This window comes from Methylocapsa aurea (genome assembly GCF_000746085.1).
Lineage (GTDB): Bacteria > Pseudomonadota > Alphaproteobacteria > Rhizobiales > Beijerinckiaceae > Methylocapsa > Methylocapsa aurea.
On sequence record NZ_JQKO01000010.1, the window covers coordinates 1 to 115,343 of the forward strand.

Annotated in this window: 100 protein-coding genes and 4 tRNA genes (1 of these 104 running past the window's edge); 46 read left to right on the forward strand and 58 right to left on the reverse strand. The window is 62.1% G+C overall.

What is annotated here, in order from left to right; all coding sequences use genetic code 11:
- Positions 1–253 (reverse strand): transposase (locus tag DL86_RS07680; protein WP_036259986.1); only part of this gene is annotated, 253 nt, incomplete at its 3' end.
- 641 nt (positions 254–894) lie between these two features.
- Between DL86_RS07680 and DL86_RS07685 the strand changes: the two genes are divergently transcribed.
- Positions 895–1,722, forward strand: a complete 828-nt coding sequence (locus tag DL86_RS07685) for a hypothetical protein (protein WP_051952952.1) — start codon at positions 895–897, stop codon at positions 1,720–1,722.
- Positions 1,723–1,869: 147 nt separating this feature from the next.
- On the opposite strand, the gene DL86_RS07690 is transcribed toward DL86_RS07685, so the two are convergent.
- From DL86_RS07690 to sdhC, 8 genes are all read right to left on the reverse strand, one after another.
- Positions 1,870–3,129 carry a lytic murein transglycosylase gene (locus tag DL86_RS07690; RefSeq protein ID WP_245276297.1) on the reverse strand — a complete coding sequence of 420 codons (1,260 nt, stop codon included), beginning with the start codon at positions 3,127–3,129 and terminating at the stop codon, positions 1,870–1,872.
- Positions 3,093–6,233: an efflux RND transporter permease subunit gene (locus DL86_RS07695; protein WP_036259988.1), complete on the reverse strand. Its 3,141-nt coding sequence runs from the start codon at positions 6,231–6,233 to the stop codon at positions 3,093–3,095. The genes DL86_RS07690 and DL86_RS07695 overlap by 37 nt, the downstream gene beginning before the upstream one ends.
- A 193-nt stretch (positions 6,234–6,426) precedes the next feature.
- Positions 6,427–7,713, reverse strand: a complete 1,287-nt coding sequence (locus DL86_RS07700) for an efflux RND transporter periplasmic adaptor subunit (RefSeq protein ID WP_425348906.1) — start codon at positions 7,711–7,713, stop codon at positions 6,427–6,429.
- 161 nt (positions 7,714–7,874) lie between these two features.
- Positions 7,875–8,441 carry a lytic transglycosylase domain-containing protein gene (locus tag DL86_RS07705; protein ID WP_245276299.1) on the reverse strand — a complete coding sequence of 189 codons (567 nt, stop codon included), beginning with the start codon at positions 8,439–8,441 and terminating at the stop codon, positions 7,875–7,877.
- A 123-nt stretch (positions 8,442–8,564) separates the two neighbouring features.
- Positions 8,565–9,344: a succinate dehydrogenase iron-sulfur subunit gene (locus tag DL86_RS07710; RefSeq protein WP_036259989.1), complete on the reverse strand. Its 780-nt coding sequence runs from the start codon at positions 9,342–9,344 to the stop codon at positions 8,565–8,567.
- 67 nt (positions 9,345–9,411) lie between these two features.
- On the reverse strand, positions 9,412–11,250 hold the full coding sequence (gene sdhA / locus DL86_RS07715; protein WP_036260220.1) for a succinate dehydrogenase flavoprotein subunit: 1,839 nt from the start codon (positions 11,248–11,250) through the stop codon (positions 9,412–9,414).
- Positions 11,251–11,330: 80 nt separating this feature from the next.
- Entirely contained in the window at positions 11,331–11,723 is a 393-nt protein-coding gene (sdhD, locus tag DL86_RS07720; protein ID WP_036259991.1) for a succinate dehydrogenase, hydrophobic membrane anchor protein, read from the reverse strand.
- 176 nt (positions 11,724–11,899) lie between these two features.
- Entirely contained in the window at positions 11,900–12,313 is a 414-nt protein-coding gene (gene sdhC / locus DL86_RS07725) for a succinate dehydrogenase, cytochrome b556 subunit (protein ID WP_051952954.1), read from the reverse strand.
- Between the two features lie 319 nt (positions 12,314–12,632).
- Between sdhC and DL86_RS07730 the strand changes: the two genes are divergently transcribed.
- Positions 12,633–13,595, forward strand: coding sequence for a CE1 family esterase (locus DL86_RS07730; RefSeq protein ID WP_051952956.1), 963 nt, complete (start codon positions 12,633–12,635; stop codon positions 13,593–13,595).
- 53 nt (positions 13,596–13,648) lie between these two features.
- Here DL86_RS07730 and DL86_RS07735 read toward each other — a convergent pair whose 3' ends face one another.
- Both DL86_RS07735 and DL86_RS07740 read right to left on the reverse strand, forming a co-directional pair.
- Positions 13,649–13,987, reverse strand: coding sequence for a DUF167 family protein (locus tag DL86_RS07735; RefSeq protein ID WP_036259993.1), 339 nt, complete (start codon positions 13,985–13,987; stop codon positions 13,649–13,651).
- A complete protein-coding gene (locus tag DL86_RS07740) occupies positions 13,988–14,284 on the reverse strand; it encodes a YggT family protein (protein ID WP_036259995.1) in 297 nt (98 codons plus the stop codon). It lies immediately after the preceding gene.
- A gap of 186 nt (positions 14,285–14,470) precedes the next feature.
- Between DL86_RS07740 and DL86_RS07745 the strand changes: the two genes are divergently transcribed.
- Positions 14,471–14,546: transfer RNA gene (locus DL86_RS07745), tRNA-Ala, on the forward strand.
- A 68-nt stretch (positions 14,547–14,614) separates the two neighbouring features.
- On the opposite strand, the gene DL86_RS07750 is transcribed toward DL86_RS07745, so the two are convergent.
- The 4 genes from DL86_RS07750 to DL86_RS07765 form a co-directional block, all read right to left on the reverse strand.
- Complete coding sequence (locus tag DL86_RS07750; protein WP_036259997.1) at positions 14,615–15,034, reverse strand: metallopeptidase family protein; 420 nt, start codon at positions 15,032–15,034, stop codon at positions 14,615–14,617.
- A 70-nt stretch (positions 15,035–15,104) separates the two neighbouring features.
- The gene (locus DL86_RS07755) at positions 15,105–15,722 is read right to left on the reverse strand and encodes a Smr/MutS family protein (RefSeq protein WP_036259998.1); all 618 of its coding nucleotides are present in this window, start codon (positions 15,720–15,722) and stop codon (positions 15,105–15,107) included.
- Positions 15,719–16,888: a murein transglycosylase A gene (gene mltA / locus DL86_RS07760; protein ID WP_342585859.1), complete on the reverse strand. Its 1,170-nt coding sequence runs from the start codon at positions 16,886–16,888 to the stop codon at positions 15,719–15,721. The genes DL86_RS07755 and mltA overlap by 4 nt, the downstream gene beginning before the upstream one ends.
- Positions 16,889–16,906: 18 nt before the next feature.
- Positions 16,907–17,626: a Tim44/TimA family putative adaptor protein gene (locus tag DL86_RS07765; RefSeq protein WP_036259999.1), complete on the reverse strand. Its 720-nt coding sequence runs from the start codon at positions 17,624–17,626 to the stop codon at positions 16,907–16,909.
- Between the two features lie 146 nt (positions 17,627–17,772).
- Between DL86_RS07765 and DL86_RS07770 the strand changes: the two genes are divergently transcribed.
- Positions 17,773–18,255, forward strand: a complete 483-nt coding sequence (locus DL86_RS07770) for an FxsA family protein (protein ID WP_084572780.1) — start codon at positions 17,773–17,775, stop codon at positions 18,253–18,255.
- Positions 18,256–18,397: 142 nt separating this feature from the next.
- On the opposite strand, the gene DL86_RS07775 is transcribed toward DL86_RS07770, so the two are convergent.
- The 5 genes from DL86_RS07775 to DL86_RS07800 form a co-directional block, all read right to left on the reverse strand.
- Complete coding sequence (locus tag DL86_RS07775; protein ID WP_051952958.1) at positions 18,398–19,153, reverse strand: TetR/AcrR family transcriptional regulator; 756 nt, start codon at positions 19,151–19,153, stop codon at positions 18,398–18,400.
- A gap of 190 nt (positions 19,154–19,343) precedes the next feature.
- Positions 19,344–19,850: a hypothetical protein gene (locus tag DL86_RS07780; protein ID WP_036260001.1), complete on the reverse strand. Its 507-nt coding sequence runs from the start codon at positions 19,848–19,850 to the stop codon at positions 19,344–19,346.
- Positions 19,847–20,671 (reverse strand): pyrroline-5-carboxylate reductase, encoded by an 825-nt coding sequence (gene proC, locus DL86_RS07785; protein ID WP_036260002.1) that lies wholly within the window; start codon positions 20,669–20,671, stop codon positions 19,847–19,849. The genes DL86_RS07780 and proC overlap by 4 nt, the downstream gene beginning before the upstream one ends.
- 2 nt (positions 20,672–20,673) lie before the next feature.
- Positions 20,674–21,174 carry a type III secretion system chaperone family protein gene (locus DL86_RS07790; RefSeq protein ID WP_036260004.1) on the reverse strand — a complete coding sequence of 167 codons (501 nt, stop codon included), beginning with the start codon at positions 21,172–21,174 and terminating at the stop codon, positions 20,674–20,676.
- A 945-nt stretch (positions 21,175–22,119) separates the two neighbouring features.
- Positions 22,120–22,386 carry an accessory factor UbiK family protein gene (locus tag DL86_RS07800; protein ID WP_036260006.1) on the reverse strand — a complete coding sequence of 89 codons (267 nt, stop codon included), beginning with the start codon at positions 22,384–22,386 and terminating at the stop codon, positions 22,120–22,122.
- A gap of 145 nt (positions 22,387–22,531) precedes the next feature.
- On the opposite strand from DL86_RS07800, the gene lgt reads away from it, so the two are divergent.
- The 3 genes from lgt to pgeF are packed head-to-tail and all read left to right on the forward strand — an operon-like array spanning position 22,532 to position 25,217.
- The gene (lgt, locus tag DL86_RS07805) at positions 22,532–23,350 is read left to right on the forward strand and encodes a prolipoprotein diacylglyceryl transferase (protein WP_036260008.1); all 819 of its coding nucleotides are present in this window, start codon (positions 22,532–22,534) and stop codon (positions 23,348–23,350) included.
- The gene (locus DL86_RS07810; RefSeq protein WP_036260010.1) at positions 23,347–24,444 is read left to right on the forward strand and encodes a class I SAM-dependent methyltransferase; all 1,098 of its coding nucleotides are present in this window, start codon (positions 23,347–23,349) and stop codon (positions 24,442–24,444) included. Before lgt ends, DL86_RS07810 begins: the two co-directional genes overlap by 4 nt.
- A complete protein-coding gene (gene pgeF, locus DL86_RS07815; protein WP_051952961.1) occupies positions 24,441–25,217 on the forward strand; it encodes a peptidoglycan editing factor PgeF in 777 nt (258 codons plus the stop codon). Before DL86_RS07810 ends, pgeF begins: the two co-directional genes overlap by 4 nt.
- Here the strand turns inward: pgeF and truA are convergent.
- The 4 genes from truA to DL86_RS07835 all read right to left on the reverse strand — a co-directional run bounded on the left by truA (position 25,181) and on the right by DL86_RS07835 (position 28,632).
- The gene (gene truA, locus DL86_RS07820; RefSeq protein WP_036260012.1) at positions 25,181–25,957 is read right to left on the reverse strand and encodes a tRNA pseudouridine(38-40) synthase TruA; all 777 of its coding nucleotides are present in this window, start codon (positions 25,955–25,957) and stop codon (positions 25,181–25,183) included. The two genes, pgeF and truA, sit on opposite strands and share 37 nt — an antisense overlap.
- A gap of 152 nt (positions 25,958–26,109) precedes the next feature.
- On the reverse strand, positions 26,110–27,060 hold the full coding sequence (fmt, locus tag DL86_RS07825) for a methionyl-tRNA formyltransferase (RefSeq protein WP_051952963.1): 951 nt from the start codon (positions 27,058–27,060) through the stop codon (positions 26,110–26,112).
- Positions 27,061–27,135: 75 nt separating this feature from the next.
- Entirely contained in the window at positions 27,136–27,711 is a 576-nt protein-coding gene (def, locus tag DL86_RS07830; RefSeq protein WP_036260013.1) for a peptide deformylase, read from the reverse strand.
- Between the two features lie 60 nt (positions 27,712–27,771).
- Positions 27,772–28,632 carry a C40 family peptidase gene (locus tag DL86_RS07835; protein ID WP_036260015.1) on the reverse strand — a complete coding sequence of 287 codons (861 nt, stop codon included), beginning with the start codon at positions 28,630–28,632 and terminating at the stop codon, positions 27,772–27,774.
- A gap of 209 nt (positions 28,633–28,841) precedes the next feature.
- On the opposite strand from DL86_RS07835, the gene DL86_RS07840 reads away from it, so the two are divergent.
- The 4 genes from DL86_RS07840 (at position 28,842) to phoU (ending at position 31,482) form a co-directional block, all read left to right on the forward strand.
- Complete coding sequence (locus tag DL86_RS07840; RefSeq protein ID WP_036260016.1) at positions 28,842–29,381, forward strand: formaldehyde-activating enzyme; 540 nt, start codon at positions 28,842–28,844, stop codon at positions 29,379–29,381.
- 128 nt (positions 29,382–29,509) lie between these two features.
- Complete coding sequence (locus tag DL86_RS07845; protein ID WP_036260017.1) at positions 29,510–30,328, forward strand: HesA/MoeB/ThiF family protein; 819 nt, start codon at positions 29,510–29,512, stop codon at positions 30,326–30,328.
- A gap of 86 nt (positions 30,329–30,414) precedes the next feature.
- Positions 30,415–30,488, forward strand: a tRNA-Gln gene (locus DL86_RS07850).
- 280 nt (positions 30,489–30,768) lie between these two features.
- Positions 30,769–31,482 (forward strand): phosphate signaling complex protein PhoU, encoded by a 714-nt coding sequence (phoU, locus tag DL86_RS07855; RefSeq protein ID WP_036260235.1) that lies wholly within the window; start codon positions 30,769–30,771, stop codon positions 31,480–31,482.
- Between the two features lie 197 nt (positions 31,483–31,679).
- Here the strand turns inward: phoU and DL86_RS07860 are convergent, their stop codons facing one another.
- From DL86_RS07860 to DL86_RS07915, 11 genes are all read right to left on the reverse strand, one after another.
- Entirely contained in the window at positions 31,680–32,015 is a 336-nt protein-coding gene (locus DL86_RS07860; RefSeq protein WP_051952965.1) for an HPr family phosphocarrier protein, read from the reverse strand.
- Positions 32,012–32,413, reverse strand: a complete 402-nt coding sequence (locus DL86_RS07865) for a PTS sugar transporter subunit IIA (RefSeq protein WP_036260018.1) — start codon at positions 32,411–32,413, stop codon at positions 32,012–32,014. Before DL86_RS07865 ends, DL86_RS07860 begins: the two co-directional genes overlap by 4 nt.
- A gap of 266 nt (positions 32,414–32,679) precedes the next feature.
- Positions 32,680–33,192: an HPr kinase/phosphorylase gene (locus tag DL86_RS07870; protein ID WP_084572781.1), complete on the reverse strand. Its 513-nt coding sequence runs from the start codon at positions 33,190–33,192 to the stop codon at positions 32,680–32,682.
- Positions 33,189–35,024 carry a sensor histidine kinase gene (locus tag DL86_RS07875; RefSeq protein ID WP_036260019.1) on the reverse strand — a complete coding sequence of 612 codons (1,836 nt, stop codon included), beginning with the start codon at positions 35,022–35,024 and terminating at the stop codon, positions 33,189–33,191. The genes DL86_RS07870 and DL86_RS07875 overlap by 4 nt, the downstream gene beginning before the upstream one ends.
- A 32-nt stretch (positions 35,025–35,056) precedes the next feature.
- Positions 35,057–35,752, reverse strand: coding sequence for a response regulator transcription factor (locus tag DL86_RS07880; protein WP_036260020.1), 696 nt, complete (start codon positions 35,750–35,752; stop codon positions 35,057–35,059).
- Between the two features lie 406 nt (positions 35,753–36,158).
- Positions 36,159–36,473: a hypothetical protein gene (locus tag DL86_RS07885; RefSeq protein ID WP_036260021.1), complete on the reverse strand. Its 315-nt coding sequence runs from the start codon at positions 36,471–36,473 to the stop codon at positions 36,159–36,161.
- Between the two features lie 237 nt (positions 36,474–36,710).
- Positions 36,711–37,520: a DUF2189 domain-containing protein gene (locus DL86_RS07890; RefSeq protein ID WP_036260022.1), complete on the reverse strand. Its 810-nt coding sequence runs from the start codon at positions 37,518–37,520 to the stop codon at positions 36,711–36,713.
- A 409-nt stretch (positions 37,521–37,929) separates the two neighbouring features.
- Complete coding sequence (locus DL86_RS07900; RefSeq protein WP_036260026.1) at positions 37,930–39,579, reverse strand: cisplatin damage response ATP-dependent DNA ligase; 1,650 nt, start codon at positions 39,577–39,579, stop codon at positions 37,930–37,932.
- Positions 39,576–40,607: a ligase-associated DNA damage response exonuclease gene (locus DL86_RS07905; protein WP_036260240.1), complete on the reverse strand. Its 1,032-nt coding sequence runs from the start codon at positions 40,605–40,607 to the stop codon at positions 39,576–39,578. The genes DL86_RS07900 and DL86_RS07905 overlap by 4 nt, the downstream gene beginning before the upstream one ends.
- A 164-nt stretch (positions 40,608–40,771) precedes the next feature.
- Complete coding sequence (locus tag DL86_RS07910) at positions 40,772–41,089, reverse strand: hypothetical protein (RefSeq protein WP_036260241.1); 318 nt, start codon at positions 41,087–41,089, stop codon at positions 40,772–40,774.
- Positions 41,090–41,305: 216 nt separating this feature from the next.
- Entirely contained in the window at positions 41,306–41,692 is a 387-nt protein-coding gene (locus DL86_RS07915; protein WP_051952967.1) for a hypothetical protein, read from the reverse strand.
- Between the two features lie 165 nt (positions 41,693–41,857).
- Here DL86_RS07915 and DL86_RS07920 point away from each other — a divergent pair, with 165 nt between their 5' ends.
- The 3 genes from DL86_RS07920 to pdeM are packed head-to-tail and all read left to right on the forward strand — an operon-like array spanning position 41,858 to position 46,093.
- Entirely contained in the window at positions 41,858–42,814 is a 957-nt protein-coding gene (locus DL86_RS07920; protein WP_084572782.1) for a class I SAM-dependent DNA methyltransferase, read from the forward strand.
- Complete coding sequence (locus DL86_RS07925) at positions 42,777–45,380, forward strand: ligase-associated DNA damage response DEXH box helicase (RefSeq protein ID WP_084572783.1); 2,604 nt, start codon at positions 42,777–42,779, stop codon at positions 45,378–45,380. The genes DL86_RS07920 and DL86_RS07925 overlap by 38 nt, the downstream gene beginning before the upstream one ends.
- A gap of 2 nt (positions 45,381–45,382) precedes the next feature.
- The gene (gene pdeM / locus DL86_RS07930) at positions 45,383–46,093 is read left to right on the forward strand and encodes a ligase-associated DNA damage response endonuclease PdeM (protein ID WP_036260028.1); all 711 of its coding nucleotides are present in this window, start codon (positions 45,383–45,385) and stop codon (positions 46,091–46,093) included.
- Between the two features lie 168 nt (positions 46,094–46,261).
- Here the strand turns inward: pdeM and DL86_RS07935 are convergent, their stop codons facing one another.
- Together DL86_RS07935 and DL86_RS19755 are read right to left on the reverse strand one after the other, a co-directional pair.
- Positions 46,262–49,750, reverse strand: a complete 3,489-nt coding sequence (locus DL86_RS07935; RefSeq protein ID WP_162180406.1) for a tetratricopeptide repeat protein — start codon at positions 49,748–49,750, stop codon at positions 46,262–46,264.
- Positions 49,751–49,803: 53 nt separating this feature from the next.
- On the reverse strand, positions 49,804–50,064 hold the full coding sequence (locus DL86_RS19755) for a hypothetical protein (RefSeq protein WP_156964535.1): 261 nt from the start codon (positions 50,062–50,064) through the stop codon (positions 49,804–49,806).
- A 290-nt stretch (positions 50,065–50,354) separates the two neighbouring features.
- Here DL86_RS19755 and DL86_RS07945 point away from each other — a divergent pair, with 290 nt between their 5' ends.
- From DL86_RS07945 to DL86_RS07960, 4 genes are all read left to right on the forward strand, one after another.
- Positions 50,355–50,933 carry a MerR family transcriptional regulator gene (locus tag DL86_RS07945; RefSeq protein ID WP_051952970.1) on the forward strand — a complete coding sequence of 193 codons (579 nt, stop codon included), beginning with the start codon at positions 50,355–50,357 and terminating at the stop codon, positions 50,931–50,933.
- A 683-nt stretch (positions 50,934–51,616) separates the two neighbouring features.
- On the forward strand, positions 51,617–53,410 hold the full coding sequence (locus DL86_RS07950) for an acyl-CoA dehydrogenase C-terminal domain-containing protein (RefSeq protein WP_036260248.1): 1,794 nt from the start codon (positions 51,617–51,619) through the stop codon (positions 53,408–53,410).
- A 145-nt stretch (positions 53,411–53,555) separates the two neighbouring features.
- Complete coding sequence (locus DL86_RS07955) at positions 53,556–54,764, forward strand: acetyl-CoA C-acetyltransferase (protein ID WP_036260250.1); 1,209 nt, start codon at positions 53,556–53,558, stop codon at positions 54,762–54,764.
- A 59-nt stretch (positions 54,765–54,823) separates the two neighbouring features.
- Entirely contained in the window at positions 54,824–57,034 is a 2,211-nt protein-coding gene (locus tag DL86_RS07960) for a 3-hydroxyacyl-CoA dehydrogenase NAD-binding domain-containing protein (RefSeq protein ID WP_036260031.1), read from the forward strand.
- Positions 57,035–57,147: 113 nt separating this feature from the next.
- On the opposite strand, the gene DL86_RS07965 is transcribed toward DL86_RS07960, so the two are convergent.
- Positions 57,148–58,029, reverse strand: a complete 882-nt coding sequence (locus tag DL86_RS07965) for an outer membrane protein (protein ID WP_036260032.1) — start codon at positions 58,027–58,029, stop codon at positions 57,148–57,150.
- A gap of 497 nt (positions 58,030–58,526) precedes the next feature.
- The gene (locus DL86_RS07970; RefSeq protein WP_036260034.1) at positions 58,527–59,534 is read right to left on the reverse strand and encodes a complex I NDUFA9 subunit family protein; all 1,008 of its coding nucleotides are present in this window, start codon (positions 59,532–59,534) and stop codon (positions 58,527–58,529) included.
- Positions 59,535–59,848: 314 nt separating this feature from the next.
- Between DL86_RS07970 and DL86_RS07975 the strand changes: the two genes are divergently transcribed.
- From DL86_RS07975 to rpoN, 6 genes are all read left to right on the forward strand, one after another.
- Positions 59,849–59,933 (forward strand) — tRNA-Leu (locus DL86_RS07975).
- A 353-nt stretch (positions 59,934–60,286) separates the two neighbouring features.
- Positions 60,287–60,901 (forward strand): ribonuclease D, encoded by a 615-nt coding sequence (locus tag DL86_RS07980; RefSeq protein ID WP_036260253.1) that lies wholly within the window; start codon positions 60,287–60,289, stop codon positions 60,899–60,901.
- A gap of 125 nt (positions 60,902–61,026) precedes the next feature.
- A complete protein-coding gene (gene lptC, locus DL86_RS07985) occupies positions 61,027–61,827 on the forward strand; it encodes an LPS export ABC transporter periplasmic protein LptC (protein WP_051952971.1) in 801 nt (266 codons plus the stop codon).
- Positions 61,824–62,420, forward strand: coding sequence for an LptA/OstA family protein (locus tag DL86_RS07990; RefSeq protein ID WP_051952972.1), 597 nt, complete (start codon positions 61,824–61,826; stop codon positions 62,418–62,420). The genes lptC and DL86_RS07990 overlap by 4 nt, the downstream gene beginning before the upstream one ends.
- A 298-nt stretch (positions 62,421–62,718) precedes the next feature.
- Entirely contained in the window at positions 62,719–63,603 is an 885-nt protein-coding gene (lptB, locus tag DL86_RS07995; RefSeq protein WP_084572795.1) for an LPS export ABC transporter ATP-binding protein, read from the forward strand.
- 235 nt (positions 63,604–63,838) lie between these two features.
- Positions 63,839–65,395: an RNA polymerase factor sigma-54 gene (gene rpoN, locus DL86_RS08000; protein WP_036260037.1), complete on the forward strand. Its 1,557-nt coding sequence runs from the start codon at positions 63,839–63,841 to the stop codon at positions 65,393–65,395.
- Positions 65,396–65,535: 140 nt separating this feature from the next.
- On the opposite strand, the gene rpmB is transcribed toward rpoN, so the two are convergent.
- Positions 65,536–65,826, reverse strand: coding sequence for a 50S ribosomal protein L28 (gene rpmB, locus DL86_RS08005; protein ID WP_036260262.1), 291 nt, complete (start codon positions 65,824–65,826; stop codon positions 65,536–65,538).
- Between the two features lie 592 nt (positions 65,827–66,418).
- Between rpmB and DL86_RS08010 the strand changes: the two genes are divergently transcribed.
- The 3 genes from DL86_RS08010 to xth all read left to right on the forward strand — a co-directional run bounded on the left by DL86_RS08010 (position 66,419) and on the right by xth (position 71,098).
- A complete protein-coding gene (locus tag DL86_RS08010) occupies positions 66,419–69,064 on the forward strand; it encodes an FtsK/SpoIIIE family DNA translocase (protein ID WP_036260039.1) in 2,646 nt (881 codons plus the stop codon).
- Between the two features lie 186 nt (positions 69,065–69,250).
- Complete coding sequence (locus DL86_RS08015; protein ID WP_036260265.1) at positions 69,251–69,943, forward strand: outer-membrane lipoprotein carrier protein LolA; 693 nt, start codon at positions 69,251–69,253, stop codon at positions 69,941–69,943.
- Positions 69,944–70,282: 339 nt separating this feature from the next.
- Entirely contained in the window at positions 70,283–71,098 is an 816-nt protein-coding gene (gene xth / locus DL86_RS08020) for an exodeoxyribonuclease III (protein ID WP_036260040.1), read from the forward strand.
- 39 nt (positions 71,099–71,137) lie between these two features.
- Here xth and DL86_RS08025 read toward each other — a convergent pair whose 3' ends face one another.
- Both DL86_RS08025 and DL86_RS08030 read right to left on the reverse strand, forming a co-directional pair.
- Positions 71,138–71,623, reverse strand: coding sequence for a Crp/Fnr family transcriptional regulator (locus DL86_RS08025; RefSeq protein ID WP_036260267.1), 486 nt, complete (start codon positions 71,621–71,623; stop codon positions 71,138–71,140).
- Between the two features lie 141 nt (positions 71,624–71,764).
- Positions 71,765–72,451 carry a response regulator transcription factor gene (locus DL86_RS08030; RefSeq protein ID WP_036260042.1) on the reverse strand — a complete coding sequence of 229 codons (687 nt, stop codon included), beginning with the start codon at positions 72,449–72,451 and terminating at the stop codon, positions 71,765–71,767.
- A 288-nt stretch (positions 72,452–72,739) separates the two neighbouring features.
- Between DL86_RS08030 and DL86_RS08035 the strand changes: the two genes are divergently transcribed.
- Entirely contained in the window at positions 72,740–73,336 is a 597-nt protein-coding gene (locus DL86_RS08035; RefSeq protein WP_245276303.1) for a L,D-transpeptidase family protein, read from the forward strand.
- 721 nt (positions 73,337–74,057) lie between these two features.
- Here DL86_RS08035 and DL86_RS08040 read toward each other — a convergent pair.
- Positions 74,058–74,789 (reverse strand): YggS family pyridoxal phosphate-dependent enzyme, encoded by a 732-nt coding sequence (locus tag DL86_RS08040; protein WP_051952974.1) that lies wholly within the window; start codon positions 74,787–74,789, stop codon positions 74,058–74,060.
- 203 nt (positions 74,790–74,992) lie between these two features.
- Here DL86_RS08040 and leuS point away from each other — a divergent pair, with 203 nt between their 5' ends.
- The 8 genes from leuS (at position 74,993) to DL86_RS08080 (ending at position 84,574) form a co-directional block, all read left to right on the forward strand.
- A complete protein-coding gene (gene leuS / locus DL86_RS08045) occupies positions 74,993–77,623 on the forward strand; it encodes a leucine--tRNA ligase (RefSeq protein WP_036260044.1) in 2,631 nt (876 codons plus the stop codon).
- The gene (locus tag DL86_RS08050) at positions 77,610–78,155 is read left to right on the forward strand and encodes an LPS assembly lipoprotein LptE (RefSeq protein ID WP_036260046.1); all 546 of its coding nucleotides are present in this window, start codon (positions 77,610–77,612) and stop codon (positions 78,153–78,155) included. Before leuS ends, DL86_RS08050 begins: the two co-directional genes overlap by 14 nt.
- Positions 78,156–78,160: 5 nt before the next feature.
- Positions 78,161–79,216 carry a DNA polymerase III subunit delta gene (gene holA / locus DL86_RS08055; protein WP_036260047.1) on the forward strand — a complete coding sequence of 352 codons (1,056 nt, stop codon included), beginning with the start codon at positions 78,161–78,163 and terminating at the stop codon, positions 79,214–79,216.
- A 296-nt stretch (positions 79,217–79,512) separates the two neighbouring features.
- Positions 79,513–80,076: a F0F1 ATP synthase subunit delta gene (locus DL86_RS08060; protein ID WP_036260049.1), complete on the forward strand. Its 564-nt coding sequence runs from the start codon at positions 79,513–79,515 to the stop codon at positions 80,074–80,076.
- Positions 80,076–81,605 (forward strand): F0F1 ATP synthase subunit alpha, encoded by a 1,530-nt coding sequence (gene atpA / locus DL86_RS08065; RefSeq protein WP_036260052.1) that lies wholly within the window; start codon positions 80,076–80,078, stop codon positions 81,603–81,605. Before DL86_RS08060 ends, atpA begins: the two co-directional genes overlap by 1 nt.
- Before the next feature lie 40 nt (positions 81,606–81,645).
- On the forward strand, positions 81,646–82,521 hold the full coding sequence (locus tag DL86_RS08070) for a F0F1 ATP synthase subunit gamma (protein ID WP_036260053.1): 876 nt from the start codon (positions 81,646–81,648) through the stop codon (positions 82,519–82,521).
- 27 nt (positions 82,522–82,548) lie between these two features.
- Complete coding sequence (gene atpD, locus DL86_RS08075) at positions 82,549–84,000, forward strand: F0F1 ATP synthase subunit beta (protein WP_036260055.1); 1,452 nt, start codon at positions 82,549–82,551, stop codon at positions 83,998–84,000.
- Between the two features lie 172 nt (positions 84,001–84,172).
- Positions 84,173–84,574, forward strand: coding sequence for a F0F1 ATP synthase subunit epsilon (locus DL86_RS08080; RefSeq protein ID WP_036260057.1), 402 nt, complete (start codon positions 84,173–84,175; stop codon positions 84,572–84,574).
- Positions 84,575–84,667: 93 nt separating this feature from the next.
- Here the strand turns inward: DL86_RS08080 and DL86_RS08085 are convergent, their stop codons facing one another.
- On the reverse strand, positions 84,668–86,419 hold the full coding sequence (locus tag DL86_RS08085; protein ID WP_051952978.1) for an adenylate/guanylate cyclase domain-containing protein: 1,752 nt from the start codon (positions 86,417–86,419) through the stop codon (positions 84,668–84,670).
- A gap of 240 nt (positions 86,420–86,659) precedes the next feature.
- On the opposite strand from DL86_RS08085, the gene DL86_RS08090 reads away from it, so the two are divergent.
- From DL86_RS08090 to DL86_RS08105, 3 genes are all read left to right on the forward strand, one after another.
- Entirely contained in the window at positions 86,660–88,474 is a 1,815-nt protein-coding gene (locus tag DL86_RS08090; RefSeq protein ID WP_036260059.1) for an ABC-F family ATP-binding cassette domain-containing protein, read from the forward strand.
- An 80-nt stretch (positions 88,475–88,554) separates the two neighbouring features.
- Entirely contained in the window at positions 88,555–89,280 is a 726-nt protein-coding gene (locus DL86_RS08095; protein ID WP_051952980.1) for a carbonic anhydrase, read from the forward strand.
- 492 nt (positions 89,281–89,772) lie between these two features.
- Complete coding sequence (locus DL86_RS08105) at positions 89,773–90,204, forward strand: CBS domain-containing protein (protein ID WP_036260064.1); 432 nt, start codon at positions 89,773–89,775, stop codon at positions 90,202–90,204.
- Position 90,205: 1 nt separating this feature from the next.
- Here DL86_RS08105 and DL86_RS08110 read toward each other — a convergent pair whose 3' ends face one another.
- The 3 genes from DL86_RS08110 to folE all read right to left on the reverse strand — a co-directional run bounded on the left by DL86_RS08110 (position 90,206) and on the right by folE (position 93,194).
- Positions 90,206–91,357 (reverse strand): patatin-like phospholipase family protein, encoded by a 1,152-nt coding sequence (locus DL86_RS08110; protein ID WP_245276304.1) that lies wholly within the window; start codon positions 91,355–91,357, stop codon positions 90,206–90,208.
- 687 nt (positions 91,358–92,044) lie between these two features.
- On the reverse strand, positions 92,045–92,458 hold the full coding sequence (hisI, locus tag DL86_RS08115; RefSeq protein ID WP_425348908.1) for a phosphoribosyl-AMP cyclohydrolase: 414 nt from the start codon (positions 92,456–92,458) through the stop codon (positions 92,045–92,047).
- A gap of 97 nt (positions 92,459–92,555) precedes the next feature.
- Entirely contained in the window at positions 92,556–93,194 is a 639-nt protein-coding gene (gene folE / locus DL86_RS08120; RefSeq protein ID WP_036260066.1) for a GTP cyclohydrolase I FolE, read from the reverse strand.
- 182 nt (positions 93,195–93,376) lie between these two features.
- Here folE and DL86_RS08125 point away from each other — a divergent pair, with 182 nt between their 5' ends.
- A complete protein-coding gene (locus DL86_RS08125; protein WP_036260067.1) occupies positions 93,377–93,823 on the forward strand; it encodes an iron-sulfur cluster assembly scaffold protein in 447 nt (148 codons plus the stop codon).
- Positions 93,824–93,854: 31 nt separating this feature from the next.
- On the opposite strand, the gene DL86_RS08130 is transcribed toward DL86_RS08125, so the two are convergent.
- Positions 93,855–94,664 (reverse strand): MipA/OmpV family protein, encoded by an 810-nt coding sequence (locus DL86_RS08130; RefSeq protein ID WP_162180407.1) that lies wholly within the window; start codon positions 94,662–94,664, stop codon positions 93,855–93,857.
- Between the two features lie 142 nt (positions 94,665–94,806).
- On the opposite strand from DL86_RS08130, the gene yidD reads away from it, so the two are divergent.
- Positions 94,807–95,139 (forward strand): membrane protein insertion efficiency factor YidD, encoded by a 333-nt coding sequence (gene yidD, locus DL86_RS08135; protein WP_051953025.1) that lies wholly within the window; start codon positions 94,807–94,809, stop codon positions 95,137–95,139.
- 40 nt (positions 95,140–95,179) lie between these two features.
- Here yidD and rlmB read toward each other — a convergent pair whose 3' ends face one another.
- The gene (gene rlmB / locus DL86_RS08140) at positions 95,180–96,037 is read right to left on the reverse strand and encodes a 23S rRNA (guanosine(2251)-2'-O)-methyltransferase RlmB (protein ID WP_051953026.1); all 858 of its coding nucleotides are present in this window, start codon (positions 96,035–96,037) and stop codon (positions 95,180–95,182) included.
- 158 nt (positions 96,038–96,195) lie between these two features.
- On the opposite strand from rlmB, the gene DL86_RS08145 reads away from it, so the two are divergent.
- The 4 genes from DL86_RS08145 to DL86_RS08160 all read left to right on the forward strand — a co-directional run bounded on the left by DL86_RS08145 (position 96,196) and on the right by DL86_RS08160 (position 99,840).
- Positions 96,196–96,280: transfer RNA gene (locus DL86_RS08145), tRNA-Tyr, on the forward strand.
- 544 nt (positions 96,281–96,824) lie between these two features.
- Positions 96,825–97,430, forward strand: coding sequence for a ribosome hibernation-promoting factor, HPF/YfiA family (gene hpf, locus DL86_RS08150; protein ID WP_036260072.1), 606 nt, complete (start codon positions 96,825–96,827; stop codon positions 97,428–97,430).
- Positions 97,431–97,537: 107 nt separating this feature from the next.
- Positions 97,538–98,002, forward strand: a complete 465-nt coding sequence (locus DL86_RS08155) for a PTS sugar transporter subunit IIA (protein WP_036260074.1) — start codon at positions 97,538–97,540, stop codon at positions 98,000–98,002.
- A 221-nt stretch (positions 98,003–98,223) separates the two neighbouring features.
- The gene (locus DL86_RS08160; RefSeq protein WP_036260075.1) at positions 98,224–99,840 is read left to right on the forward strand and encodes a fumarate hydratase; all 1,617 of its coding nucleotides are present in this window, start codon (positions 98,224–98,226) and stop codon (positions 99,838–99,840) included.
- Between the two features lie 15 nt (positions 99,841–99,855).
- Here DL86_RS08160 and greB read toward each other — a convergent pair whose 3' ends face one another.
- From greB to DL86_RS08195, 7 genes are all read right to left on the reverse strand, one after another.
- Positions 99,856–100,398 carry a transcription elongation factor GreB gene (gene greB / locus DL86_RS08165; protein ID WP_036260078.1) on the reverse strand — a complete coding sequence of 181 codons (543 nt, stop codon included), beginning with the start codon at positions 100,396–100,398 and terminating at the stop codon, positions 99,856–99,858.
- 198 nt (positions 100,399–100,596) lie between these two features.
- Positions 100,597–102,006 carry a L,D-transpeptidase family protein gene (locus DL86_RS08170; RefSeq protein ID WP_051952982.1) on the reverse strand — a complete coding sequence of 470 codons (1,410 nt, stop codon included), beginning with the start codon at positions 102,004–102,006 and terminating at the stop codon, positions 100,597–100,599.
- Positions 102,007–102,276: 270 nt separating this feature from the next.
- Positions 102,277–103,230 carry an acetyl-CoA carboxylase carboxyltransferase subunit alpha gene (locus DL86_RS08175; protein ID WP_036260294.1) on the reverse strand — a complete coding sequence of 318 codons (954 nt, stop codon included), beginning with the start codon at positions 103,228–103,230 and terminating at the stop codon, positions 102,277–102,279.
- A gap of 140 nt (positions 103,231–103,370) precedes the next feature.
- On the reverse strand, positions 103,371–106,670 hold the full coding sequence (locus DL86_RS08180) for an efflux RND transporter permease subunit (protein ID WP_036260081.1): 3,300 nt from the start codon (positions 106,668–106,670) through the stop codon (positions 103,371–103,373).
- Positions 106,667–109,786 (reverse strand): MdtB/MuxB family multidrug efflux RND transporter permease subunit, encoded by a 3,120-nt coding sequence (locus tag DL86_RS08185; protein WP_036260296.1) that lies wholly within the window; start codon positions 109,784–109,786, stop codon positions 106,667–106,669. The genes DL86_RS08180 and DL86_RS08185 overlap by 4 nt, the downstream gene beginning before the upstream one ends.
- A 16-nt stretch (positions 109,787–109,802) precedes the next feature.
- Positions 109,803–111,173, reverse strand: coding sequence for an MdtA/MuxA family multidrug efflux RND transporter periplasmic adaptor subunit (locus DL86_RS08190; RefSeq protein ID WP_051952984.1), 1,371 nt, complete (start codon positions 111,171–111,173; stop codon positions 109,803–109,805).
- 278 nt (positions 111,174–111,451) lie between these two features.
- A complete protein-coding gene (locus DL86_RS08195; protein ID WP_245276305.1) occupies positions 111,452–112,915 on the reverse strand; it encodes an efflux transporter outer membrane subunit in 1,464 nt (487 codons plus the stop codon).
- Positions 112,916–113,257: 342 nt separating this feature from the next.
- On the opposite strand from DL86_RS08195, the gene DL86_RS08200 reads away from it, so the two are divergent.
- Positions 113,258–114,166 carry a protein-methionine-sulfoxide reductase heme-binding subunit MsrQ gene (locus tag DL86_RS08200; RefSeq protein WP_051953030.1) on the forward strand — a complete coding sequence of 303 codons (909 nt, stop codon included), beginning with the start codon at positions 113,258–113,260 and terminating at the stop codon, positions 114,164–114,166.
- Between the two features lie 37 nt (positions 114,167–114,203).
- Here the strand turns inward: DL86_RS08200 and DL86_RS08205 are convergent, their stop codons facing one another.
- The gene (locus tag DL86_RS08205) at positions 114,204–114,449 is read right to left on the reverse strand and encodes a hypothetical protein (RefSeq protein WP_036260085.1); all 246 of its coding nucleotides are present in this window, start codon (positions 114,447–114,449) and stop codon (positions 114,204–114,206) included.
- A gap of 488 nt (positions 114,450–114,937) precedes the next feature.
- Positions 114,938–115,343, reverse strand: partial view of a ribose-phosphate pyrophosphokinase gene (locus DL86_RS08215; protein ID WP_036260088.1) — the 3' end only. It continues 536 nt past the right edge of the window; 406 of the gene's 942 nt are visible here — the last part of the coding sequence; the start codon falls outside the window, past its right edge; the stop codon is at positions 114,938–114,940.

The window sequence follows — 115,343 nt, forward strand, 5'->3', positions numbered from 1 at the left end:
GTTCAAGGCGGCGGCTGGACTGGATCCGATTGAGATAGCCGTAGAGGTAGATCTTCAGCAGTGTCGACGGATGATAGGCGGGCCGACCTGTCGCCGCCGGGTGAACGCCCCCAAAGCCAAGCGCCCCGAGATCAAGTTCTTCAATGAAGACTTCGACCACCCGGACAGGGTTGTCCTCGGTCACGTAATCGTCGAGCGTCTCCGGCAATAACAACGACTGCCGTCGGTCTTCACCCTCGACGAAACGCCCCATGACCGGCCCTCTTATATCGAGCCGATTCTAGCAAATTTGGGGCCCTTTTTACACAGTCTGGACCCGAAGCGGGCTTTCGCTGGCGTCGGTCTGAAGGGCCGACGAGGGTAACTGTACCGGTTAGGGTCGACCGGCGACGCGCTTCCAAGACACAGTCTGCGGCGCGGTACATGTGGCCGCGATCGCAATGGCTGCGGATGAGCACTTGCACTCGGCAGCAGCGCAGTCACAAAAAGACCCGGCTATGCGTTCCTTTGACACGGTCGTGGCAATCGCTTCCTTCCTGCGCGCCCAATGCTGTAGTCGAGCCTCGCAGCGACGGCTGTTCTCAAGCCCCCTCGCGGCGACGGCACGTGATGCCGGCGATGCATGCGCGCGTGGACGCGTTGATGATTTCATTGCGCGCGAATTGGTGCGAAATGCGCGAAATTCCACGCGGGCACGCAGAAGAGCGCTGTGGCTAGCGCGTAAAGCGTTGCCACATTTACGATGGTTTTTGAATTTATGGTTTCCCGACGAAAAAGGTCGCCCGGCTCGGACGGTAAATTCAGGAAAGTGATATTTGCCCGGTTTACAATGCCGCGCGCGATCGGCCCAGGGCCACAGATCTAGGAGAACCCACCAGCGTGCCGACGATAGAGATGATCGCGCAAAATCGGATGAACCCGAAAAGCACATGGCTTCTCAAGCACGCGAGAAACGAAAACTCTCAGTTCGGAGAAGACGGAATACTCGCGAAAGCCTTCGCCACCATAGGTAAGCGCAACTCCTGGTGCGTCGAAGCCGGCGCGTGGGACGGCAAATATCTAAGCAACACGCATGCCCTTTTGAACAAGGGCTGGAGCGGCGTCTTCATCGAAGGGAACCCCGAAAAGTTCCCTGCTCTTCAGAACACTTATGAAGGCAATCGAAACGCCCATCTCCTTTCCGCATTGGTCGGAGCCGGAGTTGATGACGGTCTTAACCATCTCCTCGCCAAGACGCCAATACCCCGTGAATTCGATCTGTTGAGTCTCGATATCGATGGTCTAGACTATTACGTCTGGCAAGCTCTGACCCGTTACCGGCCCCGCATTGTCGTCGTCGAGTTCAACCCGACCGTCCCAAACGACGTTGTCTTCGTTCAGGATCGTGATGCATCCCTTAACCAAGGATGCTCGCTGCTTGCGCTGATCAGGCTCGGCAAGGAGAAGGGATATGAGCTGATCGCCGCGACCGACGTGAATGGGATCTTCGTGATAAAGGAGGATTTCCATTGGTTTGGGATTCGAGACAACAGTATTGACGCCATGCATTTTGCCAAGCATTCCGCCCGCGTCTTTCAGGGCTACGACGGCACGATTTTCACTGCCGGCATGCCATGTCTTCATTGGAGTCAACGGAAGATCGGGTTTGAGGATTTTCAGGTTTTGCCGCGGGACCAGCGGCGTTTTGGAGACGCCCCTCCACTCAAGGCAGATTCTCGCTAGGCCGGCGCTAGCAGGAAAGCTTCCGTCGTCAGGATGGCTTTCAAATGCGGAGGAGTCACAGACAGAGCGAATTGCTCTGAGGTCTGCTTCTCGCCCTTTGCAGATAAGCAAACTGACCCACTACCGATCGGCGAGGCGGCTCGAACGTCACTGACCCGTGCGCTCGACACCCTCCTTCAGCCGCCGCAGAACCTCCAGCGAGCCATAGCCATCGGTCGGATGCGCCGCGACGCTGACCTGAAAATCATGGATGGCGTCGCGCGAGGCCTGCCCGAAACGGCCATCGATGGCTCCGCGATAGAAGCCGAGTTTCTCGAGCAATCGTTGAATCTCGGCCTTTTGCGTCCGGCTCAAGAAGGTCTCATTGGCGGGCCAATGGGCGCGCAGGTCGGCCTTCCCATCGATGCGATCGGCGAGAAGCGCCAAGGATAGGGCGTAGGAATCCGAATTGTTATAGAGCTTCAGCACCCAGTAATTTTCCGACAAAAGAAAAGCCGGACCCGCCGCGCCCGACGGCAGAAACAAAGTCGCCTCGCCCGCCGCCGGCAATGGCCCGCCGTCCGCGCTTGAAACGCCGAGGGACGCGAAGGCCGGAAAGCTTCGATGCAGGGAGGCGAAGTCGAACCCCGCCGGGAGGACAACCTCCATTCCCCAGGGCAGGCCGGGCCGCCAGCCGGATTGGCGCAGAAAATTGGCGATCGAGGCCAAACAATCTTGCGGTTTGTCCCAAATGTCGGGAAACGCCGATCCGTCGGCGCTGACCGCATATTTGAGATAGGCCGAGGGGAGAAACTGCGGTCCGCCCATGGCGCCCGCCCAGGACCCGCGCATTTTTTCGCGTGGGACCTCGCCTTTGTCGAGAATGATCAGCGCGCTGATCAATTCGTCGCGGAAGATCTCCCGGTCCGGGCGGCGGTAGGCGAGAGTCGCCAGCGAGCGGATGATGTCCTTAGCCCCGCTCGCGCGCCCAAAATCGGTTTCTATTCCCCAAGCCGCGACGAGGATTTCGTCCGCAACGCCGAAGCGCCGGCTGATTCCGCCGAGTTCCCCGCCCCATGCCTTCTGGGCCGTGCGGCCGCGTTGAATGCGCTCCTTTGATGCGGCCTCCGCGAGATAGGCTTTGAGCGGTTTGTCGAATTCGGCCTGCCGGCTTTGCGCGCTGGGCGCGGTTGGATCGGGTTCGAGCCCCTTCACCGCCGTCTCGAATGTTTCGCGCCGGACGCCCTTTGCTTGCGCGAGCGGCCAGAGATCTTGCAGGAATCGCTGAAAGCCGGCATCGGCCTGAGCAAAGCCGGCGGTGGGTTGCATGAGCCCGGACAGAGCCACTAGGCACAAGATGAGGAGGGCGAACCGCAGCGGCGCCATCTCGTTCAAACCGCGTCCGGTGAAATGGGCTTCTTCCGCCAAAATCTCATTTTTCCTTCGCTCATGGATTGGAAGACGACGTAAAGCATTGGGATCAGGAATATCCCGATGGCGCTCGCCGCGATCATTCCGGAAAACACCGGAGTCCCCACCGCGCGCCGGCTGATCTGCGCCGCGCCATGCGCCGTGACCAGCGGAACAAGGCCGAAAATAAAAGCGATCGAGGTCATCATCACGGCGCGAAATCGCATCCGCGCGCCAAGCACCGCGGCGTCCAAAATCTCCATCCCTTGCTCGCGCTGGTCTTTTGCGAATTCGACGATGAGAATGCCGTTTTTGGCCGAAAGCGCGACGAGCACGACAAGGCCGATCTGGGCGTAAAGATCAAGCGCGAGCCCGGCTCCGAGGACGCCGATGAAGGCACCGAGAACGGCGACCGCGACCGATAGAAGGACGGGAACGGGAATGATCCAGCTTTCATAGAGCGCGACGAGAAAGAGATAGGCGAAAAGAATCGCCAGCGCGAGAATGACGCCGGTCTGGCCGGAGGCTTCGTGCTCCTGATAGGCGGTGCCGGTCCATTCATATGTATAGCCCGGCGGCAAGGTTCTCGCCGAGACCGCGTCCATGGCTTGCAATGCGCTTCCGGAGGAGGTCCCTGGCGCCGGCGAGCCATTGATCGTGACCGAGCGATAATTGTTGTAGCGCGTCAAGACCTGCGGACCGAGAACCGTCCGCATCGAGGCCAGCGATTGCATCGGGACCATCGCATTGGATTTGTTGCGCACATAGATTTGCCAGATCGATGAAAGATCGCGTCGGCCGGCGGCTTCGCCCTGAATATTGACCTGCCAGGTGCGCCCAAAAAGGTTGAAATTGTTGATATAGGTTCCGCCGAGGGTTGCCTGGAGCGAGGCGAAAATATCCGAGATGGTGACGCCGAGCGCTTGCGCCTTGTCGCGGTCGATATCGAGAAAAATCGACGGATTGCTGGCGGTGAAGGTCGAAAACACCCGGGTCAGAGCAGGGTCCTGATTGGCGGCGGCGATCAGCCCCTGCATGACGCTTGTCATGGCGGATGGGTCCTGTCCTTCAAGCGCCTCGAGCTGATATTCGAAGCCCCCGCTTGTCGACAGGCCGATGATCGGCGGAAGGTTGAAGGCGATGACGGAGGCTGTCTTGATTTGGGCCGCTGCGGCGGTGACTTTGGCGATCAATGCCTGCGCCGAATCCGATGCCGCAGGCCGATCGGCGAAGGGCTTCAGCCGGGCCACCATGAAGCCGGCATTTGGTTCGCTGACTCCATCGAGCCGCGAATAGCCGATGATTGCGAAGGTGGACGCCACCTGGGGCAGGTCGAGCAGAAGCCTTTCGATCTGCCGCATGGTTTCGCTGGTGCGCTGAACCGAAGCGCCGTCCGGCAATTGAATCGACAGGAAAAAGGCGCCTTGATCTTCCTCCGGGAGGAAGCCAGTCGGCGTTTGCCGGGCCAGGCTGACGATCCCCGCGCCAAAGGCAAGGACGAGGACAAGGGATAGAAACGCGACACGCGCGAGACGACGCACGGCATTGGCGTAGAAATCGCGCGTGGCGTCGATCGACCGCAGGATCCAACGCATGATCCTGTTCTTTTGACCGCCCGGCCGCAGCACGAGGGCGCAAAGGGCAGGCGATAAAGTCAGCGCGTTCAAAGCCGAGATCAGCATCGCGACGCTGATCGTGACCGCGAATTGCCGAAAAAGCTGCCCCGAGACGCCTGGAATGAAAGCAATCGGCACGAACACCGAGAGCAGCACGAGCGTGATCGCGATGATCGGCGCCGTGATCTGCCGCATCGCTTTTTTGACAGCGTCCGCCGGACTGAGGTCCGGCTCCTCCTCCATCACGCGTTCGACGTTTTCAACGACGACGATCGCGTCGTCGACGACGATGCCGATCGCAAGGACGAGGGCCAGCAGCGAGACCGTATTGGCGGAGTAGCCGACCGCCAAAAGAACCGCGAAGGTTCCGATCAGGCTGACCGGAACGGCGATCGAAGGGATGACGGTGGCGCGCAGGTTGCCGAGAAACAGGAAAACGACGAGGACGACGAGGACGAAGGCTTCGGTCAGGGTGCGGATCACCTCGCGAATCGTATCGGTCACGAATGTGGTCGAATCATAGACCACAATGTATTTCAGCCCCTCGGGGAAGCGCGCCGACACCTTGGCCATGGTTTTTTGGACGAGGCTCGCCGTCTGGACCGCGTTGGCGCCAGGGGAAAGATAAATCCCGATCGCCACCGCCGCCTTGCCGGAAAGGCGGCTTTCATTGTCCATGTTCTGCGCGCCCATCTCGACGCGGGCGACGTCGCGAATGCGCACGACCGAGCCGTCGGAATTGGCGCGCAGGACGATGGCGCCGAATTGATCTGGCGTCGCCAAGCGGCCCTGCGTTTGCAGATTGATCTGAAATTGCTGATCGTCGTCGATCGGCCGCGCGCCAATCCGACCGATCGGAGCCTGAATGTTTTGCGCCTGGATGGCGCTGATAATGTCGGAGGGCGCGAGGCCGAGGCTGACCAGCCTCTCCATATCGAACCAGATCCGCATCGAATATTTGAGATTGCCGAACAGCGAAGCCTGGCCGACGCCCGGCGTGCGCGACAATTCGTCGAGTACGTTAATTGTCGCATAATTGGTGATGAACAGCGGATCCTGCTCGCCGCTCTCGCTGTAGAGCATCATGAATTGCAGAATGGCGGAGGAGCGCTTTTGCACGGTGAGGCCTTGACGCGTCACCTCCAAGGGCAATTGCGCAAGCGCCGTTTGGACCCGATTATTGACATTGACGGTGTCGATGTCGGGCGAACTGCCGAGTTCGAAGCTCACGGTCAGATTGTAGCTGCCGTCATTGCCGCTCGCCGACTTCATGTAGATCATTTTGTCGACGCCGACCATTTGCGCTTCAAGCGGTTGGGCGACCGAGCTTTCAACGACCTCGGCGGAGGCCCCAGGGTAGGCAGCGGTCACCTGGACCTGAGGCGGCACGATCTCGGGAAATTGCGACACCGGGATGCGAAGCAGAGCGAGAGCGCCCGCGATCGAGATGACGATCGCCAAAACAATCGCAAGCCTGGGACGATCGACGAAAACCGAGGAAAACATCCAGGCGCCTCAAAGCTGCCGGTTAGAGCATATTCCGAACAGATTGGTTCGATCTGTTCGACGAGAATAGGCTCAGACTTTTTAACACTGGAGCGATTTCCGGAATGACTCAATTCGATCGGAAAGCGCTCTAAATCTTTGTATTATCGCATTTTCTTAACGCGAACGGGCATCCACTTCGCTCGAAAACGCCCTATCTACTCGAACCGGGTCCCGCGCCCGCGCGCATCGGCGGCGGCGTCGCCGGCCCCGCCGACACTGGTTGTCCTGGCCGGACGCGTTGCAGTCCTTCGACGACGACCATGTCGCCTTCCTTCAGCCCGCTTTCGACTGCGGCCGTGGTTGGCGTAGACTGGCCGAGCGTCACGTCTTGGCGCTGGGCTTTATTGTCCCGATCAACGACATAGACATAGTCGCTGCGCTGGTCCGAGAGGATCGCCGCACGAGGAACAGCCAGGATCTCGATTGGTTTCACGCCTTCGAGAGAGACGCTCACGAATTCGGCATCGGCCAGTTCGCGCAAAGCGCCTCCGCTCGTGGCCCGCGCCGCCAGCGGCGGATTGGGGATCACCGCGCGCAGCAAAATCGTATCCGTCGAGGCCTGGACGGTATTATCGACGAAGTCGAGTTTGCCGGCTTGATCGTAGAGGCGGCCATCGGGCAGCTTGATCCGGACGACGACCGCATTGAAGCCGCCTTTTCCGGCATAGCGCTCACGCAAGCCGAGTTCGGCGCGAACCGAGACCGGAAAAACCACATACATTGGATCTTGTCCGACGACGGTCACGAGCACGCCGCTGCTTGGACCAACGACATTGCCTGGCGTGACGGCCGTGCGCCCGATCTTGCCGTCGATCGGCGAATTGATGATCGTATAATCCAGGTTGATTTGCGACTGCTTCACATTGGCCTTGGCGCCGAGCAATTGCGCCGCAAAGCTGCGCTGCGTCGCCAGCGTCGCGTCAACCGTGGCTTGCGCCCCGGCTTGCGTGGTCAGCAGTTTTTGCGCGCGTTCGAGCGAGATGTTCGCATTTTCCAATTGCGCCTCGATCTGGGCGGCGACAGCCTTTTTGGCTTCGAGATCGGCTTCGAATGGACCGCGTTCGAGCTTGTAGAGCACTTGCCCTTGCTTGACCTCGGCGCCGTCCTTGAAATCGACCTTCTCGAGAAAAGCGGTCACCCGCGCGACGATGTCGACCCGGTTGATCGCCTGGATGCGGCCGATGAATTCATTGGTTTCGGTGATCGGCCGCCGTTCGATCCTGACGACGCCGACCGCGGGCGGCGCGCCGGGCGCGACTTGAGCAAAGACGATTGAGGTCGATAGGAGCAGGAGAGACGCGATGGCGGCGGAAGGCGCAAATCGGGCCAGGCGCCGAAAACGCGCCTTTGCGCCGGCGAGGCCGTCGAGCCAAAGCCATGCCGCGAGCAGGAACGGCGCGGCGCGGATGGAGCGGCGTGATGGAGGTTGGTTCAGCACGAAGGTCTCGACCGCTGGAATCCCCTATGCATGCGTCGGCGGAGACTGCAAGCCGGGCGCGCGTAGAGCAACTCAAGGGGAAACTGCTTGTCTCGCGTCTCGTTCCGCTGGGGCCTTGGCTCCTTGCTTGATCTTTCTCCAGCTGGCCATGCAGCGCGGTTTTATCGTCCCGCCTCTGGTGGCTGTGGTTCGCTCTCACCGGCGAGGAAGGATACGAGGCTGGCGACCGGATTGGGCGCGGTCTCGGGGGCCGGAGCCGCCTCGGGAATCGGGTTGGGCGAGGACTCAATGGGAGGCGAGGAGGCCGTCCGCAGCGTGGCGAGCGCTTTCTTGGTTTTCGCTGTGTAATAATAGCCGCTGCTGAAGAGCGTCACCGCCCGGTTCTCGTCGCCATCTGCGAGCGCATAGGCATTGGCGAGATAGGGCACCGCATAAGTGAGGTTGATCTTGGGATCGAGCAGCCCCTTCGCGGGTCCCTTGTAGCCCATCTCACGGGCGGTCGCGTGCTTGATTTGCATCAGGCCGAAGCAGGCGCGATGGACGAGGCCGGAATGATAGCGGCTTTCCCGCATCACGATGCGATGGACGAGCGGTTCGGGCACGCCGTGCATTCGGGCCTGACGCGCGATCAGTTCGTCATAGGCCTTTGGCCGCTCGAACGACCCCGCGTGACTGACTGACCCGACGAGCGACGCCGCGAGGGCGCCCAACAGACTGCGCAACATCATTCATGCCTCCGCCACTAACCAGTTGGCGGCGGAATGTGGCGGGAAAGCGGCATCGTGGCCGAGACGCCGCGCTTGGCCGCGAGGTGTTGCCGAGCGACCATAGTTTTGCGGATCGGGCGGTGGTTAGAGCTGGCGCTCGATCAACAGGTTCTTGATCTCGGCGATGGCCTTGGCCGGGTTCAACCCCTTGGGGCAGGCCTTGGCGCAGTTCATAATCGTGTGGCAGCGATAGAGGCGAAACGGATCCTCGACATTGTCGAGCCGTTCGCCGCCGGCTTCGTCGCGCGAGTCGATGAGCCAGCGATAGGCCTGCAACAGGACGGCGGGGCCAAGATAGCGGTCGCCATTCCACCAATAGCTCGGGCAAGACGTCGAACAGCAGGCGCATAAAATGCACTCATAGAGGCCGTCGAGTTTGGCGCGATCCCGCGGCGACTGCCGCCATTCCTTCTCGGGCGCCGGCGTCGTCGTTTGCAGCCAGGGTTCGATCGAGGCGTGCTGAGCGTAAAAGCCGGTGAGATCGGGAACGAGATCCTTCACCACCGACAAATGCGGCAGCGGATAGATTTTCACGGCGCCCTTGATTTCGTCCATGCCCTTGGTGCAGGCGAGCGTATTGGTCCCGTCGATATTCATCGCGCAGGAGCCGCAGATGCCTTCGCGGCAGGAGCGCCGGAAGGTCAGGGTCGGATCGACCTTGGATTTGATCCAGATGAGGGCATCAAGGACCATCGGCGCGCAATCGTCGCGATCCACATAGTAAATGTCGATGCGCGGGTTCTGCGTTTCGTCGGGGTTCCAGCGATAGATGCGGAACTCTTTGAGTTTTTTGGCGCCCGCCGGCTTCGGCCAGGTCTTGCCGGCGATGGGACGCGAGTTGGTGGGAAGCGTGAGTTGGACCATCGTCAGTTCGTCCCAAATGTCTTTGTCGCCGTAAGGCTTGGTTCGCGGCGCGGCGCTGGCGCTGCGCTCAATACACGCGCTTCTTCGGTTCGATCGAATGCATCTCGTTGGTCATTGTCTGGCTGTGCACCGGGCGATAATCGATCGCGACGGTCCGCGCGTTGGCGTCGATCGAGGCCAGCGTGTGCTTCATCCATTTGACGTCGTCGCGTTCGGGGTAATCCTCGCGCGCATGGGCGCCGCGCGATTCCGTGCGATTGGCGGCGCCGATCATGGTGACGACCGCCTGAACGATGAGATTGTCGAATTCCAAGGTTTCCACCAGGTCGGAATTCCAGATCAGCGACCGGTCGGTGACTGAAATGCGATCCTTGGCCGACCAGACCTCTTGGATGAGTTTCGAGCCTTCATCCAAAGTGGCGCCGGTGCGGTACACGGCGCAATTGTTCTGCATGACAGTCTGCATTCGCAGCCGCAGTTCGGCCGTGGAAATATCTCCCTTGGCATGGCGGAAACCGTCGAGGCGCGACAGGGCGAGATCGGCGGAACTGGCCGGAAGTTCAGCCTGTTTCGCGCCCGCCGTCACGAGTTCTGCGGCGCGAAGGCCAGCAGCCCGGCCAAAGACGACGAGATCAATCAGCGAATTCGAGCCGAGCCGGTTGGCGCCATGGACCGAGACGCAGGCGGCCTCGCCAATCGCCATGAGGCCGGGCACAACCTGATCCGGATTGCGTCCCTTCTTGATGACGACTTCGCCATGAAAATTGGTCGGGATGCCGCCCATGTTGTAATGCGCGGTCGGAATGACCGGGATCGGCGCCTTGGTGACGTCGACGCCGGCGAATATCTTGGCGCTTTCGGAAATGCCTGGCAGGCGCTCGTGCAGAACTTTCGGGTCGAGATGCTCGAGATGGAGATGGATATGATCCTTCCCCTTTCCGACGCCGCGCCCTTCGCGGATTTCCACCGTCATTGAGCGCGAGACAATGTCGCGCGGGGCGAGGTCCTTCACCGAGGGCGCATAGCGCTCCATGAAGCGCTCGCCTTCGGAATTGGTCAGGTAGCCGCCTTCGCCGCGCGAGCCTTCGGTGATGAGGCAGCCCGCGCCATAGATGCCGGTCGGATGGAATTGGACGAATTCCATGTCTTGCAAGGGCAGGCCGGCGCGCAGCACCATCGCATTGCCGTCGCCGGTGCAGGTATGCGCGGAGGTCGCGGAAAAATATGCGCGTCCATAGCCTCCGGTCGCCAGAATCACAAGTTGCGCGCGGAAGCGGTGGATGGTGCCGTCGTCGAGCTTCAGGCAGACGACGCCGCGGCACCGCCCGTCCTCCATGATGATGTCGATCGCGAAATATTCGATGAAGAATTCGGTCTCATGCCGCAACGCCTGACCATAGAGCGTATGCAGCATGGCGTGGCCGGTGCGGTCCGCCGCGGCGCAGGTGCGCAGAGCTGGCGGACCATTGCCGAATTCAGTGGTCATGCCGCCAAAGGGACGCTGATAGATGCGGCCGTCCTCGGTCCGGGAGAAGGGCACGCCCCAATGCTCGAGTTCGTAGACGGCGGCGGGCGCGTTGCGGCAGAGATATTCGATCGAGTCCTGATCGCCGAGCCAGTCCGACCCCTTGACGGTGTCGTACATGTGCCATTTCCAATTGTCGGGCCCCATGTTGGCGAGCGAAGCGGCGACCCCGCCCTGCGCCGCGACCGTATGCGATCGCGTCGGAAAAACCTTGCTGATGCAAGCCGTGCGCAGCCCAGCCTTGGAGCAGCCGACCGTCGCGCGGAGGCCGGCCCCGCCGGCGCCGACGACGATGACGTCGTAACTGTGATCGGTGATCGGATAGGCGGCGCCGTTGATGGCCGGCGCGGCGCTTCCATTCGATTTAGTGTTGGAGGCCATGCTCTCGCCTTTCGAAAATTTACCTGCATCGGCGGCCATGCGCCGGGGCCCATTCTTCGCGGTGGTCTGGACCAACGATTCTAGGCGAGGCTCAACTTTAGGACCGCGAAAACGCAAGCCAGACCTACGCAAATCGAGAAGAAAATATTGGCGATGAGCGACAAATCCTTCAGATGCGCCGAATGAACATAATCTTCGATGATCGACTGCATCCCGAGCTTCATATGATAGACGCCGGACAGGATGAAAAGCAGCATCAGAAGCGCCGGAACGGGTCGTCCGAGCTCTGCTCGCACCGCAGCGTAATCCTTGCCGACAAGCGAGAGGATGATCCAGACGAAAGCAATCGACAAAGGCAGAAGCGCGAAGGAGGTGACGCGCATCCGCCAATCGTCCGCCGCGCCGGAGGGCGCTGCGCCACGGAAACGCGCTTGTCCCGCCGCAGCTCGCTTCGATGTGGAATCATTCCGCATGATAGCCTGTCCCCTCATTTCCCGCGTGCGCTGAATTCTCCGCAGGCATGGCCGTCCGGGCGCATTTTGCTGTCTTAGAAAGACTTGCGGCGTCAGAAAGACTTGCCGCTTCTGAAGATCTTGTGACTTCCGCCTGCCCCGCTAGGGCATAGAATAAGAGATTCAACGGCGTGACCTCAATGCGCGGAAAAAGCCAGGATCCAGACCGCCGCCGTCAGGGCGATGCCGCCGGCCAGCGTGGCTTGCGCCAGCCACTCGCGTTGCGGATGCTCGAACCCTCGTCCCGCGTCCCAGATCATGTGACGGACGCCGCCAAGGAGATGATGGAACAGGGACCAGGTGAACCCTAACAAAATAAGCTTGCCGGCGATCGAATTAAAGAAAGCGGCCGCGGCCGCGAAGCAGGCGGCGTCGCTCGATGCGGCGATCAGGAACCAGGCTAGCAACAGCGTGCCAGCGTAAAGCGCCGCGCCGGTGATGCGATGCGCGATCGACATCATCATGGTCAGCGTCGGGCGATATATTTGTAAATGCGGGGACAGGGGCCGTCGGCTTTCCCGGTCGCCGGCGCTCAACTTAACCTCGGCCATGGACTTGCAACTGACCTCCGTGAAACCCGCTGCCACCCCTTAACCCAAACCAAGCTGTGGGGCAACGCATCTGAGCCATGAAATTAGCCCCTCGCCCAAATCAAAGCGTTGGGCCGGATCCTGTTTCGGTTGCCAAATTGCGCGGCTCGGTAGAAAGACATTAAGGCCTGAGCCGGCGCCGGCGGAAGAGGCCGTGGACCCTTTTCGTGGAAGCGGGCGGCGGGGTCGGGGCCGCAAACGATGCAACGGAAGACGCCGGGCGGGCTCGTTGGTTCGTGAAGGCGCGGAGGCCCACTTTCGGTCCGAAGGCGTTCTATCGATGGCGGTGTTGGAAATGGGAAAATGCATGATCGGCAAGGGCGCCCGTTTCATCGCGTTTCTTTCGCTTGCCGGGTGGCTCGCTTCGGCCCCAATGGGTTTTCTGGCGGCGTTCGCCGTCTGGCCTGCGCCTGCATCCGCCGCCACGGGGCGGATCTGGATCGAGTCGGGCGGTGTCTCGCGCTCGGCGATCCTCGTCCAGCATCGGCGTCTCAAGCAAGCGCGCCGCCCGGTCGTCATTGTCTTGCGCAGCGGCAAGGAGCGGCGCCCGCACCGGCGGCTCTTCGGGCTTGAAGAAATGGCGCGGAGTTCCGGCCCGATCCTGCTCTATCCGGACCCGGCCGCAGGCCATTGGAGCGATGCGCCAGGTCATGAAGCCAGTCGCGATCAGGCTTTCATTCGCGATTTGATCGGCAAGCTCGTCTCTGACGGAATCGCGGACCGGCGTAGAATCTTTATCGTTGGCATCTCCAGTGGCGGGCTGACGGCTTTGCGGCTCGCGTGCACCGAATCGACTATGTTCGCCGGCGCCGCCGCGATCACCGCCAGCCTGCCCGCGGATCTTGCGGTCAATTGCAGGCCGTCGCGGCCGCTCCCTTTGATGATGATCGCCGGCACGCACGATCCGCTGGTTCCCTTCCTTGGCGGAAAGGCAAATTTACCCGATAGCAAGCTTGAGCTTCTGCCAGTCCAGGCGACGCTTGGCGTCTTCGGAAAGGCGGCTGGTTGCGGCGAGGGTCATACAACCACGGTCTTTCCCGATAGGGATCCCAACGATGGAACCCGCGTCTTTTTTGACAAGCTGAACGGATGCGCGGCCCCGGTCGAACTGGTTCGAATTGAGGGCGGCGGTCATGCGATCCCCGGGCATGGGAATGGAGCCGAGGCCGCGATCGGCCCTCGCAACAGCGATGTCGACAGCGCCAAGCTCATTTGGGATTTTTTCCGCCGCCTCGGCGGCTGATCCTCGCCGCGCGGCGGTCGCTGGAGCTCGACGTCTTTAGGCGGCGTCGAGCTTTAGTCGGCATGACCCGACATTCGGGCTAGCGCCGCCTGCAAGGCTTCGGCGTCGCCGGTCACGCTCAAGGTCTTCAGTCGGCTGCCGCCGCCGGATTCGAGGCGCACCGATGCGGCCGGAGTGCGAAGCGTCTTGGCGACCAGCCGGAGCAGGGCTTCGTTGGCCTCGCCATTCTCGGGCAGGGCGCGGACGCGGACTTTCAAGATCGTGCGGCCGTCTGAAAGACGGTCGATGCCGCCGATTTCGTCGCGTGAGCTTTTTGGCGTCAGGCGCACGCGGATGATGAGTTCATCGGCGCCGCGCCGGCTCCAGGGAAACGCCGCGGCCGTTTCCGCCATCTAGAATGCGTAGGGATAGGCGTTGAGCGCGTTTCTAATCAATTCCTGGAGAAACCAAATCAGGAAAATGAGAACGACAGGCGAGATATCGATGCCGCCGAGGTCGGGAAGGACGTTGCGGATCGGGCGCAAGACGGGTTCGGTGAGCGCGTTGAGCAATTTCCAGATGGAGCGAACAATATCATTATAGGTGTTGACGACGTTGAAGGCGATCAACCAGGACAGGATCGCCGAGGCGATGATCACATAAATATATAGGCTCAGAATCTGATAGATAACATCTAGAAGGGCGCGCATCAGGGACTCCAAGGCTTTAGCCTATTCGTCGTTCGTTTACCGGGCGGGCGCGGCGCTGGCAAGTGCCGGGCGCGAACGGCGCTTTTGCTCCAGGGCTTCGCGTGCGCGTTATCGGCGCGTTGGCGCAAGCCGATCTGCGCAACCGGCTTGCGCCGGCAACCACACTCGCGTAAACAGCGGCGCGAAGGGGCTGTAGCTCAGTTGGGAGAGCGCTGCAATCGCACTGCAGAGGTCAGGGGTTCGAATCCCCTCAGCTCCACCAGAATGCTCCTGAATTCCGAGGGTCCGGGTCGGCGGGAGTCTTAGCGCCTCGTGGCAAGGCGAGGCGGTTCAGTCGGTCGCCTTTTCGATCGCCTGCATGTCGTCGTCGGACAGGCCGAAATGATGTCCGATCTCATGCACGAGGACATGGGTGACGACGGCGCCGAGCGACTCCTCCCGATCCGCCCAGAAATCGAGGATCGGCCGACGATAAAGCCAGACCATGTTCGGGAATTGTCCTGTCGCCAATGTCGCTTCGCTTTGCGCGCGGCCACGGCCGCGAAACAGGCCAAGCAGGTCGAATTCGCTTTCGCATTGCATCTCGTCCAGCGTCTCCTCGTCGGGAAAATCCTCGACGCGAATGACGAGGCCCTCGCATAGGCGGCGGAACTCTTCCGGCAGGCCGGCAAAGGCCGCCTCGGCCATGAGGTCGAAATCGGCGATCGAAGGCGCTGCGACATTGGTCCAGTCGAATTGCGTGCGGCTCATGCGGAGAACCTTCGTGCGCCAGCGGGCCTCGCGCCATGTTCTTTGTGAGAAAGCTTGTTCAAGGACTGACCTATCCGCCAAGGCCGCGCGCGCGGTCGCGCCGTCTGATCCGGACGTAGAGGGCGCCAGCCCCGCCATGCGGGCGCGTGGCCTCCTCGAACCCGACGACGATCGAATGATACTCCGGGCCACGGAGCCATTGCGGCACGCTGCGCCGCAGGACGCCGGCTGTCCCGTCCTCCGAAGGGCCGCGCTCGCCCTTGCCGGTCACGACGAGGACAAGCCGCGCGCCTTCGCGCTGCGCGCCCAATAAGAACTGATGCAAGGCTGAGAAAGCCTCCTGCCGGCGCATCCCGTGCAAATCGATCGCGGCGTCGGGCGCCGCCCGTCCGCGCGAAAGCTTTTGCCGCAAGCGCCGTTCGAGCGGCGCGAGCGGGGGAATTGGGGGGCGCACCGCTGGCTTCTGCCGCGCATCCGGCTTTTGGCCGGGAATAATGCTTTTGGGCTCGGCGCCTTCAGGCGACCCTGAGACGCCATTTGGCATTGGCGCTGGCATTTGCGGAGGATCGGGCAAATGGCGTCCGGCGCGCGGCGCGACGCTTCTGGTCACCGCAAGCCAAAGCTCGATTTCCTCCGCGCTGAGCCGGCGCAGTCGGCCATTGCCGAAAGAGGCGCTGTTTTCCTTCACCGGTTCGAACCCTCTTCGACGGGAAGAAAAATGACGAAATCGCCCGCGTGGCGAATATCGCCCGCCCTCGCGCCGGCGTCATCCCCCGAGCCGAAAAAAATGTCGGCGCGGGCGGGGCCGGTAATCGCCGAGCCGGTATCCTGCGCGATCATCAGACGCCGGAACGGCGCGGCAAAGGGTTCTCGCCAAGGGATGTTGGCGGCGATCCAGACCGGCAGGCCATAGGGCCAAATTGTGCGGTCGATAGCGATCGAGCGCAAAGGGGTAAGGCTGAGCCCGGCGCCGCCGATCGGGCCGGCGGAGGGGTCGAGTTCGCTGTCGAGGGCGAAGAAGACATAGGATTTATTGCGCGCCATCAGCGCCGCGCCGGCCTCGAAGGGCTGCTGGCCATGGTCGCGAACCCATTGTTTGAGCGCGGCGAGCGACATGTCGGCTTCGGCGATTTCGCCGCTCTCGATCAGGATGCGCCCGATCGAGGCATAGGGCTGGCCATTGCGGCCGGCATAGACCAGGCGCAGGATCTCGCCATCCGGCAGGCGGACGCGCGCCGAGCCTTGCACCTGGATGAGAAAGACCTCGATAGGGTCGCGCAGCCAGACGAGCGGCGCCGTATGCCCGGCGATCGCCCCGGCCTCGATCGCGGCGCGGTCGGGATAGGGCGCGAGGCTTTGGTCGCCGGCTCCCGCGCGGGCGCCGCTGGCGGGCGAGATCAGATCGTCCGGGCGGGACAGGAGAGGCGCCGTAAAATCGGCGTTCGGCGTGAGCGATCCCGCCACGATCGGCTCGTAATAGCCGGTCAGGAAGGCGCCGCTTTGGGTGTTGTCTCGACCTTTCTTGTGGCCGTTCGAACCTTGCGTCAGAACGCGGCAGGGCCGGAAATGGGCCTCGAAAAAGCGCCGCGCCCGCGCCCGATCCCCTACATCCTCGGTCAGGGCGCGGCGGCAGATGGCTTTCAGGGCGGGGGAGGGCGCGATTCCTTCGCGTAAAGGCGGCCGATCCTCGACGATCGCGGCGCTGGATCGAGCGAAAACCTGAAAGGCCTCGAAATGATCGTCCTCGCCGAATCCTTCGAGATCGGCGAAAGCCAAATCCTGGAGCGCGTAATTTTGCGGAGGAGGCGCCCTATCCGCGGTGGAGCCTCGGGGCGAGGAGGCGTCGGGCATCATTGCAGGCGCTTTGCAACATCAATTTCCGGGCCCTGTCGCGATCAGCTTCCAGTTAGGATCACGCGAGCCGAGGTCTCGCGCGAATGTCCAGACATCATTGATTTCGACGACTTTTTCCGGGCTTCCTTCGATCACCGTCCCGCTTTGATCGCGGGTTGCGGTAATAATCTTGGCGGCGAAGCGCAAAGTGATCTGGGCGGAACCACCAAGCAGCTCCGCATCGTCGATCGTCGCCTTGTCGATCGAAACGAACGTCGTCTCGACTTTCGCGCCGCGCTTTTCCCGCTCGACGAGGGCCGCGTTGAAGCTGTCATAAACATCCTTGGCCAAAAGATGCTCCAGCACATCGCGATTGCCCGCCGCGAAAGCGGTGATGATCATCTCATAGGCGGATTTGGCCCCGTTGATAAAGGGGTGAATGGCGAAGGAGGAATCAGCCGCGGCGATCGAATCAAGGCCGGCCCAGGCTTTCGAGCCGGGCTCCGCAAAGTCTTTCCAGCGTTGCGTCCAATCGGCTGCGACCCCGCCGGCGTATGCTGGCGCCGCTCCCGGCAAAGTGATGACGTTGCTGGGATCGCCGGCGCCGTTGCGCGGCGCGTCCGGCGTCCGGTTCAGGAATGGATTGCTCGGCGGCTTTTCCGAGCCGCTGCGCGTTCCGAGGATGGAGCGCAACTTCCACACGACAAAAGCGGCGAGGAGCGCGAAAATGATCGTCGTCACGTCGAATGAATCTTGCATCTCTTTAGCTTGACGCCTCGGTTTCGGCCAGGGATGTTGGCCCTGCAGGAATCTTTATCATATATTTGCATCTGGGAAGAGAAACTGCCGAAGTCCAGTTTCGACGATTGGCCGTTTGGCTCCGACTTCGATCGAAGGGCTCGCCCATGCCTCTACCGGTCAAGTTCATGCTTTTCTTCGGGCTCTGGCTCGTCGCTGAGTTTGTCGCCTTCGCTCTGATCGCGGACAGGCTTGGCTTCAGCGGCGCCGTTATGCTGTGCCTCATGACCAGCCTCGCGGGCGCCGCGATGTTGCGGCGTCTGGGGCTCAACGCCGCCGTGCGCTTGCGCCGTGCGCTTTCAAAACGCGCGCGCGAGCAAGGAGTTCTCTCGCGTGAGGCGATGCTCGACGGCACCCTCGCCGGGCTAGGATCGATCCTGTTGATCCTTCCGGGCTTTGTTTCGGACTTTGCCGGACTTGCCCTGGCCGCGCCGTCGATCCGGATATGGGTGATGGAACGCCTCCAACTTGGCAAGTTGGGCCGCCCGCCCGTCGGCCAGCGCGCCGCGCCGAAGGTCATTGAACTCGCCCCTCAGGAATGGGCGAGGGTCGACGATGGCGGCCCTCGCGCGGGCCGAACCGCGCCTTAGGCCATGATCCTAAGAAGTTGCGGCCTTTTCGGACAAAATCATGCGTCAGAACAAGGAGATATGCTTTAGCGCAGGATAGCTGGCGTCGCTCAAGGCACGTTTTCGGGGCGCAGAAAACCGGCCAAGTTGCCCTTTGTCGGGATCAAGCGGTCCGCTCGTCATGGGTTTCGCTGGCGGCGTCGCGGCGCCTCTCCGAACTGGGGAGGCGCTGCTCGAACAGGGCCCGCGCCAACGAAAACAAGGGCGCGGCGAGCCGGTTCAAATCCTCGGCCCGGGCGACGAAACGCCCGCCATCCGTCAATTCGCGATCGAGCGCCGCCATGGTCGAGGCGAGGCCGGGATCGTCATCGCGGAACCAGACCCTCAGAACGCGCGCCCAGGCCAGCGCCAGGCCTTGCAGCTTGACCGCGCCGACGGCTCCCTCCGAGTCTATTCCCGCAGCCTCAAGCATGAAGCGCATCGAATTGATCGCCACCTGATTGATCGCCGCAGCGGCGAGCGGATCGCGCCGCGTCCAGTCTGAAACGCCTTCGAGGCCAAGCTTGTAGGGCGTCAAGGCGTCGAGGCGGCGCATCAGGACGTCGAACAGGCGCTCCTTGGCCGGCTCGCCGATGAGATCGTCGCCGGTGGACTCGAGAACGATTTTGTCGATCTTTCGGGAGAAGGCGGCGAGGACAGCGCCCTTCGAGGGAAAGAGATCGCGGAAGGCAGAGAGCGAAACATTCGCCCTCGTCGCCACGTCCGAGATCGAAATATCCTCCCAATTGCGTTCGCCGGCCAGCTCCAGCAGCGCCTCGATGATCGCGCTTTTCGCATCCAGAGGCGCGGGCGTGATCTCTACGACGCCGGATTCGCCGCCAATCTCGGCCTTGTCGTCGCCGTCATCTTTGTCGACCATGTTCGCCTCCAGGATCAAAATTCCTATTTCCGCCCTGCTTATCTAGCGCCCGCGCCGCAGGGTTCCAAGGCGCCGTCCGTAAGAGCGCGCCGACTTCGACCCGCGCGCGGCGGAAAAGTCTTGCAACGCCGCTTTGCGACGTCAGGAAAGTGCTGAGTTGGCTTTAACTTTTTGTTTGATCTCATTTTTCTTAACGCGTTCCGGCCTCGGCCTCGCTCGAAAGCGCTCTTTCGGCGATCAATCCCTTATGCGCATCGGCGCAGGACTCGTTGACCGGAATGAAACGGCCGTTTCTCAAGGTTAAGCTACATCCCAAACTATTTGTCGATCGCAGGCTATAAACCACCTCTGGAAGCACGAAAACGTTTCCAAATGGCGCGGCGAACGAGACGAAGCCGAATTGTTTCGGATCGCCCGCGATTGAAGCGCATTTCTGCCAGGCGCGAATTTCTTCGCCATTGTTAAGGGCGACCATGCATTTCGACTGGTTCAGATCGACCAAGGCTTGGACTTCGGACGCCCGGACATAATTGACGACGCCTTCGGCATGGGTCGCGATCGCGATATAGGGGTCGCCACCCGCCGCGCCGGCCGCTCCCTCAAGACCCTGTTGGATCAGCGCCGCCGCTAGCCAGACTCGCAGAGGGCGGCGGCGGGCGGGCGCTTTGCAGTTCTGGCCCTGCGAGCGACGCGTCATCCTGACAGGGCCTCGGCCCGCTGCTGCGCCGCTTTGACGGCGCGCTCGATCAGCGGCGCCAGTCCGTCTTGCGCCATCAGGACCTCGAGGGCGGCGGCGGTCGTTCCGCCACGCGATGTCACGCTTTCGCGCAGCTCAGCCGGCGTGCTGGCGTCGTTTCTGAACAATAATTCGCCGGCGCCCTCCACCGTCGCGCGGGCCAACCTGGCGGCGGCGTCGGCGGGAAGCCCAAGAGCCGCCCCCGCTTGCGCCAAACATTCGGCGAGATAGAAGACATAAGCGGGCCCGGAGCCAGACACGGCGGTGACGGCGTCAATGAGGCCTTCGTCGGCAAGCCATTCGATCCGGCCCGTCGCGCCAAGCAGCGCCTCGGCAAGGGCGCGCTGCTCCAGCGTCACCGTCTCGTTTGCGGCGACTCCAGCGATGCCGCGGCCCACTGCGGCAGGCAGATTGGGCATCGCCCGGACGATCGCATGGGCTTGCGGAAACCGGGCCGAGATATTGGCGATTGTCTTGCCTGCGAGGACCGAAATCACGAGCGTGCGCGGACCGGCGAGCGGCGCCAGGACACCGGCCTCGTCGAGAACCTGCGGCTTGATTGCAAGGACCAGAACCTCGGGCGGGTTGGCCGCCGCATTGAGCGTGAATCCTCGCGCCGCCGCAAGTTCGAGGATTGTTCGGGAGGGTTGCGGATCGATGACGCCGATGCGGCGCGGGTCAAGTCCCTGATCGAGCCAGGCTAGCAACATGGCCCCGCCCATTTTGCCCGCCCCCGCCAGAACGAGGGAGGCGGGGAAACGATCGATGCCCGACGCCGCCATGTTTAGGCTTCGCCCTTGGTTTCGAGCATGACGGTGTCGATCGCCTCGCGCCCGGTCTTGCCGGCCCAGACGACGAATTGAAAGGCCTGATAATAGCGCTCGCAAGCGCGCACCGCGCTGGTGAGGACGGTTTGGCACTGCTGCCCGTTCAGCTCGGCGCCCCCGGCGAGGAGCAGCGCATGGCGGAACATGATGACCCCGTCGCTCGGCCAGATGTCGAAATGCCCGATCCATAATTGCTCATTGATGAGCGAGACGAGGGTGACAAGTTCGATGCGGCGCGCGCTTGGGGCCTTGAGATCGAAGGCGCAGGCTACGTGCAGAGCCTCCAAGTCGGAAAGCCAGGTGAATGCGATGCTGTAATCGGTCCAGCTGCCGGCGACGGAGATCGAGATTTCATCCTCTTCGTCGCGATCGAACGGCCATTGATTATGCGCGGCCAGCCTTTCGATGATGTCGACGGGATGTTCGGTGCGCAGGGCTTCGAATTGCAAGAGCGACATTCCATGGCCTTCAGGACAAAGCAGCCTTAAAGCGCTTCCGCTTCAAGGGCGCGACAAGCAAGACGCTGCGGCGCGAACACAAGGGCGCGAACACAAATGAAGAAGGACCGCTGGCCGCCGCGAATTGGCGCGCGACTCAAAAATCCGTTCCACAATGCGAGGGAATCACAACGTGGCCTCCTTATGCAACAGGCCGGATCGAAATTGTCCCCCGCAAAGCAAGTTTCGCAACAGGGCGAGGTGGGTTCGGCCCTGCGCCTTGCGCCAGGACTGCTTGTGGACAAAAAATTGCCGGGCGCGATTTAATTTGTGGGGATTATCAGCCGACAACGGCGATCATTTCGCGTCCGCGCCTCAAACTCCGGCGTGCACAGCAGGCGCCAGTTTGGCCGTGGGAAGTTTGGACAAACCATCAGGCAAACGCGAAATGCTTCGCATCACGGCGTTGGCTCGCAGCCAGGACGCTGACGGGCGCGCGAACCGATGCTCCGTATTGCCCAACCGAAGGCGGATCAAAAAACCTCGCACCGGAAAGGGGCATTATAGCCAGCGGCGAGGAGGCGGGTTGCTATCTGGAGGCGTGGCCGAATCGTTCGGTCCGGCCTGACCGCCGCCGCCTCTGAACGCCTTGTAGGCGAGAAAAGCCAAGACGCCCATCAGGATTTTCGACAGTCCCCCACCGCTATTCCCGCCCCCGCCGCTATTTCCGCCGGGTTGAGGCTGACCCCGCGGACCGTTCTGCATGCCTCGAAGGATATCGCGTAGGGCCATTTTCGTCTCCTCAAGCCGCGCGCCCACATCGGGCGGGCTGCGTCGAAACGCCTCCAGGACGGCGGCGTTCCCGATCGGACGCGAAATCCTTTCCCAATCCGGCAATGAACCGCCGGCCTAACCGAGAAAGCCAAACCTGCGTTTTGGATCGCCAAAGCGAAGCCTTGGCAGGCCTCACTCCCGCGCGGTCTTGGCCTTCTTGGCGAGCTCGGCCTCGAGCGCGGCCACTTTTTGCCCCAGTTTCTCGTTTTCGTCGCGGGCCTTCGCGGCCATCTGCTTGACCGCCTCGAACTCCTCGCGGGTCACGACATCCATCGTCGCGAGCAGGCGCTCCAGCTGACTTTTCATCGCGGTTTCGGCCTCGCGACGGACGCCTTGCGCCATTTCCGTGGCGTCGGTCATCAGCCGCGTGAAATCCTCGAAAACCCGGTTCTGCGCCATTATCCAAACTCCAAAATTGACGGCCCATATAGCATGCTGCTTTTCAAGCCGACATGGGGCCGTTGCGGTATTATCGCAAGATCGGCCGGTCCGCCTTGACGCGGCTTTGCCGTCATCGCATCACCTGCGGACGCCGGGAGCGCCCATGCCGAGTCTTATTGCCTATCCAAGCATCGATCCAGTGCTGATCGCGCTTGGCCCTTTCCCGATCCGCTGGTACGCGTTGGCTTATATCGCGGGGCTTGTTCTCGGCTGGGCCTATGCGCGCGCGCTGGTCAGGCGCGCCTCCCTTTGGGGCAAAGCGCCGCGGCCGGACCTCGCCTGCATCGACGATCTTCTGGTCTATGCCGCCCTCGGCGTCATCATCGGCGGCCGGCTCGGTTATGTGCTTTTCTATAATCCGGCCTATTATTTTGCAAACCCGATGGAAATCGCGGCGGTGTGGAAAGGCGGGATGGCGTTTCACGGAGGCCTCGCCGGAACCGCGCTCGCCATCGTCCTGCTCGCGCGGCGGCGCGGCGTTTCGGCGCTCTCCCTCACCGATGTCTGCTGCGCGGCGGTTCCGATCGGGATTGGCCTCGGGCGCATCGCCAATTTCATCAAGCCGGAGCTGTGGGGCCGGCCGAGCGAGGCGCCTTGGGCGATGATTTTTCCCGGGGCCGGACCGCTGCCGCGCCACCCAAGCCAGCTCTATGAGGCGAGCCTCGAAGGTCTGGCGCTGTTTGTTTTGCTCTTTATCGCGATTCGGATGGGCGCGTTGCGCCGACCGGGTCTCGTTACTGGACTTTTCGCCGCCGGCTATGGCCTAGCGCGAATCGCCTGCGAATTTTTCCGCGAGCCCGACCCGCAGCTCGGTTTCCTGTTCGGCGGAGCGACCATGGGAATGCTGCTGTCCCTGCCTTTGATCGGCGTCGGCGTCTATTTCGTTCAGCGCGCCTACCGCAAGGCGGCGGCCCTGGCATGAATGCGCTCGCGACCATCATCCGCGATATGATCGTGGAGGACGGGCCGATCAGCCTTGAGCGCTATATGGCGCTCGCGCTGGGCCATCCGGCGCATGGCTATTACCGAACCAAAACGCCGCTCGGGGCGTCAGGCGATTTCATCACCGCGCCTGAGATCAGCCAGATGTTCGGCGAATTGATCGGCCTCTGGTGCGTCGAGGTCTGGCGCCTGATGGGCGAGCCGAAGTCCCTCCATCTCGTCGAATTGGGCCCCGGCCGCGGAACCTTGATGGCCGATCTCTTGCGCGCCGCGCGGGTCGAGCCGAGGTTTCGCTCCGCCATCGACCTGCATCTTGTCGAGACGAGCGCGCCTCTGCGGCGCAGCCAGCGCCAGGCGATCGAGGGCTGCGGCATCCCCGCAAGCTGGCATGAGAGCATCGAGGAAGCGCCTTCTGGCGCAGTGATCGTCATCGCCAATGAGTTTTTCGACGCCTTGCCGGTGCGCCATTATGTCCATCAGGACGGCGGCTGGCGCGAGAGACAGGTCGGTCTCGATGCGCAGGGGCGGCTGAGTTTCGGCCTTGCTCCCGAACCCGAGCCGGGACTTTCCGCGCCTGGAGCGCATGGCGAGATTCTCGAGGTGGGGCTTGCGGCCTCCCACCTGATGCTGACGCTGGCGACGCGGATCGCGGAGCAGGGCGGCGCGCTTCTCGCCATCGATTACGGCTATTGCGAACCCTCGCGCGGCGAAACCTTGCAGGCGGTGCGCCGGCATGGATTCGCCGATCCCTTGCATGATCCGGGCGAGGCCGACCTCACCGCGCATGTCGATTTTTGCAGCCTCGAGCGGGCCGCGCGCGCTGCGGGGGCGCAGGTTCATGGACCCGCGCCGCAAGGTCAATGGCTGGCCCGGCTCGGCATTTTCGAGCGCGCCGCAATGTTGCGGAGCCACGCCGACCAGAGCCAATGCGCGGCTATAGACGCGGCGCTGGAGCGCCTCGCCGGGACGCCCGGCGCCGATAGCGCGACCGATATGGCGCGGCTCTTCAAGGTTCTCGCGGTGACGCCGCCGGACTTTCCGGCGCCTCCCGGATTTGAAATGGAGTCGCCATGACGCAAGACGCAGCCGCTCCGATCAGCGCCAGCCTGCTCGAGGCAACGGGCGTGCGGCATGGATTTTTTACGCGGGCGGGCGGCGTCTCCGCCGGGCTCTACGCTTCGCTGAACGGCGGCGTCGGATCGAAAGACGATCCAAGATCCGTCGCCGAAAATCGGCGCCGGATGGCGGCGCATCTCCAGGTCGATGCCGAATGCCTCCTCGTGCCCTACCAGGTCCATTCGCCGGACGCCTTGATCGTGAGCGCGCCCTTTGCCGAGCGTCCGCGCTGCGACGCGCTGGTGACCTCGACCCCCGGCGTCGGCCTTGGCGTGACCGGCGCCGATTGCGGCATGATTCTTTTTTCCGATCCCAAGGCCGGGGTGATCGGAGCGGCCCATGCCGGCTGGAAAGGGGCCTTGACCGGCGTGATCGAAGCGACGCTGGAGGCAATGGAGCAACTCGGCGCCGAACGCGCTTCGATCGTCGTCGCGCTCGGCCCGGCGATCGGCCCGGAAAGCTACGAGGTCGGTCCCGAATTCATCGAACGATTTTGCGCACAGGCGCGGGACTACGAGCGCTTTTTCGCCGCCTCGTCCAGGGCCGGGCATTTCATGTTCGATCTGCCCGGCTTTATCGGCGGGCGGTTGCAGGCGGCCGGAATCGAGCGTTTCCAAAATCTCGCGCTTGACACTTACGCGGACCCGGAGCGGTTCTATTCCTACCGCCGTTCGGTGCATCGGCAGGAGGCGGATTATGGCCGCTTGGTGTCGGCGATCGCGCTGGTTTGATCCTCGTAATCCACCCCCGCCAGATAAAGCCCCTCTGGCGGCGCGAGCGGTCCGCAGCGGCGCCGGTCGCAAGCCTCGAGCGCCGCCAGCACGTCCATGGGGCGCCATTTGCCGGAGCCGACATTTTCCAGCGAGCCGACCATCGAGCGCACCTGCGTGTGCAAGAACGAGCGGGCGGCGGCGTGGATGTGAATCTCTTCGCCGGTCCGAACAATATCGAGCCGCTCCAACGTGCGCACGGGGCTTTCGGCCTGACACTCGGAGGCGCGGAAGGTCGAGAAATCATGGCGGCCGAGGAGGAGTTGCGCGGCTTTGTGCATGGCCTGCGCATCGAGCTTGCGCTTGACCAGCCAGGCCTGGCCCGCCTCGAAGGTCAAGGGCGCGCGTCGATTGACGATTCGGTAAAGATAGCGCCGCCGAACCGCCGAGAAGCGCGCGTCGAACGCGGCGGGAACCGGTTCGGCCGAAAGAATCGCGACGGGGTTGGGCCGCAAATGTGCATTCAGGGCCTCGCGCAAAAGATCCCCGCGCCAATCCTTGGGCAGATCGGCATGAGCGACTTGGCCGCTGGCATGGACGCCGGCGTCGGTCCGCCCGGCGCCACGGATCGCAATGTCCTGGCCGCATAGAGCCTTGAGCGCGGTCTCGATTGCCTCCTGGACGGAAATCCCATTGGTCTGCCTTTGCCAGCCGACATAGGGCGCGCCATTATATTCGATGGTCAGCTTATAGCGCGGCATCGGGTCTTCTGTTTGATGTTCAGCGTGATCGCGTTCAAGAAATGCCCAGCTTTTTGGGATTATGCCGGCGACCCGCCAAGGATAGCGCCGAGCTGTCTTCAGATTTCGCGAAATTTGAAGACAGCTCTGGCTTGTTGTTTTGTCGCATTTTCTTAATGCGAACCGGCATCCGTTTCGCTCAAAAATGCTCTCGCGCCAAGTTTCGCGCCGCGCAGAAAATCCTCCGCCTTCATCGGCGCCTTTCCCGATCGTTGGACTTCAAGCAGGCCGATCGCGCCCTCGCCGCAGGCGATCGTCAAGGCATTGTCGAGGACGGCGCCTGGCGCGCCGGATCCTTTGACGATCCGCGCCCGAAGGATTTTGACTCTTTCGCGTCCCTTCCCGAGGTCGGCCTCGAAAAAGGCGCCCGGAAACGGCGAGAGGCCGCGAATGAGATCATGCACCGCTCTTGCGGGCTTGGCCCAGTCGATCCGCGCCTCGGCCTTGTCGATCTTATGCGCATAGGTGACGCCCTCCGTCGCCTGCGGCGTAAAGGCGAGTTCGCCGCGCTCCAAGGCGTCCAGGGCGCACGGCATCAAGGCGGCGCCGGCTGCGGCCAGTTGGTCATGGATTTCGCCAGCGGTTTCCTCCGGCCCAATCGCGATGCGCTCCGTGAGAGCGACGGGGCCGGTGTCGAGACCTTCCTCCATGCGCATGACCATGACGCCGGTCTCAACGTCGCCGGCCATGATGGCGCGTTGAATCGGCGCCGCGCCGCGCCAGCGCGGCAATAGCGAGGCGTGCAGGTTGAGGCAGCCCTGTTCGGGCGCGTCGAGAATCGCCTTGGGGAGGATCAGGCCATAGGCGACGACGACCACGGCCTCGGGCGCGAAGCGGCGCAAGGTCGCCGCGGCCTCTTCGCCGCGCAAGGTTTGGGGCGTCAGAACCTCGAGCCCCAAACGCTCCGCCGCGACATGCACAGGGGAGGGGGTCAGCTCCAGGCCGCGCCGGCCGCCGGGTTTGGGCGCGCGCGTATAGACCGCTGCGACCTGATGACCATGTTCGACGATTTCCGTGAGCACGGGCGCGGCGAAATCCGGCGTCCCCATGAAGACGATGCGCAACTGGCTTGGCCTTCCCTCAAGAGCGAACGCGGGACCTTGACAAGCTTCTTGAGGAGGCGTCGCTGAAGCGAGGGTTTACGCCTCGGCGTCAGCGCGGGCGCGCTCCCTGCCAACGCTAAGCTTGCGGTCTGAACCCTCGTGTCTGGCCGCCTTGCTGAATTTCTTGAAAATGCGATCCCGCTTCAACCGGGAAATATGATCGATGAACAAGACGCCGTTCAGGTGATCGATTTCGTGCTGCAGGCAGGTCGCCAGGATGTCGTCGGCCTCGATCTCTTGCCGGCGGCCCTCGCGATCGAGATAGCCGACCCGCACCCGCGCGGGCCGCTGCACGTCCTCATAGAATTCAGGGATCGACAGGCACCCCTCTTCATAGACGGAAAGCTCGTCCGACGCCCAGAGAATTTCGGGATTGGCGAGGCAGATCGGGGCCGCCGAAGCCGCGTCATCCTGGCGCTTGGCGACGTCTAAGACAATGACGCGCTTTTGGACGGCGATCTGGATCGCGGCGAGGCCGATGCCCGGCGCGTCATACATGGTCTCGAGCATGTCGTCCATGAGCGCGCGAATGGAATCGTCGACCCGCTCCACTGGCGCGCAGACAAGGCGCAAGCGAGGGTCAGGGGGGGTGATGATTGTGCGGAGTGCCATGACAAATAAATAATGCCGATGTCCCAGAACGTCAATTTGCGAAAGCCGAATGAAAACGTTCTAGAGCCGCTTGATTGCGGTGATGGTCGCTCCCGTCTTGGCGAGAATCCGATCGCGCGCGCAAGCCAAGGGTTCGCTCGAAACCAGCATGTGATGGGCGTTGGCGTGCAGCAGCAGGGCGTCATCGCGCATGACGCCGACATGGCCGCGCCAAAAAACGATATCGCCGCGCCGCAATCCTTCCAGCGTTTCGCCGTGGGCGAGTTCGGGCTCGAGCATGCGCCCAAGCGCCCGCTCCTGCAAATCCGTGTCGCGGGGCGCGTCGATCCCGGCCGCGCCGAGGCTTATCTGCACCAGTCCCGAACAATCGACGCCAAGACTGGATTTTCCGCCCCAGAGATAGGGAGCATGCAAAAGCCGCTCGGCGACGTCGACGAAATCTTTTTCCAACTCGCCAACGAGGGCGAGGTGATCTGCGAAGATGAAGCCCGCAGCGATCCTGGCGAAACCGCCCGCAGTTGAGCTCACGCTCACCGCGGCGCCGAGCGGCAAGGCGTCGAACGCCGGAAGCTTCACGTCCGGCCTCGGATAGACAAAGGTCCGATTGACCTTGACGTGGTGGGTCGGCGCCGGCGGCCCCTCGCCGAGCGCGGTCATGGCGATATAGCCGACATAGCCGTCCCGGGCGAGCTGAACCCAGCCCCAGCCCTCCTCATTTTCGTAAAGCGTCACCGCTTCGCCATGCAGCGCCTGGGTGTCGATCGCAGCCTCGTGACTTGGCGCCTGGCGCAGATCGGCGAGGCCGGTCGTCACCTGCATCAAGCGTCCCTCAACATAAAGGTCGGCCTCGACGTGGCCGCGCAGATGAGCGGCGGCAAGATCGGGGCGGGCCGGGGTTAGGCGAGGATCGAGGCATTTCATTGCAGCGTCATCCGGAAGTTGGCGGGCGTCGGGACAAGCAACGGCGTGGGGCCGGCCGCGTTTGTGAAACCGCGGGTTTCTCTTCTAGCCGAGCAGAACGTCAAAAAGCCAGCCCCCGCTCATCCTGGAGGCGCCGATCCGCCAAGGGCCTCTTCCTGCCGTCCTCCCCCAATGCTATTCGACCGCATCTCCAACGATAAGGATCCGACATGAGCGAGATTTGGCTGCGCACCGGCGAGGCGACGGTTTTAGCCGCGGATGGACAATTCACCGACGCCATGCCCGAAGTGATGATCGGCCATGTCAAAGGCCCGGTCGGTCACGCCTTCGCGGCGATGGCGGGGCAGGTCGCCGGACATCCGCGCATGTTCGTCATCCGGGATCTCAATCAAATGGTCCGTCCGGCGACCATGATGACCACCAAAATGACGGTGCGCTCCACGGATTATGTTGAGTTGCTCGGCGGCATCGTGCAGGCGGCGACCGGCGACGCCATCGTCGATTGCCTGAGCGAAGGGATCTTGCCGAAACAGCAGGCGGACGAGCTTTGCATGATCATTATGGTCTGGCTCGATCCGCGCTGCGCGAACAACAAGAACCTCGACAAGCGCGATCTCTACCGGACCAATTACGAGGCGACGAAAATCGCCATCTCGCGCGCGATTACGGGCGAGCCGACGGTGGACGAATTGATTGCCAATCGGAAGACCATCGCCCATTACGCCCTTGAGGGCGTATTCGAGGATTAGGGCAAATTGCTCCGATTAAAGGCCGCGGCGCGGGAGCGCATGTTCTTATGAGGCGTCGGATATATCCGATGTCTCAATATCGAAAAAGTCGATCAACTTTTTTAAGAACATGCTCTAGACTTACGCCTATGTTCTCGCCCCAAGAAATCGAGCGCTATGCGCGCCATATTGTGCTGCAGGGCGTCGGCGGTCCAGGCCAGCAGAAGCTCAAGAGCGCGCGGGTTCTTGTGATCGGCGCCGGCGGCCTTGGCTCGCCGCTCCTCCAATATCTCGCGGCCTCGGGCGTTGGCGAGATCGGCGTGGTAGATGATGACGAAGTGTCTCTCTCCAATCTCCAGAGGCAGGTTCTGCATGGGACTGGCGATATCGGCCGCGCCAAGGTCCTGAGCGCCGCGGCGGCGATCGAGCGCCTCAATCCTCACGTCAAGGTCACGCCGATAATGGCGAGGCTTACGGCGCGCAATGCGCGGGAAGTGATCGAGCCCTACGACGTCGTCGCCGATGGGTCCGATAATTTTGTCACCCGCTATGTCGCCTCCGACGCCTGCTTTCACGCCAGGCGCCCGCTGGTCACGGCCGCAGTGGGCGCCTTCGATGGCTCGCTGACGACGCTGCGGCCCTACGAAAAGAGTCCCAGCGGCGAGCCTAACCCGACTTATCGCTGCCTCTTTCCGGAACCTCCGCCTGATGGCGCGGCTCCGGCCTGCGCCGAGACGGGGGTGCTCGGGGCCTTGACCGGCATCCTCGGGGCGATGATGGCGCTTGAGGCCATTCGCGAGATTGTCGGTTTCGGCGAGGGGCTTGTTGGCCGGCTGGTGCTGGTCGATGCGCTCGGCATGCGGTTTGAAACGCTGCGCTACAGCTGGGATCCGGCCAATCCGCTAAACGGCGCGAACGGAGCCTCAACCCTGGCGGTGAGCGTTGACAGCGGGGAAACGAACAACTAGACCTCGCTTCCATCCGCGACGATAGCAAACCGTTTCAGGACTTGCCGCGCGGCCTGACAGAGGTCCTTGATTTCTAAGGGCTTTGTTGGGGGATAGTTCAACGGTAGAACAGCGGACTCTGACTCCGTCAATCTTGGTTCGAATCCAGGTCCCCCAGCCAGATTAATCCGTTGAATTTACTATCTATTATATTTCGCCTCGCTGCCCGCGGATAGGCATCCCGCGCGCCAGCTATAAAGACGCGGAAGGGCGGCGCCAGAGGCGATCGCGGCCGGATAGAGCGGAATCAACTTTCCAGCGGGCGCGAATTGGCGCATAATAGCACGCATATTCTTAGGCATATTTTTTACGTATATTCTCACGCGCCAAAGGATCGCCAAGGGCCGGACTTAATTAGCTGGCCGTTGCGGCTGATCGAGGGCGCTCTCGAGGGATATTTTATGCCCAACCACACAGTCAGAGCTTATGACGACGAACTCGAGGCTCTCGATCGGAAGATCGCGGAAATGGGCGGCCTGGCTGAAAAGATGCTGTCCGACGCGATGGGCGCTCTGAGCGATTTCGACGCCAAACTCGCGCTGGAGGCCATCGACAGCGACCCGCGCCTCGATCTGCTGCAGCGGGAAATCGAAGAGCAGGCGATCCTAACGATCGCCCGTCGTCAGCCAGTGGCTGCGGACCTTCGCGAGATCGTCGCCGCGATCCGGATTTCGAACGATCTCGAGCGGATTGGCGATCTCGCCAAAAACATAGCAAAGCGAGCCATCAAGATCTCGCCGGAGATGCGCACGCCGCGCTGCGTCATTGGACTTAGGTCGATGCATGACTTGGCGGCCATGCTCTTGAAGGATGTGCTCGATGCTTATGCGCAGCGCGATGTTGAACGTGCGCGCGGGGTCTGGATCCGCGATGCGGACCTCGACGCATTGGAAGACTCTGTGTTCCGCGATCTTCTCACCTTCATGATGGAGGATCCGCGCAACATCTCGTTTTGCGCGCATCTCCTCTTCTGTTCGAAAAACCTTGAGCGCATCGGCGATCATTCCACCAATATCGCCGAGACGCTGGTTTATTTCGTGACAGGCGAGCCCTTGCCGATGGAGCGGCCCAAAGGCCGCAGCTCGATTTCGGCGTCGCCGATGAGGGTTGTGTGAAAGGTCGCGCGGCCGTCTTGGCCACAGGCCAGCAACCTTGACTGCGCCTCGGGCTTCCGTGCGCTCGACGTTTATTCGCGGACGGCGGCGCGTTAATGCCTCCTGATTGGGACCGCGAGCCCGGAGCAGCCCTCATCCCAAACCATGGCGCGCTTACCCAGCCGGAGACCATCGCGCATATCCCTCGCCGCAAGCCTTCATTCATCCTCGCCGAAGCGGTTGGCGATCAGCGCCTCGATGGCCTCTAGGGCCTGCACCGCTTGCGCGCCGGTCGCAGCGATCGTAATCGTCATTCCGTGCCCGGCGCCGAGGGTAAGAATTCCCATGATCGAGGTGCCGCCAACGGTGTCGCCGCAACGGCTGACTGTGACGGCGGCGTCAAAACCATCGATGCATTGCACCAGCTTCGCCGTGGCGCGCGCATGCAGCCCTTTGCGATTGACAATTGTGAGCGTTCGAACGAGAGCGCCTTCGGGCGCCACGAAATCCGGATAATCCTCTATTTCAGGTCGGGCGGCGTCGTCTGGCTTCATTTTCCACTCAAGAACCGGCTTGCGACATAAATATACTTGCGGCCGGCGTCCTGCGCCTGAATCACCGCCTGATCGAGAGCGGAGCTGTCGCGCACCGATGCAAGCTTGATCAGCATCGGCAGATTGATCCCGGCGACAACCTCGACATGTGCGCCATTCATGACCGAGATCGCGAGGTTCGATGGGGTTCCGCCGAACATGTCGGTGAGCACGACGACGCCTTCGCCGCTATCGACCTGCGCAACGGCGGCGACGATGTCCTTGCGCCGCTGCTCAATATCGTCGTCTGGGCCGATCGAAACCGTTTCGACCTGCTTCTGCGGACCGACCACATGCTCCAAGGCGGCGCGAAACGCCGTCGCGAGGTGGCCGTGGGTCACAAGGACCATTCCAATCATCGGACGGGCCTATCCATTCAGGAACTCCGTGCGGGATCAGCGCCAGCGTAAATGTACATCAAGGGAAGGACCATGCGTTCTTAGGAAAGGTCCGATGCCGGAAAGGCGTATTGGATAAGGTCCGGTCGGAGCGACGGCGGCGCCAGGGGCCGGTTGAATTGAGCCTCTTTGGGACAAATCTCCGGCGCCATTTTGTGCGTCGCGGTGAACTTGGCAAGTGAAATGAGGCGCTGTCGGTCAGATTATCCTGGCTTTCTTTCGTGAAGCTAGAGCGATTTCCAACCCGAGTGGAAAAGCTGCAACACTGACAAGGCCGAATCAGAAGCCGCGGCGCCGTGGGGCAATCGGACAAGCGGCAGGCTGACGCCAGCCAGCGCGACGCGGCTGCGCTCTGGTTCGGGATAGCGCGGCGGCGCTGCATCGGCGGGCTCCAGATCCGCCACGAGCCGAATGACGGCGGCCGCCAGGAAGGGAAGTTCGAAAATTCCCAGGCCGCGCCGTTCGATCTTCCCAAGGATTGCGGGATGGCCGCGAGCGATCAGCCGTCCGCCGCGATGTTCGAGGCCGATGCGATCATCGCCAATGAGTCTTGCAAAAAAGCCGGCGTTTGTCGCCGCGGCGATCAAGGCCAAGGCCAAGCTGCTCTTGCCGGCGCCGGAGGCGCCGCGGATCAGCACGCCGACCTCCTTGATCGCAACCGCGCTGGCATGAACAAAGATTTGGTCCTGGCCTTGCGAGGGGCCTGCGCCGGGCGTTTCTTGCGTCGCGCGCGGGTTCATCGCGCTTTGGGCAACCAGAGCACGAAGCGCGCGCCGAGCACCGCATCCTCGGCCTCCTCGCCAATCCGGCAAATCCGATTGAGCGCAAAAATGCGCCCGCCATGCGCCTCGATAATCTGGCGCGAAATTGAAAGCCCGAGACCCGAGTTTTGGCCGAAGCCCTGACTGGGCCTGTCAGTATAGAAACGTTCGAAAATGCGTTCGAAGGCGTCGGCGGGGATGCCAGGGCCGTCATCGTCGACAACGACCTCGAACCCGTCGTGCAAATCCCCATTCGGGGCGCTGGTCTTGGCGGGCCGCAAATGCACGCGGACATTGCCGCCGGGGTTCGAAAACGATCTGGCGTTGTCAATGAGGTTGATGAAAACCTGGCCAAGGCGCGAATCGTGGCCGAGAACCCGGAAGGCTTGCTTGCGGGTTTCCTCGAGAGCCGCGCCGGCGATCGACAAGGTGACGCGCACCTCATTCGAATCATTCGCCTGATTGGCCATGGAGACGACCGCGGCGAGGACAAGTTCGAGATCGACCGGATCCATGTCCGCCCGAGCCAATTCGGCGTCGAGCCGCGATGCATCCGAAATGTCGCTGATCAGCCGGTCGAGGCGGCGAACGTCATGCTCGATAATGGACAAAAGCCGATCCCGCGATTCCTGTTTGCGGGCGATGGGCAGGGTCTCGACCGCGCTCCGCAAGGAAGTGAGCGGGTTTTTCAATTCATGGGCGACATCCGCCGCAAATCTCTCGATCGCCTCGATGCGATCATAGAGCGCCTTGGTCATGTCGCGCAGGGCGCCGGAAAGATGGCCGATTTCATCCGAGCGCTCCGTGAAATCGGGGATTTCCCGGCGCGCTTTGGTGCCGCGCTGGACTCGTTCGGCCGCCTCCGCGAGGCGCCGGATCGGTTCCGCGATGGTCCCGGCGATAAACAGCGAAAGGAGGAACATGATCACGGAGGAAACGAGAAAAATGCGGACGACCGCCCAGCGCTCGGAGGCGATGATCGCGTCTATGTCGCCGCCTTGCGTCGACAGGAGAAGCGCGCCGCGGACGACGCGAAAACGTTGGATCGGGGCGGCGACGGAAACGATGGTCTCGCCCTGGGCGTTGACGCGGACGATCGATTGCTCGCCGCCGCTCAGGGCGCGGGCCACCTCGGGATAGCCTTTGCCGTTGTCGACGCCGATATCCTCATAAAGGGGCAGGTCGGAGCGGCCGAAAAGCCCCTTCGCTTTCGTCCAGATCTTGTCGATGAATGTTTCGGCGTCGCTGGGCGATGCCGACGGCAGGTCGTAGCGCAGGATGTTCGAGCGGCTCGAGAGCGAGCGCGAATCAAGCAGCAAATAGCCGTCGCGGTCGTAAATCCGCGCCCGCGTGCGGGTTGGCGACGCCAGCCGGTGCAGCACCGGTCCGACGCGTTCGGGATTGATCGAGAACTCGAGCGAGGGCACCGTTTCATCGGCGAGCCCATAGCTTTCCCCTGGCGCTAGCTGGAGCAGCTTTTCGGGATCGATGGTGATCGAATCGGTTTCGACAGTGGCCGAGGCCGCGACCGCCGCGGCGATGATCTCGCCTTGGGTTTGGAGGCTCTGCACCCGCGCATCGATCAGGCCGTCGCGGAATTGATTGAGATAGAGAAAGCCGACCAGGAGCGCGACGAGGCCGCCGAGGTTCAAGACCACGATCCGACGGGTCAGCGAAGAGGAGAAGCGCGAACTGATCGCGCGCATCAAGCCGCGCAGGCGCACAGCGAAGCTTCGCCGCATCCGCTTGGCGCGCCGGGCGGCGCCGGACGGGCGATCGAAGGCGAGTTCCTCGCGCGCTTCAAAAGTCATTGATCCGCAAGCCCTGAGTGAAGCTGAAGATCTTACTCCTTAAAACGATAACCGACGCCATAAAGCGTCTCGATCATCTCGAACTCGTCGTCGACCGCTTTAAACTTCTTACGTAAGCGCTTGATATGACTGTCGATCGTGCGGTCGTCGACATAGACTTGGTCATCATAGGCCGCGTCCATAAGGGCGTTGCGGCTCTTGACCACGCCGGGCCGCGTGGCCAAGGCCTGCAGGATTAAGAATTCAGTAACCGTGAGCGTGACTGGATCATTCTTCCAGTTGCACGCATGCCGCTCCGGGTCCATTTTCAGAAGCCCGCGTTCGAGGATCTTCGCGTCCGATTCTTTTTGCGTCGCGGCGTCCTTGGGGATCGCCCGGCGCAAAATGGCCTTGACGCGCTCGACGAGAAGCCGTTGCGAGAAGGGCTTGCGGATGAAATCGTCGGCGCCCATCTTGAGTCCGAACAATTCATCGATTTCTTCGTCCTTGGACGTCAGGAAAATTACCGGGAGATCGGATTTTTGCCGGAGCCGCCGAAGCAATTCCATGCCGTCCATGCGCGGCATCTTGATGTCGAATATGGCGAGGTCGGGCGGGTCGGCCTTCAAGCCGTCGAGCGCCGTGGAGCCGTCGGTATAGGTCTGGACGCGATAGCCTTCCCCTTCGAGGGCTATCGATACTGAGGCGAGGATATTGCGGTCGTCATCGACCAGGGCAATCATAGGCATGAACGGTCCTAACTTCGAAATCGAGCGCCCATTGGACTTTTGCATGAACCTTCCGCAGATGCGGAAGTCTCTACGCTCTTCTAGCCATTTGCGGCGGCGCGATACTCGGCGAATCAAGGCGGCCGGGACGCAACGCGCGGCGCACTCGTAAATTCAGCGACCTTCTGGGACAACAATAAGAAGGCGCCAGTTATTCCCTATAAAGGCCAAAGACCAGAAAATCACCTCTTAACTTGGTCGCCTCTATGCCGAGCGCGGATTTGACAATCGCATCCGTCGAGTAAATCTGCCGCTCTGCTTTAGTCAGAGCCATCAACGTCAGCTACGCATGACAGGAGAAATGAGCGCTTAAATGAGGCGGTGTTAGGGCGCCCGTCGCCGACGCGGCCTTTTCTGGACAATTTGGTTAGCGAATCCCACCGCCAAGTCTCTGCCGCAGATGCACATAGTCGAAGAGATCGCTCAGCATGAAGTGACGGTTCTCGGCGACGCGCATGTGGGCGACGGTAATCTCATCGCCAGCGAGATAGCGATGCGCTGTGGTCCGGAACGGTTCGGGCAAACTCAGATTAAAAGGCGATGGTTGGGCCAGCAAACGGCAAAGCTGGTCGAACAGAAACCGAAACCGTTCGTCTTCAGGCTCCAGATAGGCGGATCCGAAGTCTTTGCCGTAACGGTTGAAGAGATCCATGTAATCGTCAAGTTCTGGCGGGCGCACCATATCGCCTTTGGTTGCGGTCCTTCTCAGCTTGACTTCGCCATCTGAGCTGTTCAGGCGCGACGCGGATCAACGCAACGCCGGTCGAGGAGTCCGGTTGGGGCCTGCGGTTTAGCGCTATTGCGCGATCGGCGCCAGCAACTTTGTTTCCGATTGAGTTTTGCGGAAGGAGGCGAAGCAACGGCCAGCTTGTCCCTTCCGGAGCAATTGTCGAGACCTTGGCGCAGTCAAGCGCGGCTGTCAGCTGGGAACGACGCGCTCTACGACTTTGCGATAGAGATGCCAGCTCGCATGCGCCAGGATCGGCGCCACATAGGCGAGGCCGATGAACAACAGCGAGAAGCCGATCGCCAGGGACGCGGCGATGATCAGTCCCCAAAGCGCCATCGTGGCGGGGTTCGCCAACACCGCTTTGATCGAGGTCTTGACGGCTACGGCCAAGCCCACGTCGTGGTCGAGGAGCATTGGGAACGAGACGACGCTGATGCTGAGCACAATCGCGGCGAAGACCAAGCCGATGGCGTTGCCCAGAAGGATCAGGGTCCATCCTTGAGAGGTGGTGACAATGTCCTTCAGGAATTGCGCAAGGGACGCCGGCGCCGCGCGCCCAAAAACCCACCCGTAAAGCGCCTCTGCCGTCAGTCGCCAGCCGATGAAGATCATCAACAGCACCACGCCCAAAGCCAAAATCGCTGGAATGGACCGGGAGCGGCCGATGTCGAAAGCGTTTGTCCAGGAAACATCAAGGCCAAGCTCCCGCCGCCGGCTGACCTCGTAGAAGCCGACCGCGACGAAGGGGCCAATCAGGGCAAACCCCGCCATCACCGGAAACAGCAGCGGCAGGCCGTTCTCGAGAAGGTAAAGGCATAGCATCGGATAGATGACGCCCAGGAAAATCACGGTTGACGGCATCGCCAGGAGATCGTCGAGGACGGCGAAATCATTGAACCCCTTGAGCAGGGCGTCTTTGAGGTCTTCCGGTCCGATTCTGCGCACTATTGCTTCGGCGGGAGACTGATCTGGACCGGCGATCACATGGAAAGTCGACATGAGCCTTCCTCCTGCATCAGACGGAGCCGCTGTCTAGAGCGCTTTCAGTTTCGGCGGACTCAGAAAGCCGCTCTAGGTCTTTGTTTTGTCGCATTTTCTTAGCGCGAACCGGTATTTACTTCGCTCGAAAATGCTCCAACTCTTTGAATCAGAGCGATTCCTGTTCGATCAGATAATTCCATCTGATCGGGAAGCGCCGTAGTGGCGCCCGCGATGTCAATTGAACAAAATTAACGCATGAAAGGTTCCCATTAGCGAAGAGACAAAGGACCGAGGCGAGACCCGCTTTGGTTCGCCAATGAAAACATGCATCCAATCCTTGAGTCCGCATCATTTTTTCGGACGCGCGGCGCCGGAGTTCGGTCAATGATGCTTGGCGGCCGCATGGATTGCATTTGCCCTGATCGGTCTATGCTTTTAACAGCGCTTCGAGAGTCTCGATCCGATCCGCCTCGCACGGCGGTTTGTCCCACCGAATGCGCGCGATCCGGGGAAACCGCATGGCGACGCCGGATTTGTGGCGGCTCGATCGGTTCAGGCCTTCGAAAGCGACCTCAAGGACGAGGCCCTGCGCCGGCTCATGCGCGACCTCGCGCACGGGGCCGAACCGATTGATCGTATTGGCGCGGACATAGCGATCGAGCTCGGCGAGTTCGGCGTCGGTAAAGCCGAAATAGGCCTTGCCGACCGGGACCAGATCGTCCTCGCGCCAGACGCCGAACGTATAATCCGAATAAAGTGAAGAGCGCTTGCCATGGCCGCGCTGGGCGTACATGAGCACGGCGTCGACCGTGAAAGGATCGCGCTTCCACTTGTACCAGAGACCTTTCGGGCGGCCTGGGATATAGAGGGAGTCGGCGCGTTTCAGCATCAGGCCTTCGATCGCCTCGGCGTCGGCGCCGGCGCCGAAACGGCGTGGGTCGCGGCGGGCGTCGGCGAGATCGAGCCAGGATCGAAACGCCACCAGCGGGGACAGATCGAGGCGCGGGCCGACCCCCGCCTCGATAAAGCCCGCGAGCCGGGCGCGGCGCTGGACAAAGGGAAGGGGACGCAGGTCCAAGCCATCGTGCCGCAGCAGGTCATAGGCGCGAATATGGGCGGGATAGTCGGCGAGCAGTTTCGCCGAGACCGATTTGCGGTTGAGCCTTTGCTGCAGGACGGAGAAGGCCTCCACGCATCCTTGGCGTAGGATCAAGAGCTCGCCATCGAGCGCGAATTCGCGGCAAGGGACTTGCGCCAGATGATCCATGAGATCAGGAAATGCGGCGGACAGGTCTTCGCCATTGCGCGAGAAAAGCCGCGCGACCTTGCGCCCATTGGCCGCCCGCCCGACGACCGCCTGCACCCTTACGCCATCCCATTTCCATTCGGCAAGAAACTCGGAAGGGGCGAGCGCGTCGAAATCCTTGGCCTCGATGGCATGGGCGAGCATCGCCGGACAAAATGGCGCGGGGTCCGACGAGGCGGGTTTTGCCTCGCGCCCCTCCATCCAGGCGAAAAGGTCGAGATAAGGGGGCGCCAGCCCATGCCAGACCTCTTCGATCTGATCGGCGCTCATGCCGCCGAGATCGGCCACGGCGGTTTTGGCGAGGCGAGCCGAGACGCCGATCCGCAGCGAACCGGTGATGAGTTTGAGCAGCGCCCATCGTCCGGTCTCGTCGAGGGCGTCGAGCCAGTCGCTCAGTTTTCGCGGCAGATCCTGCTTTCCGGCAGTCGCAAGCGCCGCGACCACCTCGGAGAGCAGGAGCGGCGCGCCATTGCCGCTCGCCGGGCGGTCCGCATCGTCGGGCGCCGGCCAAAGCAGGGCGACGGTCTCCGCCAGATCGCCGACAAAATCATAGGAGAGGCCAAAAAGGACCGGATCGACCCGCGCCGCGATGAGCGCGCGTATAAGCCCCGGCTTGGCGAATTTGAATGAAAGCGCGCCCGTCAGAGCGGCGAGCGCATAGCCGCGTTCGGGATCGGGCGTCGCGCGGAGAAATTCAGTCATCAGCCGCAGCTTATTGGCGCGGGAGAGCTCGAAAGCGAGGCGATCGAGAAAGGCGGCGAAACCGTTCAATCGCCCTCCGCCGCGGCGTGCATAGGTTCGTCCTCCTCGCCATGAGCGCGAATATGCAGAGGCTCCGCCAAAAGGCCTTGGCCGCGCGCCCAATGCGTCAGCGCGTCGGCCTCGCCATGAGTTACCAGAAGCTTTTCACAGCCAGTCTCGCGGATGGTGGCGAGGAGGCCATTCCAGTCCGCGTGATCGGAAATGACAAGCGGCAACTCCACGCCGCGCTGCTTGGCCCTGGCGCGCACGCGCATCCAGCCGGAGGCGAAAGCGGCGAGGGGATCAGGAAAGCCGCGCGACCAAGGGTCTTGCAAGGCCCCTGGCGGACAGATGACGATCTCGCCGCGCAGTTTGGCGCGATCGGCCCCCGAGACTTTACGGATTTCGCCAAAACCGACGCCCTCGCTCGCATAAAACTCGGTGAGTCTTTCCATCGCTCCATGGAGGTAGATCGGGCGATCATAGCCGGCCGCGCGAAGCAGCGCCATGACCCGCTGCGCCTTGCCGAGCGCGTAGGCGCCGACGAGATGCGCCCGCTCTGGGAAAATCTTGAGGGAGGCGAGAAGCTTTTCGATTTCCGCGCTGGTTCGCGAATGCCGGAAGATCGGAAGGCCGAAGGTCGCCTCGGTGATGAAGACGTCGCAACGGATCGGCTTGAAACCGGCGCAGGTCGGGTCGGGCTCGCGTTTATAATCGCCGGAGACGACGAGCGTGCGGCCCTTGAGCGCGAGGCGGATTTGGGCGGAGCCTAGGACATGTCCGGCGGGGTGAAAACCGACCTCGACCGGGCCAAGCATCAGCTTTTCGCCAAGACCCGCCGCCTGCGCGGATCCGGCGAAGCCCGGACCATATCGGATCGCCATAAGGGCTAGCGTTTCGCGCGTGGCGAGGACTTTGGCGTGACCGGGCCGGGCGTGATCGGAATGCGCGTGGGTGACAAGCGCGCGGGAGACGGGACGCGGAGGGTCGATGAAAAAATCGCCCGCGGCGCAGTAAAGGCCAGCGGGCGTAAGAGAGAGAATGTCAATCGCCGCCATGTTTTCCGCGGGCGCTAATTCCGCGGGCAAAACTTCCACTCCTGTGGCCGCGCCCTCTGCCGCCATCAGCTCCGCCGCTGTCCTTTCCGCTGTAATTCCTACCGTCTATGTCTTGGAAAACATCGGACGGAGGCGTCGCCGCGTCGGCAGCGCGGAGGAGCAGCCTAATCCGCGCAAATCAGGCCGCGCGTGACATAGACCCGGCCGTCAGGTCCGACCATGCGCGTTACTCTGACGCAATCCTCGTCCTCGCCCTGAGCGGCGCGGCCAAGTTGAAGCGCGGGACCTTTGGCCAATGGCGTAAGCGTGGGCGAATAGGCCGTCCGATGTTCGATGACCTGACCAGCCGCGTCGAAAACCTTGCTCTTGGGCGTAATGGTCAACGGAGCCGCGAATACCGCCGCACCCAGGCAAGAGACGGCGATGCCCGCCATGGTCAATTTCAAGGCCTGAATTTGGACAGATTTGCGCGACTTGATCATAACTAAACTCCCTTCGCCGGGCACGCTCGCCATCGATACGAAGATCTGCTGAAATCGAAACTGGTGCTGTGCGGCAACACACAACCCCCAAACGCGCGGCAATCCCAAAAGGTTGCGTGGGTCCAGAAAAAAATTAAGAAAAATAAAAAGCCCCGATCAAACACCGGGGCTTTTGACGAATGCGGTTCATATTCGCTTAATGGCGGGCGCGTTCGGTCAATAGCAGACTCGCACCGGCCGATAACCGACGAAATTTCCCCAGCCGTCATAGGCCGGCTGGTTCTGCATGTAGCATCCGCCATAGGCCGGCGCATAGCCGCCATAAGGATAGGCGGCTCCAGCGACGGCGCCAAGCGCCAAGCCGCCAAGAATGCCGGCCGCGACCGGAGCGCCCCAGTTATAGCCGCCGCCGTACCAGCGTCCGCCGCGCCAATATCCGCCGCCGCCATGCCAGCCGCCGTGTCCGCCATGCCAGCCGCCATATCCGCCATGCCGTCCGCCGTGCCAACCCTGCGCCTGAGACGGCGTCGCGGCGACGGTGACGGCGAGCCCGAGGGCCAATGCCGTAAACGCCGCTGCGGCTTTTTTCCCAATGCTGGTCATCGTAAATCTCCCTTGACGCTGCGGCGCTGAGCCTCATGAAGAAGTCTCATGGCGGCTCATGAATTAGCCGCCTGAATAACCCCGCGCTTCCGCAGATAATTGGAGCGATCAGCCTGAACCTGCAATGAACGGCAAAGCCACAATTTGGTTCAATCCAGGAAAGAAATGGAAAATCTCCCTCGAATCGGCGCTGGCGCGGCCAGGGACCTGGGCTCGCCGGCTCTGCGCTCCTCCGGCGATCTCGTCGTCGACCGCCGCTTTCTCTATGCGGAGGATTGCGCGGCCGCAGGCGATCACGCCGCCGCCGCCGAGCTGCTGGAGCAAACGCTCGGACTTGCGCCGCATTGGGCGCCGCTCTGGCTCGCCTTGGCCGTGGCGCAGGAAAAATTGGGCCGTCTCGATCAAGCCGGGACGGCTTTCGCTCAGGCGGCGGCGCTGGACCCCGTGGGAGAACTTGGCGCCGAACTCCATCTCGCGCGGCTTGGCGCCGCGGCGACGCCCATGGCCGCGCCGGAAAGCTATGTCCGCGGCCTGTTCGACCAATATGCGGACCGCTTCGAGGCGCATCTGGTCGGAAAGTTGGCTTATCGCGCGCCGGCTCTCCTCGCCGCCGCGCTGGAGCGATTGGGCGCGACGCATTTCTCGCATGTGATCGACCTTGGCTGCGGGACCGGCCTTTGCGGCGCGGCTTTTCGCGCCATGAGCTTGCGTCTCACCGGCGTCGATTTGTCGCCGCGCATGATTTCGGCGGCGCGCGGCAAGGCAGTTTACGACAGGCTGGAGACCGGCGAGATCGCCGGTTTTCTCCTGCGCGAGCCGGCGGCAAGCGTAAGCCTCGTCTTGGCCGCCGACGTGCTGGTTTATGTCGGCGATCTCGCGGCGATCTGCGCCGGCGCCGCGCGGGCGCTGGAGCCGGGGGGCTTCTTCGCCTTCACGCTGCAACGCGTTGCGGATGGCGATTACGAAATCGGCTCCGACATGCGCTATCGCCATGGCGAAGCCTATGTGAGGGCGGTCACTAGCGCGGCCGGATTGAAAATCGTGGTCCTAGAGGCGGTGTCGATGCGCAAGGACGCCGGCGTGGATGCGCCGGGGCTGGTTGTCGTCGCCGCTCGCGGGTAAACTCCGTCTCGTGCGAATTCACTCAGCTGGCTCCGGCTTTGCGCTTCCGCCGCGTTTTTCGGCCTGGTTCGCGACGCGGGGCTGGAGCGCGCGGCCTCACCAGCTCGATCTCCTGCGCTGCGTCCGCGCCGGAACGAGCGCGCTTCTCATCGCGCCGACGGGCGCGGGCAAGACGCTCGCTGGATTCCTGCCAACCCTTGTCGATCTCGAACATCCGCCGAACCGGCGCGCGCTCCACACCCTCTATATCTCGCCTTTGAAGGCGCTGGCGGTGGACGTGAAGCGCAATCTCGAGACGCCGATCGCACAAATGGGTCTGGAGCTGCGGGTCGAGACGCGAACTGGAGATACGCCGGCCTCGAAGCGGGCGCGTCAGCGCCGCGATCCGCCCGACATCCTGCTGACGACGCCGGAACAGCTCGCCCTTCTCGTCGCAAGCGCCGATGCGCGGCATCTCTTCGCCTCGCTGCGTCACGTGGTTTTCGATGAATTGCATGCGATCGCCGGCTCGAAGCGGGGCGATCTCTTGAGCCTTGGCTTCGCCAGATTGCGGCAAATTGCTCCCGGCCTGACTGCAATCGGCCTTTCGGCGACGGTGCGCGATCCCGATGAATTGCGCCGCTGGCTGGCGCCGCAGGGGAGGCCGGGCGCCGCCGCGGCGCTCATCCTCGCCGAGCCCGGCGCGCCGGCCGAGCTTTCGATTTTGGAGACGAAGGAGGATCTTCCCTGGGCCGGGCATAGCGCCCGCCATGCCTTGGGCGCCGTCTACGCCAAGATCAAAGCGGCGCGGTTGACGCTGGTTTTCGTCAATACGCGGGCCCAGGCGGAATTCATCTTCCAGGAGCTCTGGCGGCGCAATGACGATGGGCTGGCGATCGCGCTGCATCATGGCTCGCTCGACGTCGCCCAGCGCCGCCGCGTCGAGGAGGCCATGGCGTCGGGCGGATTGAAGGCCGTCGTCTGCACCTCGACGCTCGATCTTGGCGTCGATTGGGGGGATGTCGATCTCGTCATCAATATTGGCGCGCCCAAAGGAGCGAGCCGCCTCGCGCAGCGGATCGGGCGCGCCAATCATCGCCTCGACGAACCGTCCCGGGCGATTCTCGCGCCCGCCAATCGGTTCGAAATGCTCGAATGCCGCGCCGCCGTCGACGCCGCGCGGGAAGGGGCGCAGGATACATCCGAGGCGCGGGCAGGGGCGCTCGACGTCCTCTGCCAGCATATTCTTGGAATGGCTTGCGCCGAGCCATTCGACCCCGACGCCCTATTTGCCGAGGTCGCATCAGCGGCGCCCTACGCACAGCTCACGCGGGAAAATTTCGAGGCGGCGCTCAACTTTGCCGCCACGGGCGGCTATGCGCTGAAAACCTATGAGCGCTTCGCCAAGATCAAACGCATGAAAGATGGCCGCTGGCGGGTCGCCAATGGACGGGTCGCGCAATCCTACCGGATGAACATCGGGACGATCGTCGAGGCCGATATGCTGAAAGTCCGCCTCGTGCGCGGCGGCGCCAATCCCGCGACGGGCGTCTCCCCGCGCCCTCTCGGGCGCGGCGGCAGGGTGGTTGGCCAAATCGAGGACAGCTTCATCGAAATGCTGGCGCCGAAGGACACTTTCTTGTTCGGCGGCGAAATTTTGGCGCTCCAGGGCATAGTCGAAAACGAGGCCTTGGTGACGCGAACCCATGCCGAGACGCCGAAAATTCCCTCCTACGCCGGCGGCAAGTTTCCGCTATCGACCTATCTCGCGATGCGGGTGCGCCGGCTCCTGGCCGATCCGCGCGAATGGAGCGCCTTGCCGGAGGAGGTCGCGCATTGGCTGGAGCTGCAAAAGCAGCGTTCGGCGCTTCCAGGCGAGGACAATCTTCTCGTCGAGACCTTTCCGCGCGGGGAGAGATTTTATCTTGCGCTCTATCCTTTTGAGGGAAGGCTGGCCCATACGACGCTCGGCATGCTCCTGACCCGCCGGATGGAGCGGGCCGGGCTGAAGCCGCTCGGCTTTGTCGCCAATGATTACGCGCTTTGCGTCTGGTCCATGACCGATATCGGCGCGCTTTGCGCCAAGCGGCTCCTGCGCCTCGACGATCTTCTCGGCGAGGACATGCTTGGCGACGATCTCGAGGAATGGCTGCTCGACTCAAGCCTGATGAAGCGGACCTTTCGCAATTGTGCGATTATTTCAGGGTTGATCGAACGCAATTTTCCGGGGCGGGAAAAATCCGGGCGCCAGGTGCGGATTTCGACCGACCTCATCTATAATGTTCTGCTCCGGCACGAGCCGGACCATATTCTTCTGCGGGCCGCGCGAGCGGATGCGGCGACCGGCCTTCTCGACATCGAGCGCCTGGCCCAGATGCTGTCCCGCGTGCAGGGGAAAATCCTGCATGTGGCGCTCGATCGCGTCTCGCCCCTCGCGACGCCGGTCATGCTCGAAATCGGCCGCGAATCGGTCTATGGCGAAGCGCAGGACGCAATTCTCGCGGAAGCGGCTGAAACGCTTGTGGAGGAAGTGATGGCGGAGCCAGCGATCGGGGCAAGCCGCGGGCGCGCGAAGGGCGCCCCCTGACAATGTTCGGCGCTGCGCCCAAGCTTTCCCGGCCGCCCTCGATGCTGCGCGTGGCCGACGCGGATTTCATCGCCGATCCGGCAGGGGCGCTGTTCTGGCCGGAGGAACGGCTTCTCATCGTCGCCGACCTTCACTTCGAGAAAGGTTCGGCCTTCGCCGCGCGGGGCGCCTTTCTGCCTCCCTATGATACCGCCGCGACGCTCAAGGCGCTGGCCCGGCTTATCGGCGCCTATCAACCGCGGCGCGTTGTAGCGCTCGGCGATTCATTTCATGATTCCCTCGCCGGCGAACGCCTCCATCCGCAAGATCGGGCCATGATCGGCTCCTTGCAGCAAGGGCGCGAATGGATCTGGATCGCCGGCAATCATGACCGGGATCTGCCCGGGGGACTGGAGGGCGATGCGCAAGAGGAGCTGGCGATCGGCGCGGTCATCTTCCGGCATGAACCGCGCGCGGGATCTTCGCTGGGCGAGATCGCAGGGCATCTTCATCCCGTCGCCAAGGTCGCCGGCCGGGCGGGGTCGGTCCGGCGCCGCTGTTTCGTCAGCGGTGGCGGGCGCTGCGTCATGCCCGCGTTTGGCGCATATGCCGGAGGCCTCAACCTTTGCGACCCGGCGTTCGAGCCATTGTTTGGCGGGCGCGACCGGCTCGCCCATGTGATGGGCCGCGACGAGGTCTACGCGGTGCCGCATCGGCGCTGCGCTCCCGATTGAGCCGCCTGCGAACGATCCGCGCTTACCGCGGATCAGGACACTCAATCTCCTTTTAACGTCAGTCCCGTTCTACTTGATGGCCTGCGCGATTTTTGCGTATCCGCTCTAATCCATTGAATCTGAGCGATTCCTTCCCGATCAGATGATTTCATCTGATCGGGAAGCGTTCTAAAGCCCGGACACCTTCGGCCTGACCGCATTCGGCGTAGCGGGAGACCCCGCGGCATTCACGCCGGCTTGAGCAGAGTCGGGTTCGTTCGCCGCTTGAATAGCAGGAAGCGGCCGGAACGCTTCGGCGGAGGTCTTGGCGGCGGCAAGATCGGCGGCGGCAAGTTTGGCGCCGACATCGTCGCGTTTGCGGATGGCTTCGGCGTCGCCATCGGCCGCGACAATCGCAAACCATGCATAGGAGCGGGCGAGGTCTTGCGGAACGCCGAGGCCGCGCGAAAACAGAACCGCGAGGTTGAACTGGCTGTCGCGCACTCCGAATTCGGCGGCCTTGCCGAACCAGAAGGCGGCGGTCTGGTAATCCGGCCGTCCGTTCGCGCCGTCGGCGGCGAGGACGCCGAGATTATGCATCGCCCGCGTGTTGCCCTGTTCCGCCGCCGCCCGATATAAAATCTCCGCCTGCGCGAGATCGCGCGCAACGCCGAGTCCCTTTTCATAAAGGACCGCAAGCCGGTATTGAGCGGCCGCAAATCCCTGCTGCGCTGCCCTCTCATACCATCGGGCGGCCTGTTGCAGGTCGCGCGGCCGCTCGCGGCCTTCAGCAAACCGAAGCGCCAGCTCGAATTGCGCCGCCGCATCGCCCGCTTCGGCGCTGTCGCGCGGATCTTCGCTTGCCGCCGTCGGTTGGCGCGCCGCCGGCGCCTGGGGAGGGTAGGGGGCGGCCGCCGCAACCGTCGCCGGAGAATTTGGAGGCGAGGAAGTTGCCAGCATGGGATTTGTTGACGAAGCGCCCGCTAGGTTGGCTGCTGCGGCGTCCCGGCGCGCGGCGTCGCTGCGGCCCAAGGCGCCTGCGACGATAGGCGCGCTGCCCGCAATGGCTTTCCGCGCCGGAGTCGCGTCGCCGGAGGGCGCAGCGCCGCTTATCGGCGCCAGCGCTTGCGGCGGTTCCAGTCCGAAAGGATCGAGCAGGCCGGGAATGGCGTTTTGCGCGATCGGCGACCTCGCCGCGCTGGCGATTGGCGGATCATTCGCCGGAGCCTTGCTTTCAGGCCCGGGCGCTGTGTCGCCGCGCACGAGGCCTTTGCCCAATAGCTTCAAGAAAGCGGGCGCGATGTCGTTGGCTGGCCTATCCGCAAGCGTTCTCGCCACGGCATAGACGCCAATGGCGAGAAACAATGCGGTCAGGCTCAAAAGAAGAGGCCGCTTGTGCGCGCGGTAAAAGCGGCGCGTTTGCCGCAGCAGGCCATGGTCTGTTTCGGCTGCGCCCTCGACGGCAGGATCTTGGAGCGGGTTGGTCGCTTCGGACGCCGCCATCTGAGCCGCTTGCGCCGCGCGGCGCGCGGCGGCGATGAAATCGGCGCGGCCGCCGCCGTTGCCATCAAGGCCATGGGCGAGCGTTGCGCCCGCGCGCGGCTCGCTTTTCTGACGCCGCCGCTGCGGAAGTCCGCTGCCGGGCTCAATCAAATAGTCGGCGGCCTCGGCAATCCTGACGCCATGCGCTGGAGCATTCCCGGTCGAAAACGCCTCGGCAGCCGCAACGCCATCGCGCCCGGGGGCTCCGGTCGCGGCAGGGTCTCCCTGTTTAAGGGCGCCGGCTCTGGCGGCATCGGTTTGGGAGAAGTTATCTCGCCGGGGCGCAAAGATCGGCGCAAGACCAGGCCCTAGCAGCGGGCCGAGATGGCTGGGACGCATCTCGCCGAGATCGGTCTCGAGTTTGGCGAGGCGATCGGCGACTTTTCCGACGGTTTCCTGGACTGCGGTCAACGTCAGATGGATGCGCCTGTCGGCTTCTTCCTGCGAGGCGCGAAGCTCGGCGATCTCGCGCGCGACAGCCGGCTCGTGATCGACGCTGTTTGCGCGCCGGTCGCCTCCATGCGCTCCGGTCTCGGCCGCGCGGTCGCCCGCGGCAGTTCGCGCAGCTTCAGCGGCTTCGCAAGCGGTGCGCCGGGTCTCCTCGATCTGGGCGAACAGGGCGGCGATCGATTGTTCGAGCGCGGTCAGCGAAGCGAAGCCCTTATCGGCGCGGTCGAGCCGTTCGACGACCTTTGCCATCTCGCGCTCCAGCGCTTCGACGGCCAAATTCATCGGATTTCGCTCGCGTCCAGCGCCCATTTTTTCGGCGAGGGAGCCGACCAGTTCCTTGAGTGCGCCGGTCTCGTTCGAGGCCGCGGTCAATCCGGCCTCGAACCGAGCGGTGAGTTGCCGCTGGGTGGCCTCGATATGGCGCGAAAGCGCATCGAACTGGCTTGGGTCGTTCGTCCTTGCGATCGCTTCCTCGGCCTTGCTTGTCAAGGCATTGAGTCTGGCTTCGAGCGCCTGCAGCGCGGCAGCGCGGGCCGGATCCTTGAGCAGGGTCAGGATTTCATTGGTCACTTCGCCAAAACTCTCGCGGCCCTGGTCCGGGCCCCCGCGGCTTTGGCTTCCTAAACTCTCGGCGAGTTTCGCGACCTGTCGTTCGATCTTGTCGGTTGGCGAGGGCCGCGCCGCCAACGCGGCCAACGACTCGCGAATTTCTTCCGTCTGTCTCTGCATGCGCGTGAAGGCGGCGGGATCGATGCCGGGTTTGCCCAGATCGTTGAGCCTTTCACTGAGCGCCTTGATTTCGCGCTCCATTCGCTCGATTGGCGAAGGCTGATCGATTCTTGCGATGGAAGCCTGAAAGTCGCGGGCGAGGCGATCGAATCGCTCCGGCGAATTAGGGCGGGTATCTTCATCGCGCAGGGTTTCGACGCGCGCGTTCAATGCGCTGATCGCTGTTTCGAGAGCGGCGACGGCATTCGGCGGCAGCGCATCCTGGGCATCTTCCCGCACATGCTCGACTTCGGCGTCGCGAACCCCCTCACTCCTGTGCGGGGGCAGATGCGTGGCGCCACGGCACATATTGTCGAGCTTTCTGGCCAGTTCGGCAATATGATTTTGCGTGTCAATTAAGACCGGCGCATCGCTCGGCCGCCGGACAGGGTTCGCGCCCGTCGCGCCTTGCGCGGCCGAATTGAGGCGGGAAAGGAGACCGGACCTGAACGGAAAAGACGCCTCTTTGGACGTTGTGAGTACCGGGTCTTGGCCCGGTGCGCCGGCCGGCGCGGCGGCCGCTTCCGCTACCGAGATGTCCGCCGCAAAGGCGCCCGGCGGATTGGAGCTAGGCTTCATGGCCGGCCCGCGGCGGCGCGCGACGGCCTGAAGCCGAGCTTCGAGCTCTTTCAACGCGCTTTTAAGCGCCGCGTCGTCAGGATCGCTTCGCTCGCGCAGACGGATCTCCAATTCGTCCAACCTGCGGGACAGGTTGGCGAAAGATTCCCATTCGGCGTCCCGCCTAGCCTCGCTATTGTTGGCGGCGGCGGTTCCCTCAGTTTCGGCGCAGCCTGCCGAGCACTGCTTCAAGGCGGCGATGGCGCTCAAAAGCAGCGCGGTTTCATCGGCGGCGTCGCGCGCTTGGGCGCGTGCTTGAGGAAGGTCGCCTTGGGCAATATCGACGCTTGCTCGACGCATTCTGGCATCTTCCGCGGGCGCCGCGGCGGCGCGCTTTGTTCCTTCCGTGCGGCTCATGCGGGCAGCATCGTCAATGAGCCTGTGCTGGTCAAACGGCGCGGGATGGCGACGTCCGGCGCAATGGCGCGGCAGTGGTTGGCCCCGGCGCCGATCACATGCTCGGCCCGCTGTCCAACAGCCCGTTCGGCCTGGACCTCGCGAAGTTTTTCCATGCTTGCCGACCGCGCCACTTTCCTCGACTTCCGTGCTGCTTCTCGAACATTGCCGCCGGCCTCTATCAGGCTTTTGACGCTTTCAGCGATTGCCTTGTTCATGATCCTGTCCGGTCCGGCCGCCTCCCTATGCTCTTGCGCCTCTGCATCAAGGCGGCTCCAGAGCGGGGGGAAACGTCACTCGCCGAATCGGGCCAAGCCATCTTGGCGCGCCATCGCTGAGACATTCGAAGCCCCCGGTAAACAATGCGTTAAGCGTGGCCCGCCGCAACTCAGACCGACTGGCCATGCAGGTTGTATTTCCATTTATACACTTTTTAGTTGCAATGTCTCGCGGATTTCCCTAAATTTTTTCGGTCGAGGTTAAATTTGGAATCGGAGGGTGATTGGGCATGGACACCAACCCAGCGCATGAAAAGGATTATCATTCACAGGACAGTTTGGCGCGGGCCCAACCCAAGCACGAGCCGCGCTCGCGAGCCGCGCGATCGCGCGGCTCGGACATGAATGATGGCGAGGCGCAAACGCCCAAATCGCAGGAGCGCCGGAGCACGATTCGGGAGATGGCGAGCGACTTCGGCGTCAGCATCCGAACGCTTCGATTCTACGAGGACCGCGGCCTTCTGCATCCCCGGCGGGTGGGCACGGCGCGCCAATATGGCCCGCGCGATAGGCTTTATCTCAAGATGATTCTCAAAGGGAAACAGTTAGGTTTCACCTTGTCCGAGATCCACGACATCTTGGCCAATCGCGTAGATGTGTTGAATCCGCAGCGCAATTTGCTGGACCCGGACCTGAACGATATGGATTTTGAGGTATTGAACCTGGAAATGGGTCTGCCTCCCGAGCAGATCCTCGCCCAGATCAGCCATCTCGAACGCCAACGCAAGGAACTCGATGAGGCAATCATTGCCTTGCGCAATGCGCATCGGCGCCTTCTTGAATCGCCGTGTCGCGCAGCTGCATCATGACCTTCGCCCGCCTCAAAGCGATTGTGCGCTGAGGCGGATGTTTTCCAGCTCCTGGCCTGAGATCGGGCTGGGAGAATCCGTCCAGCGAAACAAAGCCAGGCGCGCGCGCAATTGCGCCGTGCGACCAAAAGAGCTGAGCCCTTTCTCAGTCCTTCGGATCTGAAAGCGTCTGCCAGTCGGACTGAGGCGTTGTGGCGCCCTTGGACCTTTCGGACACGGACCTAGAGCGCTTCCCGATCGGATGGACTCATCTAATTGAAAATGAGCCGCTCAAAATCAAAGGGTTAGAGTATGTTCTGATCGAAAAAGTCGATCGACTTTTTCGATCAGAACATACTCTAACGCGCCCAAACGCGACTCGCTGCCGGTTTGGAATCTTGATCTTTGGACGCGCCGGAGCGGTTGGTGGGTTCCGACTCGGCGCATGTTCAAAGACTTTGCGCTTCCGACGTCGTGCCGCCGAGTCGGCGTCTCAAGCGTTGGGAGAATACGCGGGGCAGGGCGGAAAACCGAGCCAGATCGCTGCATCGGCGCGCCGCCTTCGCTATGCAAATAGGAACCGGAATCTTGCCGAGTGAGGGAATTGCCCATATGTAACCTACTGCGAGCCTAAAGCTCTCGCCGGGTGGATTGCCCTTTTCGCCAAGGCCCACGCTCCAACACTAGTGCCGGGAAGGCGTTCGATGCCGAGCTACAAGGCGCCCGTCGAAGAGGCATTGTTCCTCTTGCACGACGTTTTCGATATCGGCCGCTATAATAATTTGTCAGGATTCGCCGAATCGACGCCCGATCTCGTCGAAGCGATTCTTTCGGAAGCCGCGAAATTATCGGAAGGCGTCTTCCAACCCCTGAATCAGGTTGGCGATCGCGTCGGCTGCATTCGCCACAACAGCGGCGAGGTTACGACGCCGCCGGGATTTAAGGAGGCCTATCACGCTTTCGTCGAAGGCGGTTGGGTCGGACTTTCCGTCGATCCTGAGTTCGGCGGCCAAGGATTGCCTTACGCATTCGCGGTTATCGTGAATGAATTCGCCAGTTCGGCCAATATGGCGCTCGCGATGTATCCGGGCCTCAGCCAGGGCGCGCTGGCCGCTCTGCTGACGCATGGGTCGGACGCGCAGAAGAAGATGTTCGCGCCAAAGCTGATCAGCGGCGCCTGGTCCGGCACGATGAACCTTACCGAATCGCATTGCGGCACCGATCTTGGCCTGTTGAAGACCAAGGCGGTTCCCGATGGCGATGGGTCCTATGCGATATTCGGTGAGAAAATCTTCATCTCGGCCGGCGAACATGACCTAGCCGAAAATATCATTCACCTCGTTCTCGCCCGGATCGAGGGCGCGTTGCCTGGCGTCAAAGGCATCTCGCTCTTTGTCGTTCCGAAATTCCTGATCGAGCCGGATGGTTCGCTGGGGGCTCGCAACAAGGTCGCCTGCGGTTCGATCGAGCACAAGATGGGCATTCACGGCAATTCCACTTGCGTCATGAATTACGACGGCGCCAAGGGCTGGCTGGTCGGCGAGCCGCACAGGGGCCTGAATGCGATGTTCGTCATGATGAACGAGGCCCGTCTCGGCGTCGCGATTCAAGGTCTTGCGATCTCCGAGGTCGCCTATCAGAACGCGGTCGCCTATGCGAAGGATCGCTTGCAGGGCCGCTCGCTGACCGGGCCAAAATACGCCGACAGACCGGCCGATCCGATCATCGTCCACCCGGATGTGCGGCGCAATCTGATGGATATCCGCGCCTTCAACGAAGCGGCGCGCGCGCTGGTTATCTGGACGGCGCTGCGCAGCGACGTCGCGCATCGATCCCGCGACCAGGCCGCGCTCACGGCGGCGGCCGATAGTTTGGGGCTGCTCACCCCTGTCTTGAAGGGCGTGCTCACCGATCTTGGCTTCGAAAACGCGGTCAAGGCGCAGCAGATCTTTGGCGGCCACGGCTATATCGCCGAATGGGGCATGGAGCAATTCGTCCGCGACGCCCGCATCGCCATGATCTATGAGGGCGCCAACGGGATCCAGGCGCTCGACCTCGTCGGCCGCAAGCTGGCCAAGGACGGCGGCCGGGCGATCATGAGTTTCTTCGCCGAAATCAAGTCCTTCATCAAGGACAACGAGGCGGACGCCGCGCTGGAGCCCTATCTCTTGGGCTTGAAGCAAGGCGCCGGCGATCTCGAACAGGCGACCATGTGGTTCATGCAGAACGCCATGGCCAAGCCCGACAATGCAGGCGCCGGCTCCTATGACTATATGCATCTCTTCGGATTGGTTGCACTGGGCTTCATGTGGGCGCAGATCGCCAAGGCGGCGATCGCCAAGCGCGCCGAGGGGGCTGGCGACCCTGCCGCGATGGAAGACAAATTGCTGACCGGCAAATATTTCATGGAGCGCATCATGCCGGAAACCGGCGCCTGCCTCGCCCGCATCCGCTCCGGCGCCGATGCGATGATGGCGCTGCCGGCGGAGCGGTTCTAGAGTGATTCCTTTTCGATCAGATGAATCTATCTGATCGGGAAACGCTCTAGAGTTGCTTTCTGATTCCGCGGAAACGGACAGCGCTCTAGTCCATTTTCCGCCGTCGCGATCGCGTCGGCGGATCGAGCGGCGCCTGGGAGTGAACATGGCTGAAGCCTTTATTTACGATCATGTCCGCACCCCGCGCGGGCGCGGCAAGTCGGACGGAGCCTTGCACGAGGTCTCGAGCCTTGGGCTCGCGACGACGGTTCTTCGCGCCATCAAGGACCGCGGCGATCTTGATACGGCTCTGGTCGACGATGTCATTCTCGGCTGCGTCGATCCGGTCGGCGAGGCGGGCGGCGACATAGCGCGCGCGGCGGCGCTCACGGCCGATTACGGCGACCATGTGCCGGGCGTCCAGATCAATCGCTTCTGCGCCTCTGGGCTCGACGCGGTCAATTTCGCCGCGGCGCAGGTCATGGCCGGACAACATGAATTGACGATCGGCGGCGGCGTAGAATCGATGAGCCGGGTCGGCCTTGGCGCTTCGGGCGGGGCTTGGCCGGTGGACCCCGCCATCGCGATCAAATCCTATTTCATGCCGCAAGGCGTCTCCGCCGATCTCATCGCGACGAAATACGGGTTCTCCCGCGACGACGTCGATGCTTACGCGGTTCTTTCGCAGCAGCGCGCGGCGGCGGCCTGGAGCAAGGGATATTTCACACAGTCGCTGGCGCCGGTGCGCGACGTCAACGGCGTTACGCTGCTTGATCGCGACGAACATATGCGGCCGTCGACCGACATGCAGTCGCTCGCGGCGCTCAAGCCGGCCTTTGCGATGATGGGCGAGCAAGGCGGTTTCGACGCGGTGGCGATCGACGCGCATCCAGACATAGAGCGCGTCGTCCATGTTCACCATGCGGGCAACTCCTCGGGCATCGTCGATGGCGCGGGCGCCGTTCTCGTCGGCTCGGCCGAGGCTGGGCGCTCCATCGAAAAAAAGCCGCGCGCGAAAATTAGGGCCTTCGCCAATATCGGCTCGGAGCCGGCGATGATGCTCACCGGCCCGGTCGACGTTACGAAAAAGGTTTTAGCCCGCGCGGGAATGAATATCGGCGATATCGACCTCTTCGAGGTCAACGAAGCCTTCGCCTCGGTTGTTCTGCGCTACCTCCAGGCCTTCGATCTCGATGTCGAAAAGCTCAACGTCAATGGCGGCGCGATCGCGATGGGCCATCCACTCGGCGCGACTGGGGCTATGCTGCTTGGCACTGCGCTCGACGAACTCGAACGCAGCGGAAAGACGACGGCGCTCATCACCTTATGCATTGGCGCCGGCATGGGCACGGCGACCATCATCGAACGAGTATAGGGCCGTCGATTCGCGTCTGACAATCTAAGGCTGTCTTGGGACAGCGCGGGGAGAAGCCCATGAACCTCATCAATTTCCGCTTCGAGCTTGATGCTGACGGCATAGCCCTGCTCACCTGGGACATGGCGGGGCGCTCGATGAATGTCATCACCCCGCAGGTCATCGACGAACTCGAACAGGTCATCGACCATGTCGGCGCCGAAGCCGCGATCACGGGATGCGTCATCACGTCGGGCAAGCAGACTTTTTCGGGCGGCGCCGATTTGTCCATGCTCGGGGCTGCGGCGGCGGATTATCAAACGGCGCGGCAGGAAAAAGGCGAGGAGGAAGCTGCAAGACTCTTTTTCGAATCGGCGCGCCGCCTTTCGCTCGTTTATCGCAAGCTCGAGACCTGCGGCAAGCCATTCGCGGCGGCGATCAATGGAGTCTGCCTTGGCGGCGCATTCGAACTTGCGCTCGCGTGCCATTACCGCGTCGTTGCCGACGACGACAAAGCCCGCGTCGGCCTGCCCGAAATCAAGGTCGGCCTGTTTCCCGGCGCCGGCGGCACCCAGCGCGTCGCCCGCCTGATGCACACCGGCGATGCGCTGCAAATGCTGTTCAAGGGCGAGCAGATTCGCCCCAAAGCAGCTAAGACCATGAACCTCGTGCATGACGTCGCGCCTTTGGGCGAAATCGTCGGCAAGGCCAAGGCCTGGATCGCGGCCGGCGGCAAGGGCGTCGCGCCTTGGGACGAAAATACGTTTAAGCTGCCCTCCGGCAAAGTGTTTTCGCCGGCGGGCATGATGGTGTGGCCGGCCGCCAATGCGATCTATCGGCGCGAGACGCATGACAATTACCCGGCGGCCAAGGCGATTTTGCACGCTGTCTATGAAGGCCTGCAACTGCCGATGGATCTGGCGCTGCGGGTCGAGGCGCGCTGGTTCGCCAAAATCCTGCGCTCGCCCGAAGCCGCCGCGATGATCCGCACTTTGTTCGTTTCCATGGGGGAACTGAACAAAGGCGCGCGGCGGCCGGCTCACGTCTCGCCCGCCGCCATAAAACGCGTTGGAATCCTGGGCGCCGGTTTCATGGGCGCGGGAATCGCCTATGTGACGGCGGGGGCCGGAATGGAGGGGGTTCTGATCGACCGCGATCAAGCCTCGGCCGATAAAGGCAAGGCGTTTTGCGACCAGCTGATTTCATCGCAGGTGCTCAAAGGCCGCGCCAAGGGCGCGGATAAGGAGGCGCTCCTTGGCCGGATCAAGACATCCGCCGACTACAATGATCTGGCCGGCGCTGAGCTTGTGATCGAGGCGGTTTTCGAGGATCGCACGGTCAAGGCCGAGGCGACCCGGAAGGCCCGCGCGGCGATCGGTCCAGACGCCATCTTTGCCTCGAACACCTCGACTCTGCCGATAGGCTCGCTTGCCGAAGCCGACTCCGCGCCGGAAAACTTCATCGGGGTGCATTTTTTCTCGCCGGTTGAGAAAATGCTGCTCGTCGAAGTGATCCTTGGAGCGAAAACCGGGGACCGCGCGCTCGCGACTGCTTTGGATTACGTTCGCGCGATCAAGAAGACCCCGATTGTCGTCAATGACGCACGCGGGTTTTTTGCCAATCGCTGCGTCGGGAATTACATTCGCGAAGGCCATCTCATGCTGCTGGAGGGCGCGCCTCCAGCGATGATCGAGAATATCGCCAAAATGGCGGGGATGCCGGTCGGGCCGCTCGCCCTCAACGATGAAGTTGGGCTCGATCTCGCGCTCAAGATCCTGGAGGCGACGAAACAGGACCTCGGCGGAGCCGCCATTGATCTTAACCAGGAGCGACTGCTTAAGGGACTGGTTGTCGAGCATGGCCGTCTTGGCCGCAAGAATGGCAAGGGCTTTTATGATTATCCGAGCCAGGGCGCCAAATCCCTATGGCCGGGCCTCGCCGCGCTTCAGCCGACCAAATGCGATCCGGATGCGATCGACATCGCCGAGTTCAAGCACCGCTTCCTCGTGGTCCAGGCGCTGGAAGCAGCGCGCGCGATCGAGGAGGGAGTCGTAACCGACCCGCGCGAGGCGGACGTCGGCTCGATCATCGGGTTCGGCTTCGCGCCATTTACCGGGGGAGTCCTGAGCTATATCGACGGGATGGGGGCGGCCAATTTCGTCGTGCTATGCGACAGGCTGCGGCAAACCTATGGGGAGCGTTTCTCTCCGCCGCAGATTCTCATCGACATGGCGAAAGCGCACGAAACCTTTTACGGGCGCTTCCTCGATGAGGCGCGTCGCGTCGCATGAAACAGGAGTCGCTCGGATTCCAAAAAGGGTGGAGCATGTTCTTGTGAGACATCGGATGTATCCGATGTCTTAATATTGTATCGGAACAAGCTCTGGCGCGCGTGCTGCGTTTTTTAATATTTCGCCAAGACTGGCGGGGCCGATGGCGAGAACCAATCGAACTTATAATTCAATCCTACTCGCCCGACATGATACATGGTGCGCGTCAGGAATTGGACGCTCGTCGTGCTGCTTGTGTTGAAGACCATGGTGCGGGCATTGATGAACTCGTACAAATATTCGGCCTTGATGGTCACGTTATTAGACAATCCATATTCGAGCCCAATGCCGACCACGCCGACATGGGGAGCGATGCCCGTGCGGGTCACAGTGGTCGACGCCGAGGAGAAATATGGATCGCTGGTGGCGGCGGTGTAATAGGTATTGGTCGTTCCATAGGTCAGGCCGGCCGTGAAATAGGGCAGGAAACGGCCAAATGCATAGCCCACGCGGCCACGCAGAGTTCCGAAATTGAGGAATTTTGAGCCGAATGAGGCGGCGCCAACCGCGCCGCCGGGCAACGGCGATGAGACCGTGCTATGCCCTCTGATGCTAGACCAGTCGTTGTCGATTTCGACGCCGAGGACGACATTGGTGAGCGGCAATTGAAAGATGTCGGACTGAATTTGGTAATTGAATCCAGCCTGGACGCCGATGATTCCGCCAACGGCGGTAATGCCGCTTCGGCCTTCGAAATAGCTGGGAGCGTTAACGGCAAAAGGAAAAGCGAAATGGTCGACGCCAAAGCCGGCGTTGGCGCCGAGATAGAAGCCGGTCCAGGTGAATGCAGGAACCGGCGCGGGCAAGACCGGCGGCGGCATTCTGCTCGGAAGATCGGCGGCGTAGGCCGACCCGGCGGCGGTTGCGAGAGCCGCGATCGAGAAGAGCCGCGCGGCCGCGATCTGGCTCCAAGACTTGCGCTTCTTGGACTGTTTGAGGATGGTGCGAATTTCCACGGGCAAGCGCTCCTGCTCAAATAACGGCTTTCCAGTGGATCAAAGCCTTTCCAACGATAATCGGCAAGGTCAGCTCGGCCCGGGCAAAGGAAATAAGACGCCCTGTTGCCAAAGAGCCACGCGGGCGGGTTTGGCTGATCTTAAGAAAGTTGCGGAGCTCTTGGATAAGATCAGGCGTCGAAACAAAGAGTTGGAGAGCAGGTCCGATGTCGCTTGCCAGACATTGCGCTCTACCATTGCATTCAGCGCAATTAGAGCGCTTTCCGGCCGAATGGAATCATTCGGTCGAAAAGAAATCGCTCCAAATTCAAAAGCTTGAGCATATTCTTGTCGCTCAGATTGATTCAACCTGAGCGGAATATGCTCTAGACGCGGAAAGCGGCTCTTGCACTTTGGCGCGCCGCCCTCTCAACGCTAACTGACGTCGGTCTCGCCCGAATATGCTTGGCGAATCGGCGAGCAGGGCGATCGCAGCTCTTAACGGACGCAGCGCACTTTCAGGCGGCGCGGCGGACGGCGAATTGGCCGGTCTTGCGATAGCGGTAGAGGTAGGAGGGCGTGAAGGCTTCAAAGGATTCGGGCGTTATGCCGAGACCATCCAGGGTGCGCCTCTCGGCGATGGCTTGCCGCGAAACGACGTTGTCGGTCTGCAAAAGTTCGACCTGATCGGGGCTGATCGTCAGGAGCTCAGGAAAGAGGCCTAGCGAGGCCTTCTTTGCGAACTCGGTCACTCCGCCGATGAGTTTCGCCTGTTCGAAGGAAATCGGAGCGAGCCAACGTTTGCGCTCGGTGATCTCAAGAATGAATTCGATGATTCGCCGGAGCGTGGCGATGTCCGGCCCGCCCAATTCATAGGTCGCGCCGGCAGTGGCCTTGCCCTCCACCGCTAGCGCGATCGCCGTCGCGACATCGCCGACGAAGACCGGCTGAAGCTTGGTCTCGCCGCCGCCGATCAAGGGAAGCGCGGGCATGAAACGCGCCATCGCGGCGAACCGATTGAAGAATTCGTCCTCTGGGCCAAATACGACCGATGGACGCATGATGATTGCGTCGGGGCGGACGGCCCGCGCCGTCTGCTCGCCCAAAGCCTTTGTGCGCGCATAGAGGGAGGAATGCTCCAGATTGGCTCCGAGCGCCGACATTTGCACGAAAACGCCCGCCCCGGCCTGCTGCGCCGCCTTGGCGACCGTTTGCGCCCCTATATTGTGAACTGCGTCAAAATTCTGCGCGCCGGCTTCGCTCAGCAAGCCGACAAGATTGACGACGGCGTCCGCGCGGCGAACGGCGCGCGCGACGGAATCGGGATAGCGCAAATTGGCCTGAACCGCGTTGATCTGACCGACTTTACCTGACGGCTGAAGATGAAATGCGAGGTCCGGGCGGCGCGAGGCGACCAGCACGCGCCAGCCGCGCTGCGCCAAAGCGCGGACCACATGCCGGCCGATAAAGCCAGATCCGCCGAATACCGTCACGAGCCGGCCTGTTTTCACCAATGCGTCCGCCATTGTCGCTTGTCCCGGATACAGAGATATTCTTGCGCCTTCCGCCGCCAGCGCCGTTCTTCCCGAGCGCTCGTATTAGGCAACGGAATCGCCACTGTATAGACCAAACGCGCTGCGAAACGATGTCATTTCGGCGAGCGCCCAGCTTTTTAGCGAAATCACCCGGCCGGCCGGTCGCCTTCTTGGCCTAAGGGGGCTTGGCGGGAGGAGATGGGTTGGGCGCGTCAAACGGCGCGGGCCGGAGGCCGCCTCCTTTTCGGGCTTTTTCTCGCTTCGTCATTGACAAAGGAGAAGGGCGGCACGTATCAGAGCGCGTTGCCCTGGTGGCGGAATTGGTAGACGCGCTGGTTTCAGGTACCAGTGGTGAAAGCCGTGGAGGTTCGAGTCCTCTCCTGGGCACCATACCTGAACATTCATTTCGGCGGCCGCATCTTTGGATCAACCTGGGCGCGCCATTGCGCTTTTGATTGGCCGAAAGGGCTGGAAGTGGGAGCCTCCCTTGGAGAGGGCAAGGCTTCCGATCCCACCTGAAATCAAGCGTCCGATCAGTTAAATCGACAATGGCTTCGATGTTCCGGCGCGATTTTGCTTCGGCTTGACGATCTTTCCCTAAGTTGGCGGCTCGAACCCCGAGTTGGCGGTTCGAACCCCGGCGCGGCCCTTGCTTAAGTTCACGGGGGGTGGTAGGCGCGCCCAATGATCTCTCTTCCGCCTTTATCTCTCTCCTTCGCCAAAGCAGTCGCCGGATGCGCGCGATGACCATCCGGCTCCATAAGGGCGATCTGCCCGACGGCGCCGATTTCGGCGATAGCGTCGCGATCGACACCGAGACCCTCGGGCTCGTGCCGCATCGCGACCGGCTCTGCGTCGTGCAACTGTCGCGCGGCGATGGAACCGCCGATGTCGTCCAGATCGCGGTCGGGCAGGAGCGGGCGCCCAATATCGAGCGGCTCTTGGCCGATCCCAACGTCGCCAAGCTGTTTCACTTCGCCCGTTTCGATATTGCGGTCCTGTACAAGGCCTTTGGGGTCATGACGGCGCCGATTTATTGCACCAAGATCGCTTCGAAGCTCGCCCGGACCTATACCGACCGGCATGGCTTGAAGGATCTGGCCCGAGAGCTTCTTGGCGTCGAGCTCTCGAAACAGCAGCAATCCTCGGATTGGGGGAGCGCGACCTTGTCGGAGGCCCAACTCGCCTACGCCGCTTCGGACGTCCTCCATCTTCATGCCCTGCGCGCCCGCCTCGATGCGATGCTGAAGCGCGAGCATCGCTTCGAGATCGCCGAAGCCTGTTTCGGTTTTCTGCCCGCCCGCGCCCGCCTCGACCTTATGGGATGGGCAGATGCGGACATATTCTCGCACCAATAGGCGCGGCGAAAATGGGGCCGGCCTTGACTTCGCCTTTCTTGCTTGCTGTTTGAGCGGAATGTTCCGCACTTTGCGTCCTTTGCGGCGCCCGGTCGGCTCTCTTTGTCTCGAAACGAGCTTTTCGAATGACGAAAGTCTTGGACGGCGCGGATCGGCGGGCTGGCGGTTCTAGCGGGGGGCCAGCTCCCGCTATTGGCGTCGATCCCCGCGGCGACGATCCTGGCCGCGAGCCAAGCCGCGCGCGGCCGAGCGAGCGGCTCGACTTTGGGCAATCGCCGTGGCGGGGGGCCTTCAAGGCGGCGGGCCGGCATTCGGCGCGGGTGCGTTTTCTACGCCGCGCAACCTTCGCCGGCTCCGCCATCGTCATTACGCTGATCCTCGGCGTCGCTCTATTCGATCCGTTTCGACGGTTGCCGGCCAATATATCCATCGGCCAAGTCACGCTGGACGGCACCAAAATCACCGTGGACAGTCCGAAAATCACCGGCGTGCAAAAGGATGGCCGTCCTTTTGAGGTCAAGGCGCGCTCCGGCCTCCAGGACACGACGACGCCCGATGTCGTGGAGCTCCTCGACATCGACGCCAAGATCGGAGCGGCGGACGCCTCGACGGTGCAAGTGACGGCGTCGCACGGCCTTTATGACGGCGTGGGCGACACGATGGCGCTGCAAGGCGACGTCCGCATCTGGAACGATGCGGGCTATGACATCAGAGCGAAAACCGCGAAGATGGATTTCAAGACCGGCGTGCTCGGATCCGACCAGCCGGTGAATGTCATTCTAAACGCCGGGACCATCGCCGCGAACCGGATGGACATTCGGGACAATGGCGGCAAGGTGTCGTTTGAGGGCGATGTCAAATCGATGATCCATGCCGCTTCGGCCGAGACGCAAGCCGCGCCCGAGACGGTGGATCCGCGGAGATGATCCTCGCCCGGCGGATTGTTCGGCTCCCGCTTTGCCTAGCCCTCGCGATCTTCGCCGGCCTGGCCTTGGGACTTTCGAGCGCGCCCGCGCTGGCGCAAAAGGGGCGTTCGGGCGCCATCCTGCCAGGCGGCAACTCCAAGGAGCCGGTCAATATCGACGCCGCCAAACTGGACTATTTCGACAAGGAGCAAAAGCTGGTCTACAGCGGCAATGTCGTCGCGACCCAGGGCGAAGCCAAGCTCAAGGCCGCCGTGCTGGTTATTTTCCTGACGCCGAAAGAGGCGGGCGAAGCCGCGGGGGCTCCCTCGTCCTCGAGCCAATTGCGGCGCATGGAGGCGGTCGGACCGGTCACGGTCATTTCAAAGGACCAAATCGGCACCGGCGACAGCGGCATTTACGAAAAATCCGAAAACAAGGTTTACCTTATCGGCAATGTAACCTTGACCCAGGGCGCCAATGTCACCAAAGGCGACAAATTGGTCTATGACTTGAACACAAATCAGGCGGCGGTGACCGGCCGGGTCAGGAGCATGTTCCTTCCCAGCGGCGGAGGCGATGACGCCAGCCGGAAAAAGCCTGCGAAAACGCCGTGACGGCTGGCGCGGTCTTCACGGAGGCTTGACGGCGGTCGGCTGCGCGCGTGGGAAAATATCTTAGACCGTTCGGCGGTTGTATGGCAAAAGCCTAACCTGTTGCTTTGACTTCGCGAGGGCGCCTTGCGGCGATCGGGCCCGCTTTCCTGCAGGAAGGAGCGCTCCGCAGCGGCGCAAAGAGCTCCCCAGCGACGTTTCAACAAAGGACCATTCCGCTTTGAGTGCGCGCGCGACCCTTTTCCCTCCCGCGGTCATGTCATGGCTGCGCGGCTTTCTCCGGCGCGGCGCGAGGCGGCGGATGGCGGGAGTCGCCGGATATGGCGATTGGCTGATCGAGGAGGATTCCACCGCGGAGCTGCCCAATTGGGAGGAGCCGGCGCAGACCACGCCGCAGCGCCGGGTGAGGTCCGCCGAGGATATGCAGCCAGGCGCGAGCGGCGGCGCGCAGCCGCAAAGCGCGGAAGGAATTCTCGCGGTTCGTCATTTGCGCAAGGCCTATAAGGCGCGCCGCGTCGTTGAAGATGTGAGCATGGTGGTGCGCCGCGGCGAGGCGGTCGGCCTCCTCGGCCCGAATGGGGCGGGCAAGACGACGCTTTTCTATATGATCACCGGACTGGTGCGGCCGGACGATGGCGCGATCGAGCTTGATGGCCATGACGTGACGCGGCTGCCGATGTACCGGCGGGCGCGCCTTGGGATCGGCTATCTGCCCCAGGAAGCCTCAATTTTCAGAGGCCTCAGCGTCGAGGACAATATCCGGGCGGTGCTGGAAATCACCCAGCCGGATAAGCGCAAGCGCGGCGACGAACTCGAGGCCTTGCTCGAAGAATTTGCGATCACCGCCCTGCGCAAATCTCCTGCGGTCGCACTCTCCGGCGGCGAGCGGCGGCGCTGCGAGATCGCCCGCGCCCTGGCGAGCCGCCCCTCCTTCATGCTCCTCGACGAGCCTTTTGCAGGCATCGACCCCATTTCGATCGGCGATATTCAGCTTCTTGTCCAACATTTGAAACGGCGCGGCATCGGCGTGTTGATCACCGACCATAATGTGCGCGAAACCCTACATCTTATTGATCGCGCCTACATTATCCATGGGGGCCGGGTGCTGACCGAAGGGTCTCCGGCTGACATTGTCGCCGATCCCGATGTGCGCCGCTTCTATCTCGGCGAAGACTTCCAGCTCTGATCCAGGCCGCCCAAGAGGGGCCCGGCGACGCTGAAGCGCGGCGCCCAAAAAGCGCTCAAGCCGCGCCAAAGCGACGCGAACTGGCGCGGATCAAAAATTTCTTTTTTGCATCCGCGCGGCAAAAATAAAGTTGCATCCGGCGCCAACACCTGCACAATTAGTGCTAGAAGCAAGAAACGGGCCGTCACTGGCTGTCTCACCTTGTCCTGGCGCGGTTCAGAGTTGATGAAAAATCATGGCGCTTAGCACGAAGCTCATTATGCGTCAGGGCCAGTCCCTGGTGATGACCCCGCAGCTCTTGCAGGCCATCAAGCTTTTGCAATTTTCCAATATGGAGTTGACGGCCTTCGTTCAGGAAGAGCTCGAACGCAATCCTTTGCTCGAGCGCGCCGAGGATGCGCCGGATCCGCATGAGCCAGCCGTCGGGGCCGGCGTCGATGGCGCTTCGGATAGGGCCGAGGCGCCCGCCAGCCAGGATTTCAACGAAGCCACTGAGGCCGATTGGAGCGGCGAGTCCTTTGCAACCGACCGCGGCGCCTTGGAGTCGAGCCTTGGCACCGAATTGTCGAACGCTTTCGATGATGATCGGGCGCCGACTCCGGGCGAGCACGCCGAGACCTTCGAGGTCTCAGGGCTCTCGGCGACCTCCTGGTCGGGCTCGTCCGGCGGCGCCGGCGATGGCGAGGCCGCCAATCTTGAAGCCTATGTGGCGGCGCAAACCAATCTCAAGGATCATCTGGCGACCCAATTGGCGCTCGCGATCAAGGATCCGGTCGATCGCATCATTGGCCAGGTGGTGATCGATTCTATCGACGATGCGGGATATTTCACCGGTTCGCTGGAGGAAATAGCAGCCCGCCTCCATGCGGCGATCGAGCGGGTCGAACGCGTTCTGACGCTCATTCAAGGATTCGATCCTTCCGGGGTCGGCGCCCGCGATCTCGCCGAATGTCTCGCCATCCAATTGCGCGAGCGCGACAGGTTTGATCCGGCGATGAAGGCGCTCGTCGCCAATCTCGGCCTTCTGGCGAAACGCGATTATTCCGCCCTGCGCAAAATCTGCCAGGTCGACGAAGAAGACATTATCGACATGCTGGGCGAGATCCGGCGGCTCGATCCCAAGCCCGGCAGGGCCTTTGGCGGCGGCTCGATCCAGCCGCTCGTGCCCGATGTCATCGTGCAGGGCCTGCCGGACGGTTCATGGCACGTCGAACTCAACACCGAGGTTCTGCCGCGCGTGCTCGTCAATCATTCCTATGCGACGCGGGTCACGAAGGGCAAAGCCAATGAGGCGGACAGGGCCTTCATGTCGACCTGCCTGCAGACCGCCAATTGGCTGACCAAGAGCCTTGAGCAAAGGGCGCGCACGATCCTCAAGGTCTCCAGCGAAATCGTGCGCCAGCAGGACGCCTTTTTCGCCCGCGGCGTCGAGCATCTGCGCCCGCTCAACCTGAAGACGATCGCCGAGGCGATCGGCATGCATGAATCGACGGTGTCGCGCGTCACCTCGAACAAATATATGGCGACGCCGCGCGGCCTATTCGAGCTTAAGTATTTTTTCACGGCCTCGATCGCCTCGCATGATGGCGGCGACGCGCATTCGGCCGAATCGGTGCGGTTCCGGATCAAGCAGATGATCGATCAGGAGAGCCCGAAGGAAATTCTGTCCGATGACGCGATTGTCGCTAGGCTGAAGACGGTCAATATCGACATCGCCCGGCGCACCGTCGCCAAATATCGCGAAAGCCTGAAAATTCCATCGTCCGTGGAGCGGCGGCGCGAAAAAGCTTAGAGCATTGCCGCGCGGATGCAGTTTCGCGCGAAAAAAGCTCTAGGCCATTTTCGAGCGAAGTGGATACCGGTTCGCGTTATGAAAATGCGACCAAACTAAAGACCTAGAGCTGCTTTCTGATTCCGCCGAAACCGAAAGCGCTAGACGCCCGCCGCCTGCTTCTTCACGATTTCGCGCTTGATCGCGAGGGCGCCGGTGGACAGTTCCGCGTCTTTCGCCTTGACCAGAAAAGCGTCGAGGCCGCCGCGATGCTCGACCGAGCGCAGGGCCGCCGCGGCAACGCGAAAGCGCAGCTTGCGCTGCAGCACGTCAGAGATCAGCGTCACATTGCAGAGGTTCGGCAGGAACCGCGTCCGCGTCTTGTGGTTCGAATGGCTGACCAGATTGCCGGTCTGCACGGCTTTCCCGGTCAATTCGCAGCGGCGGGACATGGTATTCCTCTTCGGTTCGGCCCATTCGATGGGCCCCAAGAAAATCGTTTGCGCTCGACCAAGCCATCGCCAGCTCGCCGGAGGCATCTACCATCATGCAAAATGGGAGGCCTGCGTCATAGTTGAGGGCGCGCGCCGCGTCAAGACCAACGGCGCGCTTCCCTGGAAGTCGGGGCCGAGATGGAGGCCAGATTTTAAGGTTAAAACACCTTTAACCGCATCTTGCTAGTTTGCCGCAAATGCGCCGTCGCTGCGCAAGGCTTCTCGTCCGGCGCGGGGGCCGGGACGATAGCGGCGGCGAGTGGATAGATTCCCATGGATGATGCCCATCCGTCGGATCAAATCGATCCACCAGCATTTTGATTTTGTGGGCCGACTTGATCCTGACGCTCGGAAGCCAAGCGTCAGGGTCGGAGCACTAGAGCATTTTCGAGCGAAGTGGATGCCGGTTCGCGTTAAGAAAATGCGTTAATACAAAGATCTAGAGCGCTTTTTGATTCCACGGAATCTGAAAGCGCTCTAGGGCGCTTCCGGTCGGATGGCCTCATCCGATGGAATGGGAAGTCGCTCATGCTCGAGACTGCGGGGTGGGATGCGGACGACCTCCAATTTTACGGCCTTCGATCATATCCCGGAGCCATTGCGCGCCTTCGCGGCGCGGCGCGGCGCGGAACTGGCGGGGCTTGGGCTGCTCGCGGCGACAATCGCCCTCGCCCTGGCCTTGCTGTCGTGGTCGGTTCAAGACCCGAGCTTCAACCACGCGACCGCCGGGCCGGTGCGCAATCTCCTTGGCTCGCCGGGCGCGGTCGTCGCCGATCTCATCATGCAAATGGTTGGGCTCGCCGCGATCGCCTTGTTGACCCCGCTCGGGTTCTGGGCTTTGCGGCTGCTCACCGCGCGGCGGCTCGAAAGGGTCAAGACCCGGCTGGCCCTTTGGATTGGCGGCGGCGCCTTCGCGGCAGGCCTGGCCTCGCTGCTGCCGGTGACTGCAAGATGGCCTTTGCCGACCGGGCTCGGCGGAGTGGTCGGCGACGCCATTCTTGTGGTTCCGACCAAGATTTTCTCCGGCTTCGGAGCTGGAATGCTCCTCGTCGCCGCGATTTTGGCCGGCGGCGCAATCCTCTCGCTGACGGCCTGCGTCGGTTTGCGCGACTTCGCCGAGGCCGGATCGAGCGAGGATGAGGAGGACGAAGAGGAACAGCAGCCGAAGCGGCGCGCGAGGCCGGGGCCGGACGACGAGGATCTTGCCGGGGCGCCGGGCTTTGCGCTGGTTTCGATCGGCGCCTTGATCCATGCGGGCCTCAGCCTCAAGGCCGCGCTGGCTCGGCAAATTGCGCGCTGGCGGGCCCGCTCCGCCCCGCCGCCGGCGCGAGCGCCCTGGCGGATGCCCTCCGCGCCAATTGGCGAGGCCTTCGACCGTCCGCTCGATCTTGCGGTGGAGCCGCTGCTATGGCCGGAGCCCTTGCCGGAGGAGCCGGCTTTCGATGCGAACGCCTATGCGCCGCTCGCGACCCGCGAAGCCGCACGCCCGCAGAATCAGCCCAGCGCAGCCCCGGTCGGCCGGGGCGCCGACCCGGTCCCGCCCCAGGCCCAGACCCGCCGCGTGATCGGTCCGGCGCCGGCGGCGCTGAAGCCGGGGCAACGCGCCCAAAAAGAAGCGCAGCCCTCGCTGCTCGATCGCCTGTCGCGCAATGACTATCTCCTGCCGCCGCTGCACATGTTGGCCGAGGCGAAGAAACTGGCGGCGAACAAGGTGTCCGAGGATGGGCTCAGCCAGAACGCCAGGCTGCTGGAGGGCGTGCTGGAGGATTTCGGCGTCAAGGGCGAGATCATCAATGTCCGTCCCGGTCCGGTTGTGACCCTTTATGAACTCGAGCCCGCGCCCGGCATCAAATCCTCGCGCGTCATCGGCCTTGCCGATGACATCGCCCGCTCGATGTCGGCGATTTCAGCCCGCGTCGCGGTCGTTCAGGGCCGCAACGCCATCGGCATCGAATTGCCGAACCAGCGCCGCGAAACGGTTTACCTCCGCGAATTGCTCGGATCGGAGGATTTCGAGAAAAGCAAGCACAGGCTTGCCATCGCGCTCGGCAAGACGATCGGCGGCGAGCCGATCATCGTCGATCTCGCCCGCATGCCGCATCTTCTCGTCGCCGGCACGACGGGCTCGGGCAAGTCGGTCGCGATCAATACGATGATCTTGTCGCTGCTTTACCGGCTCAAGCCGGAGGAGTGCCGCCTCATCATGGTCGATCCCAAAATGCTGGAATTGTCGGTCTATGACGGCATTCCGCATCTTCTGACGCCGGTCGTCACCGATCCGAAAAAGGCGGTCGTCGCGCTGAAATGGGCGGTCCGCGAAATGGAGGACCGCTACAAGAAAATGTCGAAGCTCGGCGTCCGCAACATCGAAGGCTTCAACGCCCGCGTCATCGAGGCCGCGGCCAAGGGCGAGACGCTGATGCGCACGGTTCAGACCGGCTATGATCGCGAGACCGGCGAGGCCATTTACGAACATGAACCCATGGAGCTTTCGCCGCTGCCTTTCATCGTCGTGATTGTCGACGAAATGGCCGATCTGATGATGGTCGCCGGCAAGGACATCGAAGGCGCGATCCAGCGTCTCGCCCAGATGGCCCGGGCGGCCGGCATCCATCTCATCATGGCGACGCAAAGGCCTTCGGTCGATGTCATCACCGGAACGATCAAGGCGAATTTCCCGACCCGCATTTCGTTTCAGGTCACCTCCAAGATTGACAGCCGCACCATTTTGGGAGAGCAGGGCGCCGAACAGCTGCTTGGCCAGGGCGACATGCTCTACATGGCCGGCGGCGGACGCATTTCGCGCGTGCATGGGCCCTTTGTCGCAGATGGCGAAGTCGAAAAGGTGGTCGCCCATCTGAAAAGCCAAGGCCAGCCGGAATATCTCGAGTCGATCACCAGCGAGGATGACGCCGCCGACGGCGAGGATGGCGAGGCGCCAACGCCCGGCGGCATGGACGCTGAGGAGTCGGGCGATCTCTATGACCGCGCCGTCAATATCGTCCTGCGCGACCGCAAATGCTCGACGAGCTATATTCAGCGCCGCTTGTCGGTCGGCTACAACAAGGCCGCCTCCCTGGTCGAGCGGATGGAGCAGGAAGGCGTGGTCGGCGCCCCCAATCATTCCGGGAAGCGGACCATTCTGGTCGGCGGCGGGATCGATCGGGGCGCATTCGATGTGGCGAGCGAGGGGTGACTCTTTGCGATTTCTGCGCCTCAGCCAAGCGGAAAAGCCGGCTCTTGTTGCGCTGACGCTGGCAAAGAGGGCGGTCTAAGTCTATGAGGGGGACCGCTTTTGCAAAACGCGGCGGGAGCGGCCGTCCCATTGACGCCCTATCAACGATCTAATCGCGAAGGTTCACGCGTGTTTAAGGCGAGCTTCATGACGCTGACGATAAGATTCACTCTGGCGCTCATCTTCGGCTTCGCGGTTGCGGCGCAGGCCGATCCGGCTCCTGCGCCTGCGACTGCTCCGGTCAAGGCAAAGGCAAAGCCAGCTGCGCCCGCCCCGACAAAGCCTTTCGTCCCGATGGACCCGCTCGTCGCCATCCAGAAGGCCAACGCCTATTTCAATGCGGCGACGACGATGATCGGCGATTTCGTCCAGATCGGTCCCGACGGCAAACAGTCGGAAGGCAAGATCTACGTGCAGAGGCCGGGGAGGCTGCGCTTCGAATACGCCCAGCCGGCGACCCTCGAGATCGTCGCCGACGGTCTCTCCGTCGCCGTGCATGACCGCAAGACCGAGACCAAGGATATTTATTTCATCAGTCAGACGCCGCTGAAGTTCCTGCTGAAAGACAATGTCGATCTCAATAAGGATGTAAAGATTGTCGACGTGACGAGCGACCCCAACGCGGTTGTCATTCTGGTTGAGGACAAAGCCACTTTCGGTGGAACCTCGCAAATCAAGCTGACCTTCGAACCCGCGAAGTTCACGCTGACTCAGTGGCTGGTCACCGATCCGCAAGGCTATGAAACGCTGGTTTCGCTATTCAACGTCGACTTGTCGAAACGGCCGGATCCGAACCTGTTCCAGATCACCCAGGAAAGAATATCGAACACAAATAATTGACTTTGGCCGGGGGGCTTCAAAACCGGCAAGGCGGCTTGAATCCGTTTGTCGGGCGCCTATCTCTTCAACATGTGAGCGATGCAACGGGTTGGGCGTATCCCCCCCGTTTCGTTCGATCCGTTGGCGCCGGACCCCTCCCGGCGGTTATTCGCTCCATGGGCGTCCGGTCACAAGCCGGGCGCCCTTCTTTTTGTCTTCAGGACTTATCTCGCGCTTTGGCCTCGCGCCCTTTTTCGTGCCGTTTCGCCGAACATTAGTTGTGCGCTGCCTGCGCTTCGCGCTTGCCGGTGGCGGTCCAGCGTGGTCAATCGCTGACGTCGCTTGGCTGCGGAGTTCGAGATGCGCCTGACGTTCGCCACATGGAATATTAATTCGGTCCGATTGCGCATGAATCTCGTCGCGCGGTTTCTTGGCGAACACGCGCCCGATGTCCTTTGCCTGCAGGAGACAAAGTGCCGCGACGCCGAGTTTCCCCTGGCCGATTTTCACAAGCTGGGCTACGCCCATGTCGCGATCAATGGGCAGAAGGGCTATCATGGCGTGGCCATCGCCTCGAAGCTTCCTTTCGCTGAAATCGACCGGCGGGCGTTTTGTGACAAGGGGGACGCCCGCCACATTGCGGTGATGCTGACGCCGGGCGGTTCCGGCGCGCGTCCCATCACGCTGCATAATTTCTACGTGCCGGCCGGCGGCGACGAACCCGATCCGCTGATCAATCCAAAATTCGCCCATAAGCTCGCCTTTCTCGATGAAATGGAGCTGTGGATGACGACCGACCGGATCGCCGACAAGGATGCGATCATGGTGGGCGATCTCAATATCGCGCCGCTTGAGACCGACGTATGGAGCCACAAGGCCCTGCTTAAGGTCGTCAGCCACACCCCGATCGAAGTCGAGAAGCTTGGCCGCGTGCTCCAGGCCGGACCTTGGGTCGACGCGCTGCGCCACCACGTTCCAAAGGACGAAAAGCTTTACACCTGGTGGAGCTATCGCGCGGCGGATTGGGCCAAGGCGGACAAGGGCCGGCGGCTTGATCATGTCTGGGTCAGCGAGAGTCTGAAGTCGAGCCTCGGGGGCATGCAGGTCTTGCGCGAGAGCCGCGGCTGGGAGCGCCCCTCCGACCACGTCCCGGTCATGGTTCATTTCGATTTATAGAATGGCGGCTTCGAGCGACGCGGACGCCAACCAAGCGCCTTAAGAGCCTCGCCTTTCCGGCGGCTCGGACTCGGACGGGCTGAAGGCGCTCAGGCGAACGGCGTCGAGTTCGCGGGTGAATTGGTCGAGCCGAGCCGCCAGCGATTGGCGCAGCCGCTCGGCGCTGCCCGGAAACTCGTTCAAAACCCGATGGAAAAGTTGCCGTGAGATCCGCAGGACCGTCGAGGGCTCGCGCGCGATCGCCGTCGCTGGCCGCACGGTTTGGGTCAGCAAGGCGGTATCGCCGATCAGCGCGGGAGGCTTCACGATCCGCGCCGTCGCGCCGAGGTCGGACGCATCGAGCGCGATCGAGCCGGAGAGAACCACGAAGCCGCCGGTCGAAGGTTCGTTGCGGCGAAACAGAATATCGCCGGCGCGCAGGATCCGGGTTTCCGCCGAAAAGGCGATCAGCCGCAGGGCGTCGAGTTCGAGCGCCGCGAATGTGGCGTTGCGCTTGAGCTTTCCGATATCATCCTCCAGTCCCATGGCGACGCTTTCCCGGCTCGAACGCAGACATTGCAAGGTTGGAGTTCAAAAGCTTGACGAAATTTGGCTTTCTCAGGAAGGCGCTTCGGCTCCGTCAGGGAACCGCGCGCGGGTCTCGCCGCAGATTCTTCGGGCGACGCCTCATGGAACGAGCTTATAGCCTCCGGCCTCGGTTACAAGAAGCTGGGCCTTGGCCGGGTCGCGTTCGATCTTTTGCCGCAGCCGGTAGATATGCGTCTCCAGCGTATGCGTGGTGACGTTCGAATTATAGCCCCAGACTTCGCGCAGCAGCACATCCCTGGTGACGACGGACTGTCCGGCCCGATAGAGAAAGCGCAGAATGGCGGTTTCCTTTTCGGTCAGGCGAAGCTTGCCGCCAGTCTCGCCGATGAGATGCTTGGCGCTCGGCTGGAAGGTATATTGGCCGATCTTGTACACAGCCTCTTCATTGGTTTCATGCTGGCGCAGATGGGCGCGCATGCGCGCAAGCAGAACCGCGAAGCGGAACGGCTTCGTCACGTAATCATTGGCGCCGGCGTCAAGTCCTTGCACCGTGTCGACGTCCGTATCATGGCCGGTCAGCATGATGATTGGGTTCTTGAAGCCTTCCTCGCGCATGCGCTTGACCGCTTCGCGGCCATCCATGTCGGGCAGTCCGACGTCCATGATGATGAGGTCGGGGGTTTCCTTGCGCGATACGTTGATCGCGCCTTGCGCCGAATCGGCGTGGACGGCGGAGAATTCTTCGTGCAGGGCAAGTTGTTCGGCCAGGGCCGCGCGCAGATCGTCGTCATCGTCGGCGATCAGGATTTTGAGAACCTGGGTCATGGACTTGTCCTTGATGGATTTTGCATCATCGCGCCCCGTCCCGTCATCGCGCCTCGCCCAGCGCCCGCCCGCCTAATGATGGCCAGAAATTCAATCGGCTGGTCGTCACTAATCCGCTTTGCGCCAAGCTGCAGACGCTTCCCGTAAGCTACCAAATTCACTTAGAAAATACTCATTTGAAAAAAAATTCCTTGGAAAAGACTCCTTTGCTTTCTTCGCCGTGGCAAGCATTAAAGCGCGGTCAGCGCGCGACAGCTCGAAAAGCACACAGCAAAAGCATAGGCTCCCATGAAACCGGTTGCAAAAAAAGCTCCCACCCTCAATTCGATGGGAGCCAAGACAATCAAGCGCGGCCTTGGCAAGCTTGTCGCGACGCTGGCTCCAAGGCAGGCGGGCGCGCATAAGCTTCCGCTTGGAAGGTTGCACGCCGGCCCGGTCGTGCTGCGCTGCGCCCTTGGAGGCGGCGGGATCAAGCGCGACAAGCGGGAAGGTGATCACGCCACGCCGGCCGGCGCATTCCGCCTCCTCTCCGGCTTTTACCGCGCCGATGGCGTTTTCCGCAAGGCGGCGCCTTTGCCGATGCGGCCGATCCGGAAAAGCGACGGATGGTGCGACGATCCGACCAGCGGGCTCTACAACCGCCCCGTCGCCGCGCCTTGCCATTGGCGTCATGAGAAACTGTGGCGGCAAGACCATCTCTACGACATTGTCATCGTGCTCGACTACAATATTCGTCCGCGCCGGAAAAATCGCGGCAGCGCCATTTTCCTGCATTGCAGCCGCGCCGATTTTGCGCCGACGGAAGGCTGCATCGCATTGCGCCCAGATGATCTGCGCCGCCTGCTGCCGCGGCTCTCGCGCAATGCGCTTCTGACGGTTCGGTGAGGCGCCTGCGCCGCTTCCATGAGGCGGGGAATTACGGGTCGGGCGCCGGAAGAGCGTTGCGTTCGCCGTCGCGGACCTTTGCGGCGGCGGGGACGCGAAATTGCCCCTTGCGAAGCGATGACCATGCAACTCGGGCGATGCGGTCTGGCGCATCTGCGTTCAGGAGAGGCTGCTACTGGGGTATTTTTGCCCCTGGAGCCGAGTGGCTTGGCGGGGAGGGCGGCGGCGTTGCCGGCTTGTCGGTCCGTAGGGGCATAATGGGGATGTAAGGACCCGGGGGAATGCCAGCCGGTCGGTCTGGTTGGGGAGGCGAAGAAACGACTCCTGATGAACCCGGCGCCTCTGTGGCGCCCGCCGTCAGAGCGCCGCTGAGAGTTCCTGAAGCTGACAGCAAAGCCACGCCAGCGATGCGGATTGCATTGAGTTGACCTTTCATCGGCATAGCCTTCTCTATTTTGAAGGGGCGGAACGCAGGCGTCGGTTGACCGGCGGACTTCTCCTTGCCCTTATGGCGAGCACGGCCCCGGCAAAGGACCTATTTCAAGCATGTTCTTAAAAAAGTTGACCGACTTTCTCGATATTTAGAGCATTTTCGAGCGAAGTGGATGCCGGTTCGCGTTAAGAAAATGCGACAAAACAAAGACCTAGAGCTGCTTTCTGATTACGCCGCACTGAAGGCGCTCTAGATATCGGATATATCCGATGTCTCATAAGAACATGCTTAACCCTTTGGAATATCAGCGCTTCCCGTTCGAGCAGATGGTTCCATCTGAGCGGGAAGCGCTCTATGTCCAAAGATCGCGCTTCCCACCCTCACATGGGTGGCGCCCAACTGGATCGCAAGTTCGAAATCGGCGCTCATTCCCATCGACAGCGTCGCAACGCCATTGCGTTTGGCGATCTGGTTCAGAAGGGCGAAATGCGGCGAGGCCTGATCGTCGAGCGGCGGAATGCACATCAGGCCTGATATTTCGAGGCCGTGAATCCTGCGGCAGCGTTCGATGAACGCGTCCGCCTCCTGCGGCGCAACGCCCGCCTTCTGCGGCTCCGCGCCGGTATTGACCTGAACGTAAAGGCGCGGATGGCGCCCGGTCTTCTGGATCTCCTCGGCGAGCGCCTTGGCGATCTTGTCCCGATCGACCGTTTCGATCACGTCGAAAAATTGGACGGCGTCATGGGCCTTATTGGACTGCAAGGGGCCGATCAGGTGAAGCTCAAGATCCGCATAGCGGCGCCGCAGCTCTGGCCATTTCTCCATGGCCTCCTGCACCCGGTTTTCGCCAAAAATTCTCTGTCCGGCCTCGATCACGGGCTTAATCTCGTCGGCGCCAAAGGTTTTCGATACGCAGACGAGCGCAACGTCCTCCGGCTGGCGTCCGGCGTCGCGCGCGGCCTGAGCGATGCGGTGGCGGACGTCGGCGAGGCGATCGAGGGGCGTTTCCAAAGGTTTCATGATTTTGTGCAAGGTTCTGAAAGCAATGTTTCGGCCGCTCGCTCCCGTTGCGCTCGACTAGCGAATGGGACCAAAAGCGCAGACCGCGGCGAGGAAAGCGGATGCGCCGGGATCTGGCAAGCCGATTGACCGGCTGACCGAAATAATGCTGTGTACGGCCCACTTGACATCATTTTTCCACACGCGATCGACAATCGGACATCATGGACTTCGAGCGCTACAACGCCCGCGAAACGGAACCCAAATGGCGCAAGCTTTGGGATGAGTCCGGAACCTTCCGGACCGCCAACGAGGATCCACGGCCAAAATATTACGTCCTGGAGATGTTTCCCTATCCTTCGGGCCGCATCCATATGGGCCATGTTCGCAATTATACGATGGGCGACGTCATCGCCCGTTACAAGCGGGCGCGCGGCTTTAATGTTTTGCATCCTATGGGTTGGGACGCCTTCGGCATGCCGGCCGAGAACGCGGCCATGCAGAACCACAGCCATCCGGCGGCTTGGACCTACGCCAATATCGCCAGCATGCGCGGCCAGTTGCAATCGATCGGCCTGTCGCTCGATTGGTCGCGCGAAATCGCGACTTGCGATCCGAGCTATTACAAGCATCAGCAAAAGATGTTTCTCGATTTTCTTGCGGCGGGCCTCGTCGATCGCAAGCAATCGAAAGTCAATTGGGATCCGGTCGATCACACGGTCCTCGCCAATGAACAGGTGATCGAGGGGCGCGGCTGGCGCTCCGGGGCGCTCGTCGAGCAGCGCGAACTGACCCAATGGTTCCTGAAGATCAGCGACTATGCCGAGGATCTGCTCAGATCCCTCGACGATCTCGCCCGCTGGCCGGAAAAGGTCCGGCTGATGCAGGCGAATTGGATCGGCCGCTCGGAAGGCCTGCTGGTGCGGTTCGAGCTTTTGCCGACGCCGAGGGCCGGGGCGACCGAAGTCGAAGTCTACACGACGCGGCCGGACACGTTGTTCGGCGCCAAGTTCCTGGCAATCGCGCCCGACCATCCGCTGGCGGCCGAATGCGCCGAGACCGATCCGGACCTCGCCGCTTTCATCGCCGAATGCGGGCATCGCGGGACCTCGGAGGCGGCCGTCGAGTCGGCGGAGAAAAAAGGCTATTATACCAGGCTCAAGGTCCGCCATCCTTTCGACTCCAATTGGCTGTTGCCGGTCTATGTCGCCAATTTCGTTCTGATGGACTATGGGACGGGAGCGATTTTCGGCTGTCCCGCGCATGATCAGCGCGACCTCGATTTTGCCAACGCCTATGGCCTCGGCAACACCCCGGTGGTTTGCCCTCCCGGCGTCGATCCGGCGGCCTTCGCGATCGCCGAGGCCGCCTATGATGGCGACGGCGCGCTGATCAACTCGCGCTTTCTCGATGGGCTCTCGATCGAGGCGGCGAAAGAGGAGGTCGCCCGGCGTCTCGAAGCGCATGCGCTCGGCAACCGGCCGCAAGGCAAGCGCCAGGTCAATTACCGGCTGCGCGACTGGGGCATTTCGCGCCAGCGCTATTGGGGCTGCCCGATCCCGATCATCCATTGCGAGGCCTGCGGTGCGGTTCCCGTTCCCGCCGGCGATCTGCCGGTCGAATTGCCCAAGGATGTTTCGTTCGAGGAGCCCGGCAATCCGCTCGACCGGCACCCGACCTGGAAACATGTCGCCTGCCCGAACTGCGCCGGCGCCGCACGGCGCGAGACCGATACGATGGACACTTTTGTCGATTCGTCCTGGTATTTCGCGCGGTTCACCGATCCCTGGAACGCTGCGGCGCCGACAACGGCGGCCTTGGTCGAACAATGGCTGCCGGTCGATCAATATATTGGCGGGATCGAACACGCCATTTTGCATTTGCTCTACGCCCGATTTTTCACCCGCGCGATGCAGGCGACGGGGCATGTCGGCGCGTTGCGGGAGCCCTTCGCCGGGCTCTTTACGCAAGGGATGGTCGTTCACGAGACCTATCGTTCGGGGGCCGGCGATTGGCTCTATCCGGCCGACATCCGGATCGAATCCGGGCCAAGCGGCCGGCGCGCCTTTCTGCTTGAGGGCGGCGAGGAAGCCGCGATCGGCGCGATCGAGAAAATGTCGAAATCGAAGCGCAATACGGTTGATCCGGATGAGATCATCGAAACCTATGGCGCCGATACCGCGCGTTGGTTCGTGCTGTCCGATTCGCCGCCCGAACGCGACGTGATCTGGACCGAAGAGGGCGTCCAGGGCGCGGCCAAATTCGTCCAGCGCCTATGGCGGCTCGTCGGCGAACTCGTCACCCTCGCGGCGAAGCTGGACGCGCCGATGCCGGCCGATCTGTCGGAACCGGCGGCGGCGATCCGCAAGGCGGTCCACGGAGCCTTGATCAAGGTCGAGGAAGACATCGAGCGGCTGCGCTTCAATCGCGCCATTGCGCAGGTCCATGATCTTGCGAACAAGCTGTCGGCGGCGGTGGGCGCCATCGAGAGCGCCGAGGTCGAGCCCGATTTGCGCTACGCTTTCCGTGAGGGCGCCGATATACTGGTGCTCCTGTTCGCGCCGATGATGCCGCATCTGGCCGAGGAATGCTGGGCCCGGCTCGGGCATGAGACCCTGATCTCGCAGGCGCCTTGGCCGCTCGCCGATAGGGCGCTCGTCGTCGAAGATACGATCGCCCTGCCGGTGCAGGTCAACGGCAAGAAGCGGGCCGACCTCGTGATCGCGCGCGGCGCGCAAACCGGCGCGATCGAGGCGGCGGCGCTGGCGCTCGACGCGGTCCAGCGCGCGCTGGAAGGCCGCGCGGTGAAGAAGATCATCATCGTTCCGCAAAGGATCGTGAATGTCGTCGTCTGAACCCTTGCCGCAACCCTTGCCGCAGCGTCGGCGCTTAGGCCGCGCGCTCGCCTCGCTCGCCGCCTGCTTCGCCGTCTCGGGGTGCTTCCAGCCGCTTTACGGACCGCTCAGCGCAGGCGGCGACGTCGCCGGCGAATTGCAGGCGATCGCGATCGATCCGATTCCCGAGCGGCTCGGGCATTATCTCGTCAACGAACTGATTTTCGACCTCAATGGAACCGGGTCGCATGTGCCGCCAAGATACCGGCTCACGATCCGCTTGCGGGAAAATGTCCAGACCCCATTGATCGACACTGTGACAGGCTATCCGACCGCCGGCAGCGTCGTGGTCAACGCCGAATACCGGCTGGTCCCGGTGGGAGGCGGCGAGGCTGTCGCCAAGGGCTCGGCGATCGTCGTCGCATCCTATGATCGAACCAGCCAGAGGTTCGCCGATATTCGCGCCGCGCGCGACGCCGAGATCCGCGACGCAAAGACGCTCGCCCATCAGATTCGCGACCGGATCGCCGCCGCCTTAGCCGCGCGGGGGTAGCGGCGATGGTCGCGGTCAAGAGCCATGAGGCCGACCGTTTCCTCGCCCGGCCGCAATCGCATGTTTTCTTGTATCTGGTCTTTGGACCTGACGCGGGGCTTGTCGCCGAGCGGGCGCGGGCGATTGTCCTGCGCTCGGTCGAGGACCCGAAGGACCCGTTCCAATTGCTCCGGTTGAGCGGCGATGATCTGTCCGCCGACCCGCTGCGCCTCGCCGACGAAGCCAATACGATCCCGCTCTTCGGCGGCCGGCGGGCGATCTGGATCGAGGCGCGCGGAAAGGGCTTCCTCAACGCGGTCGAGCCGCTTCTTGGCGCTCCGCCGCTTGATTGCGCGATCGTGATCGAGGCCGGCGCGCTGAAAAAAGACGCCCCGCTGCGCAAGCTTTGCGAGCGCGAGAAAAATGCAGCGGCAATCGAATGCTATCCCGATTCCGCCAAGGACATCGACCGCCTGATTGATGCCGAGGTCGCCGCCGCGAATCTTTCAATCGCGCCCGACGCCAAGGCGCTCCTCGCCTCCCTGCTTGGGCAGGATCGCCTCTCGACGCGCTCCGAAATCGCAAAACTCGTGCTTTACGCGCATGGCGAAGGCGAAATCCGCCTCGATCATGTCGCCGCCATTGTTTCCGACGCGTCGAGCCTGCTCCTCGATCATGCCGTGAACGGCGCCTTTCAGGGTGACTTTTCCGCGCTCGAATCCTGCGCGCGGCGGGCCTTCGCCGAGGCGGGCGACGCCAATCAGCTTCTCGGCGCGGCGTTGCGCCACGCCTTGATGCTGCATCGCGCCAGACTGGATGTCGAGACAGGCCGGGACGGTCGGGAGCACGACGCGGCTGCGCCGGCTCCAAGTTTCGCCGGCGCCTGGGTCAGGCGCACGCCAGCTTTCGAGCAGCAATTGCGCCGCTGGACCTCGGCGCGGCTCGAACAGGCGATCGTCGTCCTGAGCGAGGCAATCGGCCGGGCAAGGCGCGAGCCCAAACTCGCCGAGGCCGCCGCGCTCCGGGCGCTCTGGACGCTCGCCAATGCCGCGCGGGCCAAGAATGCGCCCGCCCAGCGCTGAATCCCACGCATCGCGCGTCTAGACCGCCAAGCTCGAGGCGCAATGGCCGCGCTTGCGTTGTTTTGCCGCGCCGGGTGTTTTTTAGAAACCCTCCCGCTGCATTCGCTGCAGCCAGGGTTGCGCTGCAAAAATCTCTATGTTACGGACCCCTCGCCTTCGGGGTGAGCCCGCATTCCCTTGCGTCTTTCCCCGTTTTCAGCTTCAGTCCGCGCACTCTGGGTTTTGCGGCTTTCTCCGTGAAAAGCCAAACCCATGGGAAACCGGGTCTTCGGCCATTTGGATTTTGAGGAATCGCCTTGGCGAAACAAGAATCACTCGTTTCTGGAATGGCGGGGCGCTACGCCCAGGCGCTTTTCGCGCTGGCGCAGGAAACCGGGACGACCGACGAAGTCTCCGCCGATCTCGCCGCCTTTGCCGGGTTCATCGATTCGAGCGAGGATTTGCGGCGCTTCATCAAGAGCCCCGTATTCTCCGCCGAAGAGCAGGTCAAGGCGCTCGGCGCCCTTCTCGACAAGGCGGAAATAGGCGGCACTGCGGCCAAATTTCTGAAGCTGGTCGCCGCCAAGCGGCGGCTGTTCGCGGTCGAGGACATGATCCGCGATTTCAATATTCTGAACGATTCCGCCAAGGGTCTCTCCCGGGCCTCGGTCACCGTCGCCGAGGCGCTGAAGGAGGAGCATATTGAGGCCTTGAAAAGCGCGCTCGCTAATGTATCAGGGAGCCGAAGCGTCGAAATCGCCGTCAAGGTCGATCCAACGATCATCGGCGGCCTCATCGTCCAATTGGGCTCGCGCATGGTCGACGGCTCCCTCAAGACGAAACTCAATTCGATCCGCACACGTATGAAAGAGGTCGGCTGATGGATATCCGCGCCGCAGAAATTTCCGCGATCCTCAAGAACGAGATCGCCAGCTTCGGCAATGAGGCCGCGGTCACCGAGGTGGGACAAGTCCTCTCGGTCGGCGACGGCATCGCCCGCGTCTATGGGCTCGACAATGTCCAGGCCGGCGAAATGGTCGAGTTCGAGAACGGCGTGCGCGGCATGGCCTTGAATCTCGAGAGCGACAATGTCGGCATCGTCATTTTCGGCAGCGATCGGGACATCAAGGAAGGCCAGACGGTCAAGCGCACCGGGGCCATCGTCGATGTCCCCGTCGGCAAGGAATTGCTCGGCCGCGTCGTCGACGCGCTCGGCAATCCGATCGACGGCAAAGGCCCGATCAATGCCTCCCGGCGCGCCCGCGTCGACGTGAAGGCGCCTGGCATCATTCCGCGCAAATCCGTGCATGAGCCGATGTCCACCGGCCTCAAGGCGATCGACGCGTTGATCCCGATCGGACGCGGCCAGCGCGAACTGATCATCGGCGATCGCCAGACCGGCAAGACCGCAGTGGCGCTCGACGCGATCCTCAATCAGAAGTCGATCAACCAGGGGACCGACGAAAGCGCCAAGCTCTATTGCGTCTATGTCGCCATCGGACAGAAGCGCTCGACCGTCGCCCAGTTCGTGAAGGTTCTGGAAGAGCAGGGCGCCCTGCAATATTCGATCATTATCGCCGCGACCGCGTCCGACCCCGCGCCGATGCAGTTCCTGGCGCCCTTCGCGGGCTGCGCCATGGGCGAATATTTTCGCGACAACGGCATGCATGCGCTGATCGTCTATGACGATCTCTCCAAACAGGCGGTCGCCTATCGGCAAATGTCGCTGCTGTTGCGCCGCCCGCCAGGCCGCGAAGCCTATCCCGGCGACGTGTTCTATCTGCATTCGCGTCTGCTTGAGCGCGCGGCCAAGCTTAATGACGCGCATGGCGCCGGCTCGCTCACCGCTCTGCCGGTGATCGAAACGCAGGCGAATGACGTTTCGGCCTATATTCCGACCAATGTGATTTCGATCACCGACGGCCAGATCTTTCTCGAGACCGATCTGTTCTATCAGGGCATCCGCCCCGCGGTGAACGTCGGCCTCTCGGTGTCGCGCGTCGGCTCCTCGGCGCAGACGAAATCGATGAAAAAGGTCGCCGGCAAGATCAAGGGCGAACTTGCCCAATATCGCGAAATGGCGGCCTTTGCGCAGTTCGGCTCCGATCTCGACGCGACGACCCAGCGCCTGCTGGCGCGCGGCTCGCGCCTGACTGAACTCTTGAAGCAGCCGCAGTTCTCGCCCTTGAAGATCGAAGAGCAGGTGGTTGTGATCTATGCCGGCGTCAACGGTTATCTCGACGCCTTGCCGCTTGCCCGGGTCCGGGCCTTCGAGGACGGCCTTCTGGCGCTTGTGCGCACCAGCCACGCCAATCTGCTGGAGGAGATCCGGGTCTCGAAGGATCTTTCCGACGTCTCGGCGAAGACGCTGAAATCGATCGTCGACACCTACGCCAAGACATTCGCTTGATTATCCAAGCGGCCCTGGACCAAAGCGAAGCGGATAGACCATGCCCTCGTTGAAGGATCTGCGCAACCGGATCGCCTCCGTCAAGGCGACGCAGAAGATCACCAAGGCGATGCAGATGGTCGCTGCGGCGAAGCTGCGGCGCGCCCAGACGGCTGCTGAATCCGCCCGGCCTTACGCCGAGCGGATGGAGCAGGTCCTAGCGAGCCTCGCGGGCTCGATCGGGCCAGGCGCGCAGGCGCCGGCTCTGCTCGCCGGCACGGGGCGCGAGGAGGTCCACCTCCTCATCGTTTGCACGGCGGAGCGAGGTCTTTGCGGCGGCTTCAACGCGTCGATCGCGCGGCTTGCGCGCGAGTCCGCGACCTCGCTGATGGCGCAGGGCAAGACCGTCAAGATCCTTTGCATCGGCAAGAAAGGCGCAGACCTACTGCGCCGGCAGTTCGAACGGCAGATCGTCGAAGTGGTCGATTTGCGCGGCGTCCGAACCCTCGGCTTCGAAAACGCCGACGCGATCGGCCGTAAGCTCGTCGCCCTCTTTCAGGCCGGCGAGTTTGACGTCTGCACCTTGTTCTTCTCGCGATTTAAGACGGTCATTTCGCAAATTCCGACGGCGCAAAAGCTGATCCCGCTGGCGCTGGCGAGCGACGAGAAGGCTGCTCCTCAGGCCGTTTATGAATATGAGCCGGACGAGGAGCAGATTCTCGCTACTCTGTTGCCGCGCAATATCTCGGTCCAGGTGTTGCGGGCGTTGCTCGAAAACGCCGCCTCCGAACAAGGCGCGCGGATGAGCGCGATGGACAGCGCCTCCCGCAACGCCGGCGAAATGATCAAAAAGCAGACCATGAAATATAATCGCTCGCGGCAGGCGATGATCACGAAGGAATTGATCGAGATCATCTCCGGCGCCGAGGCGCTTTGAGCATTCAAGACATCAAGAGGACGAACCATGGCTGACGCCGCTTCCAACACGCCCACAGGCCATGTCACGCAGGTCATCGGCGCCGTCGTCGACGTGAAATTCGATGGCCACCTGCCGGAAATCCTCAATGCGCTCGAAACCGACAATGGCGGCAACCGCCTTGTCCTCGAAGTCGCGCAGCATCTCGGCGAAAATTCGGTTCGCTGCATCGCTATGGATATTTCGGAAGGCCTGACCCGCGGCCAGCCGGTCAGGGACACCGGCGCTCCAATCACCGTTCCGGTCGGCGAGGCCTGCCTTGGCCGCATCATCAATGTCATCGGCCAGCCGGTCGATGAATTGGGTCCGGTCGAGGCCACCGACTATCGCGCCATCCATCAGCCGGCGCCGACCTACGCCGAGCAGGCGACCGAAGCGCAGATCCTGGTGACAGGCATCAAGGTCGTCGATCTCTTGGCTCCCTACGCAAAGGGCGGCAAAGTCGGCCTCTTCGGCGGCGCAGGCGTCGGCAAGACCGTGCTGATCATGGAGTTGATCAACAACATCGCCAAGGCGCATGGCGGCTATTCCGTCTTCGCCGGGGTCGGCGAGCGCACCCGCGAAGGCAATGATCTTTATTATGAAATGATCGAGTCCAAGGTGAATGTGGACCCGCATGAACATGGCGGTTCGGTCAAAGGTTCGAAATGCGCGCTGGTCTATGGCCAGATGAACGAGCCGCCGGGAGCGCGCGCCCGCGTTGCCCTGACCGGCCTGACGGTCGCCGAGGATTTCCGCGACAAGGGGCAGGATGTGCTGTTCTTCGTCGACAATATCTTCCGTTTTACCCAGGCTGGTTCGGAAGTCTCGGCATTGCTTGGCCGCATTCCTTCAGCGGTCGGCTATCAGCCAACGCTTGCGACCGACATGGGCGCCCTGCAGGAGCGGATCACGACGACGACCAAGGGCTCGATCACCTCGGTGCAGGCGATCTATGTGCCGGCCGACGACTTGACCGATCCCGCCCCGGCGACCTCCTTCGCGCATCTTGATGCGACGACCGTGTTGTCGCGCACCATTGCCGAAAAGGGCATTTATCCGGCGGTGGATCCGCTCGATTCGACATCGCGCATGCTGTCGCCGCTGGTTGTTGGCGAGGAGCATTACGCCGTGGCCCGTCAGGTCCAGCAGCTTTTGCAGCGCTACAAGGGCTTGCAGGACATCATCGCCATTCTCGGCATGGATGAATTGTCGGAAGAAGATAAATTGACGGTCGCTCGGGCCCGCAAGATCGAGCGCTTCCTGTCGCAGCCCTTCCACGTCGCCGAAGTGTTCACCGGCTCGCCCGGCAAGCTGGTTTCGCTCGCCGACACGATCAAGGGCTTCAAGGGCCTCGTTGACGGTAAATATGATCATTTGCCGGAAGCAGCCTTCTACATGGTCGGTTCGATCGACGAGGCAATCGAAAAGGCGCAGAAGCTCGCGGCTGAGGCGGCCTAAGGCGTTTTCTCGCCTAGGAACCCTGTTAGGGATCGCCAGCAAAGCGCGCCGGCGGGTCCTTCAAAAAGGGCTCGGCGGCGTGGGTCGTGCGGGATTTGGCGGTCCGCGTTTCGACGAGCCGATGCGCCCAGCCTGATCCGGGCATAGGACTTTTTCTTTTCGGGGATGCGACATGGCGACCTTTCACTTCGAACTTGTTTCACCCGAAAAGCTGATTTTTTCCGGTGACGTCGACGCCGTCGTGGTGCCTGGCGCGGAAGGCGAGTTCACCGTGCTCAAGGACCATGCGCCCCTGATGTCGACGTTGAAGCCCGGCGTTGTCGAAATCGACGAAACCGCCGCAAGGAAGCTGCGCTTTTTCGTGCGCGGCGGCTTCGCGGACGTTGCGTCTGCCGGTCTGACCATTCTCGCCGAACATTCAATTCCGCTGGAAGAGTTCGACGCGGCCAAGATCGCGGCCGACATCAAGGACGCCGAAGAGGATGTCGCCGACGCGACGACCGACGAGGCGCGCCGGCTCGCGGCGGAAAAGCGCGATCAATTGCAGGAATTGAAGGCGGCGCTCAAGATCTGAGCCGAGGCTTTTCCTTCCTCGCGCGCGATCAAGCCTCTTGCTGGATAACGCATCCGACGCCGCGTCAAATCCGGCTTCAAGATGTCGCGCTGATTATCGCAAGATCAAGGAACGTCGCGATTTACGGCTTTGCCTGCCTTTGCCTTGAAGGGGGAGCGCGATCAGCTCATCGAGCTCTTGCGGCGTACGAAATGCGACCACTTCGATATGGGCCGTCACATTTTTGATCTGGATGCGATGGCTCTCGGCCTCCGGCGCCGCGAAGCCGGCGCGCTCGAGCATAGCGCGTGAGAGAATGATCGTGCAGCGAAGCTCCTTGGTGAGCGCTTCAAGCCGAGCCGCTATATTGCCGACTTCGCCGAGAAACTGGGCCTGATGCCGACCGGCGACCGTGCCGACGATCGCCAGGCCGAGATGGCAACCGGCGCCGAATCGAAGCGGAAAATCGAAAGCGATTTCGAACTCCAGACTGAGGGCGGCGAGCGATTCCCATAGATCGCGGAGGGCGAAAACGGCCCGTCTGCAGGCGGTCGCCGGATCGCAATCAGCGCCGAAAAAGCACATCAATCCATCGCCGGCGATGCTGGTCACTTGGCCGCCGTTGGATTCGGCGGCCTGGACGACCGCGGCGATGTAGCAATCGATGACAAAGAGCGCGTCATAAGGCAGGCGACCGTCGGCAAGCTTGGTGGAGTTGCGCAAGTCGACGAAAAGCGCCGCGATCTCATGTTCCTCGGAAATGGCGAGGGGCGTGGGCAAGAGCCTTGCATTATCGCCATCCGCGCTGAGCAGGGGAACGACGCCGATATTTTCGTAGGGGCGGACCTGGCAGGCGAGGCGCACGCCTTCATAGGCTCCGATCCAGGCGAGCGTCTTTCGTTCGGCGAGGTTGGGCGCGGGCAGGTGTTCTAGGCCATCGGTGACGAGAACCCGGCAGGTGGAGCACCGACCGCGCCCGCCGCACATCGACATATGCTCGATCCCGGTCCAGCGGCTGGCCTCCAGGATTGAAAATCCGCGCGGCACGATGGCCTCGCGCCCGAGCGGATAGCGGATCGCGACGGCGCGAAAGCGCCGCTCATGCCATTCGCGCGCGCCATGGAGCGCGAATACGGCGCCGACAAGTCCGAGATATATCAGAATCAATTTTTCGCCGATCGCGCCGAGCCGCGCGGACTGTTCTGGCGTCTGAACATTCACCCGTGCGAGAAAGCCGGGGTCTTGCGCGAGATGGGCGTCGATGTCGCGGCCTGCGTCCGCCATGCCGACGACCGCGAGGACCGGAATCAGAACCGCCGCGGCGGCGAGCGCCGGCAGATATTTCTGATACCATTCCCGGTATCGCAGCCAGCTGTTCAGTCCGATGCAGCCATGAAGCCACAGGACCAGGAGCAGAATGAACTGCCGCGACAGGCCGACCCCCGGTGACAAGATCCAGTACCGGTAGAGAATGCGCGGATAGCTTTCCTCCAGTCCAAACAGAAAGTGGCCGAAACGAACATTTGTCGCGTGAATGATGATGAGCGGCGGAATGGACAGGCCAAGAAGAATCTGGAGCAATTCTCCCTTTGGGATCCGCAGATGGCGGCGCCGGACGATGGCGTAAAGGCCGAGTGAGCCGTGGACCAGGAAGGATCCATAGAGCAGGGTCTGGCCGACATAGGTGCGCCAGGGCCAAATGAGCGCGAGGCGAACCGCCTCCATCGCGTCCAGACGCAAAATCCCGCAAGCGTGGTTCAGGAAATGGCTCGTTGCGAAGCTGAATAAAATGAGGCCCGCGCCGAGCCGGAGCGACCGCTCGATCGGCGGAAAACGGGAAGGGCCGGCTGCCGAACCCAAGCTCATGAACGATCCTTTCGGCAATCGCGTCACCGCTGGCAATAAACCGCGAGCTGCGCGGTTCAATCGCAACAAAAGCGGGCGCGCCGCAACGGTTTTGTGCAGGAGGTTTTTCGCCGCAGGGAGGCGCTCCGGCGATAGAGGCAATTTTCGCCTTCATGCGCTCTTGCGGCGCGCGCCTCAAGTTTCCCCTTCGCGGCAAAATGCTTTAGAGGGACGCTTCAACTCCCACAATCTTAGGCGACAATGGCTCCTCCTCTTCTGCTGCTGCAGAACATCATGCTCACCCTTGGCGGCAGGCCGCTTTTGGAGGCGGCCGATCTGTCGGTCTCGGCGGGGGAGCGCCTGTGCCTCGTCGGGCGCAATGGGTCCGGCAAATCCACTCTTCTGAAGATCGCGGCGGGCTTGCTCGAATCCGACGGCGGGACGCGGTTCATGCAGCCCGACGCCAATGTGCGCTATCTGCCGCAGGAGCCGGATCTTTCGGACTATCCGACCGCCTTCGCCTATGTCGAGGCGGGACTTGGCCCGTCCGACGATCCGCACCGGGCGCGCACCCTCTTGAATGAACTCGGCCTCAACGGCGAGGAAGATCCCGCGCGTCTGTCCGGAGGCGAGGCCCGCCGCGCCGCGCTGGCCAGGGTTCTGGCTCCCGAGCCCGATATTCTGCTTCTCGACGAGCCAACAAATCATCTCGATCTGCCCGCGATCGAATGGCTCGAGGCCGAACTCAAGGGGCTGCGCTCGGCCCTCGTCATCATCAGCCATGATCGCAGATTCTTGCAGAACCTCTCGCGCAAGACGGTCTGGCTCGATCGCGGCCGCACCCGCACGCTCAATCGCGGCTTTTTCGAGTTCGAGGCCTGGCGCGACCAGGAACTCGAGGAGGAGGAGCGCCAGCAGCATAAGATCGACCGCAAGATCGTCGCCGAGGAACATTGGCTGCGCTATGGCGTCACCGCGCGGCGTAAACGCAACCAGAAGCGGCTCGCTGGTTTGAACGCCATGCGGACCGAGCGGCGCCAGCGCCCGGCCGCGCAGGGGGAAGTCAAGCTCGTCGCCACAGACGGCAAAATTTCGGGAAAGCTCGTCATCGAAGCCGAGCATGTCGAAAAATCTTTCGGCGACCGCGTCATCGTCAAGGATTTCTCGACGCGGCTTCTGCGCGGCGACAGGCTGGGGATCATCGGCGCCAATGGCGCGGGCAAGACGACGCTCATCAATCTCCTGACCGGGGTCCTCGCGCCCGATTCCGGCGCGATCCGCCACGGCGCCAATCTCCAGATGGCCACCCTAGACCAGGGCCGCGCCAGCCTCGATCCGCAGACGATCCTAAAGGACGCCCTGACCGGCGGCGGAAGCGATTTCGTCGAGATCAATGGCGAGCGCAAACATGTCATCGGCTACATGAAGGATTTTCTGTTCGGTCCCGAGCAGGCGCGAACGCCTATCGGGCGGCTGTCGGGCGGCGAACGCGGCCGGCTGATGCTGGCGCGGGCTCTGGCTCGTCCCTCCAACCTTCTGGTCCTCGACGAGCCGACCAATGATCTCGATCTTGAGACGCTCGATCTTTTGCAGGAGATGCTCTCGGACTATAAAGGAACCTTGCTGATCGTCAGCCATGATCGCGATTTTCTCGACCGCGTGACGACCTCGGTGCTTTTGTCCGAGAGGTCGGGCCGCTGGGTCGAATATGCGGGGGGCTATTCCGATATGGTGGCGCAACGCGGGTCAGGAGTGGGCGGCGCGCCGGTCGCGTCGGCGCCGAAGACGGAAAAATCCAAAGCGGCGGCGGAAGCCCGGGCCGCAAAACCCGCCGCGAAGCCGCGTCTGAGTTTCAAGGAAAAGCACGCCCTCGACACCTTGCCGGACCGGATGGACGAACTGCGCCGGCAGATGGCGAAGCTGAAGACCTCGCTTGACGATGCTGACCTCTACGCCCGCGATCCAGCCAAGTTCGCGGCTGTCTCGGCCGCTTTCGCCAAGGCCGAGGCGGAGCTTGCGGTGGCGGAGGAAGATTGGCTCGCGCTGGAAATTCGGCGCGAGGAGATCGAGGGGTAGGGGATAGGTTTTCGGTACGGACGCCGTTCGCGTCGCGAACCGAGATTGCGCATCCTCCCGGCAAGGCTTAAATCGGAGCCATGTCCGAGCCGCTTCCACCCCCCGCCGATGCTCCCGCCCGCCCGCTTCTGCCGGACCGGCTCGTCTCCGGCTATGAAGCCTTTCTCGGCGGCCGCTATGCGCGCGAATATGATCGCTTCCAGCATTTGGCGCGGGCCGGGCAAAATCCGCGCATCATGCTGATCGGCTGCTGCGATTCGCGGGTTTCGCCGGAGGTGATCTTCGACGCGGGGCCAGGCGAAATTTTTGTCGTTCGCAATGTCGCCAATCTGGTGCCGCCCTATGCGCCGAACGACGGCCTGCATGGCACTTCGGCGGCGCTCGAATATGCCGTGCTCGGGCTTCGCGTCGAGCATATCGTGCTGCTTGGCCATGCGAGCTGCGGCGGCGTGCGCGCCTATGCGGAAAGCGATCTCGATCCCTATCAAAGGCCGCTCTCCTCCGGCGATTTCATCGGCAAATGGATGAGCTTGATCGCGGCCGCCGCCGCCAAGGTGGGGCCCGCATCCGAGCCGCTCGCTGATTATGTCGAGCGGTTGGCGCTCGCCTCGATCGTCCAGGGCCTCGCCAACCTCCGCAGCTTTCCCGCCGTCGCGACGCTGGAGCAGCGCGGCAAGCTGAGCCTTCACGGCGCCTATTTCAGCATAGCCGAAGGCCGATTGCTGGCGCTTGATGAGGCGTCCGGGCGCTTCTTGCCGGTGTCGGCGAAGGCGCACGCCACGGCCTTCGCCGAACCAAGATTCTAGAGCGCTTTCAGTTTCCGCGGAATCAGAAAGCAGCTCTAGAGCCGGATGACTTTTGATGGAATCGCAGCGCGGTTCCATCAAAAGTCTGAATCCGCCTCTCATCAAAGAGTTAGAGCATGATGTCGCCCGAAAACCGGTTTCCACTTTTCGGCATCATGCTTTAGGTCTTTGTTTTATCGCATTTTCTTAACGCGAACCGGTATCCACTTCGCTCAAAAATGCTCTAAATTTCCCGCCCGCGCGCGGCTCGACCGATGGCGCGTTTCTTCGCCGAACCATTTTGAACTGAACCGCGTTATACCCTACAGGGCCAAGCGCTTGGTTCAAGCGAGCGGCCGGCTTTGGCGGGTCGTCCGGGGAAGCGCAATCTTGCGCGGCATCTGGAACAAGCGCATTCTATTAGAAGAATTTGCCGCTGCCGGTGGGCGGTTGAAGCAAACGAAATAATAAAAGTTCGTGAAGCCGTTTAGGCGGGCGCTTAGGGAGGTGAAGATGACAGTAGCGTTGATTCTTGCGGCCAAGGGCCGAGACGTCGTCACAACTCAGCCGCATCGGACTTTGGCCGAAGTCGCCGAAGTCTTGGTCGCCAAGAATATTGGCGCGGTCGTGGTTGCCGATGTCGAAGGCCGCATTCTCGGGATTCTATCCGAACGCGATATTATTCGCGCGGTGGCCAAGCGCGGCGCCAATGTGTTCAACGACGCCGTGTCGATGCACATGACGATAAAGGTGACCACGACGACCGAGGACGTGCATGTTTACGAAGCCTTGGAACAAATGACCAATCAACGGTTTCGTCATCTCCCTGTCGTCAGTAACGGCAGGCTTGCCGGACTCATCTCGATTGGCGATCTGGTCAAGCACCGCCTCGCCGAATGCGAATTCGAACATAAGGCGATGCGGGAATATATCGCGACGGCTTGATCTACTCTGAGAATGGCGTCAAGCGGGCCATGACGTCGTCGCCCGTCGACGGCGTCAGGGCGATATAGTCTGCGATCTCGGGAATCGCGCGCCGCGTCGCGTCGCGCCCGATGTCGATGAGTTCGTCGGCGCGGTGAAAATCAAACAGGCCGATCTTGCTGAGGCGGGCGTTGATCATGACGTCGGGCGGATCGCCAGCCAGTCGCGAGCGCGAAATCCTGCCTTGCGCGGTGTTGAAGGCGTCCATCATCGCGCTTGCGATGCCTGGGGCGCCGTCCTCCCGCCGGCCGAAAAGCCGGCGTATATTTCCGCCCACGCCGCCGAAAAGGCGGGAGGCCAAGGTGCGGGAGTTCTGCACCGCTTCGACGCCGAGCCTTTCGAGCGCCGGCTCGATCGAAAGACGGTCATCGATGACTGTCCCGCGAAACGCATTGTCGCCGATAAGGTTGACTGCGATGACGATATCGGCGCCGAGCGCGCGGCAGACCGTGACAGGGACCGGATTGACAAGCGCCCCATCGTATAGCCAGCGGCCATTGATGCGCACGGGTTCGAAAATTCCTGGCAGGGCATAGGAGGCGCGGATGGCCTCCGAGGCGTCGCCCTTGGTCAGCCAGATTTCGTGGCCGGTGCCGACTTCGGTCGCGACGCAGGCAAAGCCTTTGTCGAGCTCCGCGAAGCTGCGCCCCGCGATCGCCTGATCGAGGCGATCCCTGAGCCTGCCGCCGCCAAGAATCCCGACGCCGGAGAATGACACATCCATCATGCTGACCACACGCTTCTTCGTGAGGCCGCGCGCGAACAATTCGACCGTGTCGAGTTTGCTCCCGGCATAGCAGCCGCCGACCACGGCCCCGATCGATGTGCCGGCGACGACGTCAGGATGAATGCCGTGTTCGCCCAGTTCAAGCAAAACGCCGATATGCGACCAGCCGCGCGCGGCGCCGGCGCCCAGCGCTATGCCGATTTTTGGCCTCCGGGGAGAGGGCGCCGCGCTTTGCGCGGGATGGTCGCGTTCGCCTGAAATGGTTGACCTCTTGTGTGAAGCTGGAGACGCCTTGTTCAATTCGCCGGTTTTAGCGTGCGGCGGCCGGCTCGGATGGTCATGCCGAGGCGCAACGAGCTGCGCATCTTTGGACCTGAGCATAAACATGTCGGCGCCTCCAGATCGTTTCCCTCCCCGAATGACAATTCATAGATGGGCGGCGCGTTTCAAAAACTGCGAGCAAAATATTCGAGCGCGCCAGAATGAAACGAGAATGGCTTCCAGCTCCGCCGAAATCCAATTGGCTCCACCCCCTAAGATTGGAGGCAGCCGTCCTATTCGACGATTTGCGACAACGCCGCGCGCCCTCCAATCAAGAAGGTTTCCGCGATTTCATGAATAAACTCTAAACAGTCACTGCTCAGACCGGCGCAAGTTGAGCGAACAGCAGTAGGACCACTATGATCAGCAACAGGGCATAGGCCAGATAGACCGCCTTGAACGAGAGGCGCCGACGCGGGAGTTGCTCAGCCGCCGGAAGTGAATTTTTCGGATGCCGCCATGGAAACATGAAGGATCTCCCGTTTCAATTAGAGCCGGATGATTTTGGACGGAATCGCGACGCGATCTCGTCCAAAGTCTGAATCCGCCTCTCATCAAAGAGTTAGAGCATGATGTCGTCCGAAAACCGGTTTCCACTTTTCGGCATCATGCTCTAGCCCGCCGAAGCCATCTTGCGACGCCCATGCCGGCGGCGCAATCGTCCCGCGCGGCCGGAATAGGCCTTAGAGCATGATCTCGACGCGTTGCGGATATGTTGGATTGATCGCGCGCCAATACAAGCGCCCGGGCGTTTCACCGTGGCGCGATCGCGCCGTCATCGAAGACCAGCGCGGCATTGGCCCCCTCGCCGGCGACTTTCCGGTAAAAGCAGGACCTGCGGCCGGTATGGCATGCGCCCCCGTCGCCGCCGGCTTCGACGCTCAAGAGCAAGGCGTCCTGGTCGCAATCGGTTCGGATTTCCATGATTTTTTGGATTTGGCCCGAGGTTTCGCCCTTGCGCCAGAGGCTTTGCCGCGAGCGCGACCAATAATGCGCCACGCCAGTCTCAAGCGTGAGGCGCAAGGCCTCAGCATTCATATAGGCGAGCATGAGAATCTCGCCATCGCTCGCCGCCCGCGTGACGCAGACGATCAGCCCGTCGGCGTCGAATCTCGGCGCGAAGGCGGTTCCTTCCTCAAGGTCGCTTTTTTCGCCCTGGTTCACGATAGACGGCTCCGCTGCGGCAACGGGCTCCCTCGGATCAGTCCGGAAAGGAACCGGCACAAGGGGCGCCGGCGCCTGGCTCACTTTGTCTTGATTGGGTTCACTTGCCGCCGCGCAGCAAAGTGAAAAACCGGACCTGCTCCGACGGATCGTCGCGGAAGACGCCGGTAAATTGGGTCGTGATGGTCTCCGCGCCATGTTTGCGGACGCCGCGCATGGACATGCACATATGTTCGGCTTCGAGCATGACCGCGCAGCCGCGCGGGTGCAGATGCCGGTCGATCGCGCCGATGATCTGCGCCGTCAGAGCTTCCTGCGTTTGCAGGCGCTTGGCGAAGACATCGACCAGTCTGGCGAGTTTCGACAGGCCAACGACGCCATCCTCGGAAGGGTAATAAGCGATATGGGCGCAGCCGAAAAAGGGAACCATGTGATGTTCGCAATGCGACGAAAATGGAATATCGCGCACCAGAACGATGTCGTCATAGCCATGCACTTCCTCGAACACGCGCGAGAGGACGTTGGTCGCGTCTTCCGCATAGCCTGAGAAAAATTCCTCATAAGCTTTGACGACGCGTTTGGGCGTGTCGCGCAGTCCCTCGCGGTCGGGATCGTCGCCGGTCCAGCGCAACAGCACGCGGACCGCCGCCTCGGCCTCCTCGCGGGTGGGACGTTCGAGCGGAGAACTGCTTGATTGCGGCAGCGGACGTTCGAGCAAGGACTTAACCACGGCATCCATGTGGTGCCTCCAAATAGTGTGAATGAGCGTCCTTCGCCTCACTCCCAATGACGGGAGCGCCGGACGGACGTGGGTCCGGGGAGGGTTTCGTGGAATAGCGCCAAATCTCGTTCGCCACGCCCCTTGTTCCTATATAGTATGCGCTCAGCGTCGTCACCTGAACGTTTTTTCTAGGCCAAGCCATGCTGACAGATATCTATAACCAAAAGATCCTCGATCTTGCAGGGAACATACCACGCCTTGGCCGGCTCGCCGCGCCGGACGCCACCGCGAAGGCCCATTCGAAATTATGCGGCTCCACGATTATCGTCGATCTCGTCATGAACGAGGGGAAAGTGGTCGATTTCGCCCATGACGTGAAGGCTTGCGCGCTCAGCCAGGCCGCCGCCTCGATCATGGCCCGCAACGTGGTTGGGTCGACCGGATCGGAGTTGCGGGCGCTGCGCGACCAGGTTCGCGCCATGCTCAAGAACAATGGACCGGCGCCCGGCGGAAAATGGGCCGAGATCGCCGTCCTCGAACCGGTGCGCGATTTCAAGGCGCGCCATGCCTCGACCTTGCTTGCGTTCGAGGCGACCCTCGACTGCGTCAACCAGATCGAGACAGCGGCGCGCGCGGCGGCTGAATAGCAGCTTTGTCGCCTTCCATATGTGGAATTGCTCAGAACCCGCCAAAATGGAAGGAATAAGCGACGATCGCTCCGGCGCTAAACTGGTTCAGGGAGCCGAGCCGGTTCGGAATCGGGCTTTCGGCGGCGCTATTGACCAACCGATTATAGCCGCCAAAGGCGGTTACGCCCCAGGCGGGCGTAATATTATATTTGAGCGATGCGAGGCCGCCAAAGGAGGTCACGCCGCCATAGGCCTGGTAGGGAAAGACATTTCCATTCACAAGCGCTTCGGCGGGGGTGACGGAGAAATAGGCGCGCATGAATTGGTCGTTTCCAAGCGCCAGGCGAGGACCAATCGAGGCCGTGAAAGGACCAAACCGCTCGACGACATCGATGCCGACATTGCCTTCGAGGCCGCGACTGCCGTTGACGCCTTGGCGCAGCTCTAGGCGCGCGCGCAAATTTTCCGAGGGCCAAAGCTCGACAAAGCCGCCAAGTTCAAGCGTCCAGCCGACATTATTCAAGCCGTAAAAATTTCCGTTGCCACCGCTCAAGCCGCGCCGAGGAAGGAGGCGGCCGACCGGTCCAGCCTTGATCCAGCCAAGGTCCAAAAGCGCGACGCCAAAACCATCGTCGGGGGCGGCGAAGGCAGGCGGATCGTTCGGTCCGCGCCAAGCGAGCGTCCCCGTCGGCCAGACGCGATAGGCGCTCGCGCCGGGGAAGGAGGTCACGACCTGCGGACCCAAGCCAAGGGTGACGGTCCAGCCTCCGGCCGGCTCTACGGGCTGAGCGGGTGAAAATGTGGCGTCAGCCGCGAAAGCCAAGGAGGCGGAAACAGTGAAAAAGCTGGAGAGAGCCAATTGTTTGACGCGCGACAAATCGGCACCGGAGCTTTGAGTCGAATGATTGGGCTGATACTATGAGCTTTGGTCCGGAGACTCGCCAGTGCAGATATGCCACACGCGCTCATGATCGAGAATGCCGCATGACCCAGTCGCCCGCATGACCCGCAAACACGGCGACCTCGCCAAGACGCCACGATTCTTTCACATCGGCCGGTTGGCCGCGCATGGCGCCATTCGCGCCTATCAACTCACGCTCTCTTCCCTGGCGGGATCGCAGTGCCGGCATCTGCCGACCTGCTCGGACTATATGGATGAGGCGATCGCGCGGCATGGACTTTGGGCGGGCGGCTTCATGGGACTGGCGCGCCTTTGCCGCTGCCATCCATGGGGCACGGCTGGATTCGATCCGCCGCCAAAAACCCGGCCGCCTGGCTCGCATTGGCTGCGCCCGTGGACCTACGGCCGCTGGCGCGGGCCGTTGTCGGATTGAACGCGCCCGCCGCAAGCAGGCGGCTGCGCCGCAATAGGTCCTAAAGGCGCGGCAGGCGCATGTGCGCGAGAGTGAGTGCGACCGCGCAAGCATTGGATACATTGAGGCTTTTGATCGCGCCGGGCATGTCGAGGCGGGCGAGATGATCGCAATTTTCTCGGGTGAGGCGGCGCATGCCTTTGCCTTCGCCGCCGAGCACCAGCGCGAGGGGGCGGGCCAATGGCGCCTCCTCGAATGGCGTCGCGGCCTCCGAGTCGAGGCCGATGCGCAGATAGCCCATATCTCCCAATTGCTCGAGCGCGCGGGCGAGATTGACGACGCTCACAATAGCGACATGCTCAAGGCCGCCGGAAGCCGCCTTCGCAACGACTCCGGTCATGTCCGGGGCATGGCGTTCCGTCATCACCAAGGCGTCGACGCCGAAGGCCGCCGCGGTTCGAAGGATCGCGCCGACATTATGGGGATCTGTGATCTGATCGAGCACGAGGATGACGCCGCTTCGCGTGGCGATGTCGCTGAGATCGAGGGGCTCGAGCGGCCGCGCCTCGACCATCACGCCTTGATGCACCGCATTGGCGCCGAGCCGCCGCGCGAGGTCCTCGCTCTCGACGATATGGGCGATTAAGCCCGCGCTTTCGATCTCGGGGCAAAGCCGTTCCGCAGCCGCCTTGGTTGCGAATATATCAAGTAGTTTCCGGTTCTTGCTGCGCAATATTTCACGCACCGCATGAAAGCCGTATAGGACGGCGAGTTCGGCCGAAGGCCGCCGAAACGCCGGCGCCGGGCTTTGCGCCTGCTTGCGGACAGGGGGATGCTTCGCGGCGGGCGGGCGGGGCGGTTGGCGCCCAGGAGAGGCGCTTGTCTTGTCGCCAGGGCGTTTCGATGTGTGCCGTGTCAAGATTTGCTTGGTCCCGATCTGCGCGCGATGGGCTCTGTTCCTCTCACGATGGCGCGGCTCGCGCAATCGAGCATCGCCATCGGCGGCGATTTTAGGTTGACAGGGGCAGGTCCGGTTCGCATAAGCGCATCCACGATTGCCCTGTCCGCGGGGCTTTTGGGGGAGTGTCCCGAGCGGCAAAGGGGGCGGACTGTAAATCCGCTGGCTACGCCTTCGTAGGTTCGAGTCCTACCTCCCCCACCAATCTGCTCTGGCGCTGTTGGCGTTGGCTTTCCGCCTCGCTTGAGCCAGGATTCCTGGAGTTCGAGGACGTTCTCTGTCGCGGAGAGGAGCGCCGCCTCCTTCTCCTGCCGCCAAGGCGCAGTCGTTTCTTGATTTGATCGAGAAGCGCGCCAATTCGAAGCGCGGCGCCGATTTTAAAAAGCCGCTTGGATTTTTGAGGTAGGCACTGGCGTCATGCGGCAATTGGCCACTTATGCAATTTTTTTCGTTAGCTCTGTGTTTTATCGTACATTGGCTTTGTTTCATTACGATGTATGAAACATGAAGAATGATCGGAAACCGAGGCCTGAAAAGGCGGCCCTTGAAGAAAATTCTTGGGCCTGACGTGAAGGATGCGCCCATTTTCGCCACCAGAAATTGGAAGCCGAACAGGAGTTTTGACGGGGAGGCGGGAGGCTCGTCGAGCCATTGACTTCGCCTCGCGAGCCTCCTAACCCTTTATAAATTGCCTTAAAAAGGCGATCGCAATCAACAATCGGCGGCGCCTGAAAGCGGAGAATGAGCAATGGCTTTGCGCGTCTCAGGCAAGAATTTGGACATCGGCGAAGCTCTTCGCGCTCATGTCCAGGCGCGGATTGATTCCACCATCGCAAAATATGGCGCCGGTCCGATCGTCGGTCATGTTATAATTGAACCAGAAGGATCGGGGTTTCGCACAGATTGCACATTGCATCTGAATTCGGGCGCGACGCTTCAGGCGGATGCGAAGGCGCGGGAGCCCTATGACAGTTTCAATCGAGCTGCCGACAAGATCGAGAGGCGGGTGCGGCGCCACCGGAAGCGGCTTTCGGACCACCATGTGATCCTTGCGGCTGAAGAGTTGGTCTCGGACGAGCAAACCGCCGGCCGGAAGCGAGACGACGGGATCGACGCAGTGGTTGTCGAATCAGCCCCGCGTAGCCCGGAACCGGATGAGAAGGCGAGAAATCCGACCGTGATCGCGGAGCCATCTTCCGCGTTCAAGAAAATGACGGTTTCCAACGCCGTCATGGAGCTGGATTCGACCAATGCGCCTGTCATAATATTTCGTCATGCTGCCGACGGCCGCACCAATATTGTTTATCGCCGCCCGGATGGAAATATAGGCTGGATCGATCCCAGCCGGCCGTGATCGGCGACCAGGAACGATTTCCAGGAAATTCGGCGGTTCTTGGGCAGCTTGTGTTTTCGTCGCGTGAATTTTCCTAAGAGCGGGTTCAGACCAGATTGCTTTATCCAATGTTGTTGACCGAATTGATCGCCCCCGAGGCGGTCATCCCCGCGCTCAAGGCGCATGCGAAAAAGCAGGCGCTTCAGGAACTGAGCGATCGAGCCGCGTTCCTGTCTCGCCTTCCGGCCAGGGAAATCTTCGATGCATTGCTTCAGCGCGAGCGCCTTGGCTCGACCGGCATCGGCGCTGGCATCGCCATTCCTCACGCCAAACTCGCCAGGGCTGATTCGATCTTCGGGATTTTCGCCCGGCTCGTCCGTCCGATCGACTTCGAGGCGCTCGATAGCGCCCCAGTCGATCTCATCTGCCTCCTGGTCGCGCCAGAATCGGCTGGCGCCGACCATCTGAAAGCGCTGGCGCGGATGGCGCGCCTGCTCCGCGACCCGCTGATCACGGCGAAGCTTCGCGCGGCGCGCGACGTCACCGCGCTTTATTCGGTGCTCACCGAAGAAACAGCCTCGCACGCGGCGTGACGCCTCCAGGGCGTCCCGTTGCGGCGGATCGCCCGGCTCCTTTGTGACGGATCTCTTGGACAGACCAGCGTGAGGGTCTAAAACACGCCTGAGCATTTCCGAACGAAGGCAATGCCGCGTCGGTTTAAGAAAATGCCACAAGCTAAGGAGCTGGAGCCGCTTTCCGATTGCATCGGATCTGAAAGCAACTCTAGCCATCGATCCGAAGAAAGCCTTCCACAATGACCTTTCAATATCAGCCGCTGTTTCCGCTCGGCAAGGACAGGACGCCTTATCGCAAGCTCGGCTCGGATGGGGTTCGGCTCGAGACATTGGGGAAACGCGAGTTCCTTTTCGTCGAAGCCGAGGCGATGCGCGCGCTCGCCGAACAGGCCATGAGCGACATTAATCATTTGCTGCGGCCGGCGCATCTTGCCCAGCTCGCCAAAATTCTCGACGATCAGGAAGCCTCGTCGAACGATAAATTCGTCGCCTATGACTTATTGATGAATGCTAATATTGCCGCTGGCGGCGTTCTGCCCATGTGTCAGGACACTGGCACGGCGATTGTCATGGGCAAGAAAGGGCGGCTTGTCCTGACTGAAGGCGAAGACGAGAGCGCGCTGGCGCAAGGCATAAGGGACGCCTATCAGAAAAAGAATCTGCGCTATTCGCAGCTCGCGCCCCTTTCCATGTTCGAGGAATCCAATACGAGGACCAATCTGCCTGCGCAAATCGAAATCTACGCCGAGGGCGAGGACGCTTATAAATTCCTCTTCCTCGCCAAGGGTGGCGGCTCCGCCAACAAGACGTTCCTCTTTCAAGCAACGCCATCTCTTCTGACCCATGAGCGTCTCGTCGATTTCCTCAAGGAAAAGATTTTGACGCTCGGGACGGCGGCCTGTCCCCCCTATCATCTGTCGATCGTCATTGGCGGACTTTCGGCGGAACTGAACCTGAAGACCGTCAAGCTCGCCTCGGCGCATTATCTCGATGAGCTGCCGACTTGCGGGGGACATGACGGCCATGCCTTCCGCGATCTCAGCTTTGAGGATGAAATCTGGAGGCTGACGCAGGATCTTGGCGTCGGCGCGCAATTTGGCGGCAAATATTTCTGTCATGACGTGCGCGTCGTGCGCCTTCCCCGGCATGGCGCATCGCTGCCGATCGGGATCGGCGTCTCCTGCTCGGCCGACCGGCAGGCCTTGGGCAAGATCACCCGCGACGGAGTTTTCCTCGAGGAGCTCGAGCAGGATCCGGCGCGCTATCTGCCGGCGATCGACGAGGCCGGGCTTGGCGGCGCGGTCGTCCAGATCGATCTCAACCGGCCGATGCCCGAGGTTCTGGCGCAATTGTCGCGGCACAAGATCAAAACCAGGCTTTCGCTCACCGGGTCGATGATCGTCGCCCGCGATCTCGCCCATGCCAAGATCCGCGAGCGGTTGGAAGCCGGCGAACCCATGCCGCATTATTTCAAGAATCATCCGGTCTATTACGCAGGCCCGGCCAAGACGCCGGAAGGCTTTGCGTCGGGCTCATTCGGTCCGACGACCGCGGGACGGATGGACTCTTATGTCCATCAGTTTCAGGGCGCCGGCGGTTCGATGGTGATGGTCGCCAAAGGCAATCGGGCCGGCCATGTCCGAGAGGCGTGCGCCAAGCATGGAGGCTTCTATCTCGCCTCGATCGGCGGCGCGGCGGCGCGGCTGGCGCAAGATTGCATCAAGAAGGTCGAGGTCCTGGAATATCCTGAACTCGGCATGGAAGCGATTTTCAAGATCGAAGTGGAGAATTTTCCGGCCTTCATCGTGATCGATGACAAGGGCAATGATTTCTTCAAGGAGCTGAATTTGGGGTGAGCGCATAAGTCCGCCTCAATAGGCGACTTTCAAAATCTCAATGCGCTCGACGCCCTTTGGCGTCCGAACCTCGACAATATCGCCTGCCTCGGATTTCAACAGCGCCTTGGCGATCGGCGAGATCCAGCTGACTTCGTTGAATTCCGACCGCGCTTCGTCGATCCCGACGATTCTCAGCGTTTTCTCTTCATCCCGCTGGTTCAGATAGTGGACTGTGGCGCCAAAAAACACGCGCTCTTTGTCTTTCTGCTGCGCGGGATCGACGACTTCGGCGATTTCCATCCTTTTGCGGAGAAAGCGAATCCTTCGGTCGATTTCCCGCAAGCGGCGCTTGCCATAAATATAGTCGCCATTCTCGGATCGGTCGCCATTTCCGGCCGCCCAGGACACCGTCTCGACGATTTGGGGGCGCTCGATCTGATGCAATTGCGCAAATTCGTCGCGCAGCCGCTGGAGGCCTTGGGGCGTGATGTAATTCTTGACGCCAGCCGGGAGAGCGGGGATCTCGTCGTCGAGATCAGCGTCCGTCTCGGCTTCCTTGGTGAAGGCCTTGCTCATCGCGCCAATCGAGATTTTGCGGCAATTAAGGTGAAGTGGACGCCAATCCGCGTTAAGAAAATGCCATAGTCTTTAAAAGGTTGCAGACTTCTTGGACGAGAGAGATCACGCGTCCAAGAACGATCGAGCGCCATCGATTTCGGTCTGGGAGCGCGCCGGGCCGGGACGAGTCCCGGCGATGATTTAAGCGCGGTGGGCTCAATGCCCGATTTGGGCGAGCGCCGTGAAGCCGGTCGTCGGCAAGCTGAGCGCTGCGCCGGTGATGGGCTTGGCAGGCGGCGGCGCGGTTTGCCGTTTAACCGGGACCGTGGCGCTTGGCGCGAGCAATGAAGCCTGCGGTTTTGCTCCCGCTGAGAGCTGGTTGCGCTTGGGCGGCAAGGGAACGTCGGCCGCTTGGGGAACCGCCGGCTCGTTGACGGCCACGGTCGGCGCCTCGGGCTGCGGGTCGGCTTGTTTGGCGCCGAAAAAGCGGCTGAACAGGGAAGGTTGCGGCTTGGCCGGTTCGGGCGCGGCCGCCGTCGCCTCGACGGGGTCTGGCTTGCCGCTCGCCGCCGTCGCGGCGCTTTCTTTGAGCCCAGCCATTTGCACCACAGGGGCGAGCCGAGATTTCTTCGCCTTGCCTTCATCGAGCGCTATTTCGATCGGACCGCGCACCAGCGCCTCGGGGCGGCTCGCATAGCTGGACAGCGAGGCGAAGTCCGGATGCTGGCCGCCATCGGCATAGACCGTGCGCACCGGACGAACGCCTAGCGCGACCAGTTCGGCCACCTTGCTTTCGTCGCGCTTTTCTTTGGCGGCGACTGCGGTCTGGATGCTTTCGTCGCGTTTCAGGGGCGGGCAGGCGGCGGCGGCCTCGAAACGCCCGCCATTCGCCGGAGTCGCGTTGAAGACATAATGCCGGTTGCAGACCCCGACGGCGACGTCCTGCTTTGTCACCTCGAAATTGTCCGAGCCTTCCTTCAATTGCTTCCAGAAGGGGATGTTCTGATCGAGCCTATATTTGGCGAGGTTTTCGGCGGTCATGCGGAAAGGAAAGGATTGCATCTGGATGGCGCGCTGGCCGCCGGCGAAACCTTCCCGCACGATCGCATAGATCTCGCCGATCTGCGGGTCGGTCATCGAGAAACAGCCGGCCGAAGAGCAGATGCCATGCACCATGATAGAACCGCCGCTGCGGCCCATCGCGCGATCATAGGCATTGGGATAGCCGACGTTGAAGGAGAGATAATAGGCCGAATTTGGGTTCATCTGCGCCGGCGTGATCGAATAGAAGCCTTCCGGCACTTGGCGATCGCCCTCGCGCGCCTTGGGCCCAAGCTGCCCCGACCAGCGGCACATGGGATAGGTTTTCAAAAGCGCATACTGGCCATCCGCCTTCATCTTCCAGATTTCGAGCTCGGCCTCTTTTTTGTAAGCGCGGATGAGGACGGGCGCGCTTTTCGACGTGTCATTCGCCGCCATCAGCGCGAGGGTCTTGGGAGGAATCGGCGCGTAGGCGCGCGAATTGGTGGCGATGCCGGCGCTGTCCTCGCAGCCAGCCAGCAAGCCGGCGGCTGAAGCAAGAAGCGCGAAAGCGCCCAAGTGGCGAACAAAAGGGTTGCAGCGCATTGTGTCCCGCCCCGTCTAGAGCAAATCCTTGTCGATCTTTTCGATCAGGACATGCTCCAACTCTTTGATATTGAGCGTTTCCCTTCGATCACATGGCGCCATGCGATCGGGGAGCGCTCTAGCGAATGGTTTCGCTACGTACCGACATGGTCTACCGCCGGCATCCTTAGAGGCAGGTTACCGAGTGCTTGACCAGGTCCCGATCATTGTCGTTAATTTTATCCGTGGTTAAGACCGCAGCCTTGCGCGAGCCTTCCGCCGGCTTTTTGTTTATGTTTTACGCCCGATATTTAAGAACTTGTCGTTGCGTGACGCTCTGAGTTCTTCGGGAGACATATGCTCGAAATCCCTCAAACCCTCGGCGATGGCCTCGCCAACCGCCGCCGCCGCCGCCAATGGATCGCGATGGGCGCCGCCGACGGGTTCGACGATGATCTTCTCTATGATCCCGAATTTAAGCAGATCTTGGGCAGTAATTTTCATATTTGTGGCGGCGTCCTCAGCGCGCGCCGAATCTCGCCACAAAATTGACGCGGAAGCTTCGGGAGAGGCGACAGTGTAGATCGCATTTTCCAGCATCAGGACGAGGTTGCAGCTTGCGATCGCGATCGCGCCTCCGGAGCCGCCTTCGCCGAGAATGACTGCGATATTTGGCACGCCGAGGGCGAGCGATGCGTCCGTCGCCCGGGCGATGGCTTCAGCCTGCCCGCGCTCCTCGGCGTCGACGCCGGGAAATGCCCCCGGCGTGTCGACGAGCGAGACGACCGGCAGATCGAATCGGTCGGCGAGTTGCATGATTCGGACCGCCTTGCGGTAGCCTTCCGGCCGCGCCATGCCGAAATTATGCTTTATTCGCCCTGCGGTGCCGCAGCCTTTCTCTTGTCCGATGACGCAGATCGCTCGGCCGCGAAACCAGCCGAAGCCGCCAATGATCGCGGCGTCCTCGCCGAATTGGCGGTCGCCCGACAAAGGCGTGAAATCGCTGACGAGCGCCCTCACGTAGTCGCTGAAATGCGGCCGCTGCGGATGGCGCGCGACCTGAGTCTTCTGCCAGGGCGTCAGACTAGCGTAAAGGTCGGCCAGCGCCTTTTCCGCCTTGCCTTGGAGTTTCGTCAGCTCCTCGCCGATGGCCACGGCGTCGCCTTGCGCAGCAAGCTGGCGCAATTCCTGGACCTTGGCTTCGAGTTCGGCAACGGGTTTTTCAAAATCGAGATAGCTTTGCATCGGCGCCAAGTTTGTTTCAGGAGCGCGAAAACTGGCTAGTTTGCCTTGCGAAGTCAAGAAATTGCGGCGGTGCGCCATTTGTTTCATCAACGCCTTGCCTCGCATGTGCTGAAGCGGGCGGATCCACCCTTGAAAGGGAGTTAGAGCGGGGTCGAAGGAGCTGGCCCCGTCAGACGCGGGAAGAGGCGGGCCATCCGCCGCTTCGACCAGAGGCGGAACCTGTCGAGATAAAGGTAGAGAATTGGCGTCGTGTAGAGGGTCAGCATCTGGCTGACGATCAGCCCGCCGACGATTGCGATCCCCAGCGGGCGCCTTATTTCACCGCCGTCGCCAAGGCCCAGGGCGAGCGGAACCGCGCCAAGGATTGCGGCCATGGTCGTCATCATGATCGGACGAAACCGCAGCATGCAGGCGCGGAAAATCGCCTCGCGCGGCGAAAGCCCCTCCGTCCGCTCCGCCTCGAGTGCGAAATCGATCATCATGATCGCGTTTTTCTTGACGATCCCGATGAGCAAAATCACGCCGATGAGGGCGATGATGCTGAACTCGGTCCGAAACAGCAAAAGCGCGAGCACCGCGCCGACCCCGGCGGAGGGCAGGGTGGAAAGGATCGTGATCGGATGGATGAAGCTCTCATAAAGGATGCCGAGGACGATATAGACCGTCACCAGGGCGGCCAGGATCAGGAAGCGTTCGTTGGCGAGGGATTCCTCGAAGGCGCGGGCATTGCCCTGCAAACTGCCGTGGATGGTGGCGGGCATATGGATCGCCGCCATCGCCTGGGCTATTTCGCGGCGGGCGTCGCTGAGCGAAGCGCCCGGCTGCAAATTATACGAAATCGTGCTCGCGACGAATGGGCCTTGATGGTTGACCGACAGGGGCGTGGCGCCCCGCTCGTAACGGCTGAAAGCGGCGAGCGGGACCATTTTTTCCCGCGCGGTGCTGACGGCGGCGCCCGCCGAGGCGCCGCTTTTGCCGGTATTGGCGATCGCATTGGTCGCCGCGTTGCGCGCCGAATCATTGGTTGAATTCACGCCGGCGGCGGCGCTTGACGGCCCCGTCGCGGCGCTGGCCCCGCCCGTCACGGTTCCCGAGGCCAAATTGGTGGTCGCCGTGCCGCGCGGATTGCCTGCCGACGTGCTGACATAGATATCCTTCAAGATCGCCGGATCCTGCCAAAAGCGCGGCTCGACTTCCATCACGACATGATATTGATTGATCGCGCTGTAGATCGTCGAAACCTGCCGCTGTCCGAACGCATCGTAGAGGGTATTGGCGATTTGGCTCGCCGTGATCCCGAGGCGCGAGGCGGTGTCGCGATCGATGACGATATCCGTCTCCAGCCCGCCTTGCTGCTGATCGGAGTTGACGTCGGCGAGCACTGAACTGTGTTGCAGGGCCTCGACGAGGCGCGGCGTGAAGGCGTGGAGCTCGCTCGTGCTGTCGCCCTGAAGGGTGAATTGATATTGCGCATTGCTGGGCCGCCCGCCGAGGCGGATATCCTGCACCGCTTGCAGGAACAGGCGCCCGCCCGGCGCTTGTGCCAGCTTCTGGCGAAGCCGGCCGATGACTTCATCGGCGCTTTCGCTGCGCTCCGCCTTGGGCTTCAAGCTGACATAAATCGATCCTGAATTGGTCTCGCCGCCGCCGGTGAAGCCGACCACGCTGTCAACCGCCGGATCGCTTTGCACGATCGATTGAAGCTCGCCGAGCTTTTGCCGCATCGCTTGGAACGAGCTGCTCTGATCGGCCTGAATGCCGCCGATGATCCGGCCGGTGTCCTGTTGTGGAAAGAAGCCCTTTGGCACGATCGAAAAGAGATAAACGTTGAGGCAGATCGTAGCCAGCAAGACAAGCATCACGAGGATCCCGTGGCGCAACGCCCAGCCGAGCGATTGCTCATAGGCCCGCAGCATGATGCGCAGCGGATCGAACCTGCGTCGGCGCGTCGTCGTCGGCGGCCGGGGCTTGAGAAAAATCGCGCACATCATCGGCGTCAAGGTCAGTGAAAGGACGAGCGAGACCAGGATGGCGAGCGAGAGCGTGACGGCGAATTCTCGGAACAGGCGGCCAAGGATGCCGCCCATGAACAGGATCGGGATGAACACTGCGATGAGGGAGATGCTGATCGAGAGCACCGTGAACCCGACCTCGCGCGCGCCCCGCAGCGCGGCCTCGACGCGCCCCATCCCGGCCTCGACATGCCGGATGGTGTTTTCGAGAACCACGATGGCGTCATCGACGACGAAGCCGGTCGCGATGGTCAGCGCCATGAGAGACAGATTGTTCAGGCTGAAATTCATCAGATACATCCCGCCGAATGTGCCGAGGATCGAGATCGGCACTGCGACGGTCGGGATGAGAGTCGCGCGAAAATCGCGCAGGAAGGCGTAGACGATCAGCGTCACCAGGGCGACCGCCGTCAGCAGAGTCCATTCCGTATCGAGCAAGGAGGCGCGGATCGTGTTGCTGCGATCGGAGGCGAGCTTGACTTCGATATCGCTCGGCATCGCGGCCTGGAGATGCGGCAATTCCGCCTTCACGCTATCGACGGCGCCGATGATGTTCGCGCCAGGTTGTCGAAACACGAGGACGATCACCGCTGGTTTGCCATTGGCCAGCCCCAGGTTGCGGAGGTCCTCGACCGAATCCCGCACTTCGGCGACGTCGATGAGACGCACTGGGGCGCCGTTGCGATAGGCGATGATGAGCGGAATATAATCGGCGGCGCGAGTGGCTTGATCGTTGGTGTAGATTTGGAACAATCGCTCGCCGTCCTCGATCGCGCCCTTCGGACTGTTGGCGTTGGCGGAGGCGAGCGCGGCGCGCACGTCTTCGAGCCCGACGCCATATTGGAAGAGCGCGTGCGGATTGATCTCGACCCGCACGGCGGGCAGGGCGGCGCCGGCGATGACGACCTGGCCGACGCCTTGGAGCTGCGAAAGCCTTTGCTGCAGGATGTTGGTCGCATAATCATACATCTGGCCGGGCGTCAGCGTCTTCGACGTCAAGGCGAGGATGAGGATTGGCGCGTCGGCTGGATTGACTTTGCGGTAGGTGGGATTTCCCGGCAGCGCCGTCGGCAGGTCGGCTCTCGCCGCATTGATCGCCGCCTGGACGTCGCGCGCGGCTCCGTCGATGTCGCGATCGATGTCGAATTGCAGGGCGATTCCGGTCCGTCCGACATTGCTCTTCGAGGTCATCTCGGTGACGTGGGCGATCTGGCCGAGATGGCGTTCGAGCGGGCTTGCGACGCTCGCCGCGACCGTGTCCGGGCTTGCTCCTGGAAGCTGCGCCTGCACGAAAATCGTCGGAAAATCGACTTGCGGCAGCGGCGAAACCGGCAGCTTCAGAAACGCCAAAATCCCGGCCAAGGCGATCCCGACAGTGAGCAACGTGGTCGCCACCGGCCGCGCGATAAATGGCGCAGAGAGGTTCATCCCGAAGCTCCGCCCTCGGCAAGCGGGACCGCCGGCCGGCGCCGGGAGAGGCGGGCCGCGAGGCGGTCGAAATAAAGGTAGATCACCGGCGTCGTGAACAGAGTCAGCACCTGGCTCACCACCAACCCGCCGACGATGGCGATTCCGAGCGGATTGCGCAACTCCGAGCCGGTCCCTGTTCCCAGCATCAAAGGCAGCGCGCCAAGGATCGCCGCCATGGTCGTCATCAGAATCGGGCGGAACCGGAGGAGGCAGGCCTGGAAAATCGCGTCGCGCGGCGAGAGTCCGCCGGTGCGCTCGGCGTCGAGCGCAAAATCGATCATCATGATCGCATTCTTCTTGACGATGCCGATCAGCAAAATAATGCCGATCACCGCGATGACGTCGAGTTCGCCGCCAAACGCCATCAAGGCGAGCAGCGCGCCGACTCCGGCCGACGGCAGCGTCGATAGAATCGTGATCGGGTGAATGAAGCTTTCGTAAAGCACGCCGAGCACGATATACATCGTGATCACGGCGGCGATGATCAGGAAAGTTTCATTGGCCATCGAGCCCCGGAAGGCCGCGGCGGCGCCTTGGAACGAGGTGACGAAACTGTCCGGAAGGCCGATCTCGGCTTCGGCTTTTTCGATCGCCGCCACGGCGTCGCCGAGCGAGGCGCCAGGCGCGACATTGAACGAAATCGCCGTCGCCGGAAACTGTCCGAGATGCGTGATCAGCAAGGGACCCATGCGCTGCTCGACATGAACGATTGCCGAGAGCGGAACCTGTCCATTGGTCGTCGAGGACGACGATGGCAAATAGAACAAGGACAGGCTGTCGAGTTTGCCTTGCAGGGCGGGATCGACCTCTAGGATGACGCGATATTGGTTCGATTGGGTGAAGATCGTTGAAACGATGCGCTGGCCGAAGGCGTCATAGAGCGCGTTGTCGACGCTTGCGGGCGTAATTCCAAAGCGCGCCGCCGTGGCCCGATCGATCACGAGGTCGACGGCGAGTCCTTGCTGTTGCGCATCGCTTGCGACGTCGGCGAGCGCCGGCAGCTGGCGAAGCCGCTCCACCAGCTTGGGCGTCCAGGTCTTGAACTCGGCCGGATTGGCGTTCTGCAAAATGAAACGATATTGCGCCAAGCCAATATTGGAATCGATCGTCAGATCCTGCACGGGCTGCATATGAAGCGAGACGCCGGCGATCCCCGACACTTCGTCTTGCAGGCGGGAAATGACCTCGCCAGCGCTGAGGCCGCGCTCGTCGCGCGGTTTGAGATTGATGAGAAACCGGCCGCTGTTCAGCGTTGGGTTGTCGCCGTCGACGCCGATGAACGAGCTTAGGCTCTCGACCGCCGGATCCTTCAGGATCTCATCGCCAAGGCGCTGCTGCAGGCGCGCCATCGCCTCGAAGGAAATGCTCTGCGGGCCTTGCGAAATCGCTTGGATCATGCCGGTGTCCTGCACCGGGAAGAAGCCCTTCGGAATGATGATATAGAGCGCCACGGTCAGGACGAGGGTAGCGATCGCGACGAAGAGGGTGAGCGGCTGATGCCGCAACACGACCTCCAGAGCCCGGCCATAAAGCGCGACGGTCGCGTTGAAAGCGCGCTCTGCCATGAGATCGACGCGGTTGCGCTCGGCCTCGGGGCGATGGCGGATCAATCGCGCGCAGAGCATCGGCACGAGGGTAAGCGAGACGACCGCCGAAATCACGATCGTGACCGCCAGCGTGATCGCGAATTCGTGAAACAGGCGGCCGATCACATCGCCCATGAACAACAGCGGGATCAGCACGGCGATCAGGGAAAGCGTCAGCGAGATGATGGTGAAGGCGATCTGTCCGGATCCCTTCAGCGCCGCCTGCAAGGGCGACTCCCCTTCCTCGACATAGCGGCTAATGTTCTCGATCATGACGATGGCGTCGTCGACGACGAAGCCCGTCGAGATGGTCAGCGCCATCAGGGAAAGGTTGTCGAGGCTGAAGCCAAGGAGATACATGGCGACAAGGGCGCCGATCAATGACAAAGGCGCCGAAAGGCTCGGAATGATGGTCGCCGGCAGGTTGCGCAGGAAGGCGAAGATTACCAGGACAACGAGCGCGACCGCCAGCCCGAGCTCGAGCTCGACATCCTTGACCGAAGCGCGAATGGTTGTCGTGCGGTCGCTGATGATGCTGATGTCGACCGCGGCGGGGAGGCTCGCTTCGAGCTTTGGCAACAGCGCCTTGATGCCGTCGACGACCGCAATTACATTTGCGCCGGGTTGGCGGCGGACATTGAGAATGATCGCCGGCGCAGCGTTGGCCCAGGCGCGCAGCTTGGCATTCTCCGGGCCCTGGACGACGGTCGCGACGTCGGAGAGCCGGACCGGGCCGCCATCCCGGTAGGCGATCACCAGGTCGCGGTAACCCTCGGCGCTGATGATCTGGTCATTGGCGTTGATCGTCGAGGCCTGGGTTGGGCCGTCGAAATTGCCCTTGGGCGAATTGACGTTGGCGTTGGCGATCGTGGTGCGTAGATCGTCGATGTTGAGGCCATAGGCGGCGAGCGCTTGCGGGTTGAACTGGATGCGCATCGCCGGCCTTTGGCCGCCGCTGATGCTGACCAGTCCGACGCCCGGCTGCTGCGAAATCTTTTGCGCCAGCCGCGTCTCGCTGATGTCTTGCAGTTCGGTCAAAGGCAAGGTCTTCGAACTGAGGGCGAGGGTCATGATCGGCGCGTCGGCCGGGTTGACCTTGGCGTAGATCGGCGGCGCCGGCAGGCCGGCCGGCAACAGATTATTAGCGGCGTTGATCGCGGCCTGGACCTGCTGTTCGGCGATGTCGAGGGCCAGGGCCAAATTGAATTGCAAAGTAATGACGGAGGCGCCGGCGGAGCTTGCCGAGGTCATTTGGTTGAGGCCGGGCATCTGGGCGAGCTGGCGCTCCAGCGGCGCCGTCACCGAGGAGGTCATCACCTCCGGACTGGCGCCGGGCAGGAAGGTCCGCACCTGGATCGTCGGATAGTCCACTTCCGGCAGGGCCGAAACCGGCAGGAAGCCGTAAGCGACGCCGCCAGCAAGCAGGATCGCCGCCATAAGAAGCGTGGTCGCGACCGGCCGCAGGATGAAAAGCCTCGATGGATTCATCAGCCGGTCCGCGCGATCATGGAGCGCTTTTTTCGCGGCCGCGACCGCCGCGCTGGTTCTTGGTCTGGCCGGAATCCGGCGCCGCGCCGTCCGCCGGCTTGACCGGCCGCGCCGCCGCCGCGTTAGCGCCATCGACGGTGGGAACAAACACCTTTGCTCCTTCGCGCAAACGATCCGCGCCGTCGACGACCACCTGGTCGCCAGGAGCAAGGCCCGAGGCGATCTGGACCATCCCGCCATCGCTGGCACCGAGTTGGACCGGCCGAACCGACACCGCGCCGTCGGCGCCGATCAGATAGACATAAGCGCCTGGAGCGCCGCGCTGGATTGCGGCCGTTGGCGCGGTGACGACGCCTTTCAGCGTCTTGATCAACAGCCGCGCATTCACGAACTGGTTTGGAAACAGCCGGTCGTCGAGATTTGGAAATTCGGCGCGCAGCTTGACAGTGCCGGTCGTGGTGTCGACCTGATTGTCGAGCGTCAGGAGCTTTCCGGTGGCGAGGCGCGTCAGGTTGGTGCGGTCATAGGCGGCGACTTCAAGCGCTGCGCCAGCCCGCGTCTGCTCCATGATCTGCGGCAGCTCATCCTCCGGCACGGTAAAAATGATTGTGATCGGCTGCAATTGAGTGATGACAGCCAGACCGGTATCGCTCGTCTGCACATAATTGCCGGCGTCGACGAGGCGCAAGCCGACGCGCCCGTCGATTGGCGAGACGATCCGCGCATAAATCAGGTTCAGCTTCTGCGCGTCGATCAGGGCTTGATCGGTCTTGATCGAGCCTTCGTATTGCTTGACGAGAAAGGCCTGATCCTCGGCCTGCTGCCGGGCGATCGACTCTTGCTTGAGGAGAGTTTGATAGCGCGCCAGATTGGTGCGCGCCTGATTGAGTAGGCCCTGATCGCGCTGGAGCTGACCGTCCAATTGCTGCTCGGCCAATTGAAAGGGTCGGGGATCGATCTGGGCCAGAAAATCGCCTTTCTTGACCAACTGGCCTTCCTTGTAGCCAACTTCGAGAAGTTGGCCACTCACCTGCGACTTAACAGTCACGGTCGCGATCGGCGTCACCGTCCCAAGCCCGTTGACGATGATCTTTATGTCGCCAAGGCCGATCGTCGCCGCGCCGACAGCCTGAGGCGCGGTCGTTTGCCGGTTGCGACCAGCGTCCTTTGGCGTCTCAACGGTCGTCGCGATCCGATAAACGCCGAGACCGATCAGAACCGCGACGACAAGCAAAAAAATCGGCGCCAACCGCCCGCGCGGCCGCGTTCGCGCGTCGGGCGGCGGCGTCTGCGCTTCGCGAAAGGCGGTTCCGGCGTCGCGACGAACGAAGGCGTTCGGCAAGGCGTCCGGAATGTCTTTCTCCACGTTGCGAGTTCGATCGTCCATGGTCTGGCATCCAAGGCCCGGTTTCGTCTGCGCATTGCATAGGGCGACCAGGGCCGATCATCGTTCACTGCGCCTTGCCGCCAACATTCCAGGACAACGTTCCGGGAAACGAGCGTTTTGTAATGGCGCCGGCGGATTGTCCGCCACTGCTTGATAGCCCGACGCCAGACCGGTCGCAATCTAGGGGCTGTTCTAAAGCTGGTCGGCCCTTTCGCTTCCGGCGGTCTTGCTTAGAGTCTCTTGCTGCCGGTGAATAGGGCGCAACGCGGATAATGCGATCAAAACGGCGTTAGCGGATTTTCCTGCTTCAATGCCTCGGAGCTTGGCAGCAGCCCCCGGTCCCATCCGCCGCCGAGCGCTTGGATCAGATTGACGCCAGAAAGATAGCGGTTCTGCCGGATCGTCAGCGCCTGCTCCTGATTGTTGAGGAGGGTCGCCTGCGCGACGATGACGGCGGTGAAGGCGACGGTGCCGGCGCGATATTGGTTGAGCAGAATGTCCACCTCTTCCTGCGCCGCCGCGACCGCCTGATCTTCAACCTTTGCCTGGCGCGCCAGGATGCGCAGCGCCGCGAGCTGGTCCTCCACCTGCTGAAACGCGGTCAGTACGGTCTGTCGGTAATTGGCGATGCTTTGATCGTAGATCGCGCGGGCGGCGTCGACTTGCGCGCCGCGCAAGCCGCCGTCGAAGAGGATTTGCGTCGCAGCGACGCCGAGCGTCCAAAAATCATGGCCGAGCCGGGCCGCGAGCGGACCGACGCCCATGAGGCCGGCCTGACCGGTGAGGCTGATGTCGGGGAAATAGGCCGCGACGGCAACGCCGATCAATGCGTTCTCCTGCTGCATCAGGCGCTCCGCCGCGGCGATATCGGGCCGACGCTCGAGCAGGGTCGAGGGCAAGCTCACCGGAATGGCGGGGAAAATGGTCCCCAGGCCGCCGGATGCGATGGTCAGGTCTGCGGGGGGGCGGCCGATGAGCATCGCGATGGCGTGTTCGAATTGCGCCCGAGCCACGCCGACATTGATCGACTGCGCCTGCGTATTGAAGACCTGCGCTCGCGCCGCGGCGACGTCGGCCTTGGACACGGTGCCCGCATCATATTGATGCTGGGTGATCTCCAGCGTCCGCCTATATTGGGCGACGGTCTTGTCGAGAAGTGTTTGCAGCGAGTCGGCGGCGCGGAGATTGAAATAGGCGGCAGCGAGCAGCGCCTGGGCGGAGAGCGTGGCGTTGGCGAGATCGGCGGCGGAGACCTGCGCGCCGGCGACATTGCTCTCGATGGTGCGGCGGATCCTGCCCCAGATGTCGAGATCCCAACCGGCGTTGGCGGCGAGCGTCGAGGTCACGAGGGTGGTTGGAGAGCCGGTTCCACTCAACGCCGAACCCAAATGCGACGCGAGGCCATTGTAATTCGCGGTGACCGTCGGAAACAGCCCTGCCTGCGCCTCCCTGATCAGCGCTTTTGCCTGCCTGTAGGCCGCCTCCGCGGCGGCGATGGTCTGATTGGAGATCTCGACCTGCGCCTCGAGCTCATCGAGTTTCGCATCCCTGAAAACCCGCCACCAGGCGCCGCGATCGATTGCATCATTGGGGGCGGCGATCTTCCAGCCCTTGAGCTCCTTGTATTTCACCGGCTCCGGCGCCGGCGGGCGCTCATAGTCGGGACCGACCGTGCATGCGGCCAAAGCGAGGGCAAACGCAAGGGCTGGGGCCAAGGCTGAATGGTGGAGCCAGTGTTTCAATCGGCGTTCGCTCATGGGTCCGGATTGACCGCGGCTGCTCGCAGCGCAGCGCGGGAACTCGCATTCCCGCAAAACCAAAGCGCGACCGCTGTTCTCGTTATCGCTTTCGGGCGCCGCTAACAAGGCAAGCAGGAGGAGCACAAGGCAATGTGAACTGTCTGTTGCGGACGGGGTTGAACCGCCTTTGCGCCTATGCCCGCCGCTTCTGAGCCGCCGGCGGCGGCGCTGGCGCTTCGGGTGGGGAAGGCACTAGGCGCTGTTTTCATGGCGCCGTCACGAATTCGTGATGGACGATTTTAGATGGCGCGGAAACATATGATGGACGAACGCCGAAGAGTCAGTATGACCCAACTTCCAGCATTGAGCATTGCTTTCATGTCGCCATGGACCGATCGAACCGGGCGTTTCTCTCCGTTAAAATGCGCGGCCTTCATCGGCGTTCTCGCGCCCGCCGCCTGGATCGCAATTGAGGCGCAGCAAGGCTGGCTTGGCGCCCGTCCGGTCACCGCGGCCATTCATCAGTCTGGTCTATGGGCCGTGCGGCTATTGGCGATGACCCTGGCGGTGACGCCGCTGCGGTCGGCCCTTCGCTGGTCGAAGCTGATCGCGGTCCGGCGGATCCTCGGCGTTTCGGTTCTGGCCTACGCCGGGCTGCATCTGCTGCTCTATATGCTGGATCAGCATTTCGATATTGCGCATGTCGGGTCCGAAATCGTCTCGCGCATTTACCTCGTGATCGGATTTCTTGCCTTTTGCGCGCTTTGCATTCTTGGGGCGACCTCGACCGATGGCATGATCGCGCGGCTCGGCGCCCCGCGCTGGACCCGGCTGCAGCAATTGGTCTATCCGGTCGCGGCGCTGGCGAGCGTCCATTTCTTCATGCAATCCAAGCTCGATGTCAGCGAGCCGATCCTGATGGCGGGACTGTTTTTGCTCTTGCTGGCCTATCGGCTGGAGCAGCGCTGGCGCGGCGATCTCTCGCCCTGGCGCGTGGCGGGTCTTGCGGCTTTAGCGGCGCTTGCGACGGCGTTCGGCGAGGCCCTCTGGTATGCGGTCTCGGTTCGAGCGCCTTTCTTGCTGGTGCTTGGCGCGAACCTCGATTTTTCCTTTACGGTGCGGCCGTGCTGGTTCGTCCTTGGCGCGGGCGCGATTCTCTTGATTGCTCGCTTATTGCGTCCGCTAATGACGCCGGCGGGCCCTTCGCCGCGCGGCCGGATCGGCGCCATGTCCGCCTATCCGAAGACGCCTTGAAGGCGATCGCGGCCAAGATGGACCCATTTGATCCGAATTAATCGTCGCCATTCCGTCCGCGTTGGGAAATTAACGGCGCTTGCTCGATGCCGCGCGGTAGGCTTCCATGTTTGGCGAGATGACGCGCGGCGCGCTCCGCCGCCAGTGGGTCGCTGAAACGGCGCCCTTCCATGGCGTCGAATGGATGCGTCGCGGAGAAAAAATTGAAGTTGTGATCGCGCGAATCGCGGGCGACGATGCCGGCGGTGCGGCCGCTGACTTCAATGACATAGGCGTCGGGCATGCTAGTTTCCTTTCGCCAGCGAGGGCATGGCGTATATCTCTACTAAATCTATAAACTGAATATACTATTATAGCAACCCCCAGGATCGGAAGCGTTGCAATGATCGGCTGAGGTCGGAGCTGGCCATCAAAATTGACGGGCCCCCTCATGGATTAAAACGATCCAGGCGCCCTGAAGACGACATGAAATCCTTGCGTGGAGCTGGTGAATTGCGTCCTGGCGGGCATGGCGTCATCCTCACCGCAGATTGAGCGCGCGCGCCGACGATTTGCGGCGCGGCGCATTGGGTCAGCTTGCTTCGGACGCCAAATCAAAATTGGGCGCCTTTCAACGGAGTGGAAGTTGGAAAGCAGGCTCGACGCCATCTCTCGGCGCCGAGCGATGATCACATATTCAACGCGGCATCGATTTCAACGCCGACTCTATCCGAAAAGATTGCAACTTTTTTTTTGCCATCCAATCGGTCCGCGAGCCAAATGAAAACCTGCTCAGTCGAACAGGCTTGAAACGCTCTCTTCCTTGGCGATTCGCGCGATCGCTTCGCCGATCAATGGCGCGATGGAAACGATGCGGATATTGTTCGAAACGCGAATCGCCTCAGTCGATTGGATCGTATCGGTGAGCACGAGCTCCTTGAGCCGGGAGGCTGCGATTCGCGCGGCGGCGCCGCCCGAGAGAACGCCATGGGTAATATAGGCATAGACGTCCTGGGCGCCGTCGCGCAGCAAAGCATCCGCCGCGTTGCACAAGGTGCCCCCCGAATCGACGATGTCATCGATCAAAATGCAGCTCTTGCCGGCGACGTCGCCGATGATGTTCATCACCTCCGATTCGCCGGCGCGTTCGCGGCGCTTGTCGACGATAGCGAGCGGCGCGTCGATGCGTTTAGCCAAG

Coding starts and splice junctions, on each gene's coding strand:
- DL86_RS07685 (WP_051952952.1), top strand. CDS start 895: ATGATCGCGCAAAATCGGATGAACCCGAAAAGCACATGGCTTCTCAAG.
- DL86_RS07695 (WP_036259988.1), bottom strand. CDS start 6,233: ATGTTTTCCTCGGTTTTCGTCGATCGTCCCAGGCTTGCGATTGTTTTG.
- DL86_RS07705 (WP_245276299.1), bottom strand. CDS start 8,441: ATGATGTTGCGCAGTCTGTTGGGCGCCCTCGCGGCGTCGCTCGTCGGG.
- DL86_RS07710 (WP_036259989.1), bottom strand. CDS start 9,344: ATGGTCCAACTCACGCTTCCCACCAACTCGCGTCCCATCGCCGGCAAG.
- sdhA (WP_036260220.1), bottom strand. CDS start 11,250: ATGGCCTCCAACACTAAATCGAATGGAAGCGCCGCGCCGGCCATCAAC.
- sdhD (WP_036259991.1), bottom strand. CDS start 11,723: ATGCGGAATGATTCCACATCGAAGCGAGCTGCGGCGGGACAAGCGCGT.
- sdhC (WP_051952954.1), bottom strand. CDS start 12,313: ATGGCCGAGGTTAAGTTGAGCGCCGGCGACCGGGAAAGCCGACGGCCC.
- DL86_RS07730 (WP_051952956.1), top strand. CDS start 12,633: ATGGCGGTGTTGGAAATGGGAAAATGCATGATCGGCAAGGGCGCCCGT.
- DL86_RS07735 (WP_036259993.1), bottom strand. CDS start 13,987: ATGGCGGAAACGGCCGCGGCGTTTCCCTGGAGCCGGCGCGGCGCCGAT.
- DL86_RS07740 (WP_036259995.1), bottom strand. CDS start 14,284: ATGCGCGCCCTTCTAGATGTTATCTATCAGATTCTGAGCCTATATATT.
- DL86_RS07750 (WP_036259997.1), bottom strand. CDS start 15,034: ATGAGCCGCACGCAATTCGACTGGACCAATGTCGCAGCGCCTTCGATC.
- mltA (WP_342585859.1), bottom strand. CDS start 16,888: ATGATGCCCGACGCCTCCTCGCCCCGAGGCTCCACCGCGGATAGGGCG.
- DL86_RS07765 (WP_036259999.1), bottom strand. CDS start 17,626: ATGCAAGATTCATTCGACGTGACGACGATCATTTTCGCGCTCCTCGCC.
- DL86_RS07770 (WP_084572780.1), top strand. CDS start 17,773: ATGCCTCTACCGGTCAAGTTCATGCTTTTCTTCGGGCTCTGGCTCGTC.
- DL86_RS07775 (WP_051952958.1), bottom strand. CDS start 19,153: ATGGTCGACAAAGATGACGGCGACGACAAGGCCGAGATTGGCGGCGAA.
- DL86_RS07780 (WP_036260001.1), bottom strand. CDS start 19,850: ATGACGCGTCGCTCGCAGGGCCAGAACTGCAAAGCGCCCGCCCGCCGC.
- proC (WP_036260002.1), bottom strand. CDS start 20,671: ATGGCGGCGTCGGGCATCGATCGTTTCCCCGCCTCCCTCGTTCTGGCG.
- DL86_RS07790 (WP_036260004.1), bottom strand. CDS start 21,174: ATGTCGCTCTTGCAATTCGAAGCCCTGCGCACCGAACATCCCGTCGAC.
- DL86_RS07800 (WP_036260006.1), bottom strand. CDS start 22,386: ATGGCGCAGAACCGGGTTTTCGAGGATTTCACGCGGCTGATGACCGAC.
- lgt (WP_036260008.1), top strand. CDS start 22,532: ATGCCGAGTCTTATTGCCTATCCAAGCATCGATCCAGTGCTGATCGCG.
- DL86_RS07810 (WP_036260010.1), top strand. CDS start 23,347: ATGAATGCGCTCGCGACCATCATCCGCGATATGATCGTGGAGGACGGG.
- pgeF (WP_051952961.1), top strand. CDS start 24,441: ATGACGCAAGACGCAGCCGCTCCGATCAGCGCCAGCCTGCTCGAGGCA.
- truA (WP_036260012.1), bottom strand. CDS start 25,957: ATGCCGCGCTATAAGCTGACCATCGAATATAATGGCGCGCCCTATGTC.
- def (WP_036260013.1), bottom strand. CDS start 27,711: ATGGCACTCCGCACAATCATCACCCCCCCTGACCCTCGCTTGCGCCTT.
- DL86_RS07835 (WP_036260015.1), bottom strand. CDS start 28,632: ATGAAATGCCTCGATCCTCGCCTAACCCCGGCCCGCCCCGATCTTGCC.
- DL86_RS07840 (WP_036260016.1), top strand. CDS start 28,842: ATGAGCGAGATTTGGCTGCGCACCGGCGAGGCGACGGTTTTAGCCGCG.
- DL86_RS07845 (WP_036260017.1), top strand. CDS start 29,510: ATGTTCTCGCCCCAAGAAATCGAGCGCTATGCGCGCCATATTGTGCTG.
- phoU (WP_036260235.1), top strand. CDS start 30,769: ATGCCCAACCACACAGTCAGAGCTTATGACGACGAACTCGAGGCTCTC.
- DL86_RS07860 (WP_051952965.1), bottom strand. CDS start 32,015: ATGAAGCCAGACGACGCCGCCCGACCTGAAATAGAGGATTATCCGGAT.
- DL86_RS07865 (WP_036260018.1), bottom strand. CDS start 32,413: ATGATTGGAATGGTCCTTGTGACCCACGGCCACCTCGCGACGGCGTTT.
- DL86_RS07870 (WP_084572781.1), bottom strand. CDS start 33,192: ATGAACCCGCGCGCGACGCAAGAAACGCCCGGCGCAGGCCCCTCGCAA.
- DL86_RS07875 (WP_036260019.1), bottom strand. CDS start 35,024: ATGACTTTTGAAGCGCGCGAGGAACTCGCCTTCGATCGCCCGTCCGGC.
- DL86_RS07880 (WP_036260020.1), bottom strand. CDS start 35,752: ATGCCTATGATTGCCCTGGTCGATGACGACCGCAATATCCTCGCCTCA.
- DL86_RS07885 (WP_036260021.1), bottom strand. CDS start 36,473: ATGGTGCGCCCGCCAGAACTTGACGATTACATGGATCTCTTCAACCGT.
- DL86_RS07890 (WP_036260022.1), bottom strand. CDS start 37,520: ATGTCGACTTTCCATGTGATCGCCGGTCCAGATCAGTCTCCCGCCGAA.
- DL86_RS07905 (WP_036260240.1), bottom strand. CDS start 40,607: ATGGCGGCGATTGACATTCTCTCTCTTACGCCCGCTGGCCTTTACTGC.
- DL86_RS07910 (WP_036260241.1), bottom strand. CDS start 41,089: ATGATCAAGTCGCGCAAATCTGTCCAAATTCAGGCCTTGAAATTGACC.
- DL86_RS07915 (WP_051952967.1), bottom strand. CDS start 41,692: ATGACCAGCATTGGGAAAAAAGCCGCAGCGGCGTTTACGGCATTGGCC.
- DL86_RS07920 (WP_084572782.1), top strand. CDS start 41,858: ATGGAAAATCTCCCTCGAATCGGCGCTGGCGCGGCCAGGGACCTGGGC.
- DL86_RS07925 (WP_084572783.1), top strand. CDS start 42,777: ATGCGCCGGGGCTGGTTGTCGTCGCCGCTCGCGGGTAAACTCCGTCTC.
- pdeM (WP_036260028.1), top strand. CDS start 45,383: ATGTTCGGCGCTGCGCCCAAGCTTTCCCGGCCGCCCTCGATGCTGCGC.
- DL86_RS07935 (WP_162180406.1), bottom strand. CDS start 49,750: ATGCGTCGAGCAAGCGTCGATATTGCCCAAGGCGACCTTCCTCAAGCA.
- DL86_RS19755 (WP_156964535.1), bottom strand. CDS start 50,064: ATGAACAAGGCAATCGCTGAAAGCGTCAAAAGCCTGATAGAGGCCGGC.
- DL86_RS07945 (WP_051952970.1), top strand. CDS start 50,355: ATGGACACCAACCCAGCGCATGAAAAGGATTATCATTCACAGGACAGT.
- DL86_RS07950 (WP_036260248.1), top strand. CDS start 51,617: ATGCCGAGCTACAAGGCGCCCGTCGAAGAGGCATTGTTCCTCTTGCAC.
- DL86_RS07955 (WP_036260250.1), top strand. CDS start 53,556: ATGGCTGAAGCCTTTATTTACGATCATGTCCGCACCCCGCGCGGGCGC.
- DL86_RS07960 (WP_036260031.1), top strand. CDS start 54,824: ATGAACCTCATCAATTTCCGCTTCGAGCTTGATGCTGACGGCATAGCC.
- DL86_RS07970 (WP_036260034.1), bottom strand. CDS start 59,534: ATGGCGGACGCATTGGTGAAAACAGGCCGGCTCGTGACGGTATTCGGC.
- DL86_RS07980 (WP_036260253.1), top strand. CDS start 60,287: ATGACCATCCGGCTCCATAAGGGCGATCTGCCCGACGGCGCCGATTTC.
- lptC (WP_051952971.1), top strand. CDS start 61,027: ATGACGAAAGTCTTGGACGGCGCGGATCGGCGGGCTGGCGGTTCTAGC.
- DL86_RS07990 (WP_051952972.1), top strand. CDS start 61,824: ATGATCCTCGCCCGGCGGATTGTTCGGCTCCCGCTTTGCCTAGCCCTC.
- lptB (WP_084572795.1), top strand. CDS start 62,719: ATGGCGGGAGTCGCCGGATATGGCGATTGGCTGATCGAGGAGGATTCC.
- rpoN (WP_036260037.1), top strand. CDS start 63,839: ATGGCGCTTAGCACGAAGCTCATTATGCGTCAGGGCCAGTCCCTGGTG.
- rpmB (WP_036260262.1), bottom strand. CDS start 65,826: ATGTCCCGCCGCTGCGAATTGACCGGGAAAGCCGTGCAGACCGGCAAT.
- DL86_RS08010 (WP_036260039.1), top strand. CDS start 66,419: ATGCGGACGACCTCCAATTTTACGGCCTTCGATCATATCCCGGAGCCA.
- DL86_RS08015 (WP_036260265.1), top strand. CDS start 69,251: ATGACGCTGACGATAAGATTCACTCTGGCGCTCATCTTCGGCTTCGCG.
- xth (WP_036260040.1), top strand. CDS start 70,283: ATGCGCCTGACGTTCGCCACATGGAATATTAATTCGGTCCGATTGCGC.
- DL86_RS08025 (WP_036260267.1), bottom strand. CDS start 71,623: ATGGGACTGGAGGATGATATCGGAAAGCTCAAGCGCAACGCCACATTC.
- DL86_RS08030 (WP_036260042.1), bottom strand. CDS start 72,451: ATGACCCAGGTTCTCAAAATCCTGATCGCCGACGATGACGACGATCTG.
- DL86_RS08035 (WP_245276303.1), top strand. CDS start 72,740: ATGAAACCGGTTGCAAAAAAAGCTCCCACCCTCAATTCGATGGGAGCC.
- DL86_RS08040 (WP_051952974.1), bottom strand. CDS start 74,789: ATGAAACCTTTGGAAACGCCCCTCGATCGCCTCGCCGACGTCCGCCAC.
- leuS (WP_036260044.1), top strand. CDS start 74,993: ATGGACTTCGAGCGCTACAACGCCCGCGAAACGGAACCCAAATGGCGC.
- DL86_RS08050 (WP_036260046.1), top strand. CDS start 77,610: ATGTCGTCGTCTGAACCCTTGCCGCAACCCTTGCCGCAGCGTCGGCGC.
- holA (WP_036260047.1), top strand. CDS start 78,161: ATGGTCGCGGTCAAGAGCCATGAGGCCGACCGTTTCCTCGCCCGGCCG.
- atpA (WP_036260052.1), top strand. CDS start 80,076: ATGGATATCCGCGCCGCAGAAATTTCCGCGATCCTCAAGAACGAGATC.
- DL86_RS08070 (WP_036260053.1), top strand. CDS start 81,646: ATGCCCTCGTTGAAGGATCTGCGCAACCGGATCGCCTCCGTCAAGGCG.
- atpD (WP_036260055.1), top strand. CDS start 82,549: ATGGCTGACGCCGCTTCCAACACGCCCACAGGCCATGTCACGCAGGTC.
- DL86_RS08080 (WP_036260057.1), top strand. CDS start 84,173: ATGGCGACCTTTCACTTCGAACTTGTTTCACCCGAAAAGCTGATTTTT.
- DL86_RS08085 (WP_051952978.1), bottom strand. CDS start 86,419: ATGAGCTTGGGTTCGGCAGCCGGCCCTTCCCGTTTTCCGCCGATCGAG.
- DL86_RS08090 (WP_036260059.1), top strand. CDS start 86,660: ATGGCTCCTCCTCTTCTGCTGCTGCAGAACATCATGCTCACCCTTGGC.
- DL86_RS08095 (WP_051952980.1), top strand. CDS start 88,555: ATGTCCGAGCCGCTTCCACCCCCCGCCGATGCTCCCGCCCGCCCGCTT.
- DL86_RS08105 (WP_036260064.1), top strand. CDS start 89,773: ATGACAGTAGCGTTGATTCTTGCGGCCAAGGGCCGAGACGTCGTCACA.
- DL86_RS08110 (WP_245276304.1), bottom strand. CDS start 91,357: ATGTTTATGCTCAGGTCCAAAGATGCGCAGCTCGTTGCGCCTCGGCAT.
- folE (WP_036260066.1), bottom strand. CDS start 93,194: ATGGATGCCGTGGTTAAGTCCTTGCTCGAACGTCCGCTGCCGCAATCA.
- DL86_RS08125 (WP_036260067.1), top strand. CDS start 93,377: ATGCTGACAGATATCTATAACCAAAAGATCCTCGATCTTGCAGGGAAC.
- yidD (WP_051953025.1), top strand. CDS start 94,807: ATGACCCGCAAACACGGCGACCTCGCCAAGACGCCACGATTCTTTCAC.
- hpf (WP_036260072.1), top strand. CDS start 96,825: ATGGCTTTGCGCGTCTCAGGCAAGAATTTGGACATCGGCGAAGCTCTT.
- DL86_RS08155 (WP_036260074.1), top strand. CDS start 97,538: ATGTTGTTGACCGAATTGATCGCCCCCGAGGCGGTCATCCCCGCGCTC.
- DL86_RS08160 (WP_036260075.1), top strand. CDS start 98,224: ATGACCTTTCAATATCAGCCGCTGTTTCCGCTCGGCAAGGACAGGACG.
- greB (WP_036260078.1), bottom strand. CDS start 100,398: ATGAGCAAGGCCTTCACCAAGGAAGCCGAGACGGACGCTGATCTCGAC.
- DL86_RS08170 (WP_051952982.1), bottom strand. CDS start 102,006: ATGCGCTGCAACCCTTTTGTTCGCCACTTGGGCGCTTTCGCGCTTCTT.
- DL86_RS08175 (WP_036260294.1), bottom strand. CDS start 103,230: ATGCAAAGCTATCTCGATTTTGAAAAACCCGTTGCCGAACTCGAAGCC.
- DL86_RS08180 (WP_036260081.1), bottom strand. CDS start 106,670: ATGAACCTCTCTGCGCCATTTATCGCGCGGCCGGTGGCGACCACGTTG.
- DL86_RS08185 (WP_036260296.1), bottom strand. CDS start 109,786: ATGAATCCATCGAGGCTTTTCATCCTGCGGCCGGTCGCGACCACGCTT.
- DL86_RS08190 (WP_051952984.1), bottom strand. CDS start 111,173: ATGGACGATCGAACTCGCAACGTGGAGAAAGACATTCCGGACGCCTTG.
- DL86_RS08200 (WP_051953030.1), top strand. CDS start 113,258: ATGACCCAACTTCCAGCATTGAGCATTGCTTTCATGTCGCCATGGACC.
- DL86_RS08205 (WP_036260085.1), bottom strand. CDS start 114,449: ATGCCCGACGCCTATGTCATTGAAGTCAGCGGCCGCACCGCCGGCATC.